Raw genomic sequence first — 87410 nt, forward strand, 5'->3', positions numbered from 1 at the left:
GAGGACCTGCGCGTCCGGGCCCGCGCCGCCCTGGAGCGCACCGGTGTCACCGTCCCGGAGGGCAGCGACTTCCAGGCCCGCACCCCCATCACCGGCGAGGACCTCTTCGGCCTGACGGCGGCCGGCGCCGCCGACGCCGAGGAGGCCCTCACCGCCACCCGCGCGGCCTTCCTCAGCTGGCGCACCACCCCCGCCCCGCGCCGCGGTGAACTCGTGCGCCGCCTGGGCGAGTTGCTGCGCGACCACAAGAGCGACCTGGCTGACCTCATCACCATCGAGGCGGGCAAGATCCGCTCCGAGGCGCTCGGCGAGGTCCAGGAGATGATCGACATCTGCGACTTCGCCGTGGGCCTGTCCCGCCAGCTCTACGGCCGCACCATCGCCTCCGAGCGCCCCGGCCACCGCCTCGCCGAGACCTGGCACCCGCTCGGCGTGGTCGGCGTCATCTCCGCGTTCAACTTCCCTGCCGCCGTGTGGTCCTGGAACACCGCCATCGCTCTGGCCTGCGGCGACACGGTGATCTGGAAGCCCTCCGAACTCACCCCGCTGATCTCCCTCGCCTGCGACCGGCTCCTGACCCGGGCCGCCGACGACGTCGGAGCGCCCCGCGACGTGCACCGCCTCCTGCTCGGCGACCGCACCCTCGGCGAGAAGCTCGTCGACGACCCGCGCGTCGCGCTCGTCAGCGCCACCGGCTCGACCCGCATGGGCCGCGAAGTAGGCCCGCGCGTCGCGGCCCGCTTCGGCCGCAGCCTGCTGGAACTCGGCGGCAACAACGCGGCGATCGTCGCCCCCTCCGCCGACCTGGACCTCGCCGTCCAGGGCATCGTCTTCGCCGCGGCCGGCACCGCGGGCCAGCGCTGCACGACCCTGCGCCGCCTGATCGTGCACCGCGACATCGCCGACACCCTCGTCGGGCGACTGACCACCGCTTACCGCAAGCTCCCCATCGGCGACCCCTTCGACGAGACCACCCTTGTCGGCCCGCTCATCACCACCAAGGCCCTCGACGGCATGAGGGACGCGCTGGACCGGGTGCAGGCCCAGGGCGGCAAGATCCTCGCGGGCGGCAACCGACGTCTGGGCGACATCGCGCCCCGGGCCGCGTACGCCGAGCCGGTCATCGTCCGTGTCGAGGAGCAGACCGACGTCGTACGGGAGGAGACCTTCGCCCCGATCCTGTACGTGCTGACCTACGACAGCCTCGACGAGGCGATCGCGCTGCACAACGACGTCCCGCAGGGCCTGTCCTCCAGCATCTTCACCCGCGACCAGCAGGAGGCAGAGCTCTTCCTGTCCTCCGAGGGATCCGACTGCGGCATCGCCAACGTCAACATCGGCACGTCCGGCGCGGAGATCGGCGGTGCCTTCGGCGGCGAGAAGGAAACCGGCGGCGGACGTGAGTCCGGCTCCGATGCCTGGCGTGCCTACATGCGCCCCGCCACCAACACCATCAACTACTCCAGCCGGCTCGCTCTCGCCCAGAACGTCAGCTTCCTCTAGTAGTACTTCGGTACGTTGAGTGATCTTGGCTGGTCGTGGGCGGCTTCCCGGAGTGAGGGCGGGGGAAGTGGACCGGCTCCGGGGCGAGTGTTGTCTGCGGGGTCGGCTACTGGACGGCCGGCGCAAGTCGATCCAGCCGATGGCCGAGCGGCTGTGCGAGGCGATCAGCCCTGCGGTGTGGGTGTTGACACCGGCCGGGCTTGATCATGGCGAAGGCCTCCGTGTGTGGTGGAGGTGTCGAATCTTCACCGCACGGAGGCCTTCGTGTCCCACCACAATGCCCGGCTGACCGTTCACGGCAGGCGGCTGCTGGTCGAACGTGTCTTCCGGCCGTCCCGTCGCGCATGTCGCGGAGGAACCACGCTTGGATCACGGGCCGTGCTTCTGGAGGCGCGGTGCTGCTGGTGCGTCGCTGTCGGCTGACGCCCGCCGTGGTGCGGCGGCGGCTGCGGGGCTGATCTCGGGCTCCGGGCCCTCGCCCTCGGCTGTCCCGACGGACCGCACCGCCGGCCCCGTCTCTGTCGCTGTCCAAGCGGCGCAGTACAGCAGCAGCCTGGCCATGAGGTTGATCCACAGCACGACGGCGACCGGCACGGCGAAGGCGCCGTACATGCTCTTCCCCGCAACGCCCTGCAGATAGCCGGTCAGCAGCCACTTGAGCAGTTCGAAGCCCACCGCACCGATCAGCCCGGCGACCACGACCGCACGCCGGCCGGGATGCACCCGCGGCAGCCGGGTGAGCACGTAGACCAGCAGCAGGAAGTCGACGACCAAGGCGATGGCCAGGCCGGCGAAGAACAGCAGAGCCCGTCCCGCCCCGCCCTCGATACCGGCCTCGTCGGCGGCCCAGCCGACGGCACTGTTGGCGAACACCGAACTGCCGATCGCGACCAGCCCGACCGCGCCGAGACCGACCAGCACCATGGCGTCCTTGACCTTGAGCAGGATGGGATTTCCCGGGTCCTGCTCCTTCTCCCACACCGCGCGCAGGCTCCCGCGCAGGGCGCCGACCCAGTTGATGCCGATCACGAGCAGCAGCGCGCCCGCGATCAGCCCGACGGATCCGGCATGCGCGACGAGACTGTCCATGTCCAGGAGGTCGGAGAGGCCCGGCGCCTGGTCGGCGATCTCGTCCTTGAGGTCCCCCAACTGGTCGTCGCTCAGCAGCTTGGCGCTGATCGCCGCACCCACGGTGATCAGCGGAAAGAGCGCGACGAAGCTGGTGAAGGTGATGGCCGCGGCGAGCCGGGACCAGTGGACCGCAGCCAGCCGCTCGAACGCCCGCCCAGCATGCGTACGCATCAGTTTTCCGATCACAGGCAGCCTTCTCAGCCATTCCATGAGAAACACCCACTTCCTGCGTACCCACAGTCCAGAAGAGAGGCATCCAGCGGAGGACCCGCACCGCCTTCCGACGTATGAGAGCGGCCGACCTGGATCGTCAGTGAGCGGCCCGGTGGCGGAACCAGTGGCCCTTGCGCCGGGTGCGTTCGACCGGTCCGGCAGGGTCTTCGTCAGCCCCCTCCGCCTGCGCCGGCTGTGCGCGGGCGGAGCCGCGTTCGTTGATCAGAACGTCCCGTTCCTGTTCGGCCGCGGCAGTCTCGCGCTGAGGCTGTTTGAGCCTGCGACGTGCGGTGCGGCCGCGACTAGTGGCGTGGCGTGTACCGGTCAGGATCAGCATCAGCCCGAGCAGAGCCGCCGCCCCGACGACGATGCCGTAGAGGAAGAGGGTGCCGGTGGAGCCGGTGACGTCGACTCCGAAGACGGAGAATCCGCCGGTGAAATCGTGGGCGCTGCCACTGTTGGAAAGAACACCGGCGACACCGATGACCACCGCGGCAACGAGAATGACGAGCCCGAAGATCATCACGACGTGCTCCTGGGATCTGCTTCCTGTCCTCACGGTAGAACCGTTCTACCCGGCACGCCACCACCATGGGTTGCGTCTACCCCGAAATTGAGGTAAAGGCGAGACCGGAGGACGCTGGCACTACTGGGTGGACAACCTCTCGTCCACCCATCCGCCACGACCCCAGGAGGCGTAGCACCATGGCCTTCTTCCTGGTTCTTCTCGGCGGCGCCATCGCGCTGGTCGTTATCGGCGCTGTCGTCGACGGCATGCTGTATCTGCTCTCCATCGGCGTGCTGCTCCTCATCGCCGCCGTGCTGTACCTGCTCGTACGCTCGGTATCGCGCTCGCGCCGACGCTCGGCCCACTGACGCGTGGTGGTGGAGGGCGGACCGCCGCTCCACATGCCCCCATGCCGTCACCGCCGGTCTGCCGGATGGAGGCACCGCAGCCCCCGGCGCAGCTCCCGCTGTATCGGTTCCGGGAGCGCCTCGTCCTTGGTCGTGGCGACCAGGGCCGCGGCCACGTCCCGGAGCTTGGTGTTGCAGTGCTGCGACACTTCCACCAACAGGTCCCAGGCCCTGTCGTTGGGACATGAGGCCAGGGCCATCACCATGCCGCATGCCTGGTCGATCACCGCACGGCTCACCAGCGCGCGTCCCAACTGCTCGTTGGTGGCGCGTAGTTCGACGACCTCGGTCAGTAGTCTCGTTTCCTCCGTCGACGCCACGGCCGTCAACAACCGCTGTTCCTCGCGGGGCGTGGTCAGCTGGCGCATGGTGCGTACCTCACAGGCAGTCATCCCATCCATAGGGGGTCAGCGGCGCGCCAGTTGCCGTTCTCCGGCCGCACCGGGCTGGTAGGTCAGTCCGTAGTGCTTGAAGATTGCCTCCTCCTGCGCGGCGGGCAGCACGTCGTCGGTGCCGATCGAAGGGGCCTGCTTCACCAGCGTTCTGACATAGCCGACCCTGAGGTAGTCCGGCCCGGCGATCGCGTCCTCAAGGGGGACGAAGACCAGACGGTGCCGGGTAGGCAGTCCGGTCCGTACCGTGGCCATGGCCGGCTCATCGGTGGTGGTGTCCACATAGACCGCCTCCAGGACACCGATCTTGCGCGACTCGGTGTCGACGACATCGCGGTTGCGCCATTCTCGGACATCGGCTGTGTGAATCATGACCTTCTCCTTCCGGACGGCTCAGCCGCCGGTGGTGAGTCGCACCCGCCGTCTTCCGCGTAAAGCCGCCGCAGCACCCGCTGCATCAGCCGCGAGAGCGGCTCCCCCTCCCAGGCAGTGACCACGGCCGCAGCCACCTCCGGAAGACTGGTGTTGCACTGCCGCGAGATGTCCACCAGCAGGTCCCTGGCCGGCCGACGGCCGCAGGGGGCAAGGATCATCACCATGCCGCACGCCTGATCGATGACCATACGGCCGGCCAGTGCCCGCCGCAGCTGATCATTCTCGGCGCGCAGTGCGACGACATCCTGACCGGCCGCATTCTCCGCCCCGGCCTCAGCCGCCACATCCCACCAACTCTCTGCGAGCAAGGTTGTGCGATGCATGGCATCTGCCTCTCCACGATTTCCGTGCGTCCGGCGTGGCTGAAGCCGCCCCAAAATCTCTGGATGCCGGGCAGCTTCATCGGTCACCCGCGGCGTTCATGGTCCCGACGGTCTTCGCGCCTCCAGCGCGCCCGGTGCCGACGGCTGTAGCGACGGTTCCAGCGGTCCTGACGATCCCGGCGGTTCTCGTAGTCCCGGTAGCCCCCGAGATCGGAACCGTCGTCACGGATCCACCCTCCCCCGCGATCACGGCCGTGCCGGGTGGCGCCGAAGACCAACACGGCCGCGGCCACCCACCAGATGGGGTTGATGAAGCCGAGGCCGAACAAGACCACGGTCAGGATGAGAAGCAGAACGAACACGGCGGGCCTCCCGGAGCGGAACAAAGCATCACTGCCGGGGGCCGGGGCCAGTACGAACAGCGTAGCCCTCCCTCGAGGTTGCGGATAGCGACCCACGTCAGCGCCCTCCGCCGGGGCCAGATGGCCACTTGCCGTCTGTCCAGGGAGCGCGGCGAGGGCTAGCGTGCGCGGTACGGCCCGAGTCCCCGGCAGCGTCGATCACCTTTCGCGCTCCTTCGAGGGCGCACCTCGTGCATCAGTGCCGGGACCTGCCACGCCCCCAACCGGCCGCTCCCGCACCCGCCGTCGCCACACCATCCCGGCGCGGCCTCGATGCGCCCCATGCGGGCACCGTCCATCCGCTGTCCGCCGTGTCGCACGTATCCACCGACAGGCGATACCCATGTACGCGCTGATCGTTCCCGCCTCGACCCCCTTCGTCCTGCTCGCCACCGTGATGGCCCTGTCCTGGTGGGAGGACCACATCCTGCCGACGCAGCCGACCGAGCCGGCCGAAACCCCCGCCGAGCCGCCGTTCACCCCGGCGCCCCCAGCACAGCTCCCAGAACTCCTCGGCGCCGACGCTGCGTTGACAACGGACGTTGCCGGGCGTTGACTGACAGCACGGCGTAGGGCCATGCCACTCCGGACTGTTCGGCGGCATTCCACCTTCCCGCTTCGCCCGGACCCCGCGGAACTCAGGAAACTTCCGCGATCTGGAGGCCCGGCAATGATTCTGTGGATCCTTCTCCTTCTGCTGATCCTGGTGGTGTTCGGGTTCGGCTTCACGACGCAGATCCTGTGGTGGGTCGCCGCCGTCCTGCTGGTCGTCTGGATCGTCGGCTTCGCGATGCGCGGGCGCCGTGGTGGCGGCCGCCGGTACAGCCGCAGGTAGTCCGTTCCCGAGCCGACCCTGCCCGCAGGAACAAACAGGAACAAAGGCCTATACGGCGATCGCATGCGGGACCCCACTCACCAGACAAGCAGGAGGCCGGCCATGAGCGTCGGACGGACGATCAAGCACAAGGCACAGGAATTCAAGGGCCGGGTCACCGAGCGCATCGGCCGGACCACCCGAAACAGGCGACTGCAGCGCGAAGGCAGGACCGACCGGGTCGCGGGAAACCTGAAGCAGTCCGGCGACAAGGCGAAGGACGCCTTCAGGCCGTGACCACAAACGCCCCGCGTGGTGCCCACGTCGCGTGGACACCACCTGGCAGGCCCGAACGCCCGATCAGCCGACAGGAATTGACGGCAATGAAGCAGACCGACCTGCGCACCGAGAGCCAAAGAAGGCAGCCATGCTCACCGTCGTGATCACCGCCGTGATCGTCATCGTCCTGGCCATCCTCCTCTACACCGGACGTGGACGAGCCCGGGGCAGTGGCGGGCAGGGGCTGAAGCGCCGCTTCGGCCCCGAGTACGCCCGCACAGTCGCCGACCACGACGGCGACACCAGGGCCGCCGAACAGGAACTCGGCGCGCGTGTGAAGGAACACGGCTCCCTCACGGAGCAGCCGCTGTCGCCCGCGGCCCGCGAGCGCTATGTGACGCGATGGGCCGCCGTCCATGAGCAGTTCGTCGCATCACCTCAGCAGGCCGTCACCGAGGCGGACGCACTGCTGGCGCGCCTGGCAAGGGACCGCGGCTTCCCCGACGGCGAGCAGTTCGAGGACCAGATCGCCGCCCTCTCCGTCCACCACGCCCACTACGTCCAGGGCTACCGCAGCATGCACGCGGCGGCCCGCGGCCAGAGCGGCACCGAGGAAATGCGGGAGGCCATGGTCGAAGCCCGAAGCCTCTTCGAAGCACTGGTCACCGAAGAGTCGGCCGACCCGCCCCGGCCATCCGCCCCTGACGGCCAAGGCCACGCGCCATGGCCACTGACCCGACGCCACGCGAAGGGAAGCAGCAACTGATGTCCCACGACGCCGCACACACATCGCAACCCCAGCCCGGTAGCCCGGATCCGACACAGCTCGCCCCGCAGGCACCCCCCACCGAATCCGCTCACGCACCGCGTGAGCCCGGCACCAGCACCGACGGCCCCGACCGCAAGCCCGGCCCGGACCTGATCCCGCAGAGTGACCGGGACAAGCTGACCCTGCGCCTCCAGCAGGCCCTGACCACCTTCGTCGACAACCCGCTCCAGGCGGTGGAAGAGGCCGACGCGGTCTTCGACGAGGTCGCCATCCAGTTCACCGACGCCCTCGCGGAACGACGGCGCGTCCTGCGCACAGGTTGGCAGGCCCCGGACACCGATGTGCAGACCGAGGAACTACGGCTCGCGCTCACGCGGTACCGGGAGATCACCGATCGGCTGCTGTACATGTCAGCGTCTGCCGGTCACTGATCCCGTCGCCTCCGCAGGAAGAACGTCCGCCCCGCGCTGAAACAGCGTGCGGTGCAAGGCGGCCGGCGCTGTGAACACGTAACAAGCATTGACCAGCAGGGACAAGCAGGGCCTGCCGTACCGCAAGCCGGACGCGTGCTCACCGTGCAGCCGCAGTTCCCCTGTCTCCGCCTCGGCGACCTAGACCTGTCAGGTCGCGCGAAGAGTGCTGGCGGCCGTCGGGAGGAGTCTGGTCGCCGTGGAGAATCGGCCGCTACTGCAGTGCGTGGACGGCGGCCGAGAACACCGGGGGCATGCGGGATGCTGCGGGGACGATGAGGCGGGCGGTGCCGGGACGGCGGCCGGCGGCCAGCAGGGCTCCGGTCAGCAGTCGGTGGCGGCGGGTCAGCCGGGTCCAGGTGCGCTCGTACTCGTCCGGCCGCCCGGCGGCCAGGCAGTGGACGGCGGCCCCGGAGGTCGCCAGTGCGAGGGCGATGCCCTCGCCGGTGAGGGCGTCCAGGTAGCCCGCGGCGTCGCCGACGAGCAGGACACGGCCGGCGGTTCTGCGCCGCACCCGCTGCCGCAGTGGTCCGGCGCCGCGTACCTCCGTCGCGGCCGGGCCGCGCAGCGACGCGGTGAGGGCCGGGAAGGCGGCCAGGTGCTCGTCGTACCCGCGGCGGCTGCGGCTGAGGATCGCGACGCCGACCAGGTCGTCGCCGACCGGTGTCACATAGGCCTCGCCGTGCCGGGACCAGTGGACCTCCACGAAGTCCGTCCACGGTTCGACGCGGTAGTGCCGGCGCAGTCCGTAGCGGCCGTGGGGGCGACCCGGCAGTTCCAGCCCCAGGCCGCGACGCACCGGGGAGTGCAGGCCGTCGGCGGCGATCAGCCAACGGGCCGTGATCCCGGCGGCGGTGACGGTGTCCGCGTTCTGGCGCACCTCGCCGACCTTGCCAGGCAGCATGCGCACGCCGAGGTCGAGAGCGCGCTGGTGCAGTGCGGAGTGCAGCGTCGTACGGCGGACTCCCAGCCCGTTGTTGCCACGGAAGGACGCTTCGGCGCGGGTGGTGCCGTCCATGTAGCGGATGCCGCGCAGTTCGCGGCCGGTGACCTCGACGCCCAGTGCGCGCAGCGCGGCGACACCGCCGGGCATGATTCCCTCTCCGCATGCCTTGTCCACGGGCGAGGTCCGGGGTTCGACGACGACGGTCTCCAAGCCGGCGAGCGCGGCGTGGATCGCGGCGGCCAGACCGGCCGGCCCACCGCCGGCCACCAGTACGTCGATCACGCCGGAACGGTCGTGGTCGAGGTGGTCGCGGCGGCCAGCGCCCGGTTCTCGCAGCGGATGCGCACGGTGAGCAGAGCGGCGTTGAGCACCGTGAACACGGCCGCGGTGCCCCAGGCGGTGTGGACGAGGGGCAGGGCCACGCCCTCGGCGACGACGGCCACGTAGTTCGGATGCCGCAGCCACCGCCACCGGTAGGGGCCGCCCGTAACCAGCGGTAGACCGGGTACGACGATCACCCGGGTGTTCCAACGAGGGCCCAGGGTGTGGATGCACCACCACCGAAGTGCCTGGGCGCCCGCGAGCACGGCCAGCATCGGCCAGGCCAGGGCGGGTACGAAGGGCCGGTCGGCCAGCCACACCTCGGCCGGGCAGGCGATCAGCAGGCCGGTGTGGAGGGCGACCATCGCCGGGTAGTGGCCCTGCCCGGTCACGGTCGCGCCGCGGGCGGTGCTCCACCGCTCGTTGCGGCGGGCGACGCCGAGTTCGGCGACGCGCTCGGCGGCGACGGCGGCCACCAGCAGTCCGTACCAGATCATGTGTCCCTATGTCCTTCGTGTCCTTCGTGTCCTTCGGCGGTCCGAACTACCAGCGCAGCAGGACGAGTTCGCAGGCGAAGCCAGGCCCCATCGCCAGCAGCAGACCCGGCGTGCCCGGCGGCGGGCGGCGTTCGGCCAGGGTGTCGCGCAGTACGTGGAGCACCGATGACGAGGACAGGTTGCCGACGTCGGCCAGGTGACGCCAGGTCACATCGAGTGCGTCGTCGGGCAGGTCGAGGGCCTCGGTGACGGCTTCCAGGACCTTGGGGCCGCCGGGGTGGCACACCCAGGCGGTCACGTCCTTCGGCTTGATCCCGTGGTCGCCGAGGAACCCCTCGACGTCATCGGCGAGGTATCGGCGTACGACATCGGGGACCTGCGGGTCGAGGACGACCTGGAAGCCGGTGTCCTTGATGTCCCAGCCCATGACGCGTCCGGTGTCCGGGTACAGGTGGCTGCGGGTGTCCACGATCGTCGGGCCGACGGTCTCGTCCGGGCGGCCCGGGCGGTTCCCGCCGCAGGCGACGACCGCGGCGGCGCCGTCGCCGAACAGTGCGGTGGCGACCAGGTTGGCCATGGAGGCGTCGTTGCGCTGGAAGGTGAGCGAGCACAGTTCGACCGAAAGCAGCACCGCCACGTGGTCGGGCCGGCCCAGCAGGTAGTCGTGCATACGGGCCAGGCCGGCGGCGCCGCCGGCACAGCCCAGGCCGAACAGGGGCAGTCGTTTGACGTCCGGCCGCAGTCCGAGCCGGCCGACCAGCCGTGCGTCGATCGAGGGGGTGGCGATGCCGGTGACGGAGGTGAAGATCAGCAGGTCCACGTCGGCGGCGGTCAGGCCGGCCGTGTGCAGAGCGCCCCGGACGGCCTTGGCGCCCAGGCCGGTGGCGGCGGCGATGAAGGCGTCGTTGGCGGCACCGAATCCGTCCAGTTCCCCGTACCGTTCGAGCGGCAGCGTCATGTGACGCGAGCCGACCTTCGCGCTGCGGTGCAGCCGGTCCAGGACCCCGCGGTCAGTTCCCTCGGGCAGACAGGTGCGGGCCACCATGTCGGTGATCTCGGACTGGGTGCGGCGGTGCGGTGCGAGGGCACCGTGAACGGCGGCGATCCGCGTCATGTGGTTCCCGTCCGGTTACCGACTCGGGGTGAGTTGCTTCCCACGTGTTCCCCTGTCCGGAGTTTCGACACCATGAATCGCCCGTCCGGCCGTTCGCCCTTGGGGCGCGTGTGCCGGTCGGGTGGGGCCCGGGCGCCTACGATCGGCCGGGTGGGCACTCCCGAGCAGTCGACGGCCGGCAGCCCGGCGGCGAGTTGGGCCGGCCGGGTGGCTGGTCTGGCCGGGGCGTGCCACCCCGGGCCCGTGGTGGCGGTCACCGCCTTGATGGCCGGGCTGGCCGTGACCGCCGGCCAGGGCACCGCGCGTTGTGTGCTGACCGGCGCCGCCGTGCTGACCGGGCAGTTGTCCGTCGGCTGGTGCAACGACGCGTTCGACGCGCGCCGGGACATCGCGGTCGGCCGTCGGGGCAAACCCGTCGTCGACGGCACGGTCGGTGTGACGGAGGTGTGGGTGGCCGCGTATGCCGCGCTGGCGTTGTGCGTGCCGCTCTCGCTCGCCTGCGGCCTGTGGGCGGGCGCCGTTCACCTGGCCGGGGTGGCGGCGGCGTGGGCCTACGACCTGCGGCTCAAGGCGACAGCATGGTCCTGGGCGCCGTACGCGGTGGGTTTCGCCGCGCTCCCGGCATTCGTGGCACTGGGGCTGCCGGGGCAGCCCTGGCCGACCTGGTGGGTCGTCACCGCCGGGGCGCTGCTGGGGGTCGGCGCCCATCTGGGTGACGTACTGCCGGACATCCGCGGGGATCTGGCGACGGGCATACGGGGATGGCCGCACCGGCTGGGCCCGGACGGCGCGCGGTTGCTGCTGCCGGTGCCGCTGGTGGCCGCGTCCGCGGTCCTGGTGCTGGGTCCTGCCGGGCCGCCCGGCAGGTGGGGATTGGCAGTGCTCGTGGTGACCGCTCTGATCGCGACGGCGGGGACGGTGCTGGGACGCCGCTGGGAGCGGTTGGCGTTCGCGGCGGCGGTCGCCGTGGCGGCGGTGGACGTGACGCTACTGCTGCTGCGCGGCACCGGAATCGCCTGACCGCGCCGCCTCAGACCGTACGAAACCCACTGGCGGAAACAGGAGCTCCCCGCCCCTTGTTGCGGCTGCCGTCAGCTCGCAAGTTCTGTCCGACATCAACAACCTGAGCACGCCTGGCACATGCCGCTCGCCCGACCGCCGCCTGCCGCACCCCTGAGGCACTGACGCGCTCCCCTCGCGCACTCACGAGCAGCCGGAACTGACCAGGCATCAGTCAATCCACGAAAACCGTCCCGTCAAGAGGGGCGCGAACCCGACGGGGCCGAGGAGTCCGGCGAGGGAACCGTGCCGGATGGCGCCGTGAAATCCGCTGTGTGGGGCTGCGAACTGCCGAAACGTCGGACGTGGTGTGCCTGGCCTGGGGAAGCACCCCTCCGTGGTTCACACCCTGACTGCCGCCGATGGCTGCGGCACGTCTCTAGGCAGGGACGCGGGCGTGCCGGAGTGGTGCTCCGGCCTGATGGAGACTTGCGAGGGCCAGCCGGTAGGAGGTGATCAGCCCGGTCTCCACGTAGTCCAGACCCAGGTCCTGGCAGTAGCTCCGCACGATGGTGCGGGCCTTGGGCAGGTTGGGGCTGGGCATGCTGGGAAACAGGTGGTGTTCGATCTGATGGTTCAGCCCGCCCAGTGCGATGTCGGTGAGCCTGCCGCCGCGCACGTTGCGTGAGGTGAGCACTTGGCGGCGGAGGAAGTCCGGGCGGTCTTCGCCTGTCAGGATCGGCATGCCCTTGTGGTTGGGCGCGAAGAGGGAGCCGAGGTAGACGCCGAACAGGCACTGGTGGACCGCGAGGAAGGCGATCGCCATGCCGGGCGGCAGCAGCCAGAGCAGGACGGCCAGGTAGGCAGCGAAGTGTGCGAAGAGCAAGGTGCCGTCGAGCGTTCGGTGCTTCAGTGAGCGATTGGCCAGCGCCTTCACGCTCGACACGTGCAGGTTGAAGCCCTCCAGCGTGAGGAGCGGGAAGAACAGGAACGCCTGCCAGCGGCCGATCAGACGGGGGAGACCCTTGGCGGCCCGGGCCTGGTCCTGGGACCAGACCAGCAGGTCGGGGTCGAGGTCGGGGTCGAGTTCCTCGTGGTTGGGGTTGGCGTGGTGGCGGGTGTGTTTGTCATGCCACCATCCGTAGCTCATCCCGATACCGGCACCGGCGATCCGTCCGGACACCTCGCTGGCCCGGCGCCGCCGGAACACCTGACGGTGGGCCGCGTCATGGGCGACCAGGGCGACCTGACCGAAGACAACGGCCAGGAAGGCGGCGACCGCCAGTGTCCACCAACTGTCGCCGACGAGCGCGACGGCGGCCCACCCACTGATGTAGAGCCCGGCCACCACCGTGATCCGCAGCGCGTAATAGCCGGGACGGCGTTCCAGCAGGCCGGCATCAGCGATCTTTCTCGACAGTCGGGCGAAGTCACTGCCGGACGCCCCCGAGGGCGGGGGACGGACAGTGGTGTTCATGCTCATGATGGTGAAACTCTCTCCGAAGGAGGCAGATGGCTCGGCGCCGCCTTGGGTGCCGCTGAGACCGGGCCGCGCGTGGGTATGCGCATACTCCGATGCGGGAAGCGCATCTGAGGTGCGGGTGCCCTGCCAGGCAGGACTCACACCGTGACAGGACAGGGCTTCCGGAGCGGTCCGCGAGCTATCGGTCCGCGCGTTGCAAGGCCGACCCGAACCGGCCGGTGAAGCGGGGCCCGGCTGATCACTGAGGGGCGCTCAGCGCGGTGATGGCCGAACGCGTGGAGCTGCCGTTGACGGGCGGCGGGCTAGGCCGCGGTTTCTGTGATGAGGACGGCGACGGTGACCGGGCCCGGAGCACCAGTGGTGGCTACGGCGGCTACGGCGTCCCGGACGGCGCGGGCGACTTCCAGTGGATGGTGTCCGGGGGCGACCGCGAGGTGGACCTCGATGTGTCGGCCGGGTGGATCGTCATGGTCCTCCATCCTGACCGGGCGGCTTCCCAGCACCGCGGTGAGGCGGGCGACGCCCGGAACACCCGTAGCGACGTCCGCCAGCTCTGCGGCGGGCCCCCGCACGGGTCCTGTTCCGGTGACACGGGGCGAGCTTTCCGGCTCCGACCCCACGGCCGTCGCCGCGGTCCGCGACTTCACGGCTGTCTGCGGGCCCTCATGGAGATCCGTGACGCGTAGGTCAGCTGTCACGGCGGCCAGGCCGAGTCGTTCGGCGGCCGCGTTGAGCAGTGTGCTCCGCAACTGATCGGCGGTCTCGGGCAGGGGCTGCTCCAGGGATGCTGTGAAGGCGGCCTCGATCCTGAGCGGGCCAGGCGGTAGCGCGCTGGCCGGTGGACGGACGGCCGGCTCGGACACCGGCTCGAGCGGTGCCGACCCGATGCGCAGAGAGTCCAGCCACACACCGGGAATCTCAGCGGCAGCACGCCCGAGGGCCCGGACGGCCGCTTGCTCGGTGATCCATGTCCCGTCGTCGGGCCCGCCGAGCGGGAGCAGCCGGCCCAGGCCGAGCTGGTGCCGTACTGCCTGCGTCCACGCCTCGGTTTTCACCGGCCTCTCACCCTCTCTCTTCCCTGGCCGCGGTCCTCTTCCTGCCGCATGGCGCCCGGAGCGTCCGCGAGTGCTGCGGGCAGAGGTGCTCGGGCCACGCGTTGGACCAGCCCGCCTCATAGCAGCATTTAGAGCAAACCACACTAATTCGAATATAATCTGCATAGAAGGTGCAGTAGGGGCTTCCGGAGGGAGGAATGCCCTGATGACTGAGAACACCGGTGCAAAGTATGGCGGTGCGCCCGGTTCTCGTGGCCGGACGACCGTCGCCGATGTGGTGGTGGAGAAGATCGCCGGAATGGCGGCACGGGACGTGCTCGGCGTCTATGCCCTGGGCAGTGGATTCGCACGCTCGATGGGATCCATGCGGGAGCGGATGCCTGGTGCCGGTAGTGGCAAGTCCGCCACACGGGGCGTCAGCGTCGAGGTCGGAGAGCTGCAGGCCGCCATCGATCTGGAGCTCGTCGTCGACTACGGCGTCTCGATCACGGACGTGGCCGCTGCGGTGCGGGAGAGCGTGATCTCCGCAGTGGAGCGGATGGCCGGTCGGGAAGTCGTGGAAGTCAACATCACGGTCAGCGACGTGAAGCTGCCCGACGAGGAGGACGAAGGGGACGAAGGGGAAGATCGGCAGCGGATCCAGTAGCCGGGGCGGAGCAGCCCGCGTGAGTGAAGGAGCGCGTGATGAGCAGGGCCGTGGTGGGCTTGATAGCCGGAATGGCGCTGGGTTTCGCCGCGTATTTCGGTAACTTCTGGGCTTTCCTGCTGGTGCTGGGACTGGGCGTCGTCGGTCTGGTGCTCGGGCGGTTCATGGAAGGTGATCTCGAACCGGGCGACTTCGTCCGCCGCCGAGACCGACAGGATCGGATCCGCGATGACCGGCGGCGGGCTCGGGAAGACTGGCGGCAGTGACCGGTCAGGCGGGTCGGCGCCCGGACATCCCTCGCGGGGAGCGCGGCGCGATCACCGTCGCCGACCGGGTCGTAGCGAAGATCGCTTCCCGGGTGGCGCGCGACGCGCTGAGCCGGTTCACCGAGTCGACAGGCCGCGTGCCACCCGGCCGCCGGACGCCACGCGTGACCACATCCGTGCGGCGGGCGCAGGAGCGGTATTCCGCTGGCGCGCCGGAGCGGAATACCGCAGGACCAGACGCCGAATCTGCCGCCGTACGGCAGGCGTTGCTCTTCGAGGCGCGGATGCGCATCACCGTCGAGCTCGGCTATCCGTCCGACATCGGGGCGCAGTGCGCCGCAGTGCGCCGGGAGGTCACCGAACGGCTCAGGACATGGGCCGGCATGGAGGTGTCCGACCTCGTGGTGTCGGTCGAGAGGCTGCACTCGGTGCATTCGCGGCACACGGACCAGGAGAGGGTGAGATGAGCGCGAACACCTGGCGGCAGCCGACCAGTGACAGCGACCTTCCCTCCGAGTCCGGACAGGCGGCTCCGGCCGCCGACGGCACCCCGGGGGCGACCGCGGGCCCGACGGCGGCGAGGGGTGAATCAGGCCGGTCAGGGCGCCGTTTCTGGTCTACGCGGCGGATTCCCGCGGCCTTGGTGGCCCTGCTGTCCGCCGCGGCCGTTGGACTGCTCCTGTACGACGTGGTCTCGGTGCGGGCAGACCGGACTGCGATGCGCTGGCGGCGGCGGCTCGCCGAGGAACTGGCCACGCGGCCACTGGACGACATCTGGATGATCGTCGGGGCCGCGATCGCGATGGCCCTCGGCCTGTGGCTTTTCCTGCTGGCGGTGACGCCGGGACTGCGCAGGCTGCTGCCCATGCGGCAGCCCACCGACATCCCCGGGACAGAGGAGATCCGCGCCGGGCTCGACCGCCGCGCGGCAGCCCTGGTTCTCCGCGACCGGGCCATGCGGGTGCCCGGTGTCCAGTCGGCACAGGTCGCTGTCGGCCGGCGGAAGGTCAAGGCCCGGGCACGGGCACATTTCCGCGATCTCGAGGAGGTCCGCACGGACCTGGACGCCACGCTGGGCGAAGCCGTGGCGTCCTTGGGTCTCGCCCGGCCACCCACGCTGACCGTGCACGTCCGGCGCCCGAAGGGCTGAGGTGATCCCGATGCTCAAGACAGTGAACCGGGTGCTGCTGGGGCTTCTCGGCCTCGGGCTCTTCGCCCTGGGCGGCGGCGTGCTGCTGGGCGGGCTGGATCTGCAACGCCACTGGGATTTCGGCATGCCGGGCTGGTGGCCCTTCCGCGGGCCGGACGATGTGGTGCTGGGCGCTGAGGGGCGCACCCGGTGGCGGGATGAAGGCTGGTGGTGGCCGACCGTCATCGCGGTGCTCGCCGTGTTGCTGGTCCTGCTGCTGTGGTGGCTCCTCGCACAGCGCAGACACCGCCTGAGCCGGGTCCTCGTCGACAGCGAAGGCGGCGCGGCGGCCCGACTCGACGGCCGCACGCTGGAGGACGTGATCGAGGAAGAGGCGCAGGCCCTGGACGGGGTCGCGCGGGCTCATGTACGGCTGACGGGCCGAAGTACCGCTCCCACCGCACGCGTACGGTTGTTGCTGGAGCCTTACGCGGATCCAGCACGGACCCTGGGGCAACTGAACCGGGAAGCGCTCGCACACGCACGAGACTCGGCCGGCCTGGACCGCCTCCCGACGAAGGTCCGAATCCGGGAAGTCCGTCACCGCGCCCAACGCGCCGCCTAGGTGTGCTGTCTCGTGAGGTTGGTGCCTTGCTAGTGCTGTGACCGGAAGGTTTGCCGGGTTGGCGGGTGCCGGACGACGTGCGGCAGCCGACGGCGGAGATGGGCCGCACGCTGGCGCGAGTACTGGTCGGAGATGGCCGCGCACCCAACGGCATGGGGTGCTGGCGACAGAACTGGTTCGGTGGGAGCGCGCGTAGGGCGGGGCTCGTACATGCTCGGCCTGGCGTTGTCGTACCCCCGGTGTAGCGTCCGGGCCGGAGTCAGGCTCATGCTCTGCCGTTGACGGAGGCGCGCGGATGACGAGTACGACAGGCGAGCCCGTGGTGGCGGTGTCCCGGCGCATCAAGGCCCCGGCGGAGGACAGCTTCCGGATCCTGGCCGACCCCGGACGGCACCCGGACCTCGACGGCTCGGGGAGGCTGCGCGGTGGCGTCTCCGACGCCGTGGTCTCGGGCGTCAGGGACGTCTTCGTGATGCGGATGCACTACGAGCGATACGGCGACTACGAGATGAACAACCACGTCGTCGAGTACAGGCCGGACCGCCGCATCGGCTGGGAGCCGAGGCCCGGCCGAGGGCACCCGTACGCCACCGCGCCCGGGGCCGCGTGGAGCCACCGGTGGATCTTCGACCTGCTCCCGGACCGGGCCGGGGCGACGGTCGTGACCGAGACCTTCGACGGTTCGCGCATGCCGGAGGACAAGCGCGCGGAAGTGGACAGCGGGCGAGTCTGGTGGCAGACGCAGATGGCGAGCACCCTGGAACGCCTCGGCGAACTGTGCGCCGCCCGGTGAACGCCGAACTCGGCGCCCTCAAGGGCGCCCTGGACCGCCAGCGCGAGCATGTCCTCGGGATCCTCGAAGGGCTCTCAGAGGAGGATCTGCGGCGGCCGGTGCTGCCCAGTGGCTGGAGCTGCCTGGCGTTGCTGCGCCACCTCACCCTGGATGTCGAACGCTTCTGGTTCCCCGGGGTGATCGCGGGCGAGCCGGATGTGGCCAGACAGCTCACGGCGGGCGCGGAGGCGCACTGGTACGTACCCGAGGGGGTGACCACCGACAAGGTCTTCGCCGACTACGGGCGGCCATCGCGCGCGGACGCCGTGCTCGCCGCCGCCGCGCCCGAACAGGAGTCCGCCGCCTGGCCCGTGGAGATCTGGCCGACCTGGCAGCTGCCCGACGTGCGGCACATCCTGATGCACGTGCTCACCGAAGTCGCCTGTCACAGCGGCCACTTGGACGCGGTGCGCGAACTGATCGACGGCACCACCTGGCTCGGCGGCAACCCTTACGCCGGATAGTTCTGTGTCCGGGTGAGGTGCGTCGGGTTCTTCAGGCCGCGGTGGCGAGGGGGCGTCCGCCCTAGCGGATGCCCTTTTCGCTGTGGATGCGGCCTCCCGATGCGCTGTGGTGGGACGACATGACAGAGATCGCCACCGGTGAGGGCACGCTGTACTTACGCGTCGGAGTCAAGGTACTTACGCGTCAGAGTCGAGCTCAGCGAGGCACCGGATCTTCGGAGGCGGGCAGCGGTTCTGCGGTCTTCGGGGCCAGCGCGCGGATGGAGGGGGTGGCGACCATGGCGAGGGTGGCGAGGAGGATGAGCGCGGCGGCCGCGTAGAGGGTGGCATGGAGGCCGAGGAGGATTACGGCTGGTCCGGCGGCGAACTGGGCGAGCGGGAGCGCGAGGTAGGAGCCGAGGTCGTCGTAGGCGTAGACGCGGGCAAGGCGGTCCTCGGGGATCTGCTCGTTCAGGGTCGAGTACCAGGCGACGCCGGCCTGCTCGATACCCACGCCCGCCACGAAGTTGGCCACCACCAGCGCCCAGGTGTACGGGGCGAGCGCGAGCAGCAGCGGGGTCATCGCCGTCAGGCCCATCAGCGCACAGCCGACCAGGATCGCGCGCCGGGGCCGCCAGCTCAGCGACAGTACGCCGCCGGCGACCGCGCCGAGCGAGCCCGCAGCGACGACCAGGCCCCAGCCGCTGCGGCCGATCCCGGTGGTGTCGGCGACGGCCGGGCCGAGGACGGTGAACGAGGCGGTGATGCCGGCGTTGAGGAAGCAGAAGGCCACCACGATCACCCACACCCAGCTGCGGGAGGTGAACTCCTGCCAGCCGACGCGCAGTTCATGCACCAGGCCGGGGCTGGGCGCGGGCGGCGCGACCTGGACGCGGATCAGCGCGAAGGACGCGGCGGCGAGCGCGAAGCTGAGCGCGTCAACGGCCAGGCCCCAGCCGGGGCCGACCGCGGCGACCAGTACGCCGCCCAGCGAGGCGCCCACGATCATCGCGCTGCTGCTCGCGATCCGGGAGAGCGCGAGGGCGGCGCGGCGGGACTCGGCCGGCACGGTCTGGGGCAGCAGGGCCTGGGCGGCGGGTTGGTAGCAGGAACTTGACGCTCCGTTGACCGCGGCGAGCACCATGAGCAGGGGGATGGCGGCGCTGTGAGTGAGGACCAGGGCGGCGATCACCGCCTGACTCGCGGCGCTGACCACGCTGCTGCCGACCAGCAGCGGGCCGCGCGGCAGCCGGTCCGCCAGCACCCCGCCGAACAGCAGGAAGAGGATGCTGGTGAGGGAGTGGGCGCCGACCACCAACCCGAGCGAGCCGACCGAGCCAGTGGCGTCGAGCACGGCGAAGGCCAGGGCGATCGGCGCCACCCCGTTGCCGAGCAGGTTGGCCGTCGTACCGATGAAGAGGTGACGGAACGGGCGGTGGCGCAGAGGCGCCAGGGCGGCAGACATGCGCCTGATCGTCGGAGCTGGGCGGCGCGCCCGTCAACGGGTTATCGGACTGGCACCGGGCCGGCTGTGCGGCTGCCCACTCATTGAGCTTCTTCAGAGCGGCCGCTGACCGGGTGACGGACAGCGCCAACACCGTACGTCGGGCGTTACTGGGCTCTGACCGCATAGGTCCGCCGGGTCGTTCAGGTCGCGATGGCGAGGGGGCGTCCGCCCCAGCGGATGCCCTTTTCACTTCGGATGCGGGAGCGTTCCTTGCGTTCGGCGGCCAGGACGTCGCGGTGGCGGGCGTTGGCGTTGCGCCACCGCAGGTAGGCGTGCAGGACCCGGGGCTGCGGTCCAGCTCCTGGTCGCGCCATCAACCCTCAGGAGCGTGGCTCAATCTCCCCAGATTCTCCCCAGCGGCCTCGAACGCGCCGTCCACGCCTGTGACCGGGGCTGCACGGGCTCAGGACAGCAGCCCTCCAGGGCGATTACTCAGAGCCAATCCCGTCGCTTGAAGATGACGTACAAACTGGTACAAACAATCCCCATTAGGGCGATCGCGAAGGGGTATCCGAGCACCCAGTGCAACTCCGGCATGTGTTTGAAGTTCATCCCGTAGATCGTCCCCACGAGCGTCGGGGCGAAGAGGATCGCCGCCCACGACGAGATCTTCTTGATCTCCTCGTTCTGCTCGAACCCCGCCTCCGCCAACGCCCGCATCTCCGCGTTCTGTTGCTGCGTGACCAGCGTCGCGTTCACTGTGAGGATCTCGGTGAGGGCCTGGCGGAAGCCGTCGACGCGTTCGCTGGTGTGGGTGACGTGGTCGGCGACGTCGCGGAGGTAGCGCTGAAGTTCCTCGTCCGTGCCGTATTTGGAGAAACCGGCCATCAGGCCGTGCAGCATGCCGACCAGAGGGCGGGTGGCGCGCTGGAACTCGACCATTTCCCGGGAGAGTTCGTAGATGCGGCGGGAGACCTCAGGGTCGCCGCGGAACACTTCGGTCTCGATCTCGTCGATGTCGTTCTGGACACCCACCACGACCGGCTCGTAGCCGTCGACCACCGTGTCCAGTATCGCGTAGAGCACCGCCTCCGGGCCGAGCTTGAGCAGCTCCGGGGACTCCTCCATGCGTCGGCGCACCGCCGACAGGTCGGGGGCCGCGCCATGGCGGACCGTGATCACGAAGTCGGGGCCGACGAACACGTGCAGTTCGCCGAAGTCGACCTCCTCGGGCGCGTCCAGGTAGCGGGCGGCGCGCAGGACCACGAAGAGCGTGTCGCCGTAGCGCTCCAGCTTGGGCCGCTGGTGTGCCTCCATCGCGTCCTCGACCGCGAGCGGGTGAAGGTCGAACTCCGCGGCCAAGGAGAGAAGTTCGGCCTCAGTGGGGCGGGCCAGGCCGATCCAGGCCATGCCGGACGGTTGGTCGCGCAGCTCGCGGTAGGTATCGGCGAGGGTGGCGGGGGAGGAGACCCGGACGCCGTCCTGGTACAGCGCCGCCTCCACGACGCTCGCCACCTCGGAGCTGTCGGGAACCGGGGAGTGCGCCGGGGGCTCCGGCTGCTGTGGTTTGGGTGGCTGCGGCGGAGTAACGGCTCGACGCCAGACCGACTTCATGGGGTTCTTCGAGGCGGGGCGTGCGCGTCGCTCGGACATCGCGGCTGCCTCCCGGTGGGGACGACGAATGCGGGTGTGTGATCACGGAGCAGGATATACGGGGCGAATGGCCTGGGCGGGGCCGAGGCGATCCGGGTTTCCTCGAGGATTGCGGACGGAAGGTGTCCGTTGGCTCGCTAGCGTGCGGAGTATGACGAAGCGGACCACGAGCAAGCGGACGACAAGCGAGCGGACCACGACTACGCGGACCACGTCCGAGCGAACGACGTCCGAGCGGACCTCGAGCAAGCGGACCACGACCCCGCGCGGTACGAAACAGACGACGACCGCGACCGAACCCGTCCTCAGCCCTCGCGCCCTCAACCGCGCCACCCTCGACCGGCAGCTGCTGCTGCGTCGCTCGCCGTTGTCCGCGAGGGCGGCCGTGGAGCATCTGGTCGGCCTGCAGGCCCAGGAGGTCAAGCCGCCGTACTACGCGCTTGCCGCCCGCCTGGACGGTTTCACGCCCGAGGAGCTGTCCGGGCTGCTCGCCGACCGTGCCGCCGTGCGCATCGTCACCATGCGCTCGACCATCCACCTGCACACCGCCGACGACAGTCTCACCCTGCGTCCGCTGGTCCAGCCCGCCCGGGACCGTGAGATCAACTACTTCCGCAAGGGCCTCGTCGGCGTCGACCTGGACCGGCTCGCCGTGCTCGCCCGTGACCTCGTCGAGGCCGAGCCCCGCACCATGAAGCAGCTGCGCGAGGCCCTCGGCGCCGAGTGGCCGGACGCCGACCCGCAGTCCCTCGCCGTCGCCGCCCGCTGCAAGCTGCCCCTCGTCCAGGTCACCCCGCGCGGGCTGTGGGGCCGCAGCGCCCAGGTCGCCCTCACCACTGCCGAGCACTGGCTGGGCCGCCCCGCCGAGGCGGCCGCCTCGGCGGACGCCACGGTCCTGCGCTACCTGGCCGCCTTCGGTCCGGCCTCCGTGAAGGACATGCAGACCTGGTCCGGGCTGACCCGGATGCGTCCCGTCTTCGAACGGCTCCGCCCCGAGCTGGTCACCTTTCGGGACGAGGGCGGCGTCGAACTCTTCGACCTCCCCGAGGCCCCGCGCCCGGACCCGGAGACTCCTGCGCCGCCCCGCTTCCTGCCCGAGTTCGACAACCTCCTCCTCTCCCATGCCGACCGCACCCGTGTGATTCCGCCGGCGAACCGTGGCCGCACGTGGCAGGCGAACACGTTCTACTGCCCCCTTCTCGTCGACGGCTTCCTCGTCGGCGTGTGGCGGATCCTCGGTGACGCCCTCGTCATCGAGGAGTTCACCGAGCTCACCAAGGCCCAGCGCGGGGAGGTGACCGAGGAGGGGGAGCGGATGCTGAAGGTGATGCATCCGGAGGCGTCGTACGACATCCGCTTCGGCACCCTCATCCCGTGAAAGGGGGGTGCCTTCTGGATCATGCCGGCGTCGGGGGCCCTGGCCGACCACCCCCGGCGACCGTCACCCCAAGGTCGTCACTCCGCCCGCCCCGTCACCGCGACCGTCACCCCGAGCCCGATCATCGTGCAGCCGCCCGCTCCGCCTATCAGTGACAGTCGGCGATCGGAGCGGGCGAACCAGGTGCGGGCCGCCGACGCGGTCAGGCCCCACAGGGTGTCCGTGACCAGGCCGATGGAGATCGGTATCAGGCCCAACAGCAGCATTTGCAGCGGGACATGGCCCGCCGAGTGGTCCACGAACTGGGGGAGTACGGCGGCGAAGAACACCACGCCCTTCGGGTTGGTGACACCGACGAGGACGCCGTCGAGGACAGTGCGCAGATCGCCGCGCCTCGGTGCGTCCGGGGTCGCTCTGATCGCCGCCGCCTTCAGCTCCCCCCGGTGCCGGTACGCCTGCACGCCCAGATAGACCAGATAGGCCGCGCCCGCCAGCTTCACCGTCATATAGACGGCCACCGAGCGTTCGACCAGCGAGCCGATCCCGATGGCGACCGCCACCACCAGCAGATACGAGCCGAAGACATTGCCGATCGCCGTGGCCACGGCGGTACGTCGGCCGTGGGCCAGCGCACGGCCGATGACGAACAGCACGCTCGGCCCCGGAATCACGATCACCAGCAGCGACATCGCCGCGAAGGCCAGGAAACGGTCCGCGGACACCATGCCCATCGCCTCCATGCCCATCGCCTCCATGCCCATCACCCCCGACGCCCATCACGCCCGATGCCCGTCACCCTCATCCGTCAGCCATTCAAACAGGCGCCACTGACAACGGACATGGATAGGGGGCGTTGCGGGCCGCTCGTGGAGGCCCGCAACGCCCCCTGGTCTTGGACCTGAGGTGTGCTCAGGAGACCTTCTGGGTGCCGTTCCCGGTTACGACTCGACCTGTTCGGTCACCTCGTCCGAGAAGGTGGTCAGCCGGGTGTAGACACCCGGGTAACCGGCCTGGGCGCAGCCTTCGCCCCAGGAAACTATCCCTGCCAGGACGCCCCCGATGAGCAGGGGACCGCCGCTGTCGCCCTGGCAGGTGTCAACGCCACCGGAGGTGTATCCGGCGCAGACCATGTCGGACGCGATGAAGTCCGAACCGTAGGAGCTCGCGCAGCTGGAGTTGGAGACGGTTGGCACGGTCGCCGTCCGCAGCTGGTTGGAGGAGCTGCCGCCCGAGGAGGTGGTGCCCCAGCCGACGATGCGGGCGGTGGTGCCGGACGCGTACACGCCGGTGTCCGAGGGGTCGACGTAGGAGGCCGTCGTGTACGGCATCGAGGTCGACAGGGTCAGCACGGCCACGTCGTTGCCGTCGGTGGCGTCCGTGTAGTCCGGGTGGACCCAGATGTCGCTGACCCGGCTGACCGTGCCGTTCGTGCCGTTGCGGTAGGTGCGGCCGCCGACGACCCGGACGCTGCTGGTGGTCTCGCCGACCATGCAGTGGGCGGCGGTGACCACCTTGGTCGCGGAGACGAGCGTGCCACCGCAGAACTGGCTCTGCGAGGCGTCCGTGATCTGCATCACGAATGGGTACGCGGACGCCGTGGTCGTCGTACCACCCACGATGCGCGTGGACGCGGCCTCAGCGGTGGGGGCGCTGAGCAGTGCCGTCGCGGCGGCGGCAGCGGTCGCCGCGACGACGGCGGTCTTTCTGGCACGGGTGAGCCCGAACATGAGTCTCCTCATTGGGTGTTGCCGGTGGGGGGTCGCACGGGTGTGGGGGGTTCTGCACGGGGGTCGCGGGACCGACCCCCGTGTGCCCGGCGAGCGGCATACCCACAAGGTAGGTCCCGGAAGTTCCCCTTCCCAATGAGGGAACCCCCTAAGGGAGTTGGGCAGGGAAAACCCTCGGTCGTGTCCGGCTAAACCTGCGCGGACCGACAAAGACGGGTGAACTCACGTCGGACGGCGGCTCGAACTCACGTCGCACGGCGGCCGGAACTCACTTCCTGAGGTACCCCGACCTCACTTCGTACGCCGCCCCGCCGCCAGTCTGACGATGTCGACCCGTGATCGGATCCCGAGCTTGCGGTATACGCGGGTAAGTGTCGCTTCGACCGTTTTGACGCTGATGAACAGGCGCGCGGCGATCTCCCGGTTGGTCGCGCCCTCCATGACGAGCGCGGCGACCTGCCGCTCCATCGAGGCGAGCCCGTCGAGCCCGTCGAGCCCGTCAGGCGTGGAGGCGGGGGTGGGGGCCACCTCCACGGGCCGCGCGGCGGCCGCCGCCTCGACCTGCCGCAGCCAGGGCAGCGCCCGGCAGCGGCGGAACAGCCGGGCCGGCTCGTCGTACGACGTGGGGCCCGGGGTGCCGGTGCGCAGCTGGGCCAGCGCGAAGGCGGCCCGGGCCTCCTCCAGGCTGTAGCCCAGTTTGCCGAGCCGGTCCTGTGCCGACGTCAACTGGGCCAGGGCGGCGTCCGGTTCGCCCCGTGCCGCGCGGATCAGCGCCTCGGCCCGGTCGAGGACGGCCAGTACGCTCTCGCGGTCCAGCCGCAGCGCCTGCTCGCGCGTGACGTCGATGACGTCCTGCGCCTCCGCGAACTCGCCGCTGCGCACCAGGGCTTCGGCCAGGTCGCCGTGCCAGCGGCCGCGTGCCGGGTCGGTGATGCCGAGGCTCTGCTCCACCTCGCGCACCCGGCGCAGCGAACGCGCCGCCGCCTCCACGTCCCCGGCCACCAACTGGGCGTGCCCGAGAGCGGCCAGGGCGCGGGAGACGTACATCTGGTCGCCGTCCTCCTCGGCGTGCTCCATCGCCTCCCGGGCCAGCGCCAGCGCCCGGTCCACCTCCCCGCCCGCGGCCTCCGCGAGCGAGGCCAGCACGGCGGAGGCCACCTCGCCGATCCCGGTGTCGCGGGCGAGGCGCAGGCTCTCGCGGGCCAGGTCGAGGGCGCGCCCGCAGTGCCCGGAGTGCAGCTCGGTCTCCGCGACCCCGCGCAGGAAGTGCACCTCGCTCTCCACCCAGCCCTGCCTGCGCACCTCGCGCAGCAGCGCGGTGACCGTCGCGCGGGCCTCGGGCAGCTGGTCGCTCATGATCAGCCACCGGAAGCGGGAGTAACCGGCCCCGTTGTGGTGGCAGGCCACCCTCGGGTCCTGGGGTTCCTCCAGCGCCCGTCGAATGGTCGCGGGGGCGTCCGCGTGGCCCATGAGGGTCTCGATCTGGGCCTGGAAGGCGAGCGCCATCAGCTCGGTGTTCCGGTCGCCGGCCCGCGCGGCCAGTTCCGCCACGTACGCGGCCTCCCCCCGGGCCTCGTCGAAGTCGCCCTCCACGAGCAGGGCGCGCCACGTCAGCTGGTAGTGGACCAGGGCGAGCAGCTTCGGGTCCTCACCCGCGTCGGCCAGGGCCTGCGGGAAGATCGCGTCGACCTCCGCCATGGCATGGCCGGCCGTCTCGATCACCGCGATCCAGGCCCGCACCCGGTCCGCGGGCACGGTCGCCCGGGTGAGCACCTCGCGGGCGATGTCCCGGGCGAGATCCAGCTCGCCGGCGGTGATCGCGTCCTCCGCGGCCTCCAGCCGCAGCACCTCCGGGCTCCGCGGACCGTCCGCCGGGGTGTGCCGGGCGGCGAGTAGGGAGAGCTGCGCGGCCACCGACGGCGCTCCGCGGTCCCGGGCCAGGGCGGCGGCCTCGGCCAGGCGGGCCGCGACCTCCGGGTCGGTGCCGGTGGTCGCGAGCGCCAGGTGCCGGGCGCGCTCGATCGGGTCGGAGGCCGCCGTGGACAGCGCAGCGTGCGCGGCGCGGCGCTCCTGTGCGGGCGCCTCCGCGTAGAGCGCGGCGGAGATCATCGGATGCGCGAACCGTACGGCGGGACCCTCGGGCTCGGTCGCCAGCAGCCCGAGTTCGGCGGCCTGGGCGGTCTCGGCCTCGGCGTTGTCCCGGCCGGCCGCGTGCAGCAGGGCCAGCGTGGGCCGGGCGCCCGCGCTCGCGACGAGCAGGGTGCGGCGGGCCTCCTCCGACAGCATCTCCAGGCGGTTCAGCACCAGGGCGCGCAGCGAGGTGGGCACCGGCAGGGGTTCGCCGGGTCGGGGCGGGGTGGGGTTCTCCGCCAGGGCGCGGCCCAGTTCGAGGGCGAACAGGGCGTTGCCGCCGCTGGTGCGGTGGATGTCCCGGACCGTGGAGCGGGGCAGGCCGGTGTAGCCGCGGTGGTCGAGCAGGGCGGACATCTGGGCGCTGGACAGGGGCCCCAGCCGTACGGCGAGGGTGTCCGGCGGGGACGCGCGTAGATGGCGGTCGTACTCCTGGCCGTCGGTCCGTACCGCGCACAGCATCCGCACCGGGGTGTCGCCGAGGCGGCGGGCGGCGAAGCCGAGGAGTTCGGCGCTGGCCGGATCGAGCCACTGGAGGTCGTCGGCGACGACGAGGACGGGGCCGGTGTCGGCGAGGGCGCGCAGGGTGGACAGTACGGCCAGCCGCAGGGCGAGGCCGTCGCGCTGGAGGGTGGATTCGCCACGGCCGGTGAGCGCCGACTCCAGGGCGATGCGCTGGGCGGTGGGGAGCCGCCCGGACACCTCGTCCACGACCAGGCCGAGGAGGTCGGCCAGGGCGAGGAAGGGGAGATGGGATTCGGACTCCGTGGGCGAGCAGCGCAACACGGTGCGTGCCGCCCCGCCGTATTCCGCGGCCAATGCCCGCAGGACGGTCGACTTCCCAATTCCGGCAGGCCCGTGAAGCAGCACGCTGCCGCCTCGGCCGAGCTGCTCACGCGCCGTGCTGAACAGTTCCTCCCTGCCGATGACCTGGTCGGGGCGGCATCTCGCAGGCTCCTTGAAGTCCCGTCGCACGGTCACCGCTCCCCTCCGTGTGTCGTGTTCGGGCCAATATTAGGCAACGGATCTTTGAAATCCGGACCGAAGACATGGTGAGGCAAATAACAGCGGAGGAGCATGGAGAAATTCAAAGCTCGGCGGAATGAATGAGAGGCGTCCAGGCCGGCTCGACCGAGGGTGGGCGACCTGCGGTCCCACAGTCCTACGGCCCCCTGGTCCCCCCGGTCCTACGGCAGCAACCCCGCCCGCCGTGCCGCCACCACCGCCTCACCGCGGGTGTGCGTGCTCAGCTTCCGCATCGCCGACCGCAGATAGCCCTTGACCGTCTCCGCCCGCAGCCCCAGCCGCTCGGCGGCGGCCGCGTTCGTCGAGCCGGCGGCCACGCACGCCAGCACATCCAGTTCCCGGGGGGACAGCTGCACGCCGTTCGGCGCGGGCCCCTCCGCCAGCAGGCCGCAGGCCTTGAGGAGTTCCGCGCGCAGGGCGGGGTCGCCGATGCGCGGGGCCAGGGCCCGCAGAGCCGCGTGGGCCTCGCGGACCTGCTCCCACGCGGAGCCCCGCCCGGACGGCGCCGCCTGCGGCCGCGCCGGCTCCGGCCGGGCCGCCTCCAGCAACCCCCGCACCTCGTCCCGCACCACCAGCGACTGCTCCACCTCCCGCGCCGCCTCCACGGCCGCCGTCAGCGTGCGGTCGCCCAGCGGCTGGGCCGTGCGCAGGGCGCCGTACAGGACACCGCGCACCCGGCGCCGTACGACGACCGGGACCGCCAGCACCGCATGCAGTCCTTCCGCGGCGACCGCGGCGTCGTACTCATGGCTGATCTGCCGTGAGGCGGAGTAGTCCGTGACCGCGCAGGGGCGGGCGAGGGCCACCGCTTTGCCGCCCAGGCCGTTGCCGGCGGTCACCGCGAGCCTGCTCAGGACATCGGTGACCGTGCCGTTCAGTTCGCTGATGCGCATGCGCGGGCGCCCGGACTCCACCAGGCCGCCGAAGGCGACCGGGAGTCCGGTCGAGCGGCGCAGGCGCGCCAGCGCGCCCCTTATCTCCATAGATGCGGCCGCGTCCACTGCCACGTACTCGCCCTTTCAGTGCGGCTTCCCGGAGCGCACACCCCCGTTCGGGGGTAGTGAGACCCACGTCACGGATTACACGATGACAGAGAGCCGCCCGGCAAGGTCCGGTAACCAGGAGGACACATGACGACGGGGACGGAGCTGTTCCGCACTGCGCGGGACTTCCTGCTCGACCACCGCGAGGACTACGCCACCGCCTACGAGGGCTTCGCCTGGCCCCGGCCCGAGCGGTTCAACTGGGCGCTCGACTGGTTCGACGTCATCGCGGACGGAAACGACCGCACCGCGCTGCACATCGTCGAGGAGGACGGCAGCGAGGTCCGGCGGTCCTTCGCCGAGATGGCCGAACGGTCCGACCGGATCGCCAACTGGCTGCGGGCGCGCGGCGTCCGTGCCGAGGACCGCGTCCTCGTCATGCTCGGCAACCAGGCCGAGCTGTGGGAGACCGCCCTCGCCGCCATGAAGCTGCGCGCCGTCGTCATCCCGGCCACCCCGCTGCTCGGCCCCGCCGACCTGCGCGACCGGGTGGAGCGCGGACGCGTGCGTCATGTGCTGGTGCGGGCCGAGGACACCGGCAAGTTCGACGAGGTGCCCGGCCGCTACACGCGCATCACCGTCGGCGGGGCGCGCGAGGGGTGGCACACGTACGAGGACGCGTACGCAGCCCCCGCCGAGTTCGCCCCCGACGGGCCGACCGCCTCCGACGACCCGCTGATGCTCTACTTCACCTCCGGCACCACCGCCCGCCCCAAGCTGGTCGAGCACACCCACACCTCGTACCCGATCGGGCACCTGGCCACCATGTACTGGATCGGCCTCAAGCCCGGCGACGTGCACCTGAACATCTCCTCGCCCGGCTGGGCCAAGCACGCCTGGTCCAACCTCTTCGCGCCGTGGAACGCGGAGGCGACCGTCTTCATCCACAACTACACGCGCTTCGACGCGGCCCGCCTGATGGCGGAGATGGACCGCGCCGGGGTCACCACCTTCTGCGCCCCGCCGACCGTCTGGCGCATGCTCATCCAGGCCGACCTGAGCGCCCTGCGCACCCCGCCCCGCGAGGTCGTGGCGGCCGGTGAGCCCCTGAACCCCGAGGTCATCGAGCAGGTCCGGCGCGCCTGGGGCGTCACCATCCGGGACGGCTTCGGGCAGACCGAGACCGCCGTGCAGGTCTCGAACAGCCCCGGCCAGCCCCTGAAGACCGGCTCCATGGGCCGCCCGAGCCCCGGCTTCCGCGTCGTACTCCTCGACCCCGTCTCCGGCGCGCCCGGCGCCGACGAGGGCGAGATCGCCCTCGACCTGTCCGCCCGCCCCGTCGGCGTGATGACCGGCTACCACGGCGACGCCGACCGTACGGCGGAGGCGATGGCCGGCGGCTACTACCGGACGGGGGACATCGGTTCGCGGGACGCCGACGGATACATCACCTACGTCGGCCGCGCGGACGACGTCTTCAAGGCGTCCGACTACAAGATCTCCCCGTTCGAGCTGGAGAGCGCCCTGCTGGAGCACGAGGCGGTGGCCGAGGCGGCCGTCGTGCCCGCGCCGGACGAGCTGCGGCTCGCGGTGCCGAAGGCGTACGTCGTCCTGGCCGACGGCTGGGAGCCGGGCCCCGACACGGCCAAGGTGCTCTTCGAGCACTCACGGGAGGTCCTGGCGCCGTACAAGCGCCTGCGCCGCCTGGAGTTCGCACCACTGCCCAAGACCGTCTCCGGCAAGATCCGCCGGATCGAGCTGCGCGAGGCCACGGCCGCGGGCTCGGACGCCGAGTACCGCGAGGAGGACTTCCGGTGACCGCACAGCTGTCGTACACGCACGGGACGAGCGAGACGGTCCTGCTCGGGGACACGATCGGGGCCAACCTGGACCGGGCGGTGGCCGCCTGGCCGGACCGGGAGGCGCTGGTCGACGTCCCGTCCGGGCGGCGCTGGACCTACGCCCGGTTCGCCGCCGACGTCGACGAGTTGGCGTACGCGCTGCTCGCGAGCGGGGTCGCCAAGGGCGACCGGGTGGGTATCTGGGCGATCAACTGCCCCGAGTGGGTCCTCGTCCAGTACGCCACGGCCCGCATCGGCGCGATCATGGTGAACATCAACCCGGCCTACCGCACCCACGAGGTCGAGTACGTCCTCAACCAGGCCGGGATCTCGCTGCTCTTCGCCTCCCTCAGCCACAAGACGAGCGACTACCGGGCGATGATCGAGGAAGTGCGGGGCAGGTGCCCGCAACTGCGGGAGACCGTGTTCATCGGTGACCCGAGCTGGGAGGCGCTGATCGCGCGGGGAACGCCGGTGCCGTTCGAGGAGCTGTCCTGCGACGACCCGATCAACATCCAGTACACGTCGGGTACGACGGGCTTCCCCAAGGGGGCCACCCTCTCCCACCACAACATCCTCAACAACGGTTATTTCGTGGGGGAGTTGATTGCCTACACCGAGCAGGACCGGGTGTGCATCCCCGTGCCCTTCTACCACTGCTTCGGCATGGTCATGGGCAATCTGGCCGCCACCTCCCACGGCGCCTGCATGGTGATCCCGGCCCCCTCCTTTGACCCGAAGGCCACGCTGGAGGCCGTCCAGCAGGAACGCTGCACCTCGCTCTACGGCGTCCCGACCATGTTCATCGCGGAGCTGAACCACCCCGACTTCGCCTCGTACGACCTCTCCTCCCTGCGCACCGGGATCATGGCGGGCTCGCCGTGCCCGGTGGAGGTGATGAAGCGGGTGGTGACCGAGATGCACATGGCCGAGGTGTCGATCTGCTACGGCATGACGGAGACCTCGCCCGTCTCCACCCAGACCCGGCGCGACGACGACCTGGAGCACCGAACCGGCACCGTCGGCCGGGTGCTGCCGCACATCGAGGTGAAGATCGTCGACCCGGCGACCGGGGCGACACAACCGCGGGGCACCGCGGGGGAGCTGTGCACCCGCGGCTACAGCGTGATGCTCGGCTACTGGAACGAACCCGAGAAGACCGCTGAGGCCGTCGACCCCGGCCGCTGGATGCACACCGGTGACCTCGCGACGATGCGGGAGGACGGCTATGTCGAGATCGTCGGCCGCATCAAGGACATGATCATCCGGGGCGGCGAGAACATCTACCCGCGCGAGATCGAGGAGTTCCTCTACGCCCACCCGAAGATCGCGGACGTCCAGGTCGTCGGGGTACCGCACGAGCGGTACGGCGAGGAGGTGCTGGCCTGCGTCATCCCGCACGACTCGGCCGATCCGCTGACGCTCCAGGAGCTGCGGGCCTTCTGTGACGGGCGGCTGGCGCACTACAAGATCCCGAGCCGGTTGCGGGTCCTCGACTCCTTCCCGATGACGGTGTCCGGGAAGGTGCGGAAGGTGGAGCTGCGGGAGAAGTACGCGGACATCGGGGACTGATCGCTCAGTCCGCGACGAACGGGGTGTAGCCGATGGGCAACTCACTCACCTGAAGGTCGGAGAAGAGCAGTGTGAGCCGGTGGGCGTTGGTCTCGATGAGCACTTCGTGGAAGTCGAGCCCGAGGGACCGCGACCACCGGCGGGTCCTCTCCGAGGCGGGCAGGAGCTTCGCGCCCGGGTACAGGCAGTGCCACTTCACACCCCAGACGTATCCGTCGAGGCCGTCGGCGGTCACGTCGTCGATCAGGCGGTCGTCGAGGGAGACCCGCCAGGTCTGCGCCGGCACCGATGTCTCGCACCGGGCCTCGACGCAGTACCGGAAGAGGTACCGCAGATAGGCGGGCTCGACACCGGTGCGGGGATCCGCGGTCGCGTGGATCACGACCTCGTAGTCGCGCATGTAGGCGGTGTGACCGTGGTGCACGACGGCTTGGTCGAAGGCGTCGTCCAGCAGCTGTTCGAGTACGGCGGTGTCCATGCTGTCGTTCTACCGGCTGTCCAGGTCGCGGCGCATGCGGACCCGTGGCCATCGGTCGAGGCCGAGTTCCGCCTGGTGGGCGCGGATCTGCCCTCCTCAGGTGCGCGGTCGGTGGCGTACGCGAGGAGGGTGCGGCCCACTCCGCGGCATGTGCCGCGATGGGCTGTCGATCTTCTGCGGGGCCGTTGTGGCTGGTCGCGCAGTCCCCGCGCCCCTTCGGGGCGTGACCCGACCTCGGCAGGTCCGTGAACGGTCCCTTCTGAACGCCGGTCGGTGTACTTCAGCCCTCAGGGACGGGACGGGTAGGGGCGGCGGGGGCGAGGACGGGTCACCGGGCGCCCGTCGCGTCCAGTTCGTCGGCGAGGCCGTTGACCGGCTGGGGCGTGCCCGTGAGGTCGAGGACGAACAGGGGGACGCCGAGGGCCTCGGCGCGGGCGCGGGCCTCGGGGGCGTATCCGGCGAGGGAGAAGTAGACGCAGGCCACGGACTCCGTCATGGCCGTCAGCCACAGGCACTCCACGTCCCGCAGCGAGGCCGGACGTACGGTCGGGTCGACCTGGGCGAGCAGGCCGTGGGCGGCGATACCGATGCCGGTCGGGGGCCGCTGGTCGGCGCGGCGGATGTCCCGGTAGCCGAGCCAGCGCAGATAGACGGCGGCCGCCGTGACCGCGTCGCGGGCGGTGCGGATCGTGATGGGCTGGAAGACGCGGCGCGCAGCGGGCCCCTTTCGCTGCGCCGGGCCCGGGTCCGCTTCTTGTGCCGCCGAGCCCGGGTCCGCTTCTTGTGCCGACAAGTGCAGGTCCGCTTCTTGTGCCTGGCCCGTGTCCACCTGCGCCAATGGAACGCGCATCACCGTCCCGCACGGGCAGCCCAGCTCCGGGCGGGGCCACTCGTTCTCCCGGCCGCATGCCGTACAGCGCACGCCGATCCATTCGTCGTCCCAGGTGCGACAGGTGACGGCCGTGGCGGCCGCGTGCGGGTCGAGCGCCGGCGCGACGAGCGCCCCGCACGCGCACGGATAGGCGGTTGCCTCGTAGAGATGTTCGCGCCGGCAGGCCGGGCAGCGCACCGACACGCTCTCGGACATGGCCCACTCCAGGACGACTTCGCATCGGGACAGCGGTCCCATCGTCCTCCAGACAGGGTCCGGTTGTCCGCCCCTTGACGGTCTTCACCGGCCCACCTACATTGCTTCCAGATAGTAGAAAACAGTTTCCGCGATACGGAATAACGGCTCGCGGGAATGTCATCGTCACGGAATTGCTCACCGCGGGGCGCGACGGGAGTGCGAATCCGACAGCCGAAGCAGGAGTACTCAATGGCTCGTATGACCGCTGCCCGAGCGGCAGTCGAGATCCTCAAGCGCGAGGGTGTCAGCAACGCGTTCGGCGTGCCGGGCGCGGCGATCAACCCCTTCTACGCGGCGCTCAAGGCCTCCGGAGGCATCCAGCACACCCTGGCCCGCCATGTGGAGGGCGCTTCGCACATGGCCGAGGGCTACACCCGCACGCACCCGGGCAACATCGGCGTCTGCATCGGCACGTCCGGCCCCGCCGGCACCGACATGATCACCGGCCTGTACTCCGCGATCGGTGACTCCATCCCGATCCTGTGCATCACCGGCCAGGCGCCGACCGCGGTGATCCACAAAGAGGACTTCCAGGCCGTCGACATCGCCTCGATCGCCAAGCCGGTCACGAAGATGGCGGTGACCGTCCTGGAGGCCGCGCAGGTCCCCGGCGTCTTCCAGCAGGCGTTCCACCTGATGCGCTCCGGCCGTCCCGGCCCGGTCCTGATCGACCTGCCGATCGACGTCCAGCTGACGGAGATCGAGTTCGACCCGGAGACGTACGAGCCGCTCCCGGTCTACAAGCCCGCCGCGAGCCGCGCCCAGATCGAGAAGGCGATCGGGATGCTGAACGCGTCCGAGCGTCCGCTGATCGTCGCGGGCGGCGGTGTCATCAACGCCGACGCCGCCGAACTCCTCGTCGAGTTCGCCGAGTTGACCGGCACCCCGGTCGTCCCGACCCTGATGGGCTGGGGCCTGCTGCCCGACGACCACGAGCTGAACGCCGGCATGGTCGGCCTGCAGACCTCGCACCGCTACGGCAACGCGACCTTCCTGGAGTCCGACTTCGTCCTCGGCATCGGCAACCGCTGGGCCAACCGCCACACCGGCAAGCTGGACGTCTACACGGCCGGCCGGAAGTTCGTCCACGTCGACGTCGAGCCCACCCAGATCGGCAAGATCTTCGCCCCGGACTACGGCATCGCGTCGGACGCCAAGGCGGCCCTGGAGCTGTTCGTCGAGGTGGCACGGGAGTTGAAGGCGGCGGGCAAGCTCCCCGACCGCTCGGCGTGGGCGGCCTCCGCGCAGGAGCGCAAGGCGACCCTCCAGCGCCGTACGCACTTCGACGACATCCCGATCAAGCCGCAGCGCGTCTACGAGGAGATGAACAAGGCCTTCGGCCCGGAGACCCGGTACGTCTCCACCATCGGCCTCTCACAGATCGCCGGCGCCCAGATGCTGCACGTCTTCAAGCCCCGGCACTGGATCAACTGCGGCCAGGCGGGCCCGCTCGGCTGGACCATCCCGGCCGCGCTGGGCGTGGCGAAGGCCGACCCGGAGGCGCAGGTCGTCGCCCTGTCCGGCGACTACGACTTCCAGTTCATGATCGAGGAGCTGGCGGTCGGGGCGCAGCACAAGATCCCGTACGTCCACGTCCTCGTCAACAACTCCTATCTGGGCCTGATCCGCCAGGCGCAGCGGGCGTTCGACATCGACTTCCAGGTCAAGCTGGAGTTCGAGAACATCAACTCGCCCGAGCTGGGCGTCTACGGCGTCGACCACGTCAAGGTCGCCGAGGGCCTCGGCTGCAAGGCGATCCGCGTGACCGACCCGAGCGAACTGGGCGCCGCTTTCGAGCAGGCCAAGAAGCTCGCGCAGGAGTACCAGGTCCCGGTGGTGGTCGAGGCGATCCTGGAGCGGGTCACCAACATCTCCATGTCGACGACCAACGACATCAGCAACGTGGTGGAGTTCGAGGAGCTCGCGACGGAGCCGGAGCACGCGCCCACGTCGATCAAGACGTTGAAGGTCTGACGCGGCGGATCTGACACGTCCCGTCAGTAAGGGGCGGTCCAACCGGAAGGTTGGGCCGCCCCTTTGGTGTTCCCCCGTGTGGTGCTCCCCCGTTCGCGAGGCCCGCCGCCCCCGTGCCGGCAGGCCCCGCGTGAAAAGAATGTGCCCACGGCAGGGGTGGGTTGAAGCCCCCCGACGTGTGTTCAGAGGTTGATTTGAGGGTTCCGTAGTCGGCGTACGACCGGTGCCGTACGCCGGCCTGGCTCAGCACAAGTCCGGGCGGGCAGAAGTCAGCGCCTCAGAGCCGGCGCCGGGCCGCCTCGACACTGTCCCCGCCACTGGTGTTGAACGCGATGGCGGCCTGGGGCGCATGGCGTCGGATCAGGTTCACGATCTGCTCGAAGAGCGGCAGCAACTGCTCCGTCTTGCGGATCCCACCCCCGACGACCACCACGTCCCACGGACGCTCGACCAAGGACGCGACGAGGGTGGGCTCGGCCGACTCGTCGAACACGACCAGCGTCATGGCCGCGTCGATGCCGTGCTCGCCGAACCGGGCCAACTCCTTGTCCAGCGTCGCCCGAAGGGCCTGCGCGTCGACGCCGGGTATCGCCTGCGGGTCGTAACCGACAACAAGTACGGAAGGCATACGGCCAAGCTACCGCGCCCTGTCCGACCCCACAGCCCGACTCGGAAGACGCCGAAGAGCGCCGGGTACGGGACCGTCCGTACCCGGCGCTCTTCAGCCGGTGAGGTATTCGGTTGTGGCCGTCCGACGGTGCGAGGCTGGGCGCGACAGGACGTTCGCGCCGCCGGACGGAGTCTGCGGGGCTCGGGACCGCGGCGGCAGCGACGGAACCGGAGGCTCCTTCCCTCAGGTCGAGAAGGAGGCCCGGACCTTCACCACCGCACTGGCTCGCACGCCGCCGCGGTCCTCATGTTGCCCGCGCCCCCTCTCCGGTCGACCACCCCTCATCCGGGTCGATCGGCGGCGTGGCGCGGGCGGTGCGGCCGTCTCCTGACCTCCTGCCAGGAGACGGCCGCCGCCTTGGGGTCAGTCCTCGCGCAGGGCGCGGACCGCCTCCTCCACGCGCTTGCCGTACTCCGGGTCGGCGGCGTGGAAGTGGGCCAGGTTCTTCTCGATCACGTCGTCGCGGGAGACCTGGGAGAGGCCACCGGCGATGTTGGCGATCAGGCGGGACTTCTCCTCGGCGGACATCAGGCGGTACAGCTCGCCGGCCTGGAAGAAGTCGTCGTCCTTGGTGTGGAGCGGGGCCTCGTGGGTGCCCGTGTGGCCGGTCACCGCGAGCGGGGCCGACAGCGGGCGGCCGGTCTCGACGGGGCCGTCGTAGGAGTTCGGCTCGTAGTTCTTGGCGTACCGGCCCTGGGAGTTGCTCGCCATGAAGCCGTCGCGGCCGTAGTTCTGCGCGGTCGTCGCCTTCGGGGCGTTGACCGCGAGCTGGGTGTGGTTGACGCCCAGGCGGTAGCGGTGGGCGTCCGCGTAGGCGAACAGGCGGCCCTGGAGCATCTTGTCGGGGGAGGGGCCGATGCCCGGCACGAAGTTGTTCGGGGAGAAGGCGGCCTGCTCGACCTCGGCGAAGACGTTGTCCGGGTTGCGGTCCAGCACCAGCCGGCCCACGCGCTGCAGCGGGTAGTCCTTGTGCGGCCAGACCTTCGTGAGGTCGAACGGGTTGAAGCGGTAGTCGGCCGCCTCGGCCGCCGGCATGAGCTGGACGTAGAGCGTCCAGGACGGGTGTACGCCCCGCTCGATGGCCTGGAGCAGGTCCGTCTGGTGCGAGTTGGGGTCCCTGCCCGCGAGTTCGGCGCCCTGCTCGGCGCTCAGGCAGCGGATGCCCTGGTTCGTCTTGAAGTGGTACTTGACGAAGAAGGCCTCGCCGTCGGCGTTCGTCCACTGGTAGGTGTGCGAGCCGTAGCCGTTCATGTGGCGGTACGACGCCGGGATGCCGCGGTCGCCCATCAGCCAGGTCACCTGGTGCGTGGCCTCGGGGGCGTGCGCCCAGAAGTCCCAGACGTTGTCCGGCTCCTGACGTCCGGTGAACGGGTCGCGCTTCTGCGAGTGGATGAAGTCCGGGAACTTGATCGGGTCCTTGATGAAGAACACCGGGGTGTTGTTCCCGACGAGGTCGTAATTGCCCTCCGCCGTATAGAACTTGACCGCGAAACCGCGCGGGTCGCGGACCGCGTCCGCGCCGCCCAGGCTGTCGGCCACGGTCGAGAAGCGCAGGAACACCTCGGTCCGCTTGCCCACCGCGCTCAGGAAGTCGGCGTGGGTGAAGCCGGTGACGTCGTCGGTCACCTCGAAGTGGCCGTACGCGCCGGAGCCCCGGGCGTGCACCACGCGCTCCGGAATGCGCTCGCGGTTGAAGCGCGCCAGCTTCTCCAGGAGGTGCTGGTCCTGGAGCAGGAGCGGGCCGCCGACGCCGGCGGAGGCTGAGTTCTGGTTGTCGGCGACCGGGGCGCCGGACTCGGTCGTGAGCACGCGCTTCGACATCGTGGACCTTCCGTGCGGTGGCACTTCCGTGCTGGTGGCAGCGGAAAACTCTTTCCGCTTGGTGGAGCCTAGAAGTGAGGGAATCTGAACGTCAACAGTTTGTTGAAGTTGTTTGCAGCGGCGGATTCCGGGCGGCGCCCCCGCCTGGGCGCGACAGGACAGGTGTCAGCGAAGGCGCCGCCCGGAAGTTTCGGGGTGGGTCAGACCTGAGCGCCGGAGAGGCGCTCCACGGCCCGCAGCAGGGCCGAGTGGTCCAGGCCGCCGTCGCCCTGCGCGCGCAGGGACGCGACCAGCTGGGCCACCACGGCGCCGACCGGAAGGGCGGCGCCGACGTTGCGGGCGGCGTCCGTGACGATGCCCATGTCCTTGTGGTGCAGGTCGATGCGGAAGCCGGGCTTGAAGTCCCGGTTCAGGAAGTTGTCCTTCTTCCGCGTCAGCACGGTCGAGCCGGCCAGGCCGCCGCCCAGGACGTCCAGCGCCGCCGCCAGGTCCACGCCCGACTTCTCCAGGAAGACCACGGCCTCGGCGCACGCCTGGATGTTCACGGCGACGATCAGCTGGTTGGCCGCCTTCACGGTCTGACCCGAGCCGTGCGGGCCGCACAGCACGATGGTCTTGCCGAGGGCCTCGAGTATCGGCTTCGCGGCGTCGAAGTCGGCCTGCTCACCGCCGACCATGATCGACAGTACGGCCTCGATGGCACCGGCCTCACCGCCGGACACGGGGGCGTCCAGGACCCGGATGCCCTTGTCCTTGGCGGCCTTCGCCAGGTCGACCGAGGTCTGCGGGGTGATCGAGGACATGTCGATCAGCAGCGCGCCGGACTTCGCGTTCTCGAGGATGCCGTCGGGGCCGTAGGAGATGGCCTCGACCTGCGGGGAGGCCGGCACCATGGTGATGACGACGTCGGCGTCCTTCACGGCCTCGGCGATCGACCCGGCGGCCGTGCCACCGGCGGCGGCCAGGCGGTCCAGCTTGTCCTGCTCCAGCGTGAAGCCGGTGACCTGGTAACCCGCCTTGATCAGGTTCTCGGACATGGGGGAGCCCATGATGCCGAGGCCTATCCAGGCGATCTTGGGGAGGTTGCTCATGATGGGGGTACCTCTCTGAACTGCTGTGGTGCGTCAACGAATAGGTGCCGGTCGGCGACAATCAGCCCGTCCGGCGTTTGAGGACGAGGCCCTTTGGGGCCGAAGCGGGGGTCTGGGGGCGGCAGCCCCCAGGGGGTGCCGTCAGCGGACAGCACTGTCAGCGGGCGGCGCGCTGCTCCACCGGCAACCAGCTGAAGGCCTCTCCGCTCGGGCGGTCGCCCGGCTTGTACTCGAGGCCGACCCAGCCCTCGTAGCCCGCCTTCCTCAGCTGGCCGAGCAGCTCCTCCAGCGGCAGCGTCCCCGTGCCGGGCGCGCCGCGGCCCGGGTTGTCGGCGATCTGCACGTGGCCGGTCTTCGCGGCGTACTGCTCGATCACCGAGGGCAGGTCCTCGCCGTTCATGGACAGGTGGTACAGGTCCATGAGGAACTTCGCGTTGCCCAGTCCTGTCGCCTCGTTGACCTTGTCGACGAGGCCGACGGCGGCCGGTGCGGACACCAGCGGGTACAGCGGCGACTCGGGCTTGTTCAGCGCCTCGACGAGAAGGATCGCGCCGATGCGGTCGGCCGCCCGGGCAGCGAGGACCAGGTTCTCCAGCGCGAGCGCGTCCTGCTCGGCCGGGTCCACGCCTTCGACGCGGTTGCCGTACAGGGCGTTGAGCGCACGGCAGCCCAGCGACTGGGCGAAGTCGGCGGCGACGTCGATGTTGGCGCGGAACTTCTCCGACTCCGCGCCCGGGACCGACAGGGCGCCACGGTCGGGACCGGGCAGCTGACCTGCGTAGAAGTTCAGCCCGGTGAGCTGGACGCCCGCGTCCTCGATCGCCTTCTTCAGGGCGTCGAGCTCGGACTGCTCGGGCGTGGGGGAGTCGATCCAGGGCCACCACAGCTCGACCGCGGTGAAGCCGGCCGCGGCGGCGGCCGCGGGGCGCTCCAGGAGCGGGAGTTCCGTGAAGAGGATCGACAGGTTGACGTTGAAGCGCTGCTCTGCGAATCCCATGTCGCCGGCGCTCCCTTCCGTTTGTTGAGATTCCATATTGCGGAAGTTAGTTTCTGCCTACTGGAAGATTGCCGCCGTGTGTCGAAGCTTGTCAAGAGGGGTCGGCGGAAAGCGTCACCTGGCGTTAGGTTGAGCGCGTGCGATTGAGAGTGGAGTTCACGACCGAGCCCTTCGACCTGGACGAGGCACCCGCGCACGCCCTGGTGGCCCGCGAGGTCATCGAGGCGGCCGAGCTCGACGCGGTGGACGTCGGCCCGTTCGGCAACACGGCCGAGGGGGGCGCCGACGCCGTGCTCACCGCCCTGGACGCCCTGCTGCGCAAGTCGCTGGAGGCCGGCGCCACCCGGATCTCGCTTCAGCTCAACGTGGTCGGGGAGGGTGAGGAGTGACCGGTACCGGGGACGAGCCCTTCATCGCGGCCGTGAAGCCGCTGGTCGACGCCATGGGCGGCGAGATTCTCCCGCCGGACGAGGCCGGCCCCGAGGATGTCGTGCTCTCCTGGGAGGGGGTCGACGTCGTCGCCGTACGCCTGCCTCAGCTGGCCGACTCCCTGGATCACATCCTGGCGGCCATGGAGCGCAGGAAGGGCAAGCCACTGGCCGACCTGGACCGCAAGGCCAAGCAGGAGGTCGTGCGGATACTCGAGGCGCGCGGCGCCTTCTCCGTGCGGCACGGCGTGGAGACCGTGGCGAGCGCGCTCGGGGTGAGCCGCTTCACGGTCTACAACTACCTCAACCGTGAGAAGGGCGCCTGAGGGGTCCTGTCCGGTTTCGTTACCGCGAATTTTCAACAAAGTGTTGACGTCTCGTCGTCGTAGGGCGTTAGCTATCGGCACGCCCGTTCAGTACGAAGGCCCTTCGCGGCCACGGAGGCTCCCGTGACGTCGAATTCCACGCCCTCGGGCCTGGCCCGGTTCAACGCCCTGGAGGAGCACGCGGCCCACGCCGCCCTCCTTGAGGCGTGCGCCGCCACGGCGTGGGCGAAGCGGCTGCTCGCCGCTCGTCCCTACGCCACCGCCGACGACCTCTACGCCGCCAGTGACGCCGCCATGGCCGAGCTGACCGCCGAGGGCCTGGCCGAGGCGATGGCCGGGCACCCGCCGATCGGCCGCCCCAAGCCGGGTGATCCGACCTCGGCCCGGGAACAGCGCGGCATGGCCGGCGCCTCCGAGGAGCTCAAGGCGGAGATGCTCGAACTCAACCTGGCCTACCAGGAAAGGTTCGGCCATGTCTTCCTGATCTGCGCCACCGGCCGGACCGGCGAGCAGATGCGCGACGCGGTCAAGGAACGGATCGGCAACTCGCCGGAGCAGGAGCGGGAGATCGTCCGCACCGAGCTGGGCAAGATCAACCGTATCCGGCTCGCCCGCCTCGTCGAAGAAGACTGATCTTCGAGGAAGACCGAAGAGGACGCCTGACCATGAGCACCAGCACCACCGCCTCCGTGTCCACGCACATCCTGGACACCAGCATCGGCCGCCCCGCCGAGGGCGTCGCCGTCCAGCTCTCCGCCCGCTCGGGCCGGGGCGCGGACTGGCAGGCGCTCGGCGGCTCCGCGACCGACGCGGACGGGCGGTGCAAGGACCTCCCGGCGCTGCCGGAGGGGACCACACACGTACGGCTCGACTTCGCGGTGGAGCCGTACTTCGAGAAGAAGCAAGCCGATGCGCAGCAGGACGCCCCCGCGAATCGGGACAGCGGTGCCGGTGCGTTCTTCCCGGAGGTGGCGATCACGTTCGCCGTCGTGCCGGGGGAGCACTACCACGTACCGCTGCTGCTCAACCCGTTCGGCTACTCCGTATACCGAGGGAGCTAGCTAAATGCCCACGATCCTGGGACAGAACCAGTACGGCAAGGCCGAGAACCGAGTCGTAAAGATCACGCGGGACGGCGCCACCCACCACATCAAGGACCTGAACGTATCCGTGGCGCTGAGCGGCGACATGGACGAGGTCCACTACTCCGGCTCGAACGCCAACGTCCTGCCGACCGACACCACCAAGAACACGGTGTACGCGTTCGCCAAGGAGTACGGCATCGAGTCCGCCGAGCAGTTCGGCATCCACCTCGCCCGTCACTTCGTCACCTCGCAGGAGCCGATCCACCAGGCCCGGATCCGCATCGAGGAGTACGCCTGGGAGCGGATCGAGGCCTCCGACGCCAACTCGCAGTTCATCGGCTCCGACGAGGTCAAGCACTCCTTCGTCCGCCAGGGCCAGGAGACGCGGCTCACGCAGATCACCTACGACGGTGAGAAGTGGGAGGTCATCTCCGGCCTCAAGGACCTGGTCGTGATGAACTCGACGAACTCCGAGTTCTGGGGCTACGTCAAGGACAAGTACACGACGCTGAAGGAGGCCTACGACCGCATCCTGGCCACCCAGGTCTCCGGTCGCTGGCGGTTCAACTGGACCGACGACGAGCAGCGGATGCCCAACTGGGAGAAGTCCTACGAGCAGACCAAGAAGCACATGCTCCAGGCCTTCGCCGAGACCTACTCGCTGTCGTTGCAGCAGACGCTGTACCAGATGGGCTCGCGCATCATCAACAACCGCAGCGAGATAGACGAGGTCCGCTTCTCCCTCCCGAACAAGCACCACTTCCTGGTGGACCTGGAGCCGTTCGGGCTGAAGAACGACAACGAGGTGTACTTCGCCGCCGACCGCCCCTACGGCCTGATCGAGGCCACCATCCTGCGGGACGGCTGCGAGGCGAAGATCCCCATGGACCTCACCAACCTCTGATCCAACCTCTGATCCATCCCCTTTCGGCACCCGTGACCGGGGAACCCGCCTTCCCGGTCACGGCACTCAAAACTCCCAGGGTCCTGCCGTGCCCTCTCCAATTCAGCACAACACCCGTGAAAAAGGGGCGAACCATGGCAGCAGCCCAGCGCATCGTCATCGAGAACTGTTCGATCGCGACGGTGGACGCGAAGGACACCGAGTACGCCACGGGCCACATCGTCATCGCGGACAACCGCATCGAGTCGCTCGGCGCGGGCAAGGCCCCCGAGGGCCTGGAGAACGTCGTACGCCGCCTCGACGCCACCGGGCACCTGGTCACCCCCGGCCTGATCAACACCCACCACCACTTCTACCAGTGGATCACCCGGGGCCTGGCCACGGACCACAACCTCTTCAACTGGCTCGTCGCCCTCTACCCGACCTGGGCGCGCATCGACGAGCAGATGGTCCGCTCGGCCGCGCAGGGCTCGCTGGCGATGATGGCCCGCGGTGGTGTGACCACCGCCATGGACCACCACTACGTGTTCCCGCAGGGCTCCGGCGACCTCTCCGGCGCCATCATCGGCGCCGCCCGCGACATGGGCGTCCGCTTCACCCTCGCCCGCGGCTCCATGGACCGCAGCGAGAAGGACGGCGGGCTGCCGCCGGACTTCGCCGTCGAGACCCTCGAAGGCGCGCTGGCCGGGACCGAGGAGACCGTCAAGCAGCACCACGACGCCTCCTTCGACGCGATGACCCAGGTCGCCGTCGCCCCCTGCTCCCCCTTCTCCGTCTCCACGGAACTCATGCGCGACGGCGCCGAGTTGGCTCGCCGACTGGGTGTACGGCTGCACACCCACGGCTCGGAGACCGTGGAGGAGGAGAAGTTCTGCCACGAGCTGTTCGGCATGGGCCCGACCGACTACTTCGAGTCCACCGGCTGGCTCGGCGAGGACGTGTGGATGGCGCACTGCGTCCACATGAACGACTCCGACATCGCCGCCTTCGCCCGTACGAAGACCGGTGTCGCCCACTGCCCGTCCTCCAACGCCCGCCTCGCGGCCGGCATCGCCCGGGTCCCCGACATGCTCAGGGCCGGCGTCCCGGTCGGCCTCGGCGTCGACGGCACCGCCTCCAACGAGTCCGGCGAACTGCACACCGAACTGCGCAACGCCCTCCTCATCAACCGCCTCGGCGCCCACAAGGAGGCCGCCCTGAACGCCCGGCAGGCGCTGCGCCTCGGGACGTACGGCGGTGCCCAGGTCCTCGGCCGCGCGCGTGAGATCGGCTCGCTGGAGCCGGGCAAGCTGGCCGACCTGGTGCTGTGGAAGCTGGACACCCTCGCCCACGCCTCCATCGCCGACCCGGTGACCGCGCTGGTCTTCGGCGCGGCGGCCCCGGTCACGGCGTCGTTCGTCAACGGCCGGCAGATCGTCGAGGACGGGCGGCTGCTCACGGCCGACGAGGACGCCATCGCCCGCTCGACGCGGGACGAGGCCCAGCGCCTGGCGAGGATCGCGGCGCAGGCCTGACGCAGGCCTGGCCAGTCGAAGATCTCCGGTCGGGAGGGACGGCTCCCGACCGGTGGCCGTGGACCCGAGCGGGTTCCATGGCGGCCGTCTCCGGGGCGCGCGTGGACGCGTGCGCCCCGGAACGGTCTCCGTTTCCCCCAGAACGGGCCCGTCCCCGGTCCCGCACGACCACTCGCACCACCTCCATGACACCCACGTCGGAGCCGACGTGTTACCCGCCCGGAGGAGAGCCGCAGTGTCCGCCCAGCCCGTTTCGCCCCACCCCGTCGACGAGAAACTCCCCGCCCTGAAAATGGCGACCACAGGTCTGCAACACGTGGCCGCCATGTACGCGGGAGTCGTCGCCCCACCCCTGATCGTCGGCGCGGCCATAGGCCTGACCGCCACCGACCTGACCTTCCTCACCGGCGCCTGTCTCTTCACCGCGGGCCTCGCCACCATCCTCCAAACCCTCGGCATCTGGAAGATCGGCGCCCGGCTGCCGTTCGTCAACGGCGTCACCTTCGCCGGCGTCGCCCCCATGACCGCGGTCGTCGCCTCCACCGAGGACAAGTCCGACGCCCTGCCGATCATCTTCGGCGCGGTCATCGTCGCCGGCCTTCTCGGCTTCCTCGCCGCCCCCTTCTTCAGCAAGGCGGTCCGCTTCTTCCCGCCGGTGGTCACGGGTACGGTCATCACCCTGATCGGCATCTCCCTCCTCCCGGTCGCCTTCGGCTGGGCCCAGGGCCCCGACCCCGCGGCGCACGACTACGGTTCGGCGACGAACCTGGGCCTCGCGGCCGGAACCCTGCTGATCGTCCTGCTCCTGCGCCGCTTCACCAGGGGCTTCGTCAAGCAGATCGCCGTACTCCTCGGCCTGGTCGTCGGCACGCTGATCGCGATCCCGTTCGGCGTCACGGACTTCGGCCCCGTCGCGGACGCGGACGTCATCGGCTTCCCGACCCCGTTCCACTTCGGCGCCCCGCAGTTCCAGCTCGCCGCGATCATCTCGCTGTGCGTGGTCATGGTGGTGTCGATGACCGAATCGACGGCCGACATGCTGGCGCTGGGCGAGATCGTCGAGCGCCCGGCCGACGAGAAGACCATCGCGGCCGGCCTGCGCGCCGACACCCTCGGCTCCGCGATCAGCCCCCTCTTCAACGGCTTCATGTGCAGCGCCTTCGCGCAGAACATCGGCCTGGTGGCGATGACGAAGATCCGCAGCCGGTACGTCGTCGCCGTGGGCGGTGGCTTCCTGGTGCTGATGGGCCTGTGCCCGATGGCGGCCTCGCTCATCGCGGTCGTACCGCGCCCGGTGCTCGGCGGCGCGGGCGTCGTCCTCTTCGGCTCAGTCGCCGCGAGCGGCATCCAGACCCTGGTCCGGGCAGGCCTCGACAAGGACAACAACGTCCTGATCGTCGCCGTCTCACTGGCCGTCGGCATCGTCCCGATCACGGCGCCGGCGTTCTACCACGCCTTCCCGGAGACGGCGCGGATCGTGCTCGACTCGGGCATCTCGACGGGGTGTGTGGCGGCGGTCCTGCTGAACCTGGTCTTCAACCACCTGGGCAAGGCCGGCCGGGACGCCCATGACGTGACCCACCCGATGGAGGCGGGCGAGGAGATCACCGGGACGACGACCCGGGCCCCCGCCACTCCATGAGGTTGGCGAACAGCTCGGCCTGCTCGACGGCGTCGTCCAGCGCATGGTGCGTGTGACGGCGCCTCGACAGCAGCTCCCGCGGCATCGTGCCCTTGGCCACGGCCCGCAGCGGCAGCCCGGCCTTGGTGGCGTACAGCGTCTTCATGTCCAGGCAGCCGGAGTGGCCGAAGGGGCTCGCTCCGGTGAAGCGGATCAAGTACCAGTACAGGAACGTCCAGTCGTACGACGCCGGGTAGCCGCACATCACCGGCTGCGCGTCGCCGCAGACCTCGCGTACCCAGCGTGTGAACTGCGCGAGAGCCAGGGCGGGGTCGACCCCCTCCTTCCCGAGGCGCTCGCGGTCCAGCCCGCTCACGGCCAGCGCCTCGGGGACGAAATCCTCGCTGATCGGGCGGAGTTCGCGGTAGAAGGTGTGCTGCTCCGGGTCGGCCGCCGTGAATCCGTCGGCGTCCTGGGTTCCGGCGACCGCCGCGCCGAGGCTCAGCATCGAGTACGGACCCGGGATCGGGCCGTCGGCCTCGATGTCGACGGAGATGTAGAGGCTGGGTTTGATGCGTCGTGCCGCCATGGAGCGGCAGCATCCCAGGCGTCCGGGACTTTCCGCATCCGAATTCCGCTTAGGCTTCTGCCTCGGTCAACTCAAGGTTGACCAGGGGTTCAGGGGATGAGGGGGAAGCGGGCCGATGAACAACGCGACCGAGGTGTTCCAGCCATTGCAGGCGGACGATCCGCCCGTCGTGGCCGGCTACCGCCTCGCCGCCCGGCTCGGCGCGGGTGGCATGGGCCGGGTCTACCTGTCGCACACCCAGGGCGGCCGACCGGTGGCGATCAAGGTGGTACGGCCGGAGCTGGCCGACGACCCGGACTTCCGGCGCCGGTTCCGCCGCGAGGTGGAGGCGGCCCGGCGGGTCCGCGGGGCGTACACCGCCGAACTGATCGACGCCGAGGCGGAGGGCGTACCGCCCTGGCTGGCCACGCTGTACGTGCCCGGGCCGTCCCTGGCGGAGGCCGTGGCCCGGCGCGGACCGCTGCCGGTGCCCGCCGTGCTGTGGCTGGTGGCGGGGGTGGCCGAGGCACTGCAGGCCATCCATGGTGCGGGCATCGTGCACCGGGACCTGAAGCCGTCGAACGTGCTGCTGGCCGCCGATGGGCCGCGCGTGATCGACTTCGGCATCTCGCTCGCCGCCGACCTCACCTCGCACACCGCCACGGGCTCCGCAGTCGGCACGCCCCCGTTCATGGCGCCGGAGCAGGCGACCGCGGGCGAGGTCACGGCGGCGACGGACATTTTCGCGCTGGGCCAGACGGCGGCGTTCGCGGCGCTGGGCGAGCCGCTGTACGGGAGCGGCCCCGCGGCGAGCGTGCTGTACCGGATCGTGCACGAAGAACCCGACCTGTCCCGGCTGCCCGAGCCGCTCCGCCCCCTGATCGCCCGGTGCATGGCCGCCGATCCCCGGGAGCGGGCCACCCCGGCGGAGATCGTCGAGTGGTGCCGGCAGCGGCTGGGGGCGGAAGCCGACGCGGGCGCGGGGCCGGCCGTCTGGCGGGACGTCATGGGGCCGGAGGTGACGGTTCCGGCTCCGGTCCCCGAACCCACCCGGGTACAGGCGGTGCCGTTGGTCGTCACGCGACCGCAGCCGACGGTGCCGGATCCGCGGCGGGCGGGGAGACGGCGTACCGCGCTGATCACGGCCGCGGCCGTGACGGCGGGTGCGCTGCTGCTGGCGGGGTCTGCGTGGATGGTCGCGGACGCGGGGGACAGGTTCCGCGACTGGGTCGCGGGCGCGCCATCGACGCCCGGCCCGGAGGAGTCCGCAAGGACGGTGGGGTCGTCAACGGCGTCGCCCTCGGCGCCCGGGCCCGTGTCGGGGGCCGGCGACGGGACACCGGAAGCGTCACGGCCCTCCCCGGCCGCCTCCAAGTCACCGCGAGCGGTCCCTTACCCTCTCCGGCGGCTGGACGCGACGACCTCGCTGAGCTTCAAGGAGCCGGTCCAGCGTGAGGACCGCAAGGGGGACATCCGCTTCGACTGCAAGGATGTCGGCTGCGCGCTGGACAGCGACACCAGCGTGTTCGTCCAACTGTTCGGCGCGTCGGGGGCTTCCCTCGACGAGTGCCGGCTCCTCCTCAACAGCGCCGACCGCCGCCGCTGGCCGCTGGCCGCGGCGGCGAACGGCAGCGAGATCTGCGTCAAGCACTCCTCCGGTGACATCGCACTGCTCGTCATCCAGACGAAGTCGACCGCGCTGCCGGAACTCGCCTTCCTGCAAGTGGACATGACGGTATGGCGGGATGCCGCCTAGCAGGCGCTGAGTACGGGGGAGGGGCGGCGGACACGCGCATCCGCCGCCCCTCCCAAGCCACTACCGGCCCCTCTCAGCCCCGCCGCTCCCGCAACACCACCGCCGCCAGCACCAGCGCCCCCGCCGCGATCACCGTCGCCACCCGGAACGCCAGCTGGTAGCCCTCGGCCGTGGCCGTCACCAGCTCCGTGCCCCGGCCGAGCAGACCGTCGGTGTGGCTCGCCGCCAGGACGGACAGCACCGCCAGGCCCAGCGAACCACCCACCACCTGCGTGGTGTTGAACAGCCCCGACGCCAGTCCCGCGTCCTCCTCGCGGGCCCCGGACATCGCGAGCCCGGTCAGAGCGGGCATCGCGGCGGCGAAGCCGGTGGCGAGCAGGAGCAGCGGCGGGAGGACGTCGGTGACGTACGAGCCGTCGACGGGTGCGCGGCTCAGCAGCGCCATGCCCGCGACGATGAGCACCAGCCCGGCCAACAGCACCCGGTACGCGCCGAACCGGCCGACGGTACGGGCCGACAGCCCCAGCATCAGCACCCCGATCGCGATCGGCGCCGGCAGGAACGCCGTGCCGGTGAGCAACTCGCCATAGCCGAGGACGCGTTGGACGTACAACGCGCCGATGAACTGGAAGCCGTACATCGTCGCGATCATCAGGATCTGTACGGCGTTCGCACCGCTCAACAGCCGGGAACCGAACAGCCGCAGCCGCAGCAGCGGACGCGCCGCCCGCGCCTGGCGGAGCGTGAACGCCACGAACAGGGCGAGGGACAGGGCGCCCAGCAGCAGGGTGGCGGTCAGGGGGCGGTCGCCGGCGCCGACGATGACGTACACCGTGAGCATCAGCGCGCCGGTGACCAGCGCGGCGCCCGGATAGTCGGCGCCCTTGCCGAGCCCGGCGCCGCGGTCGCTCTCCAGCACCCGTACGGCCGCGAGCAGGGCCAGCACCCCGATCGGCAGGTTGATCAGGAAGATCCAGTGCCAGTTCAGGGCCTCGGTCAGCGCCCCGCCGAGAAACGTGCCGAGCGCTCCGCCCGCCGCGCCGACCGCGCTGAACACCGCGATGGCGCGGGCCTGTTCCCGCGGCTCGGGGAACAGTGCCACCAGCATGCCGAGCACCACGGCCGAGGTCATCGCCCCGCCCACGCCCTGCAGGGCACGGGCCGCGATCAGCACGCCCTGCTCGGTCGCCACCCCGCACAGCACGGAAGCCGCGGTGAACACCGCGAGCCCCGCCGTGAACATCCGCTTGCGGCCGACCAGATCGCCGAGGCGGCCGACGAGGAGGAGCAGACCGCCGAAGGGGATCAGATAGGCGTTGACGACCCAGGCGAGGCCCGACCCCGAGAAGCCGAGGTCGCTCTGGATGGCGGGCATGGCGACCGTGACGATGTTGCCGTCCAGGATCGTCATCAGTGTTCCCGCGCACAGGACGACGAGGGACGCCCAGCGGGAGTACGTTCGCTGCGTTCGGTGCGGTGTCCGCGTCGGGGACTCGACGATGGCCGTCATGGCGGCGCTGCCTCCGGGTTCTCCAATGGTGCACGACTTGTAACGGAGAACATCGTGGGTGACCATGCAGGTCGGCATAAGGAGGCAGTTCAATGTCCCAGAGGAACACCGGTGTTACCGTCCAGGCAGTGAACGCGCACGCGTGTCCCGTCCGCGAGGTTCTTGACAGGGTCTCCGGCAAATGGAGCGTCCAGATCCTGGTCGCGGCCGCACACGGCCCCATCCGCTTCACCGAGTTGGAGCGCAGCATCGAGGGCATCAGCCGCCGGATGCTGACCCTCACCCTGCGCAACCTGGAGCGCGACGGCCTCGTCACCCGCACCGTCCATCCGACGGTGCCGCCGAAGGTGGAGTACGAACTCACCCCGGCGGCCCGGGAGTTGCACGAGACTCTGCAGCGCCTGACCGACTGGGCCGAGCGGAACAGGGTCTACATCGCCGAGTCACGCGCGGCCTACGACGAGGAGCACCAGCCCGAGTTGGTGTGACCTACAGCCCGAACAGCGCGGGCTCCGAGGCGAGTTCCTTGAAGTAGTCCTGCGGATTGGCGACCAGTTTGCGCTCCTTGAGGTTGAGCAGCCCGCCGACCGCAATGACCTCCGCTGCCACCGTGCCGTCCGTCTTGCGGATCGTCTGCTCGATGCGGAACGTCTTGCCACCGCCCCAGTCGAAGGAACACGTCACCTCGACCTCGTCACCCGCGAGCAGCTCGCTCTTGTAGCGGATGGTCGTCTCCAGGGCCACCGGGCCGACGCCCCGCCCGATCAGGCCGGCCTGGCTGATCCCGGCGGCCTGCAGCAGCGACCAGCGGGCGTGCTCCGCGTAGTTGAGGTACACGGCCTGGTTGAGGTGCCCCTGGACATCCGTCTCGTACCCACGGACGGTCACCGGAACGGAAAACGGCTCGGTCACGACTTCCCCTTCGCGTGCCACGCTGCCTGGACCATCCGATCCTGACACGTGCCCCCTACATCCGTCGCGGGGAAGCCAGCAGATAGCGCGCTCTGGTACGAGGCTCGGTGTGCTCGCCGACCTGCCAGCCGGCCTTCTCCAAGGTCGCCCCGCAGGCGTGCAGCGCGTCGGAATCCGGCTCGTGCACGGCCACCGCCTCCGGCTGAGGCGTCACCCGCACCCGGTATCCCGGGGCATCCGGCTCCGGCCCGGCCGGACGATGCCCGGCCGCCTCCAGGGCGAGCGCGGCGGCCCGCACCAGATGCGTACGTTCCCAGCCGCACGGCCGGTCAAGGGCCCCGTCCCGGTTGGTCATCCGGCGCAGCTCCAGCAGCCCCTGCCAGGCGCTGTGCACCTCACGCAGCCGGGCAGGACCCTCCTTCGGAGCGTCCTGCTCACCGCCGATGCGCGCGGCGAAGACACCGCCGGCCGCGGGAGCCTCAACCGGTTCCTCGGGCGCAGCCGCCTCCGCCTCCCGTATGCGATGCCCCGCCGGCGTCAGAAAGTGATCGTGCGGCGGCCGCGGGTGCCGGAAGGCGAGCCCTCGCTTCACCAGCGCGGCGAGCTGCGCCTCCGTACCCCTCAGTCGCCCGGTCACGGGATCGGCGGCGTCGAGGACACGCCGCTGTGCGGCGGTCGGCGGTCGGGTCACGGCGTGTTCCTTCCTGCGTGGGGACTCACCCGCTTCGCAGGCTACGCCGAGGGTCTGACATTCCACCCGGCGATCACCGGCCGCCCGTGCTCGGTGCCGAGGCGGCCCAGCGTGCCCGTGCCCAGCTGGAAGAGGGCCCCGTGCCGAGGTGCCAGCCCGAGGCGGCGGGCGGTGAGCACGCGCAGGAAGTGCCCGTGGGCGATCAGCAGGACGACGCCCTCCGTGTTCGCGAGGGCGGCGTCCACCCTGGCGAGCACCCGGTCGGCACGCTCCCCGACCTGTTCCGGGCTCTCCCCGGGGTGGGCCGGGGGCCCGGGCGTGACCCCGTCCGTGAACAGGAACCAGCCGGGCCGCTCCCGCTGGATCTCCACGGTGGTGACGCCCTCGTACCCGCCGTAGTCCCACTCCCGCAGGTCCACGTCGACGCGAGCGTCGCGCACCCCGATCAGCTCCGCGGTTTCCCGCGCCCGCTGTGACGGGCTGACGAACGCGGCCCCGATCCGATGGGACCGGACCAACGGCACCAGCCGCCGCGCCTCTTCCCGTCCGTGTTCGGTCAGCGGAACGTCCGTCCAGCCGGTGTGCCGCCCGGACCGCGACCACTCGGTCTCACCGTGCCGGACGAGAAGGAGATCACCCATGCGTCACAGGCTAAGAGCCCAGCGCTCCGACTCCGCGAAGTCACCCGCCCGCAGCCCCTTGCGCGCGTCGACTGCAGCCGCTCCCCGTGACCCGGATGCAGCGCCGGGTTCTCCCCACGGACGTGCGGTCACATCTGCCCGGTCAGTTCTGCCGATACCCGCTCAGGAACCGCCCGATCCGCCCGATCGCCGCCTCCAGGTCGTCCGCGTACGGCAGGGTCAGGATCCGGAAGTGATCAGGGGTCGGCCAGTTGAAGCCCGTCCCCTGCACCACCTGGATCTTCTCCCTCAGCAGCAGGTCCAGGACGAACTTCTCGTCGTCGTGGATCTTGTACACCTTGGGGTCGAGGCGCGGGAACGCGTACAGCGAGCCCTTCGGCTTCACACATGACACACCCGGGATCTCGTTGAGCTTCTCCCAGGCCACGTTGCGCTGTTCGTACAGCCGCCCGCCCGGCACGGTCAGCTCGCGGATGGACTGGCGGCCCCCGAGCGCGGCCTGGATGGCGTACTGCGCGGGCGCGTTGGCGCACAGGCGCATGGAGGCCAGCATCGTCAGGCCCTCCAGATAGTCCTTCGCGTGCTGCTTCGGGCCGGTGACGACGAGCCAGCCGGAGCGGAAGCCCGCCACCCGGTATGTCTTCGACAGGCCGCAGAAGGTGAGGACCACCAGGTCGGGGGCGAGGGCCGCGACCGAGTGGTGCACGGCGTCGTCGTACAGGATCTGGTCGTAGATCTCGTCGGCGAAGACCATCAGGCCGTGCCTGCGGGCGAGGTCGAGGATCCCCTCCAGGATCTCCTTGGGGTAGACGGCGCCGGTGGGGTTGTTCGGGTTGATGATGACCACGGCCCTCGTCCGGTCCGTGATCTTCGACGCCATGTCGTCCAGGTCGGGGTACCAGTCGGCCTGCTCGTCGCAGAGGTAGTGGACCGCCTTGCCGCCGGCGAGGGTCGTCACCGCCGTCCAGAGGGGGAAGTCCGGGGCGGGGATGAGGATCTCGTCGCCGTCCTCGACGAGTGCCTGTACGGCCATGGAGACCAGCTCGGACACGCCGTTGCCGAGGAAGACGTCGTCGACGCCGACCTCCAGGCCGAGCGTCTGGTAGCGCTGGGCCACGGCCCGGCGGGCGGAGAGGATGCCGCGCGAGTCGGTGTAGCCGTGGGCCTGGGGGAGCATCCGGATCATGTCCTGGATGATCTCCTCCGGCGCCTCGAAGCCGAAGAGCGCGGGGTTGCCGGTGTTCAGGCGCAGCACGCTGTGCCCCGCCTCCTCCAGCGCGTTCGCGTGCTCGATCACCGGGCCGCGGATCTCGTAACAGACCTCGCTCAGCTTGCTCGACTGCCGGAACTCCATGCGCGCTCGCCCCTCCGGTTCGTGTGTTGCTTGGTTTTACCAAGTTCGAGCTTGGAAAGTCCAACAACATGTCTAGACTGCGTCGCATGTCACCTCGCCGAAGCTACGACCAGTACTGTTCCGCCGCCCGCGCGCTCGACGTCGTCGGCGACCGCTGGACCCTGCTGATCGTCCGGGAGTTGCTGGCCGGCCCACGGCGCTACACCGACCTGCACGCCGATCTGCCGGGCGTCAGCACGGACGTACTGGCCTCACGGCTGAAGGACATGGAGCGGGACGGGATCGGCACCCGGCGTCGGCTGCCGCCGCCCGGGGCGGCATACGTCTACGAACTCACCGCACGGGGGCGGGAGTTGCTGCCCGTGCTACAGGCGCTGGGGGAGTGGGGGCAGGCCGAGCTCGGCGAGCGGCGGCCCACCGACGCGGTGCGGGCGCACTGGTTCGCGCTGCCGTTGCTCCGGTCGCTGGCGGGGGAGGGGCTCGTCGAAGTCCGGTTGGAGGAAGGGGACTTCCATCTGTACGTCGGTGCCGAGGACGGGCCGGTCTACGGTGACGGGCCCGCCCCCGGGGAGCCCGACGCGCGGCTGGTGCTGGACTCCGGGACGTGCGAAGCGGTCGCGCGCGGGGAGTTGCGGGTGGCCGACGCCGTACGGGACGGCCGTATCGACGTGACCGGGGACGGAACCCTCGCCAAGGCGCTGCGGGAAGGCTGACCTCGGCGGAAGGGCCCGCCGTCCAGCGAGGACAGCGGGCCCTTCCGGCTTCCCGTCAGGCGCCCGGTGGTACCTGCGAGGGCCGACCCGACCCGCGCGTCAGCGCATACCCGCCGACACCCGCGAGCGCGGCCAGCGCGCCGCCGATCGCCGTCCATACCCATCGGTCGGACCACCAGCCGGACGCCCAGCCGCCGCTGGGTTCGAGGCTCGCGAGCAGTCTCTTCTTGGTGTACTCCTCCTCGCCGCTCTCGGAGATGACACCGGCCCCCGGCACCAGCGGCTGGGCCAGCGACCCGTCCACCGCGGCCGCCCCGCCGATGTCCTTGGAGTCGACCCGGACCTCGGCGTCGACCGGCAGTCCGAGATCGGAGGTGGGCAGATCAATGACCGCCAGCCGGAGGTAGTACGTGCCCGGCAGCGGATCGTTGGCCCACGGCTCCGACCAGGCGCGGACGGTACGCAGGACGCAGGTCAGCTCCACGGACGCGGCACCCGCCGCGGCGGTGCGCGTCTGTGCCCCGGACTGGCAGGGCTGGCGGCGCCGCAGGCCGTCGTACACGTCGACCTGCCAGGTCTCGGCGGCGTGCGTGTCCGGCAGCTTCACCGTGGCCTTGACGGTGGGGCGCTGTCCGGCGTCCGCGGGAAACGACCAGTACAGGTAGTCGCCCGCGGAGGCGCTCGCCGTGGCCGTCTGCCCCTGCTCGACCTCGGTCGCCGTACGGAAGGAGGTGCCGGCCTCGGTCGGCGCGCCGCCGTCCTCCGACGCGCTCGGCGACGGTGAGGAGTCGGCGACCGCCGGACCCGCCGCCAGCCCCAGCGTCAGCAGGGACGCGCTCAACACACGTGTGATCCGCATCAGTTGGTCCTCCAGACCGCGACGCGCCAGCGTGACAGCCAGCCCCAGACGAGACCGGCGAGGAAGCCGGTGAGGATCAGCGCGCCCAGCAGCCACCAGCTGCGCCCGAGGCCGAAGGAGGCCACGTCGCTCGACGCGTCCGGCCCGTGCACGACGTCGATGGTCAGTTCGAGCGGCAGACCGGGGGTGGTCTTCACCCCGCCGTCCGCCGAGAAGGAGTGCGTGACCTGGAGGCACACGGTCTCGGGCGCGACCTCGCCCTCCACGTCCTCGTCCTCGGCCTTCGGGTAGCGCAGGCCCGTCGAGATCACATCGGTACGGCCGTTGCCCGCCGCCTCACCGCGGACGATCTCCCGGCCGCGCTCGGTCACCGCCCGCAGCAGCAGCCCGTACGCCGGATCCACCGCACGGTCGGCCGCGACGCTCACCGAGGCGCGCAGTTCCCGGCCGTGCGGGACCTGCACGCGGTACCAGCGCTGCTGCCCGAACTCCTCGCGGTCGGTGTACAGGCCGGACTGCAGCGTCGGGGCCTTCGCGCACTGGTCCGCGCCCGTCGTCGCGACCGGCGTCACCACCGGATCGGCCGCCCGGTCCACCAACTGGTTGACCTTGTCGGCGAGTTCGTCGGTGTGCTCGACCGACGTGAAGGTGCCACCGGTGGCCTCGGCGATGCAGCTGAGCTGCTGCCGCATCTTGGTGTTCGGGACCAGGCCGAGCGTGTCGATGGTCAGGCCGATGCCCTTGGCGGCGATCTCCCGGGCCACCTCGCACGGGTCGAGCGGCGCGCAGGTGTCCTCGCCGTCGCTGATCAGCACGATGCGCTTGGAGCCCTCGCCGCCGTCCAGGTCGTCGGCCGCCTTCAGCAGCGCGGGGCCGATCGGCGTCCAGCCGGTGGGCGTGAGGGTCGCCACCGCCGTCTTGGCCTCGGTGCGGTCCAGCGGGCCGACCGGGTAGAGCTGCGCGGTGTCCTTGCAGCCCGTCTTGCGGTCGTCGCCCGGGTAGTTGGCGCCGAGGGTGCGGATGCCGAGCTGGACCTCTTCCGGCGTCGCGTCCAGTACCTCGTTGAAGGCCTGCTTCGCGGCGGCCATGCGCGACTGGCCGTCGATGTCCTTCGCCCGCATCGAACCGCTGACGTCGATCACGAGATCGACTTTCGGAGCGGTGGCGGTGGTCTCGTCGGCGACCGCCCCGGCCGGGAACGCTATCCCGGCCGTGAGCGCGGCGAGCAGGGCACAGAGCCCGGCCGCCAGCCGTTGTGTTCTGATCATCGGCGGATCTTATTGATCAGAGGTGTTCCGCTTCAAAACGAGATCGGAACACCTGCCGGTCAACCGCTCAGAACACCTCGGTGACCAGCGGATTGGGGAGCTCCGCCCACTGATCCCCGGGCGTCCCCGGCGACAGCCGCATCAGCGTCAACGCCTTCGTGGGCAGCGGCGCGTCGAGCAGCGCCGCCAGATCGGAGGTGCCCGGCAGATCCCGTACGACCGCCTCCAGCGCCCCGCGCAGCGCGGCCCCCGAGCCGGCCGTACCCGCCAGCGCCCCGGCCACCAGCGAGCCGAACAGCTTGCGGCGCAGGGTCGTCACATCGTCCGTGACGATCCGGCCGGTCAGCTCCGGCACGGGAATGCCGTGCCGGGCCAGCCGGGCCGGGCTCACGCGGATGTCGGCGAGGTCGCGGTAGACCAGGCGCACCGGGAAGCCGCTGGCGGACAGCACCACGAGCAGGTTCTGACCGTGCGCCTCCAGCGCGACCCCCAGCTCCAGCAGCCGCAGCCCCACGGTGAGGGCGAGACGCGTGAACTCGGCCAGCCAGGCGGGGGATTCGGGCAACGCGGTGGTGGCGAGCGCGGCCACCGGTACGACCCGCTCCCCGAGCCCCGCGTACTCCTGCGGCGACTCGCGTACGACCGCGGCCAGATCCGGTGAGTTCGCGGTGGCGGCCCCCAAGGTACGGGTGACGTGCAGCAGCCCGTCCGTCCGCGCCGCCAGCGTCTCCGCGAAGTCCGACAACGTGGCCGACAGGGCGATCGAGTACACCGAGATGTCCCGCACCGAGGACGTCAGCCGGGCACTCAGCGCGGTCTTGATGTGCGGTCCCTCGGGGAGGGCGAGCGTCCGCAGGGACATGAGCGGATGCGCGGCGATGCCATCGCCGTGGGGATCGCGGGGGCGCTTGAGCACATGCTCGGCCTGCCATGGATGCACGGGGATCAGCAGCCGCTCCCCGTCCCGCATCCCCTGCGGCCACGCGCCCGTCACCAGGCACTCGTCCGCCCGCACCGGCACCAGCCCCAGCGGGACCACCGGCCGGTGCTCGGGCCCGTACGCCAGCTGCTCGGCGACCGAGAAACCGGGCCGGGAACGGCAGTTGGGGTGGAACGGATGCCCGTCCACCACCCGCTGCTCCCACTCCCAGTCGCGCAACGGCCACTCCTTCGAGTGAGCGTTCTGCCCGGCCCCCTGCCCGGCCCGCGACAGCGCCAACGAGGCGACGCTGTGGCCGAGTTCGGCGGCGAGGGACGTGCCGTGCGGTACGGAGAGGCCGGCCGGCAGCCGGGCCGGATCGTCGTACGACGTCTCGTCGAGCCGCACGGCGGTGACGTACGCGGCGGTGGCGTACGGGTCCGGGTGCGGGCCGTGCAGCCGACGGCCGTCGGAAAGGCGCAGGGTGAGGCCCTCCCGGCCTTGCTCACGGCCGGCGACCCAGGGCAGGGGTTCGTGCGTGAGCGCACGCCACAGCCGGGTCAGCACCGCCGCGCGGGCCCCGGGGAGCTCGGCCGCGTAGCGCGACGCGAGTTCGGGGCGGACATCGGCCAGTTCGGCGGCGACCTCGGCCTCGGCGCTGGGGGGACGGTGCACGGGCGGGCTCCTCGGGTACGAGTAGGGCGTCGGGGCAGGCACCGACGACAGACATACTGATCGTCTTCCCGCCTGAGCGGACCGTAGAGACCGTCTTGACCGGACCGTAGAGAACGAGTGGATCGCGTGCACCTCAACCCTCCACCCGCCGCCGACGTCGCGGAACGCGCCGACGCCCACGCGGTCGCGCCCCTGCTCAACTGCCTGTTGCGCGAGGTGGCCGAACCGTACGGCGGGTCCGGTGAGCGGCAGGTGTACCGGCTGACCGGCACGGGCCGCCTGCTGCGGGTCCTCGGTGAGCGGCGGCCCGCCGAGCCCGAGGTGCGGGTGGCCGGCGCCTGGCAGCGGCTCGGGCACACCGAGCTCGTCAAACTCGTCGCCGACGAACTGCGCCGCCACACCGGTCTGTCCAACCACGAACTGCCCGCCGAGATGATCGACAGCCGGGACGCGGTGGCCGCGCTGCTCACGGCGCGCGCGCGTGCGACGCCCCCGGACGACCCGTACCTGCGCTCCGAGCAGTCCCTCCTCACCGGCCACCCCTACCACCCCGCACCCAAGGCGCGCGGCGGCGGCCCGGTCGCGGCCTGGCTGCCCTACGCTCCCGAGGCGCACGCCCGCTTCCCGCTGACGCTGCTCGGCCTGCGCGAGGACGCGGTCGTGGAAGAGGGTGACACCTCCGCCCTGGACGCCCTCGGCGAGGCGCCGCCCGGCTACCGGCTGCTGCCCGCGCACCCCTGGCAGCTCGACCTGGTCGGCCCGGAGCTCGCCGGGGCGTTCGCGGACGGCAGGCTGCTGCGGCTGGGCACCACCGGCTTCGACGCCTGGCCGACGGCCGCGATCCGCACGCTGTACGCCCCCGAGCGCGATCTCTTCCTCAAGTTCAGCCTGGACGTGCGCATCACCAACGACATCCGCCGGCTGTGGCGTCACGACCTGCTGAAACTCCGACGCACCGACACGGCCGCGGCCACCGCCTTCGCCGCGCTCGACGGCCCCGCCCGCTGGCTCGGCGACCGCGGCTACCGCACCGCCGACTTCGCCTTCGAGGAACTCGCGGTCCTGGTCCGCGACGGCTTCCACGACCGTCTGCTCCCCGGCACGACCCCGCTGCTCGCCGCCGGGCTCGTCGAGGGCTTCGAGGGCAGCCCGCTCGCCGCCGCCGAGAATCCCGAGGCTTGGTGGGAGGCGTACCTGGCCCAGGTCGTCCCGCCCGCCCTCGCGGTCTTCGCCGACCACGGCGTCGTACTCGAGGCGCACCTGCAGAACACGCTGGTCGCCGTGGACGCCGACGGCCTCCCCGCGCAGGCCCTCTTCCGGGACGCCGAGGGCGTCAAGCTGCTGTCCGAGGTGGAGCGGGCGGCGGGCTGGGAGCGGCTGGTGTACTGCCTGGTCGTCAACCACCTCGTCGAGATCGCCGCCGCCCTCGTCGAACGCCACCCGACGCTGGACCCCTGGCCCGCCGCCCGCCGCGAGCTGGCCCGCCACGACCTTCCCGAGATCCCGCAGCTGCTCGCGGCCCCAAGCCTCCCCGGCAAGACCAACCTGCTGCTGCGCTGGACGGGCGCGGACGGCGCCGACGCCCGCTACCTGCCTCTTCCCAACCCGCTGGCCGGTACATGACCTGAACTACCCTGGCCGGTGTGCTGCGCGACGTGACTGCTGTTCGATACGTGACCCCCTTGCGGTCCGGCGGCTCCGTGCCCGGAGTCGTCGAGGCCGACGACCTGGGCACGTACGTCGTCAAGTTCACCGGCTCCGCGCAGGGCCGCAAGGCGCTGGTCGCCGAGGTGATTGTCGGCGAACTGGCCCGCGCCCTGGGGCTGCGCTTCCCCGAACTGGTCCTGGTCCACTTCGATCCCGCGATCGCGGAGCACGAGCCGCACCAGGAGGTGCGGGAGCTGCACGCGTCCAGCGCGGGGGTCAACCTCGGCATGGACTATCTGCCGGGCGCGGCGGACTTCACCCCGGAGGTCGCCGAGGCCTTCCGCGTCGACCCGCTGGAGGCCGGCCGGATCGTCTGGCTGGACGCCCTGACCACGAACGTCGACCGTACGGTGCACAGCTCGAACCTGATGATCTGGCCCACCCTCGGGACCGTCCCCCCGCACCTGTGGCTGATCGACCACGGGGCGGCCCTGGTCTTCCACCACCGCTGGGACGGCTCCGATCCCGAGAAGGCGTACGACTTCCGCCACCACGCCCTGGGCCACTACGCCCCGGACGTGCGGGCGGCCGACGCGGAGCTGGCGCCCAAGGTGACCGAGGAACTGCTGCGGGAGATCGTGGCAGAGGTCCCGGATCCCTGGCTGACCGACTTCGCCTCACCCGACGAGGCACGTGAGGCCTACGTGACGTACCTCCACGCGCGCGTGCGCGCCTCGCAGCAGTGGCTGCCCACGGACTTCCCCAGCCGGGAGGAGCTCGCCGCCGAGGAGGCCCTCCGGGCGGCGAGGACACAGCAAGGCCGGCCGAAGTGGCTGCAGCGGGTCCCCGACCTGCACGGCAAGCCGGCCGCGGAACAGGATTGGTCGGTGCACCTCGGATGAGTGGCCGTGTGGAGATCGAGTACTGCACCCAGTGCCGCTGGCTGCCACGCGCGGCATGGCTGGCTCAGGAGCTGCTCACCACCTTCGAGGCGGAGCTGTCCGAGCTGGCGCTGAAGCCCGGCAAGGGCGGCGTCTTCGTCGTCCGCGTCGACGACGAGGTCGTATGGGACCGCAAGGAACAGGGGTTCCCGGAGCCCACCGCCGTGAAGCAGGCCGTACGCGACCGAGTGGCCCCGGGGAAGCCCCTGGGCCACTCGGACAGAACGGTTTCCTGAGGGCTCAGCCCTTGAGCTGCTCGTACGCCGGCAGCGTCAGGAAGTCCGCGTAGTTCTCGTCGAGGGAGACCTCCAGGAGCAGGTCGTGGGCCTGCTGCCAGTGGCCGGCCGCGAAGGCCTCCTCGCCGATCTCCGCGCGGATGTTGGACAGCTCCTCGGCGGCGACCTTGCGGGCCAGCTCCGGGGTGGCCTTCTCGCCGTTCTCGAACTCGACGCCCGCGTTGATCCACTGCCAGATCTGGGAGCGGGAGATCTCGGCGGTGGCCGCGTCCTCCATGAGGTTGAAGATGGCGACCGCGCCGAGGCCGCGCAGCCAGGCCTCGATGTAGCGGATGCCGACCTGGACGGCGTTGACCAGGCCCGGGTACGTCGGCTTGGCGTCCAGGGAGTCGACGGCGATCAGGTCGGCCGCCTCGACGTGGACGTCCTCGCGTAGGCGGTCCTTCTGGTTCGGCTTGTCGCCGAGGACCTTGTCGAAGGACTCCATGGCGATCGGGACCAGGTCGGGGTGGGCCACCCAGGAGCCGTCGAAGCCGTCGCCGGCCTCGCGGTCCTTGTCGGCGCGGACCTTCTCGAAGGCCACCTTGTTGACCTCGGCGTCCCGGCGGGACGGGATGAACGCCGCCATGCCGCCGATCGCGTGCGCGCCGCGCTTGTGGCAGGTGCGGACGAGGAGTTCGGTGTACGCCCGCATGAACGGGGCCGTCATCGTCACCGCGTTGCGGTCCGGGAGGACGAACTTGGCGCCGCCGTCACGGAAGTTCTTGACGATGGAGAACAGGTAGTCCCAGCGGCCGGCGTTCAACCCCGAGGCGTGGTCGCGGAGTTCGTAGAGGATCTCCTCCATCTCGTACGCCGCCGTGATCGTCTCGATCAGGACGGTCGCGCGGACGGTGCCCTGCGGGATGCCGACGTAGTCCTGCGCGAAGACGAACACCTCGTTCCAGAGGCGGGCCTCCAGGTGCGACTCCGTCTTCGGGAGGTAGAAGTACGGGCCCTTGCCGAGGTCGAGCAGACGCTGGGCGTTGTGGAAGAAGTACAGGCCGAAGTCGACCAGCGCGCCGGGGACCGGGGTGCCGTCCGCGTCGACGAGGTGGCGCTCGTTCAAGTGCCAGCCGCGGGGGCGCATGACGACCGTGGCCAGCTCCTCGTTCGGGCGCAGGGCGTACGACTTGCCGGTGCGCTCGTCCGTGAAGTCGATGTTCCTGGTGTACGCGTCGGCCATGTTCACCTGGCCGAGGATCACGTTCTCCCAGGTGGGAGCCGAGGCGTCCTCGAAGTCCGCGAGCCAGATCTTCGCGCCCGAGTTGAGGGCGTTGATGGTCATCTTGCGGTCGGTGGGGCCGGTGATCTCCACCCGGCGGTCCTGGAGCGCGGGCGGGCACGGGGCCACCCGCCAGGAGTCGTCCGCGCGGATCGCGGCCGTCTCGGGGAGGAAGTCGAGGGTGGACGTACGGGCGATCTCGGCGCGGCGCTCCGCACGGCGGGCGAGGAGCTCGTCACGCCGGGGCGTGAACCGGCGGTGCAGCTCGGCCACGAAGGCGAGGGCCGCCTCGTTAAGGACCTCCTCCTGCCGGGGCAGGGGCTCGGCGTCGACGATGGCCAGCGGGGACGGCGCTGGTGCGGACATGAGCTGTCACTTCCTTCAGCGAGCTAACGAAGACGAGCGGTCGAGCTTTGGCACCGGGTGCCAGTCTTCCCGGGTACGGCGAGGAACGCCCGGGGAACGGTCGGGCGCTTCTGAACAGTGGATACTAGTTTCCTCATAGTGGAAGTTCAATTGTTTGTTGACATCGAGATTCTCTGAGTCGAGGCAAGGTGGCTCCGGGTGCCACCGCGCTTACTCAAGGTGGGCGAGATCGGCCTCCGTGTCGATGTCGTACGGCCGCGCCACATCCCCGCACTCGACGAGACGGACGGCCGCCGCACGCTCCTTCAGATAGGCGCGTGCCCCTCGATCGCCGGTCGCAGTCGCCGCGATGCCCGCCCAATGGGCGGCGCCGAAGAGAACGGGATGCCCGCGTACGCCGTCGTACGCGGCCGAGGCGAGCGACGTCTCGTCCTCGTACGCGGCCAGCACGCGCGCGACCGCCTCCGCTCCGATGCCGGGCTGGTCGACGAGCGAGACGAGCGCCGCCCTCGCCCCCGTACCGGCGAGCGAGTCGAGCCCGGCGCGCAGGGAGGAGCCCATCCCGTCCGCCCAGTCGGGGTTCTCCACCAGCACACAGTCACTGAGCTCCGCCCGCTCCCGTACGGCGGCGGCCTGCGCGCCCAGCACCACGTGCACGCGGGCACAGCCGGCCGCGCGCAGCACCCCGACGGCGTGCTCGACGAGCGGCCGGCCGCGGTGCTGGAGGAGTGCCTTGGGGCGTCCGCCGAGCCGTCGTCCACCGCCCGCGGCGAGCAGCAGACCGGCGACCTGGGGTGCTTCCTTCTCCGTCATGCGTCCTGCATACCTGACGCCCACGGGTGCGCCGGGTTTCCTTGGGCTGAATTTCGGTCCGTACGGTGGCGCGCCCGGCAGGGGTGGCGTTTACTGACCCGCGTCCCGGCGCCCGACCAACGCCAGGGTGGCTCAATGGGGGAGCGGGACTACTGGCGCACAACGGCGTGCGAGGGGGGAGTGCTGTGTTGCGGAGCTTGGGACAGAGGCCGGTGACGGGCAGCGACGAGGACCCGAGGGTGGCGGAACTGCGGACGGCGGTGTCACGTCTGCGCCGCGAACTCGCCGCGCATCCCTCCGAGTTCCCCGACCGGGTCATCGCCGAGGACGAGCTTGCCGCGCTGGCCGCGATGGCGGTCGACGGGGTGCCGGAGACACCGCGGCTGCGGAGGTCCTTGCTCTTGATCGCGGGGGCGATCGGGTCCGTGAGCGCGTTGTCGCGGGGCTTGTCGGATGTTCGTAACGCCGTGGATCTGTTCGGGGAGCAGTCGCGCGGGCGGGGTTAGCTCACCGGAGCGGACCCAGGTAGGGGAACGGCCCCCGGTAGCCCCGGTCCGAGGTCCGGTGCTCGAACTCCTCGCAGAGCCATGTCTCCTGTACGAACTCCGTGCGCTCCTGCCAGATCGCGAAGATGCCGTGCGGGCCGTGTTTGCCGTCGCACCGCCGGTAGAGGTCCTTGGCGTCACGGAAGCAGGCCAGCCCCGCCATCAGCGGGGGGCCGCCGGGGCTGTAGTCGGACCAGGCGCACGCGACGCACGCCTTGATCCGTGCCCCTCGCGGCAGTTGGCGCTGGATGTCGTGCAGCGCCCCCTCGAATTCGTCCTGGCTTTCCGTGTTGCGGTACTCGTGCCCGTCGAGGCGCAGGGTGGTGATCAGGCTCTGCTCGTCCAGGCCCGGGCCCACCGGCTCCCCGAGCCGCAGGGCGCAGTGCAGCACTCCCGCTCGCACGCCCTGCCCCTCGACCTCGACGGGCATCGGCACCTCCCACTCCAGGAGGCAGGAGCACAGGGCCCCGTCGAGGAAGGAGAACACCTGCTCGGGCGGGGTCCCGCTCAGGGCGCCGAGGTCGTCCATCATGTCGCCCTCGAAGACGACACCCCTGATCGTCGTACGGATCGACTCCCGGCCGTCGGACTCGAAGACGATCTCCTCCGAGCCGTGCCGGTCGGTGTACCGCCCGGGCCAGCGCTGCATGGCCGTCAGGCGTGGTTCTGGCTGGCCAGTGCCTCGGACAGTTCGCCGGCCACCTGCTGCAGCACCGGCACGATCTTGTCCGTCGCGGCCTCCGTGACACGGCCGGCCGGGCCCGAGATCGAGATCGCGGCCGCGGTGGGGGAGTTGGGGACGGAGACCGCCAGGCAGCGGACGCCGACCTCCTGCTCGTTGTCGTCGATCGCGTAGCCGTTGCGTCGCACGTCCTCCAGGGCCGCCAGGAAGCCGTCCGGGGTGGTGATCGTCTTCTCCGTGGCGGCGGGCATGCCGGTGCGGTACAGCAGGGCGCGCACCTCCTCCGGCGGGAACCCGGCGAGCAGCGCCTTGCCGACACCGGTCGAGTGCGGCAGCACGCGTCGGCCGACCTCGGTGAACATGCGCATCGAGTGCTTGGACGGCACCTGGGCGACGTACACGATCTCGTCGCCGTCGAGCAGGGCCATGTTGGCCGTCTCGCCGGTCTCCTCGACCAGCCGGGCGAGGTAGGGCCGGGCCCAGGTGCCGAGCAGCCGGGCGGCGGACTCACCGAGGCGGATCAGGCGCGGGCCGAGCGCGTAGCGGCGGTTGGGCTGCTGGCGTACGTATCCGCACGCGACGAGCGTCCGCATGAGGCGGTGGATGGTGGGAAGCGGCAGCCCGCTGCTCGCGGACAGCTCGCTGAGACCCACCTCGCCGCCCGCGTCCGCCATCCTCTCCAGCAGGTCGAAGGCGCGCTCGAGGGACTGGACACCGCCGCCGTTGCTGGACCTGGCGGAGTCGGTGGTGCTGGCGCTGGACGTCGGCACGGCGCTTCCTTTCGGGACCGGTGGGAGGGCGCAAGCCTACCCGCCAGTTGGTTGACTCCCCGCTTGTACGTAGCTACGTTCTGCGTGCTGGAATTCTAATTCCGCTTTGTGGAAACGTCCAGAGTGCGTGGGGTGGGTGCACTGTGGAGAAGTGTGCCCTTGACGGCACGGGAACGGGAGCGGAGACTCCTTCAACAGAAAGTTGAATTCCGTTACGCGGAAGTTAACGGCGGCAGAGAGGGGTCCGGGTGTCCGACGTCGAACTGGTGCTGCGCTCGACGCGCGTCATCACTCCGGAGGGGACGCGGGCCGCTTCGGTCGCGGTCTCCGCCGGCAAGATCACGGCCGTACTCGGGTACGACGCCGAAGTCCCGGCCGGCGCCCGGCTTGAGGACCTCGGCGACGACGTCCTGCTGCCCGGCCTGGTCGACACGCACGTGCACGTCAACGACCCCGGCCGCACCGAGTGGGAGGGCTTCTGGACCGCCACGCGCGCGGCGGCGGCCGGCGGCATCACCACCCTCGTCGACATGCCGCTCAACTCCCTCCCGCCCACCACGACGGTCGAGCACCTCCGCACCAAGCAGGACGTGGCCGCCGACAAGGCGCACATCGACGTGGGCTTCTGGGGCGGCGCCCTGCCCGACAACGTCAAGGACCTGCGCCCGCTGCACGAGGCCGGCGTCTTCGGCTTCAAGGCCTTCCTGTCGCCGTCCGGCGTGGACGAGTTCCCGCACCTGTCCCAGGACCAGCTCGCCCAGTCCCTGGCGGAGATCGCCTCCTTCGGTGGCCTGCTGATCGTGCACGCCGAGGACCCGCACCACCTCGACGCCGCCCCGCAGCAGGGTGGCCCCAAGTACGCCGACTTCCTGGCCTCGCGCCCGCGCGACGCGGAGGACACGGCGATCGCCCAGCTGATCGCCCAGGCAAGACGCCTCCACGCGCGCGTGCACGTCCTCCACCTGTCCTCGTCCGACGCGCTGCCGCTGATCGCCGAGGCCAAGCGGGACGGCGTACGGATCACCGTCGAGACCTGCCCGCACTACCTGACCCTCACCGCCGAGGAAGTCCCGGACGGCGCCAGCGAGTTCAAGTGCTGCCCGCCGATCCGCGAGTCCGCCAACCAGGACCTGCTCTGGCAGGCGCTGGCCGACGGCACGATCGACTGCGTGGTGACCGACCACTCGCCGTCCACGGCCGACCTGAAGACCGGCGACTTCGCGACCGCCTGGGGCGGTATCTCCGGGCTCCAGCTGAGCCTGGCGGCGGTGTGGACCGAGGCCCGCCGGCGCGGGCACGGTCTGGAGGACGTGGTCCGCTGGATGTCCGCGCGAACCGCCGAACTGGTCGGGCTCGACGACCGCAAGGGCGCCATCGAGGCGGGCCGAGACGCCGACTTCGCCGTCCTCGCGCCCGACGAGACGTTCACCGTGGACCCGGCCGCCCTCCAGCACCGCAACCGTGTGACGGCGTACGCGGGCAAGACCCTGTACGGCGTCGTGAAATCCACCTGGCTGCGAGGCGAACGCATCGTCGCGGAGGGTGAGTTCACCGACCCGAAGGGCCACCTGCTCGCCCGCGCCCGCTGACCACTCCTCCACCCTCCCGCACCCGCAGCGGCCGATTCCTGAAAGGCACACCTCGTGACGGCGATACCCAGCTTCACCGGCGACGCGAACCCCTACGGAGGCGGCGACCCGTACGCGGACTACCGCACCGCCGACTTCCCCTTCACCCAGTACGCCAACCTCGCCGACCGCCGGCTCGGCGCGGGTGTCGTCGCCGCCAACGACGAGTTCTTCGCCCAGCGCGAGAACCTGCTGGTGCCCGAGCGGGCCGAGTTCGACCCCGAGCACTTCGGGCACAAGGGCAAGATCATGGACGGCTGGGAGACGAGGCGTCGCCGCGGCGCGTCCGCCGACCACCCCTGGCCGACGGCCGAGGACCACGACTGGGCGCTGGTGCGCCTCGGGGCGCCCGGGGTGATCCGCGGGATCGTCGTCGACACGGCCCACTTCCGCGGCAACTACCCGCAGGCGGTGTCCATCGAGGGCACGTCGGTGCCGGGCTCGCCGTCGCCCGAGGAACTCCTGGCGGACGACGTGAAGTGGACCACGCTGGTGCCGCGCACCCCGGTGGGCGGACACGCGGCGAATGGTTTCTCCATCGCCGTCGAACAGCGCTTCACCCACCTCCGGGTCAACCAGCACCCCGACGGCGGCGTCGCCCGCCTGCGCGTGTACGGCGAGGTGGCACCGGACCCGCGGTGGCTGGAGGTGCTGAGCACCTTCGACGTGGTCGCCCTGGAGAACGGCGGCCAGGTCGAGGACGCCTCGAACCTCTTCTACTCACCCGCCACGAACACCATCCAGCCCGGCCGCTCCCGCAAGATGGACGACGGCTGGGAGACCCGCCGACGCCGCGACCAGGGCAACGACTGGATCCGCTACCGGCTGGTGGCGCAGTCCCAGATCCGGGCGATCGAGATCGACACGGCGTACCTGAAGGGCAACAGCGCCGGCTGGGCGTCGGTGTCGGTCAAGGACGGCGAGGAGGGTGAGTGGACCGAGATCCTCCCGCGCACCCGCCTCCAGCCCGACACCAACCACCGCTTCGTCCTGCCGACCCCCGCCGTCGGCACCCACGCGCGCGTGGACATCTTCCCGGACGGCGGCATCTCCCGACTGCGACTGCACGGCTCGCTCACGGAGCAGGGAGCGGCGGGACTGGCGGCCCGGCACCAGGAACTGGGCGGCTGAGCAGGCGACACCTCCGGGCAGCATTTTCGAAACGCCGGCCGGGAAACCCCAGCCCGTCCGGCGTTCGACTTCCGGCGGGGGAGCTCCGCCTCTGGTCGCCGGCCTGCGTTATTCAGCCCTGTAGGCGGCTTGACCTCTTGACGCCGGTCCGGGCATTTCGGCTTGCCCGGCGTTTGAGGACGGGGTCGCGCCGTCCCTAGCCCCACCCACCCGTAGGGGGCCTGGCCTGTCAACGCCGGCCGGCATCATTCAGCCTGTCCGGCGCTTGAGGACGAGGCCCCTTCAGGGCCGAAGCGGGGGTCTGGGGGCGGCAGCCCCCAGGGGCGGGACGGGTAGGGGCGGCGGGGGCGAAAAAACCCCCGCATCACGCCGCGTGGCCCCCGTCCACCGCGAACTCCGCCCCCGTGACGTAGTCCGCCCCCGCCAGATACGCCACCGTCCCCGCCACTTCGTCGGCCGTCCCGAACCGCCCCAGGGCGGTCATCGCCGCCTGGTCCGGCGCATACGGACCACCCGCCGGGTTCATGTCCGTGTCGATGGGACCGGGATGGACGATGTTCGCGGTGATGCCGCGCGCCCCCAACTCTCGCGCCAGGGCTTTCGTCAGGCCGACGAGGGCCGACTTGCTGGTCGCGTAGAGCGTTCCGCCCGGGCCCGGCACCCGCTGGGCCATGCAGCTGCCGATCGTGATGATCCGACCCCCTGCCGTCATGCGGGCGGCCGCTGCCTGGGAGGCCAGGAAGACGCCCCGGACATTCACGGCGAGAACCCGGTCCACGTCCGCGAGCGACAGTCCCTCCAGGGGGCCCAGGACGCCCACGCCCGCGTTGTTCACCAGCACGTCCAGACCCCCGAGTGTCTCCGCCGTACGCCGCACCGCGCCCTCCGCCTCGTCCGCGTCGCCGGCGTCCGCCCGCAGGGCCACCGCTCGCCGCCCCAGCGACTGGACGGCCCGTACGACCTCCTCGGCCGCCTCCTTGCCGCTGACGTAGGTCACGGCGACGTCCGCGCCCTCCCGCGCGAGCCGCAGTGCCGTCGCCGCGCCGATGCCGCGGCTGCCGCCGGTGACCAGTGCGATCTTGCCGTGCAGGGTTCCGTAAGTCGTTGTCATGGGTCCATCCCACCGCCGTGCGCATCCGAGCGCTGGCGGCGAACGGACGTCGAGACCAGCGAACGGAACTCTTTGATCCGGTTCTCTCGTTCACCCCATGTGACTCTTCAGCAAGAAATCGTCGGCAATGCCATGCAGATGGCGGTGGTCAGCCTTCAGCCCGGCCAGACCGTGTACTGCGAGGCGGGCAAGTTCCTGTTCAAGACCACCAACGTGACCATGGAGACCCGCCTGACGGGCCCGTCCAACGGCGGCGGCCAGCCCCAGGCAGGCGGCGGTGGCGGCATGGGCGGCATGCTCCGCCAGGCCATGGGCACCGCCATGCAGGTCGGCCAGCGCGTCCTCGCGGGCGAGTCGATCGCGTTCCAGTACTTCACGTCCCAGGGCGGAGAGGGCACCGTCGGCTTCGCGGGCGTACTCCCGGGTGAGATGCGCGCCCTGGAGCTCGACGGCACGCGCGCGTGGTTCGCCGAGAAGGACGCCTTCGTCGCCGCCGAGTCCACCGTCGACTTCGGCATCGCCTTCCAGGGCGGCAGGACCGGCATGAAGGGCGGCGAGGGCTTCGTCCTGGAGAAGTTCACCGGGCACGGCACGGTGATCATCGCCGGCGCCGGCAACTTCATCGACCTCAACCCGGCCGACTTCGGCGGCCGCATCGAGGTCGACACGGGCTGCGTCGTCGCCTTCGAGGAGGGCATCCAGTACGGCGTCCAGCGCATCGGCGGCCTCAACCGCCAGGGCCTGATGAACGCCGTCTTCGGCGGCGAGGGCCTCTCCCTGGCCACCCTGGAGGGCAACGGCCGCGTCATCCTGCAGTCCCTCACCATCGAGAGCCTGGCCAACGCCCTGAAGAAGGCCCAGGGCGGCGACAAGCAGGGCCCGACGGGCGGCCTGTTCTCGACGAACGCGGGCTGAGGCGGCAGCCGGCCGACCGATGAGTTGCGAGTGCCGGTGGGGTCTGAGGTGATGACAGCAGATCCCACCCCGGAAAAGAGGCACTCCTCATGGGCAAGCTCGTCTCCACCCTCTTCGTCACGCTCGACGGCGTCTACCAGGCGCCCGGCGGCCGGGAGGAGGACACCCGCGGCGGCTTCGAGCACGGCGGCTGGGTCTTTCCCTACGCCGACGACGACTTCGGACAGTTCATCAACGAGGTCTTCGCGCGCCCGGCCGCCTTCCTCCTCGGGCGCCGTACGTACGACATCTTCGCGTCGTTCTGGCCGAAGGTGACCGATCCCCTCGACCCCGTCGCCTCCCGGCTCAACGCACTGCCGAAGTACGTCGCCTCCTCGACACTGACGGACCCCGAGTGGGCCGGTACCACCGTGATCAGCGGCGATCTCGGCAAGGAGGTCACCGCCCTCAAGGAGCGCACCGACGGCGAGCTCCAGGTGCACGGCAGCGGCGCCCTCGTCAGGTCGCTGCTGTCCCTCGGCCTCGTCGACACCCTCCACCTGCTGACCTTCCCGGTCGTGCTCGGCACGGGCCACCGCCTGTTCACCGAGGGCGCCGTACCCACCGCGTTCAGGCACACCGCCGGCCGCACCACGGGCAAGGGCGTCGCCATCCACTCGTACGACCTCGCCGGCCGACCCGAATACGGCTCGTTCGAGCTGCCCGAGAACGGGTGACGACCCGTCCGCGGCGTTCTCGCACGACCACCTATGGAGATCGCGTGAGAACGCCGGGGCGCACGTTAACTTCCCGAAAACTCATCGGACTTGCCGGGAAATTCTCCACCGTTGTCATTGACATGCCACTGTCTACGCGCGTCATCATGAAGCCATGAGATTCCCCCCACGAATCACCCGCATCGGCGCCGCAGCCGCCGTCCTGTCCGCCCTCCTCGTCGGCGGCACCGTCACTGCCACTCCGGCGGCCGCCGCGGTCGGCAGCATCTGCTACGGCGACCTGCCCTCCCAGGCGCACGACACGCTCGACCTGATCGCGCAGGGCGGCCCCTACCCGTACTCGCAGGACGGCACCGTCTTCCAGAACCGGGAAGGCATCCTGCCCAGCCAGTCGACCGGGTACTACCACGAGTACACGGTCATCACCCCTGGTTCGTCTACGCGCGGAGCTCGCCGGATCGTCACCGGTGAGGAGAACCGGGAGGACTACTACACGGCCGACCACTACGCGTCGTTCGACCTGATCAACTACGGCTGCTGAGGCCCGCAGATCACGGTCGGCGCCGAGGAACGGTGCGACCGGCCGGGAGTCCGGTCCGCGCTCAACCGGACTTCCGGCTCTCGGCGGCGGCGAACAGCGCGAACGCCAGCACCAGCAGTGCGACGCTCGCGTAGATCTCGAAGCCGTCGAGGAAGCCGATCCGCTGCACGAGTCCCCAGTGCCAGTCGGTGAACTCGTGCACCAGGCCCGCGACGCCCTGCACCAGGGCGATGAATCCAAGGAACTCCAGCAACTGCTTCATGCCATGACTCTCGCCCCGCGGACCCCCCACACCAATCGGCCGCGGGGCGAGCCATGCCCGACGGAAGTCCACGTTCCGCGGCGGCCCGCCGCGACCAAGGTCTCCGGTGCCGCGACTTTGGTCGTCGATCGGACCCGAGGGGCCGCACCAGGGTCCGGTACTGCGTAGATTTGTCGACCGTGAGTGGTGACAAGCCGGAGTCGGTACCGCAGGTCTTCGAAGGGCGGCGCTGGCTGCTGCCCTCGACCCTGATCAAAGAGTTCGAGCTCGACCCCGAGCGCTCCGGACGGCCCCGGCGCACCGCCCGCGACTGGGTGGTCGACTTCTCCTGCTTCCTCCTGGCCGTGTTCATCGGTCTACTGACCGTGGACACGGTGGCCGACGAGGACATCCCGATCGCCCTTGCCGCCGTCGACCAGATCCTGGGCGCCCTCGCCTGTGCCGCGGTGTGGCTGCGGCGCCGCTGGCCGGTCGGGGTCGCGACCGCCATGGTCCTGGTCTGCTTCGTGTCGAACACCGCGGCCGGCGCGGGCGTGGTCGCGCTCTTCACCCTCGCCGTGCACCGGCCCTTCCGCTACGTGGCCTGGGTGGGCGGGGCCTCCGTGGCGCTGGTCCCGCTGTTCTACTGGCTGCGCCCCGACCCCGAGATTACCTACGGCTGGACGGTCCTACTCGGCGCGATGCTGAACGGCGGCGTGGTCGGCTGGGGCATGCTCGTACGGTCCAAGCGGCAGCTCATGCTGAGCCTGCGCGACCGCGCCAGGCGCGCCGAGACGGAGGCGCGGCTGCGTGCCGAGCAGGCCCAGCGGCTCGCCCGCGAGGCCATCGCCCGGGAGATGCACGACGTCCTCGCGCACCGCCTGACGCTGCTCAGCGTGCACGCGGGCGCCCTGGAGTTCCGGCCCGACGCGCCCCGGGAGGAGATCGCGCGGGCGGCGGGCGTCATCCGGGAGAGCGCCCACGAGGCCCTCCAGGACCTACGGGAGATCATCGGAGTACTGCGGGCGGACGAGCCGGACGACGCCGGCCGCCCGCAGCCGACCCTCGCGGCGCTGGAGGCGCTGGTCACCGAGTCCCGGGAGGCCGGCATGAAGGTCACCCTCGACCAGCACGTCACCGAGCCCGCAGCCGTGCCCGCCTCCGTGGGCCGCACCGCCTACCGCATCGCCCAGGAGGGCCTGACCAACGCCCGCAAGCACGCCCCCGGCACGGAGGTCACGGTGGCGGTGGCCGGCGCACCGGGCGAGGGCCTGTCGGTAGCGGTACGCAACCCCGCGCCCGAGGGCGAGATTCCCCATGTACCCGGCTCCGGACAGGGCCTGATCGGGCTGACGGAACGGGCCACGCTGACGGGCGGCCGACTGGAGCACGGGCCGGTGGCGGACGGGGGGTTCGAGGTGCGGGCCTGGCTGCCGTGGGGGTGAGTGGGGCCGCCGGGGGGGGTGACGTCTGCCCCCACGCGCGCGTGCGGCGCCGTTCACGTCATGGAGTGACCCCTCGTGCCCGAGGGGGCGCTCCTCGCCGTACCGCACATCCGTGCCCGACAACCGTGATTACGTAAGGCACATGACTGCGATCAGACTGCTCCTCGTCGACGACGACCCGTTGGTCAGAGCCGGCCTGTCCTTCATGCTGGGCGGCGCCGACGACATCGAGATCGTCGGTGAGGCGGCCGACGGCGCCGAGGTCGAGACGCTGGTCGACCGGACCCGGCCGGACGTGGTCCTGATGGACATCCGGATGCCGTCGATGGACGGCCTCACCGCCACGGAGCGGCTGCGCGGCAGGGCGGACGCCCCGCAGGTGGTGCTGCTGACCACCTTCCACGCCGACGAACAGGTGCTGCGCGCCCTGCGCGCCGGCGCCGCCGGGTTCGTCCTCAAGGACACGCCGCCCGCGCAGATCGTCGACGCGGTGCGCCGGGTCGCGGCCGGTGACCCGGTCCTGTCGCCCACCGTCACACGCCAGTTGATGAACCACGCGGCGGGCACCGCGGCCGACACGCGCCGCACATGCGCGCGTGAGCGGCTCACCGCCCTCAACGACCGCGAACGCGAGGTCGCCGTCGCGGTGGGCCGGGGCCTGTCCAACGCCGACATCGCCGCGGAGCTCTTCATGAGCGTCGCCACCGTCAAGACCCACGTCTCCCGCGTCCTGGCCAAGCTCGACCTCAACAACCGTGTGCAGATCGCCCTGTTGGCGTACGACGCGGGGTGGTTGGAGGAAGTGGAGGACGACGGGCACTAGTCGGGGCTCCCGGGCGTTGTCGATGTGTCGGAGGGGGGAGCGTCATGGCAGAAGTGATCGACCTGGGGGAGTTCGGAGAGGGGTTCCGCGAGAACCCGCACCCGGTGTATGCGCGTTTACGTGAACGGGGTCCCGTGCACCGCGTCCGGCTGCCCGACTGGCAGTCCGAGGTCTGGCTCGTCGTCGGGCACGAGGAGGCTCGCGCGGCGCTCGCCGACCAGCGGCTGTCCAAGGACGGCACCAAGATCGGGCAGAAGTCGCTCGACGAGGAGCTGATCGGGAAGAGCCTGCTGGCCACCGATCCGCCGCAGCACACCCGGCTGCGCGGGCTCATCTCGCGGGCCTTCACCATGCGCCGCGTGGAAGACCTGCGGCCGAGGATTCAGCAGATCACCGACGACCTGCTCGACGACATGCTGCCGAGGGGCCGCGCCGACCTCGTGGAGTCACTCGCCCACCCGCTGCCGCTCACCGTCATCTGCGAACTGCTCGGCGTGCCCGAAATGGACCGCGCGGAGTTCCGCAAGATGTCGACGGAGGCGGTTGCGCCCACCAGCCCGGGCAACGAGGTCGACGCCTTCACCCGCCTCGGCGCGTACTTCACCGACCTGATCGAGGACAAGAGGTGCGCCGGTCCCGGTGGTGACCTGCTGAGCGACCTGATCCGCACCACTGCCGAGGACGGCGACCGGCTCTCCCCGGACGAACTGCGGGGCATGGCCTTCATCCTGCTGATCGCCGGGCACGAGACGACGGTCAACCTCATCACCAGCGGCGTGCACGCCCTGCTCACCCACCCTGATCAACTCGCCGCCCTGCGCGCCGACATGACCCTCCTCGACGGTGCGGTGGAGGAGATGCTGCGTCACGAGGGCCCAGTGGAGACGGCGACCTTCCGGTATGCCGCCGAGCCCCTGGAGATCGCCGGTATCCCCATCGAGAAGGGCGAGCCGGTGATGGTCGGCCTCACGGCGGCCAACCGGGACGCGAGCCGCTACCCCGCTCCCGACACCTTCGACATCCGCCGCGACACCCGGGGCCACGTCGCCTTCGGACACGGCATCCACTTCTGCCTGGGTGCCCCCTTGGCCCGTCTGGAGGCCCGCACGGCGATACGGTCCCTGCTGGAGCGCGCGCCCGGCCTGGCGCCGGACGGCCCGCCGGGGGAGTGGTTGCCGGGGATGTTGGTGCGAGGGATGCGGAGCCTGCCGGTGCGTTGGTAGCGGAAGCAGGCGCCCGCGCGTGTCGAGTCCGGGCGGGGTGTCGAGTCCGGTCGGGGTGTCGAGTCCGGTCGGGGTGTCGAGTACGGTCCTCACAGAGCCCCGGCCTGAGCCCCGCCCGGAATCTCCCCGAGCGCGACCGGCCTTCGCTCGCCCCGCGAGAGCTCGCACGCCTCCGCGATCCGCAGCGCCTGCAAGGCCTCCCGCCCGTCGCAGGGATTGGCCCGCTCCCCGCGCACCACCTCCACGAACGCGTTCAACTCCGCCTCGTAGGCCGGTCCGAACCGCTCCAGGAACCCCGACCAGGGCTTGTCCGCCGCGGGCGGCCCGGTCGGCTCGGTGGACGCGATCGGCGTACGGTCGTCCAGCCCCACCACGATCTGGTCCAACTCCCCGGCCAGCTCCATGCGTACGTCGTACCCGGCGCCGTTCAGCCGCGTCGCCGTGGCCGTGGCGAGCGTGCCGTCGTCCAGGGTCAGCACCACCGCGGCCGTGTCCACGTCGCCTGCCTCACGGAACATCGCGGGCCCGGCGTCCGACCCGGCCGCGTACACGTCGACGACCTCACGCCCGGTCACCCAGCGCAGCACGTCGAAGTCATGGATCAGCGTGTCCCGGTACAGCCCGCCGGACAGCGGCAGCCACTCGACCGGCGGCGGCTCCTGGTCGCTGGTGAGCGCCCGCACGGTGTGCAACCGCCCGAGCCGCCCGGACTGCACCGCCTCGCGCGCCCCCACGTACCCCGGGTCGAAGCGGCGCTGGAAACCCATCTGGAGAATCGTCCCGGCCGTCTCCACCTCGGCGATCGCGTGCAGGGTGCCCGGCAGATCGAGCGCTATGGGCTTCTCGCAGAACACCGGAAGTCCCGCCCGTGCTGCCCGACCGATCAGTTCGGCGTGGGCCGACGTCGCCGTGGTGATCACCACCGCGTCCACGCCCCACCTGAAGATCTCGTCCACTCCGGGGGCCGCCGTCTCGCCCAGGCGCCGCGCCAGGTCCTGGGCCCGCGCGCCGTCCGCGTCCGTGAGGATCAGGGAGCCGACCTCGCGATGGCGGCTCAGCGTGTTGGCGTGAATCGTGCCGATGCGGCCCGTACCGATGACCCCGATGCGCATGGAAACAAAGTGGGGGTTCAGTGCGTACGCTGTCAATGCGTATGTCAGGACAATCGAACTACACTACTTCCCGTCAACAACGCGTAGAGCTACGCTCGGCCCGTGCCGAAACCAGAAGTGGATCCGACCGTGGAACTCGAGCTCAGTGTGGACCGGAGCAGTCCGGTGCCCTTGTACTTCCAGCTTTCCCAGCAGCTCGAAGCCGCGATCGAGCACGGAGCGCTCACGCCCGGCAGCCTGCTGGGCAACGAGATCGAACTCGCCGCACGCCTCGGCCTGTCCCGGCCGACCGTCCGCCAGGCCATCCAGTCGCTGGTCGACAAGGGTCTGCTGGTGCGCCGCCGAGGCGTCGGGACGCAGGTCGTGCACAGCCAGGTCAAGCGCCCGTTGGAGCTCAGCAGCCTCTACGACGACCTGGAGTCGGCCGGTCAGCGCCCGGCGACCAAGGTGCTCGTCAACACCGTGGTCCCGGCGTCCGCCGAGGTCGCGGCGGCGCTCGGGGTGGCCGAGGACAGCGACGTACACCGGATCGAGCGGCTGCGTCTGGCGCACGGTGAGCCGATGGCGTACCTGTGCAACTTCCTGCCGCCGGCCTTGATCGACCTGGACACCCCGCAGCTGGAGGCCACCGGCCTGTACCGCCTGATGCGCGCCGCCGGCATCACCCTGCACAGCGCCCGCCAGACCATCGGCGCCCGCGCGGCCACCGCCGCCGAGGCCGAGCGGCTGGCCGAGGAGGAGGGTGCCCCACTGCTCACGATGCAGCGGGTGACGTTCGACGACACGGGCAGAGCGGTCGAGTACGGCACGCATACCTACCGACCGAGCCGCTACTCCTTCGAGTTCCAGCTGCTCGTACGGTCATGAGCGCAAGGTTGGTCACAATGTCCGGACAATGCGACCCGGGTGCCGTGAGGTGAGGTGCCCTCCAGGGGCGCGGGGAACCGCGCGACCGGCCACATACGGCCTGCACACGGCAAACTTCGTGAACCAGCCCATTGTTTCCCCGTACGGCACCCATATCGACGGTGAGGCAGAATCGGGCCTGATGAGCACCTACCGCGACCTCGCTTTCCCCGCCCGGACGGGCAGCGCCCCCATCGGCTCCCGCCGCGCGCCAGCGCTCCGCACGGTCGGCCCCCGGGAACGCCGCTCGCACCTGTCGGCGCCCCGGGTGCCGACCGTGGGCATCGACATCGGCGGCACCAAGGTGATGGCGGGCGTCGTGGACGCCGACGGCAACATCCTGGAGAAGCTCCGCACGGAGACCCCGGACAAGTCCAAGAGCCCGAAGGTCGTCGAGGACACGATCGTCGAGCTGGTCCTGGACCTGTCCGACCGCCACGATGTGCACGCCGTCGGCATCGGCGCGGCCGGCTGGGTCGACGCCGACCGCAACCGCGTCCTGTTCGCGCCCCACCTGTCCTGGCGCAACGAGCCGCTGCGCGACCGCATCGCGGGCCGCCTCGCCGTGCCCGTCCTGGTCGACAACGACGCCAACACGGCCGCCTGGGCCGAGTGGCGTTTCGGCGCCGGCCGTGGCGAGGACCACCTCGTCATGATCACGCTGGGCACCGGCATCGGCGGCGCGATCCTGGAGGACGGGCAGGTCAAGCGCGGCAAGTACGGCGTCGCCGGCGAGTTCGGCCATATGCAGGTCGTGCCCGGCGGCCACCGCTGCCCGTGCGGCAACCGCGGCTGCTGGGAGCAGTACAGCTCCGGCAACGCGCTGGTCAGGGAGGCACGCGAGCTGGCCGCCGCCGACTCGCCGGTGGCGTACGGGATCATCGAGCACGTCAAGGGCAACATCAACGACATCACCGGCCCGATGATCACCGAGCTGGCCCGCGAGGGCGACGCCATGTGCATCGAGCTGCTCCAGGACATCGGGCAGTGGCTCGGCGTCGGCATCGCCAACCTCGCGGCCGCACTGGACCCGTCCTGCTTCGTGATCGGCGGCGGCGTGTCGGCCGCCGACGACCTGCTGATCGGCCCCGCGCGGGACGCCTTCAAGCGCCACCTCACCGGCCGCGGCTACCGCCCGGAGGCCCGCGTCACCCGGGCTCAGCTCGGCCCCGAGGCCGGCATGGTCGGCGCCGCCGACCTGGCCCGTCTGGTCGCCCGCCGCTTCCGCCGCGCCAACCGGCGCCGGGTGGAGCGCTACGAGCGCTATGCGCGGTTCGCCGAGGCCCGCCGGTCGTCGTCCCAGGATTCGGCGTGACCGTGACCGTACCCCGCCAGCCGGACTCTCCCGACGAGCCGCAGCAGCCGGCCGAGGACCGCCGCCACATGATCCGCCGCAGGGCGCTCACCCTGCTCATCATCGTGCTGCTCATCGGCGTACCGGCCGGCTATCTGGTGATCTCCGCCAACCAGAGCCGCGACAGCGGCAAGGACAAGGAGGCGAAGTACTCGGCGACCGGCCTCACCGCGGGCTGGCCGTCGAGGGTGCAGCGCCGGCTGTACCAGATCCCGGTCCCGGACCCGTCGTACCAGGTCGCGTACTACGAGACGAACAACTGGAAGACCAGCCGCCTCTACGTCCAGTTCCAGACGGCCGACAAGAACATGGACTGGTTCCTGAAGACCATCGGCGTCAGCCGGAGCGACCTGAAGCCGGACGCCATCACCATCAGCGCCCGCGACCAGAAGATCACCGGCTGGGACTTCAAGCGCCCGGGACCGTGGTACGGCTTCGTCCACAAGCAGAAGAACCCGGCGCCCACCCAGGACGTCGTCGTGAACATGTCCGACCCGGACAACCCGTTCGTGTACGTCGTCTCCCGCACGGTCCCTTGATCACCGCGTGAGGTCTCCGGTCCGAGCCGGGTGCCGGGGCCGATTGTCAGACCCCGCCCGTAGAGTCGAAGACGGTTGATCCGACTCATGGGCGGGAGGTGACAGGAAGTATGAGCGACATGGCCGCGGTGGCCGAGCGTGCGGGGGAGGCCGTCCCCGTCCGACTCGCTGCCGTCTTCCTGCCCGCGCCCCTCCCGCGCGAGGGGCGGATGGCCTTCTGGGACCCGGAGGACGGCCCGCTGCCCGCCGACGACACGGAGCTCACCGTCGTACGGCGTCATGGAGCCGGAGTCCGCCGCAGGACCACCCCGGCGCTGTCCCTGCCGCTCGCCGACGCGCTGCCGCTGCTCGTCCGTGCCCGGCGCGACCCGGCCGCCCACCCCGCCACCGCCTGTTGGGGCGCGGCCGCGCTGCACGCGCTCCGGCTCACCGCCCGCGGCCGGCTGCTGCCCGGCCTCACACCCACCGGCCACGACTCCTGGCGGGCCGGCCCCCTCGACCCGGAGGACATCGCGCACCTGCGAGCGGTCGCCGCGGCCCTGCCGTACGAGGGGCATGCGGTGCCCCTGACCGGCCCGGGCCCGCTGCGGCTGCCCGAGCCGGAGGCGCTGATGCGCGCCTTCCTGGACGCGGTCGCGGACACCCTGCCCCGCACCCCCGCGGCACCGCACGCCTCGGGAAAGCCCTTCGCCGCGCGCGCGGCCCAGCGCCTGCCCGACGCCCACGACTGGGCGGCCGAGGTCGCCGCCGGGATGGACGCGGGCGTGCGGATCTCGCTCCGCCTCGACCTGTCGGCGTACGACCTCTTCGACGGCGGGGGCGACGGCGTGCGCAGCGCGGGCGCGGCGATCGTCCAGGTGCACAGCCTCGCCGACCTCACCCTGGTGGCCGACGCGGCTGCCCTGTGGTCGGGCGAGGCGGAGGCGGCGTTCGGGCCGCGCGCGCGGGTGGACGCGGCGCTGGCGGTGCGGCGCGCGGCCCGGGTGTGGGCCCCGCTGGACCGGCTGTCCGAGCAGGACGTGCCCGATGTGCTGGCCCTGTCCGACGAGGAGTTGGGCGACCTGCTGGGCGTGGCCGCCACCCGGCTCGCGGCGGCCGGGGTGGCGGTGCACTGGCCCCGGGACCTGGCGCAGGACCTGAGCGCCGCCGCGGTCGTACGGCCGGCGCCGGGCTCGGCGACCGACGGCACCGGGTTCTTCGAGAGCGAGGAACTGCTCCAGTTCCGCTGGCAGTTGGCGATCGGCGGCGACCCGCTCACCGAGGGCGAGATGGACGCGCTCGCCGAGGCGCACCGCCCGGTCGTCCGGCTGCGGGACCGCTGGGTACTGGTCGACCCGGCCCTCGTCCGCAAGGCCCGCAAGCGCGAACTGGGCCTGCTCGACCCGGTCGACGCGCTGTCCGTCGCGCTCACCGGCAGCGCGGAGGTCGACGGCGAGACGGTCGAGGCGGTACCGGCCGGCGCCCTGGCCGCCCTGCGCGACCGCCTGACGGCGGGGATCCACCCGGCCGAACCGCCGCCGGGACTGCGGGCGACCTTGCGCGACTACCAACTCCGGGGCCTGGCATGGCTGGACCTCATGACCTCCCTGGGCCTCGGCGGTTGCCTGGCCGACGACATGGGGCTCGGCAAGACGATCACGGTCATCGCCCTGCACCTGAAGCGCGCCCGTACGGCCCCGACCCTCGTGGTCTGCCCGGCATCCCTACTGGGCAACTGGCAGCGGGAGATCACCCGTTTCGCGCCCGGCGTCCCCGTCCGCCGCTTCCACGGCCCGGACCGCACCCTGGAGGACATGGACGGCGGCTTCGTCCTCACGACATACGGCACGATGCGCTCGACGGCACCGACGCTGGCCCAGCACACCTGGGGCATGGTCGTCGCCGACGAGGCACAGCACGTCAAGAACCCGTACTCGGCGACGGCGAAGGCCCTGCGCACCATCCCGACTCCCGCGCGCGTGGCACTGACCGGCACACCGGTCGAGAACAACCTCTCCGAGCTCTGGGCCCTGCTCGACTGGACGACACCGGGCCTGCTCGGCCCGCTGAAGTCCTTCCGTGCCCGGCACGCGCGCGCCGTGGAGAACGGCGAGGACGACGAGGCGGTGGCCCGGCTGGCCCGCCTGGTCCGCCCCTTCCTCCTGCGCCGCAAGAAGTCCGACCCCGGCATCGTCCCGGAACTGCCGCCCAAGACGGAGACGGACCACCCGGTCCCGCTCACCCGGGAACAGGCCGCGCTCTACGAGGCGGTGGTGCGCGAGTCGATGTACGCCATCGAGACGGCGGAGGGCATGGCCCGCCGGGGCATGGTGCTCAAGCTCCTGACGTCCCTGAAGCAGATCTGCGACCACCCGGCGCTGTACCTCAAGGAGGCCGAAGCGGCGGCTACCGAGCGGTTGGCCACCCGCTCCGGCAAGCTGACCCTGCTGGACGAACTGCTCGACACCTTGCTGGCCGAGGACGGCTCGGCGCTGGTCTTCACGCAGTACGTGGGGATGGCCCGGCTGATCGCCTCCCACCTCGGCGCCCGGGCGGTCCCCGTGGACCTGCTCCACGGCGGCACGCCGGTCCCGGAACGGGAACGCATGGTGGACCGCTTCCAGAGCGGCGCGACCCCGGTCCTGGTCCTGTCCCTCAAGGCGGCGGGCACCGGCCTGAACCTGACCCGCGCGGGCCATGTCGTCCACTTCGACCGCTGGTGGAACCCCGCCGTCGAGGAACAGGCCACCGACCGCGCCTACCGCATCGGCCAGACCCAGCCCGTCCAGGTCCACCGCCTCATCACCGAGGGCACGGTCGAGGACCGCATCGCGGAGATGCTCGAGTCCAAGCGGGCCTTGGCCGACGCGATCCTCGGCTCCGGCGAATCGGCCCTGACCGAACTGACGGATCGTGAGCTGTCCGACCTCGTGTCGCTGCGGAGGACGTCATGACGGGGCCGGTGGAGCGGGGGAGTGCGGCTGGCGGGGCGAGGCGGGACGGCACTCCGAGTGCTGCTGGTGGGTCGGTCCCTGAAGTCGGTCCGAGTGGCGCCGAGCGGGACGGGGACCGGGCACCGGTTCAGCGGGACACTGACCCGACACCGGTTCAGGAGCAGCCGAGCCGATCGTCCGAGGCCCGCCCGGCCGACGCGGCACGCCGGGCGCTGCGGGCCGCGCGGGAGCGACGCGAGGGGGCGGCGGGGGGTTCCTCCGAGGGCCGGGATCGGGATGAGCGCCCAAGGACGCGGCCGGGTGACGCGGCCAGGGCAGCACTGCGGCGTGCCGGTGCCGGGGCTGACACGTCCGACACGTCCGGCACGTCCGGTGCGGGAGTGGACCGATCTGCCACCGAAGCGCGGCCCGTCCCGCACGCGCCCGCCCCCGCATCCGATCGGCGGGGGGCGCGCCCCGCCGATGCCGCCCGTGCGGCGTTGCGGGCAGCCCTCGGCGAGAGGCGGGAGGCTCAGGCGGACGAAGAAGAGAGCGGGGACAAGGAGCGCACCCATCGGCCGACACGTCCGGCCTCTGCCGATCCCCGGGCTCGAAGGGGCTCCGCCGACGGGGCTGCCGCTCTCCGAGCGCGTGAGGTGAGGGAGTTCCTCGCCGAGGCCTTCCGGATGCCACCCATGGATGAGTCGCCCATGGATGAGTCGCGTGCAGATGAGTCACGTGCGGACAAGTTGAATGCGGACGAATCGGCGACGCCCGATCCGGACACCCGGCACCGAAGCAACCCGACGCCCCACACCCCCGACTCGCCCTCCACGCCGGCCCCGCAGCCCTCCACCTCCCCGGCACCCACCGACTCCGGCTCAGCACAGACGGGGCCACCCGCAGCACCCTCGACGCACTCCGTTCCCGCCACACCCCAGGTCCCCCGTTCCATGGCAGCCCCGGGCCGGGACGGTGAACTCCGCCGTACCTTCCCGGCGTTCACGCCCCGCCCGGCGGACGAGGCCCGCTTCGCCGAGACCTGGTGGGGCGATGCCTGGGTGGCCGCCCTGGAGGAGGGCGCCCTCGATCCCAAGCGGCTCGCCCGCGGACGCGGCTACGCGCAGGAGGGGCACGTCGATGCCATCACCGTGACGCCGGGGCTCGTCCTGGCGTATGTGCGGGGCAGCCGTCCGCGGCCGTACCGCGTGCAGGTGCGGTTGCGGACGCTCGGTGACGGCGACTGGGCGCGGTTCCTGGACGCCGCGGCCGACCGGCCGGGACACATCGCGGCGTTGCTCGACAAGGAGATGCCCCACTCCCTCGCCGAGTGCGGCGTCTCCCTCCTGCCGGGCCCCGGCGAGCTCGACCCCCACTGCAGTTGCCCCGACCGCGGGCACCCCTGCAAACACGCCGCCGCCCTCTGCTACCAGACCGCACGCCTGCTGGACGCCGACCCCTTCGTACTGCTCCTGCTGCGCGGCCGAGGTGAGCGCGAGCTGCTCGACGCCCTCTCTCGCCTGAGCGCCGCCCGCGCGGCCCGTGCCGCACAGGAGCGGGAACCGGCGCCCCTGCCGGGCGTACGCGCCACGGACGCCTTGGCCCCGGACCGCCGACTGCCGCCCCTTCCGGCCCCCTTGCCGACGCCCCCGCATCCCGAGCAGCCGCCCGTCTACCCGGCGGCACCGGGCGGCCCGGACCCCTTCGCGCTGGACCAGCTGGCGACCGACGCGGCCGCCCGCGCGCATGCTTTGCTCAGCACCGGCCGTGATCCCGTCGCCGAACTGACCCTGTGGCAGGACGCGGTACGACTCGCCGCGGCCCGCCCGGGCTCCGGCCTCACCGCTGCGACCCGTGCCCTGTACGCCTCCCTCGCCTCCGCAGCCGACCGCACCCCGGCAGAGCTGGCGCGCGCGGTGGCCGCCTGGCGCCAGGGCGGCCTCGAAGGCCTCGCCGTCCTCGAAGAGCCCTGGGACCCGCCGGCCGGCCGCTTCGACCGTGCCCGCCCTCTCCTCCTCGCCGCCGACCTCCCCGCCTTCCGCCCTTGGCGCAACCACCTCACGCACCCCCGCGGCCATGTCCAACTCCGCCTGGGCCGCGACGGCCTCTGGTACCCGTACGAATCGGAACCGGGCCACGACGACTGGTGGCCGCGCGGCACGCCGGACCTCGACCCGGTCGGTGCTCTGACCGGCCTGGGCGCCTCGCCAGAGGGCTGACACGGGCGGACCTCTCGGGCCGCCGCCCGAAAACTACCCGCACGGACCGCCGCCGCGGCGCCCGTTCGCGCTCCACCCTCAGCAAGCTCCGCACCGACCCCGAAGAACGGCGGTTAAAGCTCGATCGCTGGTCACCGAAGAGTCATATTCGGCGCGGTGCGGCTCCGTCCTGCCAGCGGTAGAGGTCGCGCAGCAGGGAAATCTCGGCGCCGTGACGGATCAACTCCCTGTTGACGTGCAGGACGATGCCCTCCATGGGAAACCGCTCGGGACCCACCGTGGGCGGATTCTCCAGGTCAGCGTCCGAGAGTTCGCGCCTGTTGCTGCGGTACCGATCTTGATGCGGGGGAGCAGACGGCGGATCCGTCCTTGCGGGGCGGGGGCACTGGGTGGTTCGTGGCCGATGGCGGCGAGGGTGCCGTCGGTCACTTCCCGCGCGCCTGGAGAGGTTCGGGGCAGGAGGTTCCTCGTCTCCGGGGCCGCCGGACGCAGCCGTGGCAGCCCGTCCGGGGCGGCAGAAGGCCGCGCCGCCGTGAGTGGATTCCGTGACGGCGCGGCAGGGGGTGGGGCGGACAGGTCAGGCCCAGGGGCTGACCACCGTGAAGGAACTGTCGGCGCGGAACGCGTCGGTGTTCTGGTAGGGGTCCACGCGCAGCGCGTAGTTGTAGTGGCGCAGGTAGCGGCCGGGGTAGTTGTACGACTCCAGGCGGACGGCACCCGAGGCGGTGCCCGGGCGGGCGCAGTAGGTGGCGTCCTTGTTGAAGACGTCCGAGCCGTTGCTGCTGTCGAAGCGGACCCGGAAGTCCCAGTGGCGCAGGTAGCGGCCGGAGGAGTCGCGGAAGGAGTAGCAGTTGGCGTCGGCGAGGCCGGGCACGACGGTGAAGGTCGCGCTCTGCTTGACGGCGGTGCTGCTGGAGGCGCTCACCGGGTCGATGTAGCCGAGGCTGTCGGAGCGCACCACGGCGTACCGGCCGGGGAAGTTGACCGACTGCAGCGACCTGGTGGTGTTGGTCGGCAGGGTGACACCGCCGGGGACCGTCTCCTTCAGCACGGTGGCGTGGCGGATGAAGCCGGTCAGCCCGGGCACCTCGGTGGGCGTGGACCAGGTGGCGAAGTTGTCGTAGCTGTCGCTGTACCAGTACTTCCCGGCGCGGTAGCCGTCGTAGTAGATGCGCCAGCCGCCGTTGTCGAGCTGGACCAGGGCCGGACCCTCGACCCAGTCGCCGAATCCGGCCCAGTTGCCCGTCTTCCGCATGGTGTAGGGGCCGGTGAGGCTGGAGGCGGTGGCGTACTCGATGTACTTCGTCGTCTCGTTCTTGGTGAACGCGTGGTACGTGGAGCCGACCTTGACGACATAAGTGTCGATGTAGTTCGGGCCGATGCCGGACAGCTGGGTGGGCGCGGACCAGGTGGTCAGCGCGGAGTTGGTGGCCGTCATCTTGTAGGCGGTGAAGTGGGTGGCGGTGCTCGCCGCCGTCAGGGACACGATGATGTTGACGCTGCCGTCGGTGTCGATGAACCACTCGGGAGCCCAGGTGCGGGTCAGCCCGCTGATCGGGATCGTGTAGTTGTACAGGAACGTCCAGTTCACCCGGTCGGCGCTCCGGGCGAAACCGATCGTGTTTCCGGTCCAGTTGGTGGTGTAGGTGAGGTAGTAGAAGCCGTCCGTGTGCTTGAAGATGCTGGGGTCACGGATCAGCCCGGAGGGCGGGGTGTACGCCGGGCCCTTGCGGAGGGTGAAGCCGGTGGCGTCCGGCGAGTCGTAGACGTACATGTTCGACTCGCTGGAGTTGGTGAACGCGGTCATCGTGTACCGCGTGGTCTGCCCGGCCGGCGGGGCGGCGGCGGAGGCGGTGCCCTGAAGGGCGGGGGTACCCAGCAGCACCAGCAGCAGCGGGCCCAGCAGGGCGAGCAGCGTTCTTACGGTTCTGTTCAACTCTTCCTCCGGGCCCGTGCAGTCCGCTTGGCCGATCGCCGTGGCGAAGGACGTGAGCGTTCGAAATGGCGAACACTGTGCGGCACTTCGAGCAGAAGATAGATTTGAGCCGTGGTTCCGTCAATGTTTCCGACGGGTTTCGTTCCGGTGCAGCCGTGCCGTGGTGCTGATGGCCGCCGTCGGCGGCCTCTGTGGGCGTCTCGTTCAGCGGCGTCAGGAGACGGTGAACAGCTGGTGGTCGGCGCCGTCGAACGGGCGTTGCTTCAACTGGTCGCCCTGGGCACTGCCCGCGGTGAGGTAGAGGCCGCTGTGGCGGTTCAGGAGCCGGATACGGCCGTTGCCCGCGTCTTCCGCCAGCCATTCGTCGTTGGTGTTCGCGTTGGCTTCGTACGGGTACTGGACGGCCTTCGCGCCCGCGTCGCGTGAGGCCCACCGGATGACGACGTCCTTGCCACTCGCCTCGTTGACGATCCGCGTGTATCCGTCGCCGAGGGGCACGAACGCGAAGCGCTGGTTGGTGCCGCCGGTGCTGGGCCAGCGGATGATCGCGGCGTCGTTCGCGAGGCTTGCGCTCTTCACGTCGAGTACGTGGCTGCCGCCGGCGATGGTCACCGTGCGGTTCCCGGTCGGGATGACCGGGACCTTGGTCAGCCTGACCACATGGCCGCCGCCCGCGACCACCGGGACGCTCAGCGTGTCACCGGCCTGGATGACCTTGCTGGTGCGGGTCAGGCCGTCGGAGCCGTCGGTGGTGATCTCCGCGTGCCAGGTACCGGAGCCGAGGAACGTGGTCGGGTAGCTGATGGTGGTGGCGCCGCCGCGCCGGAAAGCCCCGACGAACCACCGGTCGCCGTCGCGGCGCGCGATGACCCCGCCGGTGAGTGGGTCGCCCGAGACGTACTTCGTCTCGTCCCACGCGGTCGGCAGCATGCGCAGCCACCGCTTTGCCTCGGGCCGGGCCTGGTAGTCCGAGACGCGGCCGCCGGGCAGCATGATGCCGCTGTCCAGGAGTACGCCGAGGGCGAGTTCGGCGGCGTCGCTGTTCGGGTTGCCCTAGGTGCGCAAGCGCGCTCGACGGGTCTGCTCACTGCTGAAGTAGTACGTCCGCTCGGCCAGGCCGGTGGCCCGCAGGGCTTCGCGGTGCGGGCCACCCGGCGAGCGAGGGAATCGATCAGGTCCAGGGGCTGACCGCCGTGAAGGAACTGTCGGCGCGGAAGGTGGCGTTGTCCTGGTAGGGGTCGATGCGCAGCTCGTAGTTGTAGTGGCGCAGGTAGCGGCCGGGGTAGTTGTACGACTCCAGGCTGACCGAGCCGGTGGCCGAACCGGGCCGGGCGCAGTAGGTGGCGTCCTTGTTGAAGAGCGTCGTGCCGTTGCTCGCGTCGAAGCGGACCCTGAAGTCGGTGTGGCGCAGGTAGCGGCCGGACACGTCACGGAACGAGTAGCACTTGGAGTCGGCCAGGCCGGGGACGACGGTGAAGGTGGCGCTCTGCTTGACCGCCGTGGCGCTGGTGGACGTCACCGGGTCGAGGTAGCCGCGGCTGTCCGAGCGCACGACGGCGTAGCGGCCGGGGAAGTTGACCGATCGGAGCGAGCGGGTGGTGTTGGTCGGCAGGGCGGTGCCGGCGGTGACCGGGTCGATGCTGCTCAGGGTGGGGACGACCTTCTTGATCAGGCCGTCGGCGTCGAACTCCAGCTTGTCGATGGTGGTTTCGCGGTGGGTGCCGTCACCGCC

The 87410-nt window shown here is 70.9% G+C and carries 88 protein-coding genes and 3 pseudogenes (1 of these 91 running past the window's edge); 47 read left to right on the forward strand and 44 right to left on the reverse strand.

Features of this window, described 5'->3' with window-relative positions; translation table 11 throughout:
* Together amaB and ACTMVF_RS13755 are read left to right on the forward strand one after the other, a co-directional pair.
* Positions 1 to 1503, forward strand: the 3' portion of a protein-coding gene (gene amaB / locus ACTMVF_RS13750; protein ID WP_441271266.1) for an L-piperidine-6-carboxylate dehydrogenase. 33 nt of this gene lie to the left of the window's left edge; only the last 1503 of its 1536 coding nucleotides appear in the window; its start codon lies beyond the left edge, outside the window; its stop codon occupies positions 1501 to 1503.
* Between the two features lie 264 nt (positions 1504 to 1767).
* Positions 1768 to 1861: pseudogene (locus ACTMVF_RS13755) on the forward strand (IS481 family transposase); the annotation flags it as partial.
* Between the two features lie 11 nt (positions 1862 to 1872).
* Here the strand turns inward: ACTMVF_RS13755 and ACTMVF_RS13760 are convergent.
* A complete protein-coding gene (locus tag ACTMVF_RS13760) occupies positions 1873 to 2844 on the reverse strand; it encodes a YihY/virulence factor BrkB family protein (RefSeq protein ID WP_441271267.1) in 972 nt (323 codons plus the stop codon).
* Between the two features lie 100 nt (positions 2845 to 2944).
* Positions 2945 to 3370: a hypothetical protein gene (locus ACTMVF_RS13765; RefSeq protein WP_441271364.1), complete on the reverse strand. Its 426-nt coding sequence runs from the start codon at positions 3368 to 3370 to the stop codon at positions 2945 to 2947.
* A 182-nt stretch (positions 3371 to 3552) separates the two neighbouring features.
* Here ACTMVF_RS13765 and ACTMVF_RS13770 point away from each other — a divergent pair, with 182 nt between their 5' ends.
* On the forward strand, positions 3553 to 3723 hold the full coding sequence (locus tag ACTMVF_RS13770) for a hypothetical protein (protein WP_441271268.1): 171 nt from the start codon (positions 3553 to 3555) through the stop codon (positions 3721 to 3723).
* Between the two features lie 47 nt (positions 3724 to 3770).
* Here the strand turns inward: ACTMVF_RS13770 and ACTMVF_RS13775 are convergent, their stop codons facing one another.
* The 4 genes from ACTMVF_RS13775 to ACTMVF_RS13790 all read right to left on the reverse strand — a co-directional run bounded on the left by ACTMVF_RS13775 (position 3771) and on the right by ACTMVF_RS13790 (position 5274).
* Complete coding sequence (locus tag ACTMVF_RS13775; RefSeq protein WP_441271269.1) at positions 3771 to 4130, reverse strand: ANTAR domain-containing protein; 360 nt, start codon at positions 4128 to 4130, stop codon at positions 3771 to 3773.
* Positions 4131 to 4169: 39 nt separating this feature from the next.
* Positions 4170 to 4526: a PRC-barrel domain-containing protein gene (locus ACTMVF_RS13780; protein WP_441271270.1), complete on the reverse strand. Its 357-nt coding sequence runs from the start codon at positions 4524 to 4526 to the stop codon at positions 4170 to 4172.
* Positions 4523 to 4912 carry an ANTAR domain-containing protein gene (locus ACTMVF_RS13785; protein ID WP_441271271.1) on the reverse strand — a complete coding sequence of 130 codons (390 nt, stop codon included), beginning with the start codon at positions 4910 to 4912 and terminating at the stop codon, positions 4523 to 4525. Before ACTMVF_RS13785 ends, ACTMVF_RS13780 begins: the two co-directional genes overlap by 4 nt.
* Positions 4913 to 4995: 83 nt before the next feature.
* Entirely contained in the window at positions 4996 to 5274 is a 279-nt protein-coding gene (locus tag ACTMVF_RS13790) for a hypothetical protein (RefSeq protein ID WP_441271272.1), read from the reverse strand.
* Between the two features lie 382 nt (positions 5275 to 5656).
* Between ACTMVF_RS13790 and ACTMVF_RS13795 the strand changes: the two genes are divergently transcribed.
* The 5 genes from ACTMVF_RS13795 to ACTMVF_RS13815 all read left to right on the forward strand — a co-directional run bounded on the left by ACTMVF_RS13795 (position 5657) and on the right by ACTMVF_RS13815 (position 7606).
* Positions 5657 to 5869 carry a hypothetical protein gene (locus ACTMVF_RS13795; RefSeq protein WP_441271273.1) on the forward strand — a complete coding sequence of 71 codons (213 nt, stop codon included), beginning with the start codon at positions 5657 to 5659 and terminating at the stop codon, positions 5867 to 5869.
* A 114-nt stretch (positions 5870 to 5983) separates the two neighbouring features.
* The gene (locus ACTMVF_RS13800; protein ID WP_441271274.1) at positions 5984 to 6148 is read left to right on the forward strand and encodes a hydrophobic protein; all 165 of its coding nucleotides are present in this window, start codon (positions 5984 to 5986) and stop codon (positions 6146 to 6148) included.
* A gap of 102 nt (positions 6149 to 6250) precedes the next feature.
* On the forward strand, positions 6251 to 6424 hold the full coding sequence (locus ACTMVF_RS13805) for a CsbD family protein (RefSeq protein ID WP_078916707.1): 174 nt from the start codon (positions 6251 to 6253) through the stop codon (positions 6422 to 6424).
* Between the two features lie 130 nt (positions 6425 to 6554).
* Positions 6555 to 7172, forward strand: a complete 618-nt coding sequence (locus ACTMVF_RS13810; protein ID WP_441271275.1) for a hypothetical protein — start codon at positions 6555 to 6557, stop codon at positions 7170 to 7172.
* A complete protein-coding gene (locus tag ACTMVF_RS13815; protein WP_441271276.1) occupies positions 7172 to 7606 on the forward strand; it encodes a hypothetical protein in 435 nt (144 codons plus the stop codon). The genes ACTMVF_RS13810 and ACTMVF_RS13815 overlap by 1 nt, the downstream gene beginning before the upstream one ends.
* 253 nt (positions 7607 to 7859) lie before the next feature.
* On the opposite strand, the gene ACTMVF_RS13820 is transcribed toward ACTMVF_RS13815, so the two are convergent.
* Genes ACTMVF_RS13820 through ACTMVF_RS13830 form a run of 3 tightly spaced genes read right to left on the reverse strand, consistent with a single transcriptional unit; the run spans position 7860 to position 10523 of the window.
* Positions 7860 to 8873 (reverse strand): NAD(P)/FAD-dependent oxidoreductase, encoded by a 1014-nt coding sequence (locus ACTMVF_RS13820; RefSeq protein ID WP_441271277.1) that lies wholly within the window; start codon positions 8871 to 8873, stop codon positions 7860 to 7862.
* Entirely contained in the window at positions 8870 to 9409 is a 540-nt protein-coding gene (locus ACTMVF_RS13825; protein WP_441271278.1) for an isoprenylcysteine carboxyl methyltransferase family protein, read from the reverse strand. Before ACTMVF_RS13825 ends, ACTMVF_RS13820 begins: the two co-directional genes overlap by 4 nt.
* Before the next feature lie 46 nt (positions 9410 to 9455).
* The gene (locus ACTMVF_RS13830) at positions 9456 to 10523 is read right to left on the reverse strand and encodes a type III polyketide synthase (RefSeq protein ID WP_441271279.1); all 1068 of its coding nucleotides are present in this window, start codon (positions 10521 to 10523) and stop codon (positions 9456 to 9458) included.
* 150 nt (positions 10524 to 10673) lie between these two features.
* Between ACTMVF_RS13830 and ACTMVF_RS13835 the strand changes: the two genes are divergently transcribed.
* Positions 10674 to 11543, forward strand: coding sequence for a UbiA family prenyltransferase (locus ACTMVF_RS13835; protein ID WP_441271280.1), 870 nt, complete (start codon positions 10674 to 10676; stop codon positions 11541 to 11543).
* Positions 11544 to 11961: 418 nt separating this feature from the next.
* Here the strand turns inward: ACTMVF_RS13835 and ACTMVF_RS13840 are convergent, their stop codons facing one another.
* Positions 11962 to 13005 (reverse strand): fatty acid desaturase family protein, encoded by a 1044-nt coding sequence (locus tag ACTMVF_RS13840; RefSeq protein ID WP_441271281.1) that lies wholly within the window; start codon positions 13003 to 13005, stop codon positions 11962 to 11964.
* 302 nt (positions 13006 to 13307) lie between these two features.
* Complete coding sequence (locus ACTMVF_RS13845) at positions 13308 to 14060, reverse strand: hypothetical protein (protein ID WP_441271282.1); 753 nt, start codon at positions 14058 to 14060, stop codon at positions 13308 to 13310.
* Between the two features lie 205 nt (positions 14061 to 14265).
* On the opposite strand from ACTMVF_RS13845, the gene ACTMVF_RS13850 reads away from it, so the two are divergent.
* The 7 genes from ACTMVF_RS13850 (at position 14266) to ACTMVF_RS13880 (ending at position 18022) form a co-directional block, all read left to right on the forward strand.
* Positions 14266 to 14706 carry an Asp23/Gls24 family envelope stress response protein gene (locus ACTMVF_RS13850; protein WP_441271283.1) on the forward strand — a complete coding sequence of 147 codons (441 nt, stop codon included), beginning with the start codon at positions 14266 to 14268 and terminating at the stop codon, positions 14704 to 14706.
* A 38-nt stretch (positions 14707 to 14744) separates the two neighbouring features.
* On the forward strand, positions 14745 to 14972 hold the full coding sequence (locus ACTMVF_RS13855) for a hypothetical protein (RefSeq protein ID WP_441271284.1): 228 nt from the start codon (positions 14745 to 14747) through the stop codon (positions 14970 to 14972).
* Positions 14969 to 15439, forward strand: coding sequence for an Asp23/Gls24 family envelope stress response protein (locus tag ACTMVF_RS13860; protein WP_441271285.1), 471 nt, complete (start codon positions 14969 to 14971; stop codon positions 15437 to 15439). Before ACTMVF_RS13855 ends, ACTMVF_RS13860 begins: the two co-directional genes overlap by 4 nt.
* A complete protein-coding gene (locus ACTMVF_RS13865; RefSeq protein ID WP_441271286.1) occupies positions 15436 to 16122 on the forward strand; it encodes a DUF6286 domain-containing protein in 687 nt (228 codons plus the stop codon). Before ACTMVF_RS13860 ends, ACTMVF_RS13865 begins: the two co-directional genes overlap by 4 nt.
* 10 nt (positions 16123 to 16132) lie before the next feature.
* On the forward strand, positions 16133 to 16726 hold the full coding sequence (gene amaP, locus ACTMVF_RS13870; RefSeq protein ID WP_441271287.1) for an alkaline shock response membrane anchor protein AmaP: 594 nt from the start codon (positions 16133 to 16135) through the stop codon (positions 16724 to 16726).
* Positions 16727 to 17021: 295 nt separating this feature from the next.
* A complete protein-coding gene (locus tag ACTMVF_RS13875) occupies positions 17022 to 17519 on the forward strand; it encodes a hypothetical protein (protein WP_441271288.1) in 498 nt (165 codons plus the stop codon).
* The gene (locus tag ACTMVF_RS13880; RefSeq protein ID WP_441271289.1) at positions 17516 to 18022 is read left to right on the forward strand and encodes a DinB family protein; all 507 of its coding nucleotides are present in this window, start codon (positions 17516 to 17518) and stop codon (positions 18020 to 18022) included. The genes ACTMVF_RS13875 and ACTMVF_RS13880 overlap by 4 nt, the downstream gene beginning before the upstream one ends.
* A 196-nt stretch (positions 18023 to 18218) precedes the next feature.
* Here the strand turns inward: ACTMVF_RS13880 and ACTMVF_RS13885 are convergent, their stop codons facing one another.
* The 3 genes and pseudogenes from ACTMVF_RS13885 to ACTMVF_RS13895 form a co-directional block, all read right to left on the reverse strand.
* A complete protein-coding gene (locus tag ACTMVF_RS13885) occupies positions 18219 to 19466 on the reverse strand; it encodes an MFS transporter (RefSeq protein ID WP_441271290.1) in 1248 nt (415 codons plus the stop codon).
* A 182-nt stretch (positions 19467 to 19648) separates the two neighbouring features.
* Positions 19649 to 19798 (reverse strand): annotated as a pseudogene (locus ACTMVF_RS13890) (IS630 family transposase); the annotation flags it as partial.
* Between the two features lie 142 nt (positions 19799 to 19940).
* Complete coding sequence (locus ACTMVF_RS13895; protein ID WP_441271291.1) at positions 19941 to 21101, reverse strand: magnesium and cobalt transport protein CorA; 1161 nt, start codon at positions 21099 to 21101, stop codon at positions 19941 to 19943.
* Between the two features lie 151 nt (positions 21102 to 21252).
* On the opposite strand from ACTMVF_RS13895, the gene ACTMVF_RS13900 reads away from it, so the two are divergent.
* The gene (locus ACTMVF_RS13900; RefSeq protein WP_441271292.1) at positions 21253 to 22479 is read left to right on the forward strand and encodes a winged helix DNA-binding domain-containing protein; all 1227 of its coding nucleotides are present in this window, start codon (positions 21253 to 21255) and stop codon (positions 22477 to 22479) included.
* Between the two features lie 77 nt (positions 22480 to 22556).
* On the opposite strand, the gene ACTMVF_RS13905 is transcribed toward ACTMVF_RS13900, so the two are convergent.
* The 4 genes from ACTMVF_RS13905 to ACTMVF_RS13920 all read right to left on the reverse strand — a co-directional run bounded on the left by ACTMVF_RS13905 (position 22557) and on the right by ACTMVF_RS13920 (position 28345).
* Complete coding sequence (locus ACTMVF_RS13905; RefSeq protein ID WP_441271365.1) at positions 22557 to 23204, reverse strand: LysE family translocator; 648 nt, start codon at positions 23202 to 23204, stop codon at positions 22557 to 22559.
* Between the two features lie 213 nt (positions 23205 to 23417).
* On the reverse strand, positions 23418 to 24206 hold the full coding sequence (locus ACTMVF_RS13910; RefSeq protein WP_441271293.1) for a S1 family peptidase: 789 nt from the start codon (positions 24204 to 24206) through the stop codon (positions 23418 to 23420).
* A gap of 291 nt (positions 24207 to 24497) precedes the next feature.
* A complete protein-coding gene (locus tag ACTMVF_RS13915) occupies positions 24498 to 27317 on the reverse strand; it encodes an AAA family ATPase (protein WP_441271294.1) in 2820 nt (939 codons plus the stop codon).
* 206 nt (positions 27318 to 27523) lie between these two features.
* Positions 27524 to 28345 (reverse strand): response regulator transcription factor, encoded by an 822-nt coding sequence (locus ACTMVF_RS13920; protein ID WP_441271366.1) that lies wholly within the window; start codon positions 28343 to 28345, stop codon positions 27524 to 27526.
* 147 nt (positions 28346 to 28492) lie between these two features.
* Between ACTMVF_RS13920 and ACTMVF_RS13925 the strand changes: the two genes are divergently transcribed.
* Together ACTMVF_RS13925 and ACTMVF_RS13930 are read left to right on the forward strand one after the other, a co-directional pair.
* A complete protein-coding gene (locus ACTMVF_RS13925; protein WP_441271295.1) occupies positions 28493 to 30163 on the forward strand; it encodes an AMP-binding protein in 1671 nt (556 codons plus the stop codon).
* The gene (locus ACTMVF_RS13930; RefSeq protein WP_441271296.1) at positions 30160 to 31758 is read left to right on the forward strand and encodes an AMP-binding protein; all 1599 of its coding nucleotides are present in this window, start codon (positions 30160 to 30162) and stop codon (positions 31756 to 31758) included. Before ACTMVF_RS13925 ends, ACTMVF_RS13930 begins: the two co-directional genes overlap by 4 nt.
* A gap of 4 nt (positions 31759 to 31762) precedes the next feature.
* Here the strand turns inward: ACTMVF_RS13930 and ACTMVF_RS13935 are convergent, their stop codons facing one another.
* A complete protein-coding gene (locus ACTMVF_RS13935) occupies positions 31763 to 32236 on the reverse strand; it encodes a YxiG-like protein (RefSeq protein WP_441271297.1) in 474 nt (157 codons plus the stop codon).
* A 328-nt stretch (positions 32237 to 32564) separates the two neighbouring features.
* Positions 32565 to 33323 carry a hypothetical protein gene (locus ACTMVF_RS13940; protein ID WP_441271298.1) on the reverse strand — a complete coding sequence of 253 codons (759 nt, stop codon included), beginning with the start codon at positions 33321 to 33323 and terminating at the stop codon, positions 32565 to 32567.
* A gap of 231 nt (positions 33324 to 33554) precedes the next feature.
* Here ACTMVF_RS13940 and gcl point away from each other — a divergent pair, with 231 nt between their 5' ends.
* Positions 33555 to 35339, forward strand: a complete 1785-nt coding sequence (gene gcl / locus ACTMVF_RS13945) for a glyoxylate carboligase (RefSeq protein WP_441271299.1) — start codon at positions 33555 to 33557, stop codon at positions 35337 to 35339.
* A gap of 277 nt (positions 35340 to 35616) precedes the next feature.
* On the opposite strand, the gene ACTMVF_RS13950 is transcribed toward gcl, so the two are convergent.
* The 4 genes from ACTMVF_RS13950 to ACTMVF_RS13965 form a co-directional block, all read right to left on the reverse strand.
* Positions 35617 to 35967: a hypothetical protein gene (locus ACTMVF_RS13950; RefSeq protein ID WP_441271300.1), complete on the reverse strand. Its 351-nt coding sequence runs from the start codon at positions 35965 to 35967 to the stop codon at positions 35617 to 35619.
* Between the two features lie 405 nt (positions 35968 to 36372).
* Positions 36373 to 37830 carry a catalase gene (locus ACTMVF_RS13955; RefSeq protein ID WP_441271301.1) on the reverse strand — a complete coding sequence of 486 codons (1458 nt, stop codon included), beginning with the start codon at positions 37828 to 37830 and terminating at the stop codon, positions 36373 to 36375.
* A 200-nt stretch (positions 37831 to 38030) separates the two neighbouring features.
* Complete coding sequence (locus ACTMVF_RS13960; RefSeq protein WP_441271302.1) at positions 38031 to 38921, reverse strand: 2-hydroxy-3-oxopropionate reductase; 891 nt, start codon at positions 38919 to 38921, stop codon at positions 38031 to 38033.
* 157 nt (positions 38922 to 39078) lie between these two features.
* Positions 39079 to 39918: a TIM barrel protein gene (locus tag ACTMVF_RS13965; RefSeq protein WP_441271303.1), complete on the reverse strand. Its 840-nt coding sequence runs from the start codon at positions 39916 to 39918 to the stop codon at positions 39079 to 39081.
* 137 nt (positions 39919 to 40055) lie between these two features.
* Here ACTMVF_RS13965 and ACTMVF_RS13970 point away from each other — a divergent pair, with 137 nt between their 5' ends.
* From ACTMVF_RS13970 to ACTMVF_RS14000, 7 genes are all read left to right on the forward strand, one after another.
* Positions 40056 to 40307 (forward strand): hypothetical protein, encoded by a 252-nt coding sequence (locus tag ACTMVF_RS13970; protein WP_301995723.1) that lies wholly within the window; start codon positions 40056 to 40058, stop codon positions 40305 to 40307.
* Positions 40304 to 40672 (forward strand): helix-turn-helix domain-containing protein, encoded by a 369-nt coding sequence (locus tag ACTMVF_RS13975; protein ID WP_301995722.1) that lies wholly within the window; start codon positions 40304 to 40306, stop codon positions 40670 to 40672. Before ACTMVF_RS13970 ends, ACTMVF_RS13975 begins: the two co-directional genes overlap by 4 nt.
* A gap of 123 nt (positions 40673 to 40795) precedes the next feature.
* A complete protein-coding gene (uraD, locus tag ACTMVF_RS13980; protein ID WP_441271304.1) occupies positions 40796 to 41305 on the forward strand; it encodes a 2-oxo-4-hydroxy-4-carboxy-5-ureidoimidazoline decarboxylase in 510 nt (169 codons plus the stop codon).
* A gap of 32 nt (positions 41306 to 41337) precedes the next feature.
* On the forward strand, positions 41338 to 41733 hold the full coding sequence (uraH, locus tag ACTMVF_RS13985) for a hydroxyisourate hydrolase (protein WP_441271305.1): 396 nt from the start codon (positions 41338 to 41340) through the stop codon (positions 41731 to 41733).
* A 4-nt stretch (positions 41734 to 41737) separates the two neighbouring features.
* Positions 41738 to 42661, forward strand: coding sequence for a factor-independent urate hydroxylase (gene pucL, locus ACTMVF_RS13990; protein ID WP_441271306.1), 924 nt, complete (start codon positions 41738 to 41740; stop codon positions 42659 to 42661).
* A gap of 134 nt (positions 42662 to 42795) precedes the next feature.
* A complete protein-coding gene (locus ACTMVF_RS13995; protein WP_441271307.1) occupies positions 42796 to 44175 on the forward strand; it encodes an 8-oxoguanine deaminase in 1380 nt (459 codons plus the stop codon).
* Between the two features lie 292 nt (positions 44176 to 44467).
* Entirely contained in the window at positions 44468 to 45817 is a 1350-nt protein-coding gene (locus ACTMVF_RS14000) for a nucleobase:cation symporter-2 family protein (protein WP_441271367.1), read from the forward strand.
* Here ACTMVF_RS14000 and ACTMVF_RS14005 read toward each other — a convergent pair.
* Positions 45780 to 46385, reverse strand: coding sequence for a 3'-5' exonuclease (locus tag ACTMVF_RS14005; RefSeq protein WP_441271308.1), 606 nt, complete (start codon positions 46383 to 46385; stop codon positions 45780 to 45782). The two genes, ACTMVF_RS14000 and ACTMVF_RS14005, sit on opposite strands and share 38 nt — an antisense overlap.
* Positions 46386 to 46500: 115 nt before the next feature.
* Here ACTMVF_RS14005 and ACTMVF_RS14010 point away from each other — a divergent pair, with 115 nt between their 5' ends.
* Positions 46501 to 48120, forward strand: a complete 1620-nt coding sequence (locus ACTMVF_RS14010; protein WP_441271309.1) for a protein kinase domain-containing protein — start codon at positions 46501 to 46503, stop codon at positions 48118 to 48120.
* Between the two features lie 73 nt (positions 48121 to 48193).
* On the opposite strand, the gene ACTMVF_RS14015 is transcribed toward ACTMVF_RS14010, so the two are convergent.
* Positions 48194 to 49630 (reverse strand): MFS transporter, encoded by a 1437-nt coding sequence (locus ACTMVF_RS14015; protein ID WP_441271310.1) that lies wholly within the window; start codon positions 49628 to 49630, stop codon positions 48194 to 48196.
* 92 nt (positions 49631 to 49722) lie between these two features.
* On the opposite strand from ACTMVF_RS14015, the gene ACTMVF_RS14020 reads away from it, so the two are divergent.
* Positions 49723 to 50118: a winged helix-turn-helix transcriptional regulator gene (locus ACTMVF_RS14020; protein WP_441271311.1), complete on the forward strand. Its 396-nt coding sequence runs from the start codon at positions 49723 to 49725 to the stop codon at positions 50116 to 50118.
* A gap of 1 nt (position 50119) precedes the next feature.
* Here the strand turns inward: ACTMVF_RS14020 and ACTMVF_RS14025 are convergent, their stop codons facing one another.
* The 4 genes from ACTMVF_RS14025 to ACTMVF_RS14040 all read right to left on the reverse strand — a co-directional run bounded on the left by ACTMVF_RS14025 (position 50120) and on the right by ACTMVF_RS14040 (position 53228).
* Positions 50120 to 50542, reverse strand: a complete 423-nt coding sequence (locus ACTMVF_RS14025; RefSeq protein WP_441271312.1) for an acyl-CoA thioesterase — start codon at positions 50540 to 50542, stop codon at positions 50120 to 50122.
* Between the two features lie 55 nt (positions 50543 to 50597).
* Positions 50598 to 51233 carry a hypothetical protein gene (locus ACTMVF_RS14030; RefSeq protein ID WP_441271313.1) on the reverse strand — a complete coding sequence of 212 codons (636 nt, stop codon included), beginning with the start codon at positions 51231 to 51233 and terminating at the stop codon, positions 50598 to 50600.
* A gap of 41 nt (positions 51234 to 51274) precedes the next feature.
* The gene (locus tag ACTMVF_RS14035) at positions 51275 to 51874 is read right to left on the reverse strand and encodes a histidine phosphatase family protein (RefSeq protein ID WP_441271314.1); all 600 of its coding nucleotides are present in this window, start codon (positions 51872 to 51874) and stop codon (positions 51275 to 51277) included.
* A 142-nt stretch (positions 51875 to 52016) separates the two neighbouring features.
* Positions 52017 to 53228 carry a pyridoxal phosphate-dependent aminotransferase gene (locus ACTMVF_RS14040; RefSeq protein WP_441271315.1) on the reverse strand — a complete coding sequence of 404 codons (1212 nt, stop codon included), beginning with the start codon at positions 53226 to 53228 and terminating at the stop codon, positions 52017 to 52019.
* Between the two features lie 86 nt (positions 53229 to 53314).
* Here ACTMVF_RS14040 and ACTMVF_RS14045 point away from each other — a divergent pair, with 86 nt between their 5' ends.
* Positions 53315 to 53941 carry a winged helix-turn-helix transcriptional regulator gene (locus tag ACTMVF_RS14045; RefSeq protein ID WP_441271316.1) on the forward strand — a complete coding sequence of 209 codons (627 nt, stop codon included), beginning with the start codon at positions 53315 to 53317 and terminating at the stop codon, positions 53939 to 53941.
* Between the two features lie 55 nt (positions 53942 to 53996).
* On the opposite strand, the gene ACTMVF_RS14050 is transcribed toward ACTMVF_RS14045, so the two are convergent.
* The 3 genes from ACTMVF_RS14050 to ACTMVF_RS14060 all read right to left on the reverse strand — a co-directional run bounded on the left by ACTMVF_RS14050 (position 53997) and on the right by ACTMVF_RS14060 (position 57662).
* Positions 53997 to 54800 (reverse strand): hypothetical protein, encoded by an 804-nt coding sequence (locus ACTMVF_RS14050; protein ID WP_441271317.1) that lies wholly within the window; start codon positions 54798 to 54800, stop codon positions 53997 to 53999.
* The gene (locus ACTMVF_RS14055) at positions 54800 to 56068 is read right to left on the reverse strand and encodes a VWA domain-containing protein (protein WP_441271318.1); all 1269 of its coding nucleotides are present in this window, start codon (positions 56066 to 56068) and stop codon (positions 54800 to 54802) included. The genes ACTMVF_RS14050 and ACTMVF_RS14055 overlap by 1 nt, the downstream gene beginning before the upstream one ends.
* Positions 56069 to 56135: 67 nt before the next feature.
* The gene (locus ACTMVF_RS14060) at positions 56136 to 57662 is read right to left on the reverse strand and encodes an IucA/IucC family protein (RefSeq protein ID WP_441271319.1); all 1527 of its coding nucleotides are present in this window, start codon (positions 57660 to 57662) and stop codon (positions 56136 to 56138) included.
* Between the two features lie 117 nt (positions 57663 to 57779).
* Here ACTMVF_RS14060 and ACTMVF_RS14065 point away from each other — a divergent pair, with 117 nt between their 5' ends.
* Genes ACTMVF_RS14065 through ACTMVF_RS14075 form a run of 3 tightly spaced genes read left to right on the forward strand, consistent with a single transcriptional unit; the run spans position 57780 to position 60486 of the window.
* The gene (locus ACTMVF_RS14065; RefSeq protein WP_441271320.1) at positions 57780 to 59285 is read left to right on the forward strand and encodes an IucA/IucC family protein; all 1506 of its coding nucleotides are present in this window, start codon (positions 57780 to 57782) and stop codon (positions 59283 to 59285) included.
* Positions 59286 to 59305: 20 nt separating this feature from the next.
* Entirely contained in the window at positions 59306 to 60211 is a 906-nt protein-coding gene (locus tag ACTMVF_RS14070) for a HipA family kinase (protein ID WP_441271321.1), read from the forward strand.
* Positions 60208 to 60486: a SelT/SelW/SelH family protein gene (locus ACTMVF_RS14075; protein ID WP_441271322.1), complete on the forward strand. Its 279-nt coding sequence runs from the start codon at positions 60208 to 60210 to the stop codon at positions 60484 to 60486. Before ACTMVF_RS14070 ends, ACTMVF_RS14075 begins: the two co-directional genes overlap by 4 nt.
* 4 nt (positions 60487 to 60490) lie before the next feature.
* On the opposite strand, the gene aceB is transcribed toward ACTMVF_RS14075, so the two are convergent.
* Both aceB and ACTMVF_RS14085 read right to left on the reverse strand, forming a co-directional pair.
* Positions 60491 to 62116 carry a malate synthase A gene (gene aceB, locus ACTMVF_RS14080; protein WP_441271323.1) on the reverse strand — a complete coding sequence of 542 codons (1626 nt, stop codon included), beginning with the start codon at positions 62114 to 62116 and terminating at the stop codon, positions 60491 to 60493.
* A gap of 210 nt (positions 62117 to 62326) precedes the next feature.
* A complete protein-coding gene (locus tag ACTMVF_RS14085) occupies positions 62327 to 62929 on the reverse strand; it encodes a nucleotidyltransferase family protein (RefSeq protein WP_441271324.1) in 603 nt (200 codons plus the stop codon).
* Between the two features lie 212 nt (positions 62930 to 63141).
* Here ACTMVF_RS14085 and ACTMVF_RS14090 point away from each other — a divergent pair, with 212 nt between their 5' ends.
* Entirely contained in the window at positions 63142 to 63435 is a 294-nt protein-coding gene (locus ACTMVF_RS14090) for a DUF5955 family protein (protein WP_441271325.1), read from the forward strand.
* A 1-nt stretch (position 63436) separates the two neighbouring features.
* Here the strand turns inward: ACTMVF_RS14090 and ACTMVF_RS14095 are convergent, their stop codons facing one another.
* Positions 63437 to 64123, reverse strand: coding sequence for a DUF6304 family protein (locus ACTMVF_RS14095; protein ID WP_441271326.1), 687 nt, complete (start codon positions 64121 to 64123; stop codon positions 63437 to 63439).
* A gap of 5 nt (positions 64124 to 64128) precedes the next feature.
* The gene (locus ACTMVF_RS14100) at positions 64129 to 64926 is read right to left on the reverse strand and encodes an IclR family transcriptional regulator (protein ID WP_441271327.1); all 798 of its coding nucleotides are present in this window, start codon (positions 64924 to 64926) and stop codon (positions 64129 to 64131) included.
* Between the two features lie 248 nt (positions 64927 to 65174).
* On the opposite strand from ACTMVF_RS14100, the gene allB reads away from it, so the two are divergent.
* Positions 65175 to 66515 carry an allantoinase AllB gene (gene allB / locus ACTMVF_RS14105; RefSeq protein WP_441271328.1) on the forward strand — a complete coding sequence of 447 codons (1341 nt, stop codon included), beginning with the start codon at positions 65175 to 65177 and terminating at the stop codon, positions 66513 to 66515.
* Positions 66516 to 66569: 54 nt separating this feature from the next.
* Positions 66570 to 67685 (forward strand): allantoicase, encoded by a 1116-nt coding sequence (gene alc, locus ACTMVF_RS14110; RefSeq protein WP_441271329.1) that lies wholly within the window; start codon positions 66570 to 66572, stop codon positions 67683 to 67685.
* Between the two features lie 364 nt (positions 67686 to 68049).
* On the opposite strand, the gene ACTMVF_RS14115 is transcribed toward alc, so the two are convergent.
* Positions 68050 to 68796: a 3-oxoacyl-ACP reductase family protein gene (locus ACTMVF_RS14115; RefSeq protein ID WP_441271330.1), complete on the reverse strand. Its 747-nt coding sequence runs from the start codon at positions 68794 to 68796 to the stop codon at positions 68050 to 68052.
* Positions 68797 to 68895: 99 nt separating this feature from the next.
* Between ACTMVF_RS14115 and ACTMVF_RS14120 the strand changes: the two genes are divergently transcribed.
* The 3 genes from ACTMVF_RS14120 (at position 68896) to ACTMVF_RS14130 (ending at position 70968) form a co-directional block, all read left to right on the forward strand.
* Entirely contained in the window at positions 68896 to 69711 is an 816-nt protein-coding gene (locus tag ACTMVF_RS14120) for an AIM24 family protein (protein ID WP_441271331.1), read from the forward strand.
* Positions 69712 to 69800: 89 nt separating this feature from the next.
* Positions 69801 to 70427, forward strand: a complete 627-nt coding sequence (locus ACTMVF_RS14125; protein WP_441271332.1) for a dihydrofolate reductase family protein — start codon at positions 69801 to 69803, stop codon at positions 70425 to 70427.
* A 154-nt stretch (positions 70428 to 70581) separates the two neighbouring features.
* Positions 70582 to 70968, forward strand: coding sequence for a ribonuclease domain-containing protein (locus tag ACTMVF_RS14130; protein WP_441271333.1), 387 nt, complete (start codon positions 70582 to 70584; stop codon positions 70966 to 70968).
* Between the two features lie 61 nt (positions 70969 to 71029).
* Here the strand turns inward: ACTMVF_RS14130 and ACTMVF_RS14135 are convergent, their stop codons facing one another.
* Positions 71030 to 71230 (reverse strand): hypothetical protein, encoded by a 201-nt coding sequence (locus ACTMVF_RS14135; protein WP_441271334.1) that lies wholly within the window; start codon positions 71228 to 71230, stop codon positions 71030 to 71032.
* Between the two features lie 179 nt (positions 71231 to 71409).
* Between ACTMVF_RS14135 and ACTMVF_RS14140 the strand changes: the two genes are divergently transcribed.
* From ACTMVF_RS14140 to ACTMVF_RS14150, 3 genes are all read left to right on the forward strand, one after another.
* Entirely contained in the window at positions 71410 to 72654 is a 1245-nt protein-coding gene (locus ACTMVF_RS14140) for a sensor histidine kinase (RefSeq protein WP_441271335.1), read from the forward strand.
* A 142-nt stretch (positions 72655 to 72796) separates the two neighbouring features.
* Entirely contained in the window at positions 72797 to 73477 is a 681-nt protein-coding gene (locus tag ACTMVF_RS14145; protein ID WP_441271336.1) for a response regulator transcription factor, read from the forward strand.
* Positions 73478 to 73521: 44 nt separating this feature from the next.
* The gene (locus ACTMVF_RS14150) at positions 73522 to 74700 is read left to right on the forward strand and encodes a cytochrome P450 family protein (protein WP_441271337.1); all 1179 of its coding nucleotides are present in this window, start codon (positions 73522 to 73524) and stop codon (positions 74698 to 74700) included.
* An 89-nt stretch (positions 74701 to 74789) separates the two neighbouring features.
* Here ACTMVF_RS14150 and ACTMVF_RS14155 read toward each other — a convergent pair whose 3' ends face one another.
* The gene (locus tag ACTMVF_RS14155) at positions 74790 to 75812 is read right to left on the reverse strand and encodes a Gfo/Idh/MocA family protein (RefSeq protein WP_441271338.1); all 1023 of its coding nucleotides are present in this window, start codon (positions 75810 to 75812) and stop codon (positions 74790 to 74792) included.
* A 129-nt stretch (positions 75813 to 75941) separates the two neighbouring features.
* On the opposite strand from ACTMVF_RS14155, the gene ACTMVF_RS14160 reads away from it, so the two are divergent.
* From ACTMVF_RS14160 to ACTMVF_RS14180, 5 genes are all read left to right on the forward strand, one after another.
* Positions 75942 to 76679 carry a GntR family transcriptional regulator gene (locus ACTMVF_RS14160; RefSeq protein WP_441271368.1) on the forward strand — a complete coding sequence of 246 codons (738 nt, stop codon included), beginning with the start codon at positions 75942 to 75944 and terminating at the stop codon, positions 76677 to 76679.
* 181 nt (positions 76680 to 76860) lie between these two features.
* Positions 76861 to 78033 (forward strand): ROK family glucokinase, encoded by a 1173-nt coding sequence (locus ACTMVF_RS14165; protein WP_441271339.1) that lies wholly within the window; start codon positions 76861 to 76863, stop codon positions 78031 to 78033.
* Positions 78030 to 78611, forward strand: coding sequence for a sugar kinase (locus ACTMVF_RS14170; protein WP_441271340.1), 582 nt, complete (start codon positions 78030 to 78032; stop codon positions 78609 to 78611). The genes ACTMVF_RS14165 and ACTMVF_RS14170 overlap by 4 nt, the downstream gene beginning before the upstream one ends.
* 110 nt (positions 78612 to 78721) lie before the next feature.
* Positions 78722 to 81544, forward strand: coding sequence for an SNF2-related protein (locus tag ACTMVF_RS14175; RefSeq protein ID WP_441271341.1), 2823 nt, complete (start codon positions 78722 to 78724; stop codon positions 81542 to 81544).
* Positions 81541 to 83742, forward strand: a complete 2202-nt coding sequence (locus ACTMVF_RS14180) for an SWIM zinc finger family protein (protein ID WP_441271342.1) — start codon at positions 81541 to 81543, stop codon at positions 83740 to 83742. The genes ACTMVF_RS14175 and ACTMVF_RS14180 overlap by 4 nt, the downstream gene beginning before the upstream one ends.
* A 142-nt stretch (positions 83743 to 83884) precedes the next feature.
* Here the strand turns inward: ACTMVF_RS14180 and ACTMVF_RS14185 are convergent.
* From ACTMVF_RS14185 to ACTMVF_RS14200, 4 genes and pseudogenes are all read right to left on the reverse strand, one after another.
* A pseudogene (locus tag ACTMVF_RS14185) lies at positions 83885 to 84061 on the reverse strand (DinB family protein); the annotation flags it as partial.
* Between the two features lie 258 nt (positions 84062 to 84319).
* Positions 84320 to 85678, reverse strand: coding sequence for a glycoside hydrolase family 43 protein (locus tag ACTMVF_RS14190; protein ID WP_441271343.1), 1359 nt, complete (start codon positions 85676 to 85678; stop codon positions 84320 to 84322).
* Positions 85679 to 85891: 213 nt separating this feature from the next.
* Entirely contained in the window at positions 85892 to 86671 is a 780-nt protein-coding gene (locus ACTMVF_RS14195) for an RICIN domain-containing protein (RefSeq protein ID WP_441271344.1), read from the reverse strand.
* A 178-nt stretch (positions 86672 to 86849) separates the two neighbouring features.
* On the reverse strand, positions 86850 to 87410 hold a 561-nt coding region (locus ACTMVF_RS14200; RefSeq protein WP_441271345.1), incomplete at its 5' end, for an AbfB domain-containing protein.

It is taken from the genome of Streptomyces sp. SD31, assembly GCF_052068475.1.
GTDB lineage: Bacteria > Actinomycetota > Actinomycetes > Streptomycetales > Streptomycetaceae > Streptomyces.

Bases quoted from the DNA above. Each gene is read 5' to 3' on its own strand.
- ACTMVF_RS13965 (WP_441271303.1), bottom strand. From the start codon at position 39,918: ATGGGATTCGCAGAGCAGCGCTTCAACGTCAACCTGTCGATCCTCTTC.
- ACTMVF_RS13765 (WP_441271364.1), bottom strand. From the start codon at position 3,370: ATGATCTTCGGGCTCGTCATTCTCGTTGCCGCGGTGGTCATCGGTGTC.
- ACTMVF_RS13910 (WP_441271293.1), bottom strand. From the start codon at position 24,206: ATGTTCGGGCTCACCCGTGCCAGAAAGACCGCCGTCGTCGCGGCGACC.
- ACTMVF_RS14075 (WP_441271322.1), top strand. From the start codon at position 60,208: ATGAGTGGCCGTGTGGAGATCGAGTACTGCACCCAGTGCCGCTGGCTG.
- ACTMVF_RS14115 (WP_441271330.1), bottom strand. From the start codon at position 68,796: ATGACAACGACTTACGGAACCCTGCACGGCAAGATCGCACTGGTCACC.
- ACTMVF_RS14010 (WP_441271309.1), top strand. From the start codon at position 46,501: ATGAACAACGCGACCGAGGTGTTCCAGCCATTGCAGGCGGACGATCCG.
- ACTMVF_RS13855 (WP_441271284.1), top strand. From the start codon at position 14,745: ATGAGCAGGGCCGTGGTGGGCTTGATAGCCGGAATGGCGCTGGGTTTC.
- ACTMVF_RS13925 (WP_441271295.1), top strand. From the start codon at position 28,493: ATGACGACGGGGACGGAGCTGTTCCGCACTGCGCGGGACTTCCTGCTC.
- ACTMVF_RS13935 (WP_441271297.1), bottom strand. From the start codon at position 32,236: ATGGACACCGCCGTACTCGAACAGCTGCTGGACGACGCCTTCGACCAA.
- ACTMVF_RS14050 (WP_441271317.1), bottom strand. From the start codon at position 54,800: ATGCGGATCACACGTGTGTTGAGCGCGTCCCTGCTGACGCTGGGGCTG.
- ACTMVF_RS13810 (WP_441271275.1), top strand. From the start codon at position 6,555: ATGCTCACCGTCGTGATCACCGCCGTGATCGTCATCGTCCTGGCCATC.
- ACTMVF_RS14150 (WP_441271337.1), top strand. From the start codon at position 73,522: ATGGCAGAAGTGATCGACCTGGGGGAGTTCGGAGAGGGGTTCCGCGAG.
- ACTMVF_RS13760 (WP_441271267.1), bottom strand. From the start codon at position 2,844: ATGGAATGGCTGAGAAGGCTGCCTGTGATCGGAAAACTGATGCGTACG.
- ACTMVF_RS13865 (WP_441271286.1), top strand. From the start codon at position 15,436: ATGAGCGCGAACACCTGGCGGCAGCCGACCAGTGACAGCGACCTTCCC.
- ACTMVF_RS13895 (WP_441271291.1), bottom strand. From the start codon at position 21,101: ATGTCCGAGCGACGCGCACGCCCCGCCTCGAAGAACCCCATGAAGTCG.
- ACTMVF_RS13900 (WP_441271292.1), top strand. From the start codon at position 21,253: ATGACGAAGCGGACCACGAGCAAGCGGACGACAAGCGAGCGGACCACG.
- pucL (WP_441271306.1), top strand. From the start codon at position 41,738: ATGCCCACGATCCTGGGACAGAACCAGTACGGCAAGGCCGAGAACCGA.
- ACTMVF_RS13780 (WP_441271270.1), bottom strand. From the start codon at position 4,526: ATGATTCACACAGCCGATGTCCGAGAATGGCGCAACCGCGATGTCGTC.
- ACTMVF_RS13905 (WP_441271365.1), bottom strand. From the start codon at position 23,204: ATGGTGTCCGCGGACCGTTTCCTGGCCTTCGCGGCGATGTCGCTGCTG.
- ACTMVF_RS13920 (WP_441271366.1), bottom strand. From the start codon at position 28,345: ATGGAGATAAGGGGCGCGCTGGCGCGCCTGCGCCGCTCGACCGGACTC.
- ACTMVF_RS13795 (WP_441271273.1), top strand. From the start codon at position 5,657: ATGTACGCGCTGATCGTTCCCGCCTCGACCCCCTTCGTCCTGCTCGCC.
- ACTMVF_RS14055 (WP_441271318.1), bottom strand. From the start codon at position 56,068: ATGATCAGAACACAACGGCTGGCGGCCGGGCTCTGTGCCCTGCTCGCC.
- ACTMVF_RS14035 (WP_441271314.1), bottom strand. From the start codon at position 51,874: ATGGGTGATCTCCTTCTCGTCCGGCACGGTGAGACCGAGTGGTCGCGG.
- ACTMVF_RS13805 (WP_078916707.1), top strand. From the start codon at position 6,251: ATGAGCGTCGGACGGACGATCAAGCACAAGGCACAGGAATTCAAGGGC.
- ACTMVF_RS14095 (WP_441271326.1), bottom strand. From the start codon at position 64,123: ATGCAGCGCTGGCCCGGGCGGTACACCGACCGGCACGGCTCGGAGGAG.
- ACTMVF_RS13885 (WP_441271290.1), bottom strand. From the start codon at position 19,466: ATGTCTGCCGCCCTGGCGCCTCTGCGCCACCGCCCGTTCCGTCACCTC.
- ACTMVF_RS14045 (WP_441271316.1), top strand. From the start codon at position 53,315: ATGTCACCTCGCCGAAGCTACGACCAGTACTGTTCCGCCGCCCGCGCG.
- ACTMVF_RS14005 (WP_441271308.1), bottom strand. From the start codon at position 46,385: ATGGCGGCACGACGCATCAAACCCAGCCTCTACATCTCCGTCGACATC.
- ACTMVF_RS13960 (WP_441271302.1), bottom strand. From the start codon at position 38,921: ATGAGCAACCTCCCCAAGATCGCCTGGATAGGCCTCGGCATCATGGGC.
- ACTMVF_RS14130 (WP_441271333.1), top strand. From the start codon at position 70,582: ATGAGATTCCCCCCACGAATCACCCGCATCGGCGCCGCAGCCGCCGTC.
- amaP (WP_441271287.1), top strand. From the start codon at position 16,133: ATGCTCAAGACAGTGAACCGGGTGCTGCTGGGGCTTCTCGGCCTCGGG.
- ACTMVF_RS14125 (WP_441271332.1), top strand. From the start codon at position 69,801: ATGGGCAAGCTCGTCTCCACCCTCTTCGTCACGCTCGACGGCGTCTAC.
- ACTMVF_RS13850 (WP_441271283.1), top strand. From the start codon at position 14,266: ATGACTGAGAACACCGGTGCAAAGTATGGCGGTGCGCCCGGTTCTCGT.
- ACTMVF_RS14180 (WP_441271342.1), top strand. From the start codon at position 81,541: ATGACGGGGCCGGTGGAGCGGGGGAGTGCGGCTGGCGGGGCGAGGCGG.
- ACTMVF_RS14195 (WP_441271344.1), bottom strand. From the start codon at position 86,671: ATGCTGCCCGGCGGCCGCGTCTCGGACTACCAGGCCCGGCCCGAGGCA.
- ACTMVF_RS13950 (WP_441271300.1), bottom strand. From the start codon at position 35,967: ATGCCTTCCGTACTTGTTGTCGGTTACGACCCGCAGGCGATACCCGGC.
- ACTMVF_RS14040 (WP_441271315.1), bottom strand. From the start codon at position 53,228: ATGGAGTTCCGGCAGTCGAGCAAGCTGAGCGAGGTCTGTTACGAGATC.
- aceB (WP_441271323.1), bottom strand. From the start codon at position 62,116: ATGTCCGCACCAGCGCCGTCCCCGCTGGCCATCGTCGACGCCGAGCCC.
- ACTMVF_RS13770 (WP_441271268.1), top strand. From the start codon at position 3,553: ATGGCCTTCTTCCTGGTTCTTCTCGGCGGCGCCATCGCGCTGGTCGTT.
- ACTMVF_RS14015 (WP_441271310.1), bottom strand. From the start codon at position 49,630: ATGACGGCCATCGTCGAGTCCCCGACGCGGACACCGCACCGAACGCAG.
- ACTMVF_RS14000 (WP_441271367.1), top strand. From the start codon at position 44,468: ATGGCGACCACAGGTCTGCAACACGTGGCCGCCATGTACGCGGGAGTC.
- ACTMVF_RS14020 (WP_441271311.1), top strand. From the start codon at position 49,723: ATGTCCCAGAGGAACACCGGTGTTACCGTCCAGGCAGTGAACGCGCAC.
- ACTMVF_RS13875 (WP_441271288.1), top strand. From the start codon at position 17,022: ATGACGAGTACGACAGGCGAGCCCGTGGTGGCGGTGTCCCGGCGCATC.
- ACTMVF_RS14175 (WP_441271341.1), top strand. From the start codon at position 78,722: ATGAGCGACATGGCCGCGGTGGCCGAGCGTGCGGGGGAGGCCGTCCCC.
- ACTMVF_RS14135 (WP_441271334.1), bottom strand. From the start codon at position 71,230: ATGAAGCAGTTGCTGGAGTTCCTTGGATTCATCGCCCTGGTGCAGGGC.
- ACTMVF_RS13815 (WP_441271276.1), top strand. From the start codon at position 7,172: ATGTCCCACGACGCCGCACACACATCGCAACCCCAGCCCGGTAGCCCG.
- uraH (WP_441271305.1), top strand. From the start codon at position 41,338: ATGAGCACCAGCACCACCGCCTCCGTGTCCACGCACATCCTGGACACC.
- ACTMVF_RS14085 (WP_441271324.1), bottom strand. From the start codon at position 62,929: ATGACGGAGAAGGAAGCACCCCAGGTCGCCGGTCTGCTGCTCGCCGCG.
- ACTMVF_RS13830 (WP_441271279.1), bottom strand. From the start codon at position 10,523: ATGACGCGGATCGCCGCCGTTCACGGTGCCCTCGCACCGCACCGCCGC.
- ACTMVF_RS14145 (WP_441271336.1), top strand. From the start codon at position 72,797: ATGACTGCGATCAGACTGCTCCTCGTCGACGACGACCCGTTGGTCAGA.
- gcl (WP_441271299.1), top strand. From the start codon at position 33,555: ATGGCTCGTATGACCGCTGCCCGAGCGGCAGTCGAGATCCTCAAGCGC.
- ACTMVF_RS13940 (WP_441271298.1), bottom strand. From the start codon at position 33,323: ATGTCCGAGAGCGTGTCGGTGCGCTGCCCGGCCTGCCGGCGCGAACAT.
- ACTMVF_RS13825 (WP_441271278.1), bottom strand. From the start codon at position 9,409: ATGATCTGGTACGGACTGCTGGTGGCCGCCGTCGCCGCCGAGCGCGTC.
- ACTMVF_RS13840 (WP_441271281.1), bottom strand. From the start codon at position 13,005: ATGAGCATGAACACCACTGTCCGTCCCCCGCCCTCGGGGGCGTCCGGC.
- ACTMVF_RS13955 (WP_441271301.1), bottom strand. From the start codon at position 37,830: ATGTCGAAGCGCGTGCTCACGACCGAGTCCGGCGCCCCGGTCGCCGAC.
- ACTMVF_RS13995 (WP_441271307.1), top strand. From the start codon at position 42,796: ATGGCAGCAGCCCAGCGCATCGTCATCGAGAACTGTTCGATCGCGACG.
- ACTMVF_RS13800 (WP_441271274.1), top strand. From the start codon at position 5,984: ATGATTCTGTGGATCCTTCTCCTTCTGCTGATCCTGGTGGTGTTCGGG.
- ACTMVF_RS14165 (WP_441271339.1), top strand. From the start codon at position 76,861: ATGAGCACCTACCGCGACCTCGCTTTCCCCGCCCGGACGGGCAGCGCC.
- ACTMVF_RS14155 (WP_441271338.1), bottom strand. From the start codon at position 75,812: ATGCGCATCGGGGTCATCGGTACGGGCCGCATCGGCACGATTCACGCC.
- ACTMVF_RS13785 (WP_441271271.1), bottom strand. From the start codon at position 4,912: ATGCATCGCACAACCTTGCTCGCAGAGAGTTGGTGGGATGTGGCGGCT.
- ACTMVF_RS13775 (WP_441271269.1), bottom strand. From the start codon at position 4,130: ATGCGCCAGCTGACCACGCCCCGCGAGGAACAGCGGTTGTTGACGGCC.